Origin of the sequence: Mycobacterium sp. 5-140-3-2 (assembly GCF_035666375.1) — a bacterium.
Classification (GTDB): Bacteria; Actinomycetota; Actinomycetes; order Mycobacteriales; family Mycobacteriaceae; genus Mycobacterium; species Mycobacterium intracellulare.
In genome coordinates this window covers 4568623-4681176 of record NZ_CP142025.1, presented here as the reverse complement: position 1 = coordinate 4681176, position 112554 = coordinate 4568623, and the positions used below count along the sequence as shown (strand labels likewise).

At 69.6% G+C, this 112554-nt stretch carries 114 protein-coding genes and 1 pseudogene (2 of these 115 cut by a window edge); 70 read left to right on the top strand and 45 right to left on the bottom strand.

Going from position 1 to position 112554, the window contains the following annotated elements; all coding sequences use genetic code 11:
* Positions 1–396, bottom strand: partial view of a class I SAM-dependent methyltransferase gene (locus tag P6281_RS21865; RefSeq protein ID WP_014385798.1) — the start only. Its footprint begins 549 nt before the window's first position; 396 of the gene's 945 nt are visible here — the first part of the coding sequence; it begins with the start codon at positions 394–396; its stop codon lies beyond the left edge, outside the window.
* 97 nt (positions 397–493) lie between these two features.
* Between P6281_RS21865 and P6281_RS21860 the strand changes: the two genes are divergently transcribed.
* A complete protein-coding gene (locus P6281_RS21860; RefSeq protein ID WP_014381107.1) occupies positions 494–1258 on the top strand; it encodes an SDR family NAD(P)-dependent oxidoreductase in 765 nt (254 codons plus the stop codon).
* Entirely contained in the window at positions 1255–2487 is a 1233-nt protein-coding gene (locus P6281_RS21855) for a zinc-dependent alcohol dehydrogenase (RefSeq protein WP_014381106.1), read from the top strand. Before P6281_RS21860 ends, P6281_RS21855 begins: the two co-directional genes overlap by 4 nt.
* A gap of 9 nt (positions 2488–2496) precedes the next feature.
* On the opposite strand, the gene P6281_RS21850 is transcribed toward P6281_RS21855, so the two are convergent.
* The 3 genes from P6281_RS21850 to P6281_RS21840 are packed head-to-tail and all read right to left on the bottom strand — an operon-like array spanning position 2497 to position 5044.
* Positions 2497–3414: an MBL fold metallo-hydrolase gene (locus P6281_RS21850; RefSeq protein ID WP_014942882.1), complete on the bottom strand. Its 918-nt coding sequence runs from the start codon at positions 3412–3414 to the stop codon at positions 2497–2499.
* The gene (locus P6281_RS21845) at positions 3414–4067 is read right to left on the bottom strand and encodes an L-fuculose-phosphate aldolase (RefSeq protein WP_014381104.1); all 654 of its coding nucleotides are present in this window, start codon (positions 4065–4067) and stop codon (positions 3414–3416) included. The genes P6281_RS21850 and P6281_RS21845 overlap by 1 nt, the downstream gene beginning before the upstream one ends.
* Complete coding sequence (locus P6281_RS21840; protein ID WP_041785209.1) at positions 4064–5044, bottom strand: NAD(P)-dependent oxidoreductase; 981 nt, start codon at positions 5042–5044, stop codon at positions 4064–4066. The genes P6281_RS21845 and P6281_RS21840 overlap by 4 nt, the downstream gene beginning before the upstream one ends.
* A 30-nt stretch (positions 5045–5074) precedes the next feature.
* Between P6281_RS21840 and P6281_RS21835 the strand changes: the two genes are divergently transcribed.
* Both P6281_RS21835 and P6281_RS21830 read left to right on the top strand, forming a co-directional pair.
* Positions 5075–6436, top strand: coding sequence for a xylulokinase (locus P6281_RS21835; RefSeq protein WP_014381102.1), 1362 nt, complete (start codon positions 5075–5077; stop codon positions 6434–6436).
* Positions 6437–6445: 9 nt separating this feature from the next.
* The gene (locus P6281_RS21830) at positions 6446–7114 is read left to right on the top strand and encodes a GNAT family N-acetyltransferase (protein ID WP_008260545.1); all 669 of its coding nucleotides are present in this window, start codon (positions 6446–6448) and stop codon (positions 7112–7114) included.
* Positions 7115–7122: 8 nt separating this feature from the next.
* Here the strand turns inward: P6281_RS21830 and P6281_RS21825 are convergent, their stop codons facing one another.
* The gene (locus P6281_RS21825) at positions 7123–8046 is read right to left on the bottom strand and encodes a class I SAM-dependent methyltransferase (RefSeq protein ID WP_014385793.1); all 924 of its coding nucleotides are present in this window, start codon (positions 8044–8046) and stop codon (positions 7123–7125) included.
* A 246-nt stretch (positions 8047–8292) separates the two neighbouring features.
* On the opposite strand from P6281_RS21825, the gene secY reads away from it, so the two are divergent.
* From secY to P6281_RS21785, 8 genes are all read left to right on the top strand, one after another.
* Complete coding sequence (secY, locus tag P6281_RS21820) at positions 8293–9618, top strand: preprotein translocase subunit SecY (RefSeq protein ID WP_008260543.1); 1326 nt, start codon at positions 8293–8295, stop codon at positions 9616–9618.
* The gene (locus P6281_RS21815; protein ID WP_009956578.1) at positions 9615–10160 is read left to right on the top strand and encodes an adenylate kinase; all 546 of its coding nucleotides are present in this window, start codon (positions 9615–9617) and stop codon (positions 10158–10160) included. The genes secY and P6281_RS21815 overlap by 4 nt, the downstream gene beginning before the upstream one ends.
* 2 nt (positions 10161–10162) lie before the next feature.
* Positions 10163–10966, top strand: coding sequence for a type I methionyl aminopeptidase (map, locus tag P6281_RS21810; RefSeq protein WP_009956580.1), 804 nt, complete (start codon positions 10163–10165; stop codon positions 10964–10966).
* Between the two features lie 164 nt (positions 10967–11130).
* Positions 11131–11676, top strand: a complete 546-nt coding sequence (locus P6281_RS21805; protein ID WP_026071196.1) for a sigma-70 family RNA polymerase sigma factor — start codon at positions 11131–11133, stop codon at positions 11674–11676.
* Positions 11677–11706: 30 nt separating this feature from the next.
* Entirely contained in the window at positions 11707–12426 is a 720-nt protein-coding gene (locus P6281_RS21800) for an anti-sigma factor family protein (RefSeq protein WP_036429494.1), read from the top strand.
* 14 nt (positions 12427–12440) lie between these two features.
* On the top strand, positions 12441–13649 hold the full coding sequence (locus tag P6281_RS21795) for an FAD-dependent oxidoreductase (RefSeq protein WP_324738521.1): 1209 nt from the start codon (positions 12441–12443) through the stop codon (positions 13647–13649).
* Positions 13650–13672: 23 nt separating this feature from the next.
* Positions 13673–14239: a DUF4389 domain-containing protein gene (locus tag P6281_RS21790; RefSeq protein WP_324738520.1), complete on the top strand. Its 567-nt coding sequence runs from the start codon at positions 13673–13675 to the stop codon at positions 14237–14239.
* Positions 14236–14859, top strand: coding sequence for a class I SAM-dependent methyltransferase (locus P6281_RS21785; protein ID WP_009956585.1), 624 nt, complete (start codon positions 14236–14238; stop codon positions 14857–14859). Before P6281_RS21790 ends, P6281_RS21785 begins: the two co-directional genes overlap by 4 nt.
* Here P6281_RS21785 and P6281_RS21780 read toward each other — a convergent pair.
* Together P6281_RS21780 and P6281_RS21775 are read right to left on the bottom strand one after the other, a co-directional pair.
* Positions 14846–17362 (bottom strand): FtsX-like permease family protein, encoded by a 2517-nt coding sequence (locus tag P6281_RS21780; RefSeq protein ID WP_009956587.1) that lies wholly within the window; start codon positions 17360–17362, stop codon positions 14846–14848. The genes P6281_RS21785 and P6281_RS21780 overlap by 14 nt on opposite strands.
* On the bottom strand, positions 17359–18054 hold the full coding sequence (locus tag P6281_RS21775; RefSeq protein ID WP_009956588.1) for an ABC transporter ATP-binding protein: 696 nt from the start codon (positions 18052–18054) through the stop codon (positions 17359–17361). Before P6281_RS21775 ends, P6281_RS21780 begins: the two co-directional genes overlap by 4 nt.
* A 54-nt stretch (positions 18055–18108) precedes the next feature.
* Here P6281_RS21775 and P6281_RS21770 point away from each other — a divergent pair, with 54 nt between their 5' ends.
* From P6281_RS21770 to P6281_RS21750, 5 genes are read left to right on the top strand one after another with little or no spacing between them, the layout of a single operon-like run.
* Positions 18109–19884: a thiamine pyrophosphate-binding protein gene (locus tag P6281_RS21770; RefSeq protein ID WP_043955847.1), complete on the top strand. Its 1776-nt coding sequence runs from the start codon at positions 18109–18111 to the stop codon at positions 19882–19884.
* On the top strand, positions 19865–20512 hold the full coding sequence (locus tag P6281_RS21765; RefSeq protein WP_008260527.1) for a hypothetical protein: 648 nt from the start codon (positions 19865–19867) through the stop codon (positions 20510–20512). Before P6281_RS21770 ends, P6281_RS21765 begins: the two co-directional genes overlap by 20 nt.
* Positions 20513–20519: 7 nt before the next feature.
* A complete protein-coding gene (locus P6281_RS21760; protein ID WP_009956589.1) occupies positions 20520–21539 on the top strand; it encodes a 3-oxoacyl-ACP synthase III family protein in 1020 nt (339 codons plus the stop codon).
* Positions 21539–22594: a pyridoxal phosphate-dependent aminotransferase gene (locus P6281_RS21755; RefSeq protein WP_009956590.1), complete on the top strand. Its 1056-nt coding sequence runs from the start codon at positions 21539–21541 to the stop codon at positions 22592–22594. The genes P6281_RS21760 and P6281_RS21755 overlap by 1 nt, the downstream gene beginning before the upstream one ends.
* A gap of 8 nt (positions 22595–22602) precedes the next feature.
* Entirely contained in the window at positions 22603–23109 is a 507-nt protein-coding gene (locus P6281_RS21750; protein WP_014385788.1) for a MarR family transcriptional regulator, read from the top strand.
* An 83-nt stretch (positions 23110–23192) separates the two neighbouring features.
* On the opposite strand, the gene mmsB is transcribed toward P6281_RS21750, so the two are convergent.
* From mmsB to P6281_RS21735, 3 genes are read right to left on the bottom strand one after another with little or no spacing between them, the layout of a single operon-like run.
* On the bottom strand, positions 23193–24071 hold the full coding sequence (gene mmsB, locus P6281_RS21745; protein WP_009956591.1) for a 3-hydroxyisobutyrate dehydrogenase: 879 nt from the start codon (positions 24069–24071) through the stop codon (positions 23193–23195).
* Positions 24072–24083: 12 nt separating this feature from the next.
* Positions 24084–25253, bottom strand: coding sequence for an acyl-CoA dehydrogenase family protein (locus tag P6281_RS21740; protein WP_014385787.1), 1170 nt, complete (start codon positions 25251–25253; stop codon positions 24084–24086).
* Positions 25254–25261: 8 nt separating this feature from the next.
* The gene (locus P6281_RS21735) at positions 25262–26782 is read right to left on the bottom strand and encodes a CoA-acylating methylmalonate-semialdehyde dehydrogenase (protein ID WP_014381093.1); all 1521 of its coding nucleotides are present in this window, start codon (positions 26780–26782) and stop codon (positions 25262–25264) included.
* Between the two features lie 103 nt (positions 26783–26885).
* On the opposite strand from P6281_RS21735, the gene P6281_RS21730 reads away from it, so the two are divergent.
* From P6281_RS21730 to P6281_RS21705, 6 genes and pseudogenes are all read left to right on the top strand, one after another.
* Positions 26886–28322, top strand: a complete 1437-nt coding sequence (locus P6281_RS21730; protein WP_014385786.1) for a hypothetical protein — start codon at positions 26886–26888, stop codon at positions 28320–28322.
* Positions 28323–28364: 42 nt separating this feature from the next.
* Positions 28365–28916, top strand: a complete 552-nt coding sequence (locus tag P6281_RS21725) for an RNA polymerase sigma factor (protein ID WP_014385785.1) — start codon at positions 28365–28367, stop codon at positions 28914–28916.
* A complete protein-coding gene (locus tag P6281_RS21720; RefSeq protein WP_014385784.1) occupies positions 28913–29611 on the top strand; it encodes a Rieske (2Fe-2S) protein in 699 nt (232 codons plus the stop codon). The genes P6281_RS21725 and P6281_RS21720 overlap by 4 nt, the downstream gene beginning before the upstream one ends.
* A gap of 30 nt (positions 29612–29641) precedes the next feature.
* The gene (locus P6281_RS21715; protein WP_041785204.1) at positions 29642–30040 is read left to right on the top strand and encodes a cupredoxin domain-containing protein; all 399 of its coding nucleotides are present in this window, start codon (positions 29642–29644) and stop codon (positions 30038–30040) included.
* Entirely contained in the window at positions 30037–30972 is a 936-nt protein-coding gene (locus tag P6281_RS21710; RefSeq protein WP_324738519.1) for a metallophosphoesterase family protein, read from the top strand. The genes P6281_RS21715 and P6281_RS21710 overlap by 4 nt, the downstream gene beginning before the upstream one ends.
* A pseudogene (locus P6281_RS21705) lies at positions 30969–31354 on the top strand (hypothetical protein). Before P6281_RS21710 ends, P6281_RS21705 begins: the two are co-directional and overlap by 4 nt.
* Here the strand turns inward: P6281_RS21705 and P6281_RS21700 are convergent.
* The 9 genes from P6281_RS21700 to P6281_RS21660 form a co-directional block, all read right to left on the bottom strand.
* On the bottom strand, positions 31287–32375 hold the full coding sequence (locus P6281_RS21700) for an acyltransferase family protein (RefSeq protein WP_201358772.1): 1089 nt from the start codon (positions 32373–32375) through the stop codon (positions 31287–31289). The pseudogene P6281_RS21705 and the gene P6281_RS21700 sit on opposite strands and share 68 nt — an antisense overlap.
* A 63-nt stretch (positions 32376–32438) precedes the next feature.
* On the bottom strand, positions 32439–33575 hold the full coding sequence (locus P6281_RS21695) for an acyltransferase family protein (RefSeq protein WP_014385780.1): 1137 nt from the start codon (positions 33573–33575) through the stop codon (positions 32439–32441).
* 129 nt (positions 33576–33704) lie between these two features.
* On the bottom strand, positions 33705–34826 hold the full coding sequence (locus P6281_RS21690; protein ID WP_014385779.1) for an acyltransferase family protein: 1122 nt from the start codon (positions 34824–34826) through the stop codon (positions 33705–33707).
* A 199-nt stretch (positions 34827–35025) separates the two neighbouring features.
* Entirely contained in the window at positions 35026–35643 is a 618-nt protein-coding gene (rfbC, locus tag P6281_RS21685) for a dTDP-4-dehydrorhamnose 3,5-epimerase (RefSeq protein WP_036459800.1), read from the bottom strand.
* Between the two features lies 1 nt (position 35644).
* Positions 35645–36640 carry a dTDP-glucose 4,6-dehydratase gene (gene rfbB, locus P6281_RS21680; RefSeq protein ID WP_014381085.1) on the bottom strand — a complete coding sequence of 332 codons (996 nt, stop codon included), beginning with the start codon at positions 36638–36640 and terminating at the stop codon, positions 35645–35647.
* A 27-nt stretch (positions 36641–36667) separates the two neighbouring features.
* Positions 36668–37534, bottom strand: coding sequence for an LLM class F420-dependent oxidoreductase (locus P6281_RS21675; RefSeq protein ID WP_014942872.1), 867 nt, complete (start codon positions 37532–37534; stop codon positions 36668–36670).
* Between the two features lie 20 nt (positions 37535–37554).
* Positions 37555–38403, bottom strand: coding sequence for an LLM class F420-dependent oxidoreductase (locus tag P6281_RS21670; RefSeq protein WP_014381083.1), 849 nt, complete (start codon positions 38401–38403; stop codon positions 37555–37557).
* A 39-nt stretch (positions 38404–38442) separates the two neighbouring features.
* Positions 38443–39969, bottom strand: coding sequence for an ATP-binding protein (locus P6281_RS21665; RefSeq protein WP_014385777.1), 1527 nt, complete (start codon positions 39967–39969; stop codon positions 38443–38445).
* A complete protein-coding gene (locus P6281_RS21660; protein ID WP_014385776.1) occupies positions 39966–41630 on the bottom strand; it encodes an FAD-dependent oxidoreductase in 1665 nt (554 codons plus the stop codon). Before P6281_RS21660 ends, P6281_RS21665 begins: the two co-directional genes overlap by 4 nt.
* Before the next feature lie 253 nt (positions 41631–41883).
* On the opposite strand from P6281_RS21660, the gene infA reads away from it, so the two are divergent.
* From infA to truA, 8 genes are all read left to right on the top strand, one after another.
* On the top strand, positions 41884–42105 hold the full coding sequence (infA, locus tag P6281_RS21655) for a translation initiation factor IF-1 (RefSeq protein ID WP_003418601.1): 222 nt from the start codon (positions 41884–41886) through the stop codon (positions 42103–42105).
* A gap of 51 nt (positions 42106–42156) precedes the next feature.
* On the top strand, positions 42157–42270 hold the full coding sequence (gene rpmJ / locus P6281_RS21650) for a 50S ribosomal protein L36 (RefSeq protein WP_003879483.1): 114 nt from the start codon (positions 42157–42159) through the stop codon (positions 42268–42270).
* Positions 42271–42428: 158 nt separating this feature from the next.
* On the top strand, positions 42429–42803 hold the full coding sequence (gene rpsM, locus P6281_RS21645; RefSeq protein WP_008260257.1) for a 30S ribosomal protein S13: 375 nt from the start codon (positions 42429–42431) through the stop codon (positions 42801–42803).
* Positions 42804–42809: 6 nt separating this feature from the next.
* Positions 42810–43226 carry a 30S ribosomal protein S11 gene (gene rpsK / locus P6281_RS21640; RefSeq protein ID WP_008260256.1) on the top strand — a complete coding sequence of 139 codons (417 nt, stop codon included), beginning with the start codon at positions 42810–42812 and terminating at the stop codon, positions 43224–43226.
* Positions 43227–43235: 9 nt separating this feature from the next.
* Positions 43236–43841, top strand: coding sequence for a 30S ribosomal protein S4 (rpsD, locus tag P6281_RS21635; protein WP_009952905.1), 606 nt, complete (start codon positions 43236–43238; stop codon positions 43839–43841).
* 76 nt (positions 43842–43917) lie between these two features.
* Entirely contained in the window at positions 43918–44961 is a 1044-nt protein-coding gene (locus P6281_RS21630; protein ID WP_008260253.1) for a DNA-directed RNA polymerase subunit alpha, read from the top strand.
* Between the two features lie 57 nt (positions 44962–45018).
* Positions 45019–45666, top strand: a complete 648-nt coding sequence (rplQ, locus tag P6281_RS21625; protein ID WP_014385775.1) for a 50S ribosomal protein L17 — start codon at positions 45019–45021, stop codon at positions 45664–45666.
* Positions 45653–46504 (top strand): tRNA pseudouridine(38-40) synthase TruA, encoded by an 852-nt coding sequence (truA, locus tag P6281_RS21620; RefSeq protein ID WP_324738984.1) that lies wholly within the window; start codon positions 45653–45655, stop codon positions 46502–46504. The genes rplQ and truA overlap by 14 nt, the downstream gene beginning before the upstream one ends.
* Here the strand turns inward: truA and P6281_RS21615 are convergent.
* Both P6281_RS21615 and P6281_RS21610 read right to left on the bottom strand, forming a co-directional pair.
* Positions 46501–47136: a cutinase family protein gene (locus P6281_RS21615; RefSeq protein ID WP_026071200.1), complete on the bottom strand. Its 636-nt coding sequence runs from the start codon at positions 47134–47136 to the stop codon at positions 46501–46503. The genes truA and P6281_RS21615 overlap by 4 nt on opposite strands.
* A gap of 42 nt (positions 47137–47178) precedes the next feature.
* On the bottom strand, positions 47179–48060 hold the full coding sequence (locus P6281_RS21610) for a cutinase family protein (RefSeq protein ID WP_014385773.1): 882 nt from the start codon (positions 48058–48060) through the stop codon (positions 47179–47181).
* 121 nt (positions 48061–48181) lie between these two features.
* Here P6281_RS21610 and eccB point away from each other — a divergent pair, with 121 nt between their 5' ends.
* Complete coding sequence (gene eccB / locus P6281_RS21605; RefSeq protein ID WP_014385772.1) at positions 48182–49555, top strand: type VII secretion protein EccB; 1374 nt, start codon at positions 48182–48184, stop codon at positions 49553–49555.
* On the opposite strand, the gene mycP is transcribed toward eccB, so the two are convergent.
* Entirely contained in the window at positions 49520–50836 is a 1317-nt protein-coding gene (mycP, locus tag P6281_RS21600) for a type VII secretion-associated serine protease mycosin (RefSeq protein ID WP_407558108.1), read from the bottom strand. The genes eccB and mycP overlap by 36 nt on opposite strands.
* Entirely contained in the window at positions 50833–52242 is a 1410-nt protein-coding gene (gene eccD, locus P6281_RS21595) for a type VII secretion integral membrane protein EccD (protein WP_014385770.1), read from the bottom strand. Before eccD ends, mycP begins: the two co-directional genes overlap by 4 nt.
* A 93-nt stretch (positions 52243–52335) precedes the next feature.
* Here eccD and eccCb point away from each other — a divergent pair, with 93 nt between their 5' ends.
* The 9 genes from eccCb to P6281_RS21550 all read left to right on the top strand — a co-directional run bounded on the left by eccCb (position 52336) and on the right by P6281_RS21550 (position 62413).
* Positions 52336–56025: a type VII secretion protein EccCb gene (gene eccCb, locus P6281_RS21590; RefSeq protein ID WP_014385769.1), complete on the top strand. Its 3690-nt coding sequence runs from the start codon at positions 52336–52338 to the stop codon at positions 56023–56025.
* The gene (locus tag P6281_RS21585; protein WP_014385768.1) at positions 56022–57251 is read left to right on the top strand and encodes a type VII secretion-associated protein; all 1230 of its coding nucleotides are present in this window, start codon (positions 56022–56024) and stop codon (positions 57249–57251) included. Before eccCb ends, P6281_RS21585 begins: the two co-directional genes overlap by 4 nt.
* 43 nt (positions 57252–57294) lie before the next feature.
* Positions 57295–57612 (top strand): WXG100 family type VII secretion target, encoded by a 318-nt coding sequence (locus tag P6281_RS21580; RefSeq protein WP_014383255.1) that lies wholly within the window; start codon positions 57295–57297, stop codon positions 57610–57612.
* A 14-nt stretch (positions 57613–57626) separates the two neighbouring features.
* Positions 57627–57923 (top strand): WXG100 family type VII secretion target, encoded by a 297-nt coding sequence (locus P6281_RS21575; protein WP_008260232.1) that lies wholly within the window; start codon positions 57627–57629, stop codon positions 57921–57923.
* A gap of 262 nt (positions 57924–58185) precedes the next feature.
* Entirely contained in the window at positions 58186–58629 is a 444-nt protein-coding gene (rplM, locus tag P6281_RS21570) for a 50S ribosomal protein L13 (RefSeq protein ID WP_008260230.1), read from the top strand.
* Between the two features lie 80 nt (positions 58630–58709).
* Positions 58710–59165, top strand: a complete 456-nt coding sequence (gene rpsI / locus P6281_RS21565; RefSeq protein WP_026071202.1) for a 30S ribosomal protein S9 — start codon at positions 58710–58712, stop codon at positions 59163–59165.
* A gap of 149 nt (positions 59166–59314) precedes the next feature.
* Positions 59315–60649 carry a phosphoglucosamine mutase gene (gene glmM, locus P6281_RS21560; RefSeq protein ID WP_238963972.1) on the top strand — a complete coding sequence of 445 codons (1335 nt, stop codon included), beginning with the start codon at positions 59315–59317 and terminating at the stop codon, positions 60647–60649.
* 48 nt (positions 60650–60697) lie between these two features.
* Positions 60698–61027 (top strand): hypothetical protein, encoded by a 330-nt coding sequence (locus P6281_RS21555; protein WP_014385766.1) that lies wholly within the window; start codon positions 60698–60700, stop codon positions 61025–61027.
* 3 nt (positions 61028–61030) lie between these two features.
* Positions 61031–62413 carry a hypothetical protein gene (locus P6281_RS21550; RefSeq protein ID WP_324738518.1) on the top strand — a complete coding sequence of 461 codons (1383 nt, stop codon included), beginning with the start codon at positions 61031–61033 and terminating at the stop codon, positions 62411–62413.
* A gap of 4 nt (positions 62414–62417) precedes the next feature.
* On the opposite strand, the gene P6281_RS21545 is transcribed toward P6281_RS21550, so the two are convergent.
* Genes P6281_RS21545 through P6281_RS21530 form a run of 4 tightly spaced genes read right to left on the bottom strand, consistent with a single transcriptional unit; the run spans position 62418 to position 64938 of the window.
* The gene (locus P6281_RS21545; RefSeq protein ID WP_008260216.1) at positions 62418–63458 is read right to left on the bottom strand and encodes an LLM class F420-dependent oxidoreductase; all 1041 of its coding nucleotides are present in this window, start codon (positions 63456–63458) and stop codon (positions 62418–62420) included.
* Positions 63459–63496: 38 nt separating this feature from the next.
* Entirely contained in the window at positions 63497–63847 is a 351-nt protein-coding gene (locus P6281_RS21540; RefSeq protein ID WP_014385763.1) for an ester cyclase, read from the bottom strand.
* A gap of 10 nt (positions 63848–63857) precedes the next feature.
* Complete coding sequence (locus P6281_RS21535) at positions 63858–64697, bottom strand: dienelactone hydrolase family protein (protein WP_008260214.1); 840 nt, start codon at positions 64695–64697, stop codon at positions 63858–63860.
* A gap of 43 nt (positions 64698–64740) precedes the next feature.
* Entirely contained in the window at positions 64741–64938 is a 198-nt protein-coding gene (locus P6281_RS21530) for an Rv1535 family protein (RefSeq protein WP_008260212.1), read from the bottom strand.
* A 443-nt stretch (positions 64939–65381) separates the two neighbouring features.
* Between P6281_RS21530 and glmS the strand changes: the two genes are divergently transcribed.
* The 14 genes from glmS to P6281_RS21460 all read left to right on the top strand — a co-directional run bounded on the left by glmS (position 65382) and on the right by P6281_RS21460 (position 79944).
* Entirely contained in the window at positions 65382–67247 is a 1866-nt protein-coding gene (gene glmS, locus P6281_RS21525; RefSeq protein ID WP_008260209.1) for a glutamine--fructose-6-phosphate transaminase (isomerizing), read from the top strand.
* Positions 67248–67356: 109 nt separating this feature from the next.
* Entirely contained in the window at positions 67357–68250 is an 894-nt protein-coding gene (locus P6281_RS21520; protein ID WP_008260207.1) for a DUF4436 domain-containing protein, read from the top strand.
* Positions 68251–68316: 66 nt separating this feature from the next.
* On the top strand, positions 68317–69027 hold the full coding sequence (locus P6281_RS21515) for a rhomboid-like protein (RefSeq protein ID WP_026071203.1): 711 nt from the start codon (positions 68317–68319) through the stop codon (positions 69025–69027).
* Positions 69028–69093: 66 nt separating this feature from the next.
* Positions 69094–70515 (top strand): NAD(P)H-hydrate dehydratase, encoded by a 1422-nt coding sequence (locus P6281_RS21510; RefSeq protein ID WP_014385760.1) that lies wholly within the window; start codon positions 69094–69096, stop codon positions 70513–70515.
* A gap of 21 nt (positions 70516–70536) precedes the next feature.
* On the top strand, positions 70537–71919 hold the full coding sequence (locus P6281_RS21505; RefSeq protein ID WP_008260200.1) for a glutamate decarboxylase: 1383 nt from the start codon (positions 70537–70539) through the stop codon (positions 71917–71919).
* 111 nt (positions 71920–72030) lie between these two features.
* A complete protein-coding gene (gene alr, locus P6281_RS21500) occupies positions 72031–73206 on the top strand; it encodes an alanine racemase (protein WP_041785794.1) in 1176 nt (391 codons plus the stop codon).
* A 52-nt stretch (positions 73207–73258) separates the two neighbouring features.
* Positions 73259–74308, top strand: a complete 1050-nt coding sequence (locus P6281_RS21495; protein ID WP_179293521.1) for an alpha/beta fold hydrolase — start codon at positions 73259–73261, stop codon at positions 74306–74308.
* Positions 74301–74786 (top strand): tRNA (adenosine(37)-N6)-threonylcarbamoyltransferase complex ATPase subunit type 1 TsaE, encoded by a 486-nt coding sequence (tsaE, locus tag P6281_RS21490; protein WP_014381063.1) that lies wholly within the window; start codon positions 74301–74303, stop codon positions 74784–74786. The genes P6281_RS21495 and tsaE overlap by 8 nt, the downstream gene beginning before the upstream one ends.
* Positions 74783–75406: a tRNA (adenosine(37)-N6)-threonylcarbamoyltransferase complex dimerization subunit type 1 TsaB gene (gene tsaB / locus P6281_RS21485; protein WP_014381062.1), complete on the top strand. Its 624-nt coding sequence runs from the start codon at positions 74783–74785 to the stop codon at positions 75404–75406. The genes tsaE and tsaB overlap by 4 nt, the downstream gene beginning before the upstream one ends.
* On the top strand, positions 75403–75864 hold the full coding sequence (gene rimI / locus P6281_RS21480; RefSeq protein ID WP_014381061.1) for a ribosomal protein S18-alanine N-acetyltransferase: 462 nt from the start codon (positions 75403–75405) through the stop codon (positions 75862–75864). Before tsaB ends, rimI begins: the two co-directional genes overlap by 4 nt.
* On the top strand, positions 75861–76886 hold the full coding sequence (gene tsaD, locus P6281_RS21475; RefSeq protein ID WP_014381060.1) for a tRNA (adenosine(37)-N6)-threonylcarbamoyltransferase complex transferase subunit TsaD: 1026 nt from the start codon (positions 75861–75863) through the stop codon (positions 76884–76886). The genes rimI and tsaD overlap by 4 nt, the downstream gene beginning before the upstream one ends.
* Positions 76887–77126: 240 nt before the next feature.
* The gene (gene groES / locus P6281_RS21470) at positions 77127–77429 is read left to right on the top strand and encodes a co-chaperone GroES (protein ID WP_007167930.1); all 303 of its coding nucleotides are present in this window, start codon (positions 77127–77129) and stop codon (positions 77427–77429) included.
* Between the two features lie 95 nt (positions 77430–77524).
* The gene (gene groL / locus P6281_RS21465) at positions 77525–79147 is read left to right on the top strand and encodes a chaperonin GroEL (RefSeq protein ID WP_008260188.1); all 1623 of its coding nucleotides are present in this window, start codon (positions 77525–77527) and stop codon (positions 79145–79147) included.
* Positions 79148–79281: 134 nt separating this feature from the next.
* The gene (locus P6281_RS21460; protein WP_008260187.1) at positions 79282–79944 is read left to right on the top strand and encodes a hypothetical protein; all 663 of its coding nucleotides are present in this window, start codon (positions 79282–79284) and stop codon (positions 79942–79944) included.
* Between the two features lie 95 nt (positions 79945–80039).
* Here the strand turns inward: P6281_RS21460 and P6281_RS21455 are convergent, their stop codons facing one another.
* Positions 80040–80612: a TetR/AcrR family transcriptional regulator gene (locus tag P6281_RS21455; protein ID WP_014385756.1), complete on the bottom strand. Its 573-nt coding sequence runs from the start codon at positions 80610–80612 to the stop codon at positions 80040–80042.
* A 118-nt stretch (positions 80613–80730) separates the two neighbouring features.
* Here P6281_RS21455 and P6281_RS21450 point away from each other — a divergent pair, with 118 nt between their 5' ends.
* Positions 80731–81675, top strand: a complete 945-nt coding sequence (locus tag P6281_RS21450; protein WP_008260185.1) for an oxygenase MpaB family protein — start codon at positions 80731–80733, stop codon at positions 81673–81675.
* Between the two features lie 49 nt (positions 81676–81724).
* Here the strand turns inward: P6281_RS21450 and P6281_RS21445 are convergent, their stop codons facing one another.
* The 5 genes from P6281_RS21445 to P6281_RS21425 form a co-directional block, all read right to left on the bottom strand.
* Positions 81725–82375 carry a DUF1345 domain-containing protein gene (locus P6281_RS21445; RefSeq protein ID WP_008260184.1) on the bottom strand — a complete coding sequence of 217 codons (651 nt, stop codon included), beginning with the start codon at positions 82373–82375 and terminating at the stop codon, positions 81725–81727.
* Positions 82376–82397: 22 nt separating this feature from the next.
* Positions 82398–82811: a hypothetical protein gene (locus tag P6281_RS21440; protein WP_009957480.1), complete on the bottom strand. Its 414-nt coding sequence runs from the start codon at positions 82809–82811 to the stop codon at positions 82398–82400.
* Between the two features lie 55 nt (positions 82812–82866).
* Complete coding sequence (locus tag P6281_RS21435; protein ID WP_014383246.1) at positions 82867–83601, bottom strand: superoxide dismutase family protein; 735 nt, start codon at positions 83599–83601, stop codon at positions 82867–82869.
* A 70-nt stretch (positions 83602–83671) separates the two neighbouring features.
* A complete protein-coding gene (locus P6281_RS21430) occupies positions 83672–84151 on the bottom strand; it encodes a hemerythrin domain-containing protein (RefSeq protein WP_008260180.1) in 480 nt (159 codons plus the stop codon).
* Positions 84148–85020 carry a Rieske 2Fe-2S domain-containing protein gene (locus tag P6281_RS21425; protein WP_020188454.1) on the bottom strand — a complete coding sequence of 291 codons (873 nt, stop codon included), beginning with the start codon at positions 85018–85020 and terminating at the stop codon, positions 84148–84150. Before P6281_RS21425 ends, P6281_RS21430 begins: the two co-directional genes overlap by 4 nt.
* A gap of 354 nt (positions 85021–85374) precedes the next feature.
* On the opposite strand from P6281_RS21425, the gene P6281_RS21420 reads away from it, so the two are divergent.
* Positions 85375–85872 (top strand): GreA/GreB family elongation factor, encoded by a 498-nt coding sequence (locus P6281_RS21420; RefSeq protein WP_008260175.1) that lies wholly within the window; start codon positions 85375–85377, stop codon positions 85870–85872.
* An 8-nt stretch (positions 85873–85880) separates the two neighbouring features.
* Entirely contained in the window at positions 85881–86027 is a 147-nt protein-coding gene (locus P6281_RS21415) for a hypothetical protein (protein ID WP_014381054.1), read from the top strand.
* Between the two features lie 25 nt (positions 86028–86052).
* Here the strand turns inward: P6281_RS21415 and P6281_RS21410 are convergent, their stop codons facing one another.
* Entirely contained in the window at positions 86053–86355 is a 303-nt protein-coding gene (locus tag P6281_RS21410; protein ID WP_008260171.1) for a WhiB family transcriptional regulator, read from the bottom strand.
* 363 nt (positions 86356–86718) lie between these two features.
* Between P6281_RS21410 and P6281_RS21405 the strand changes: the two genes are divergently transcribed.
* The 3 genes from P6281_RS21405 to P6281_RS21395 all read left to right on the top strand — a co-directional run bounded on the left by P6281_RS21405 (position 86719) and on the right by P6281_RS21395 (position 88819).
* Positions 86719–87549 (top strand): hypothetical protein, encoded by an 831-nt coding sequence (locus P6281_RS21405; protein ID WP_008260168.1) that lies wholly within the window; start codon positions 86719–86721, stop codon positions 87547–87549.
* A gap of 90 nt (positions 87550–87639) precedes the next feature.
* The gene (locus tag P6281_RS21400; protein WP_014381051.1) at positions 87640–88218 is read left to right on the top strand and encodes a sigma-70 family RNA polymerase sigma factor; all 579 of its coding nucleotides are present in this window, start codon (positions 87640–87642) and stop codon (positions 88216–88218) included.
* The gene (locus tag P6281_RS21395; protein WP_232065622.1) at positions 88205–88819 is read left to right on the top strand and encodes an anti-sigma-D factor RsdA; all 615 of its coding nucleotides are present in this window, start codon (positions 88205–88207) and stop codon (positions 88817–88819) included. The genes P6281_RS21400 and P6281_RS21395 overlap by 14 nt, the downstream gene beginning before the upstream one ends.
* On the opposite strand, the gene P6281_RS21390 is transcribed toward P6281_RS21395, so the two are convergent.
* A complete protein-coding gene (locus tag P6281_RS21390) occupies positions 88813–89226 on the bottom strand; it encodes a DUF5319 domain-containing protein (RefSeq protein WP_202349387.1) in 414 nt (137 codons plus the stop codon). The two genes, P6281_RS21395 and P6281_RS21390, sit on opposite strands and share 7 nt — an antisense overlap.
* 221 nt (positions 89227–89447) lie before the next feature.
* Between P6281_RS21390 and guaB the strand changes: the two genes are divergently transcribed.
* The 3 genes from guaB to P6281_RS21375 all read left to right on the top strand — a co-directional run bounded on the left by guaB (position 89448) and on the right by P6281_RS21375 (position 94036).
* Entirely contained in the window at positions 89448–91043 is a 1596-nt protein-coding gene (gene guaB, locus P6281_RS21385; RefSeq protein WP_014942860.1) for an IMP dehydrogenase, read from the top strand.
* 7 nt (positions 91044–91050) lie between these two features.
* Entirely contained in the window at positions 91051–92178 is a 1128-nt protein-coding gene (locus tag P6281_RS21380; protein ID WP_065508308.1) for a GuaB3 family IMP dehydrogenase-related protein, read from the top strand.
* A 121-nt stretch (positions 92179–92299) separates the two neighbouring features.
* Positions 92300–94036: a GMC oxidoreductase gene (locus P6281_RS21375; RefSeq protein WP_009954983.1), complete on the top strand. Its 1737-nt coding sequence runs from the start codon at positions 92300–92302 to the stop codon at positions 94034–94036.
* A gap of 113 nt (positions 94037–94149) precedes the next feature.
* On the opposite strand, the gene P6281_RS21370 is transcribed toward P6281_RS21375, so the two are convergent.
* On the bottom strand, positions 94150–95052 hold the full coding sequence (locus P6281_RS21370) for a TauD/TfdA dioxygenase family protein (RefSeq protein ID WP_038537460.1): 903 nt from the start codon (positions 95050–95052) through the stop codon (positions 94150–94152).
* A gap of 60 nt (positions 95053–95112) precedes the next feature.
* On the opposite strand from P6281_RS21370, the gene P6281_RS21365 reads away from it, so the two are divergent.
* On the top strand, positions 95113–95688 hold the full coding sequence (locus tag P6281_RS21365; protein ID WP_009954986.1) for a TetR/AcrR family transcriptional regulator: 576 nt from the start codon (positions 95113–95115) through the stop codon (positions 95686–95688).
* On the opposite strand, the gene P6281_RS21360 is transcribed toward P6281_RS21365, so the two are convergent.
* The 3 genes from P6281_RS21360 to P6281_RS21350 form a co-directional block, all read right to left on the bottom strand.
* The gene (locus tag P6281_RS21360) at positions 95682–98048 is read right to left on the bottom strand and encodes a glycoside hydrolase family 65 protein (protein WP_324738517.1); all 2367 of its coding nucleotides are present in this window, start codon (positions 98046–98048) and stop codon (positions 95682–95684) included. The genes P6281_RS21365 and P6281_RS21360 overlap by 7 nt on opposite strands.
* Entirely contained in the window at positions 98045–98842 is a 798-nt protein-coding gene (locus P6281_RS21355) for a beta-phosphoglucomutase family hydrolase (protein ID WP_371286284.1), read from the bottom strand. The genes P6281_RS21360 and P6281_RS21355 overlap by 4 nt, the downstream gene beginning before the upstream one ends.
* A gap of 134 nt (positions 98843–98976) precedes the next feature.
* Positions 98977–100569 (bottom strand): PPE family protein, encoded by a 1593-nt coding sequence (locus P6281_RS21350; protein WP_014385747.1) that lies wholly within the window; start codon positions 100567–100569, stop codon positions 98977–98979.
* 250 nt (positions 100570–100819) lie between these two features.
* Here P6281_RS21350 and guaA point away from each other — a divergent pair, with 250 nt between their 5' ends.
* The 4 genes from guaA (at position 100820) to P6281_RS21330 (ending at position 105273) form a co-directional block, all read left to right on the top strand.
* A complete protein-coding gene (gene guaA / locus P6281_RS21345; protein WP_026071205.1) occupies positions 100820–102430 on the top strand; it encodes a glutamine-hydrolyzing GMP synthase in 1611 nt (536 codons plus the stop codon).
* Positions 102421–102573 carry a hypothetical protein gene (locus tag P6281_RS21340; RefSeq protein ID WP_158520012.1) on the top strand — a complete coding sequence of 51 codons (153 nt, stop codon included), beginning with the start codon at positions 102421–102423 and terminating at the stop codon, positions 102571–102573. Before guaA ends, P6281_RS21340 begins: the two co-directional genes overlap by 10 nt.
* A gap of 414 nt (positions 102574–102987) precedes the next feature.
* Entirely contained in the window at positions 102988–103668 is a 681-nt protein-coding gene (locus P6281_RS21335; RefSeq protein ID WP_041785194.1) for a hypothetical protein, read from the top strand.
* 48 nt (positions 103669–103716) lie between these two features.
* Positions 103717–105273, top strand: coding sequence for a DNA polymerase Y family protein (locus P6281_RS21330; protein WP_201407989.1), 1557 nt, complete (start codon positions 103717–103719; stop codon positions 105271–105273).
* Here P6281_RS21330 and P6281_RS21325 read toward each other — a convergent pair.
* The 4 genes from P6281_RS21325 to P6281_RS21310 all read right to left on the bottom strand — a co-directional run bounded on the left by P6281_RS21325 (position 105264) and on the right by P6281_RS21310 (position 109407).
* Complete coding sequence (locus P6281_RS21325; protein ID WP_009957341.1) at positions 105264–106421, bottom strand: alpha-hydroxy-acid oxidizing protein; 1158 nt, start codon at positions 106419–106421, stop codon at positions 105264–105266. The genes P6281_RS21330 and P6281_RS21325 overlap by 10 nt on opposite strands.
* 125 nt (positions 106422–106546) lie before the next feature.
* Positions 106547–107806 carry a 3-oxoacyl-ACP synthase KasB gene (gene kasB, locus P6281_RS21320; protein WP_008260105.1) on the bottom strand — a complete coding sequence of 420 codons (1260 nt, stop codon included), beginning with the start codon at positions 107804–107806 and terminating at the stop codon, positions 106547–106549.
* Positions 107807–107923: 117 nt separating this feature from the next.
* The gene (locus tag P6281_RS21315) at positions 107924–108376 is read right to left on the bottom strand and encodes a hypothetical protein (protein ID WP_202284491.1); all 453 of its coding nucleotides are present in this window, start codon (positions 108374–108376) and stop codon (positions 107924–107926) included.
* Complete coding sequence (locus P6281_RS21310) at positions 108373–109407, bottom strand: nucleoside hydrolase (protein ID WP_014385744.1); 1035 nt, start codon at positions 109405–109407, stop codon at positions 108373–108375. The genes P6281_RS21315 and P6281_RS21310 overlap by 4 nt, the downstream gene beginning before the upstream one ends.
* A 56-nt stretch (positions 109408–109463) precedes the next feature.
* Here P6281_RS21310 and cmaA1 point away from each other — a divergent pair, with 56 nt between their 5' ends.
* The gene (gene cmaA1 / locus P6281_RS21305) at positions 109464–110351 is read left to right on the top strand and encodes a cyclopropane mycolic acid synthase CmaA1 (protein ID WP_014942852.1); all 888 of its coding nucleotides are present in this window, start codon (positions 109464–109466) and stop codon (positions 110349–110351) included.
* Here the strand turns inward: cmaA1 and P6281_RS21300 are convergent, their stop codons facing one another.
* Both P6281_RS21300 and P6281_RS21295 read right to left on the bottom strand, forming a co-directional pair.
* A complete protein-coding gene (locus P6281_RS21300; RefSeq protein ID WP_041798441.1) occupies positions 110352–112358 on the bottom strand; it encodes an SDR family oxidoreductase in 2007 nt (668 codons plus the stop codon).
* A 63-nt stretch (positions 112359–112421) separates the two neighbouring features.
* A protein-coding gene (locus tag P6281_RS21295; protein WP_202284488.1) for a histidine phosphatase family protein crosses the window boundary here: on the bottom strand, positions 112422–112554 show its 3' end. 581 nt of this gene lie beyond the right edge of the window; the window shows 133 of its 714 coding nt (coding positions 582–714); its start codon lies off the right edge, out of view — the gene reads right to left on this strand; its stop codon occupies positions 112422–112424.

Genomic DNA, 112554 nt, shown 5'->3' with positions numbered 1-112554 from the left:
CGTCCCGGCCGGCCACGCCAACCGGTAGGCCCGCGCGTCCAGCCCGGAGGCCAGGATCACCGCCTGCTTGATGCCCGCGTTCGTGGCGTCCATGAAGAATTCGTCGAAGAACTTGGTGCGCACGGCCATGTTGTCGGCCATCCGCGACATTGCCCCGGCGGAGCTGGCGGCGCCGTCGTGGACGTCGTTCAGCTCGGCCGGGTCGAGCTCGCCGCTGGCCAGCCGGGAGAGCAGGTCGACTCCGACCGCCTTGACCAGCGGCTCGGCGAACGGGTCGTTGATCAGCGGGCTCTCGGCGCGGGTGGCCATCGCCCGGGCCGCCGCGACCATGGTGGCGGTCACGCCGACGCTGGAGGCGAGGTCCCAGGTGTCGCCCTCGTACCTGGTGGAAGTCATGGTGGTGCCCCTATCGGAGGTAGTCAATCTAATATTTAGCCGATATAACAAGCTTCCCCCACTGTACGCTTCCCGCGATTCGCGGCAACCTTTACTGATGGCGTACGAGCGGGTGCTGATCACGGGCGCTTCGTCGGGTCTGGGCGCGGCCCTGGCCCGGCGTCTGGCCGGCGGTGGCGCAGTGGTCGGGCTGGTCGCGCGCCGCCGGGATCGGCTGGCCGAGGTCCTGGCCGACTGCCGGCGTACCGCCCCGGGATCGGCGATGTGGGTCGCCGACCTGGCCGACACCTCCGCGCTGCGTGACCTGGCGGCGACCGCCTGGGACACGCTCGGGGGCATCGACGTGCTGATCAACAACGCGGCCGTCCCGAAGCGGCGCCCGGTCACCGCGCTGGATCCCGACGAGGTCGAAGAGGTCATGCGGGTCAACTTCTTCGCCCCGATGCGGCTGACGCTGGCCCTGTTGCCGCGGATGCGCGAGCGGGGATCGGGCATGATCGTCAACGTGTCCAGTGTCGGCGGCCGGCTCGGGATAATCCACGAAAGCGCCTACTGTGCAAGCAAATTCGCGCTGTGTGGCTGGAGCGAGGCGATGGCCGTGGACCTGCACGGCACACCTATCGCGGTGAAGCTGATCGAGCCCGGCCCGGTGGACACGGAGATCTGGGATCACCCGGGCAGCGAGGAACCCCTCTACCGGGGTCCCAAGGTTTCCGCCGACGAGGTGGCCGACGGCATCCTCGCCGCCCTGGGCACCGAGGGCTTCGAGCATTACGTGCCGGACATGAAACCGGTCGTCGACGCCAAGAACGCCGACCTCGACGCGTTCATCGCCGGGGCGGCGGGGCTGGCGGCGCCATGAGGGCGCTGGTCTACGGCGTGCCACCGGAGCCCTTCGAGGTGCCCGAGCGCGCCAACGCGCTCACCCAGAACCTGGCCCGCACCCCGACCGCGCTGCGCGAGGTGCCGGATCCGCAACTGCCGCAGGAGGACTGGGTGCTCACCCGGCCGCGGCTGACCGGCATCTGCGGGTCGGATTCCAAGCAGATCCTGATGGACTTCGGCGAAGGCGACGCCGACAACGCCATGTCCGCGTTCTGTTCGTTCCCGCAAGTCCTGGGCCACGAGGTGGTGGCCGACGTGGTGGCGCTGGGCCCCAGGGCGCGCGGCCTGCAGGTGGGGCAGCGGGTGGTGCTCAACCCGTGGCTGTCCTGCGGGCCGCGGGGCATCGCGCCGCCCTGCCCGGCGTGTCAGGCCGGCGACTACAGCCTGTGCTGGAGCTTCACCGACGGCGCCCTGAGCCCCGGCATCCACACCGGCGTCTCGGCCGACGTGACGGGCGGCTACGCCGAATTGATGCCCGCCCACGACAGCATGCTGTTCGCGGTTCCGGACTCGATCCCCGACGAGGCGGCCGTGTTCGCCGACCCGTTCTCGGTGTCCCTGCACGCGGTCACCCGCCACCCTCCGCCCGATACGGGCCCGGTGCTGGTGTACGGGGCCGGCTCGCTGGGTTTGTGCGCGGTCGCGATCCTGCGGGCGCTGTATCCCGACGTGGCCGTGGCCGTGATAGCCCGTTTCGGTGCCCAGGCCGAGCTGGCCCGCCGGTTCGGCGCCGCGAAAGTCCTTGCCCACGAGCCGCGTTCGGACCTCATCGAGGAGCTCGTGGCGTGGGGCGGTGGCCGGCTGCGCCGGCCGCTGCTGGGCCTGCCGATGGCCCACCCCGGCGCGGTCGACGTCGTCTACGACACGATCGGAAAGCCCGAGACCTTCGAGGTGGGCGTCCGGGTCCTGCGCTCGCGGGGCACCCTGGTGAAGGCCGGCGTGCACGCGCCCGGCCGCTGGGAGGACAGCCCGCTCTACTTCAAAGAGGTTTCCCTGGTGGGCTCCAACGCCTTCGGCGTCGAGGAGGTCGACGGGCAGCGCAAGCACGCCATCGCCCACTACCTCGACCTGGCCGGCGCCGGACGCGTCGACCTGCGTCCCATGCTCACCCATACCTTCGGGTTGGCGCGGTGGCGCGACGCTTTCTGGGCGCTCGCCGATCAGGGCGAGAGCGGCGCGGTCAAGGTGGCGATCGATCAGCGGTGACCTCGCACGTCACAGGGCTGGAATGTCCAGCCACTCACCGACTTCGAATTCGTCGCCGAGCGCGCGGATCGTCGCGCCGCCGCGGCCGGGGTAGTGCGCGGGTATCACCGTCGCTGTCGCCTGCGCGGCCTCGGTGAAGATGCGGCGGCGGGTCACTGCGGCCGCGGCGGCGTCGATGTCGAAGGCGCACGCGTCGCCGGGGCGACGCACCTGCAACGGGCTGTGGGTGAGATCACCGACGAAGACCGCGGGTTGGCCCGCGTCCAGCCAGAGCACCGAGGAGCCCGGCGTGTGCCCGGGGGCGGGCCGCAGCCGCAGCGAATCGCTGACCGCGTAGTCGTCCGACCACCGGATCAGTTGCCCCGCAGCGTCGATGGGTAACACGCTGTCCGCGAACACCAGCTGGTCGCCGCGCTGCTGGGCAGCTTCGGCTTCGGTGCGCGGCGACCGCCGCGCGGCGGGCCCGTCGGGTTCGAAGTGGCGATAGTCGGCGGCGGGCAGCAGGTACCGGGCGTTGGGGAACGTCGGCACCCAGGTGCCGTTGTCCAGCATGGTGTTCCAGCCGACGTGGTCGGAGTGCATGTGGGTGTTGACCACCACGTCGACGGCGTCGCGCTCGACGCCCGCCGAACGCAGCGCGGCCAAGAACGCCGTGTTCAGGTGGTCCAAGGGCGGCATGTGCGGGCGCAGCCGATCGTTGCCGACGCCGGTGTCGACGATGACCGTCAGGCCGTCGACCTGAATGACCCAGCTCTGGATCGCGATGTGCCACTGATCGGTGTCGGGATCGAAGAAGTCGGGCACCAGCAGGTCGGCATTGTCGTGCCACCCCGACGGCGGGATATGGGGAAAAGACTTGGCGCCCAACGAGAATCGCAGTTCGACTACCCGCGCCAGGGTGGCGCGGCCGAGCCGGAACCGCCGCATCAGGCGTTGGCCCGCAGATAACCGTAGACCGCGGCGAAGTTTTTGTTGACGTCCTCGGGGATCGGCACCGGCCCCCCGAGAGCGCGTGCGCCCCAAACGATTTGGGCGGTGCGCTCCACCAGCGCGGTGACATGTAAAACCTTGTCGGGCCGCGGTCCCACCGCCACCAGGCCGTGGTTGGCGATCAGGGCGGCGGCGCGGCCCTCGAGCGCGGCGACCGCGTTGGTACCCACGTCGGCGGTCCCGGACGCGGCGTAATCGGTGCACCGGACGTCCCCGCCGCAATACACCGCGAACTCGTCGATGCACGCCGGGATCGGTTGGTGGGCGATGGCGAACATGGTCGCCCACACCGGATGACTGTGAATGACGCTGCCGATGTCGTCGAACGCGGCAAAGCAGGCCAGGTGCAACTGCATCTCCGAGGACGGCGACCGGCCATCGGCCGCCTGCAGCACCGAGCCGCCCGGATCGACCAGCACGAGGTCGTCGAGCTGCATGTCGCGGTAGTCGACGGAAGACGGGGTGATGACGATGTTGCCGTCGGCGCGGCGCGCCGAGATGTTGCCGGCGGTGCCCTCCACCAGGCCCCGGCGCAGCATGTCCTTGGCCGCGTCCAGCACCGCGGTCTCCGCGTTCTCGACGAATTTCATGGGCCTAGTACCTCCGGGTTGACGAGATGGGCGGGCGCGTCACCCTTCAGCAGCGCCTCGAGGTCGTCGGCCACCATCTGCGCCTGCCGGGCCTCGGTGTTCCAGGTCGCGCCGCCGATGTGCGGGGTCAGCACGACGTTTGCCATCCCCACGAGCGGATGGTCGGCCGGCAGCCATTCGCCGGCGAAGTGATCCAGGCCGGCGGCGGCCACCTTGCCCGCGACCAGGGCGTCGACGAGCGCGTCGGTGTCGTGCAGCTGGGCGCGGGCGGTATTGAGGAAGACCACGCCGTCGCGCATGGCCGCGAACTGCCCGGCGCCGATCATGCCGGCCGTGTCATCGGTGACCGGCGCGTGCAGCGACACGATGTCGGCCTCGGCCAGCAGCTCGTCGAGGCTGTGGCGCGCGTCGGGGTTGTACGGGTCGTGCGCGATGACCCGCAGGCCCAACCCGGACAGCCGCCACTGGGTGGCGCGGCCGACGGCGCCCAGGCCCACCAGCCCGGCGGTGCGCCCCGCGATCTCGCCGCCGCGGAAACGCTGATAGGGGATGCTGCCGTCGCGAAAGATGTTGCCGCTGCGCACATCCGCGTCCGCGGGCAGCACGTGGCGGGTGGCGGCCAGCAGCAGCGCCACCGTCATCTCGGCGACGGCGTCGGCGTTGCGGGCCGGGGTGTTCAGCACCGGGATGCCGGCCGCGGTGGCCCCGGCGATGTCGACGTTGTTGGGGTCGCCGCGGGTGGAGGCGATCGCGCGCAACCCCTGGGCGAACACCGGGCCGCGCACCGAATCGCTTTCCACCACCACGATTTCGGCGCCCTCGCTCGCGATCCGTTCGGCCAGCTGCTCGGCGCTGTAGATGCGCAGCGGGGTCTGCTCGATCCAGGGGTCATAGATCACGTCGGCCAGTTCCCGCAGCTTGGCGAAGCCCGGGCCCCGCATCGGGGCCGTGACCAAGGCGCGCGGTTTGGACGTCACGAATGCCAATGCTGGCGTACGGTGACGCCCGTGTCACGCATAGACGTCACAATCGGCATCGACGTCGGCAGCACCGCGGTCAAGGCGATAGCCGCCGACGCCGACGGCAACGTGGCGGCGCGGGTGCGCATCCCCCACGCGCTGCGGGTCCCGGCGGCCGACCGCCTCGAGCACGACGCCGACGAGGCGTGGCGGCGGGGGCCGTCGGCGGCCCTGGCCGAACTGGCCGACCGGACCGATGTCGCGGCGGTGGCCGTCTCGGCGATGGTGCCGTCGATGACCGCCGTCGACGCGACGGGCACGCCGATCACGCCGGGGCTGCTGTACGGCGACGGCCGGGGCCGCACCCCCGGCGGGGACGCGCAGCCCCTGCCCGCGCTCGGCGAGGCGGCGGAGTTCCTGCGGTGGACGGCCGCGCAGGAGCCCGACGCCGCCGGCTACTGGCCCGCGCCGGCGGTGGCCAACCACGCGCTGGCCGGCGACGCCGTGATCGACATCGCCACCGCCGCCACGGCGTTCCCCCTGTTCGACGGGACCGGCTGGGACCCCGCCGCGTGTGCCGAGCGCGGCGCCCGCATCGAGCAGATGCCGCGGGTGGAAAGCATGGGGGCCGTCGTCGGGGAGGTGCGGGGCAGCGGCGCCGCGCTGGCCACCGGCGCGATCGACGCGCTGTGCGAACAGATCGTGGCCGGCGCCGACCGCGACGGCGACGTGCTGGTGATGTGCGGCACCACGCTGATCGTGTGGACGACCATTTCCGAGCCCCGGCAGATGCCAGGGCTGTGGACCATTCCCCACACCACGCCCGGCAAGAGTCAGATCGGCGGGGCGAGCAACGCCGGCGGGCTGTTCCTCGGCTGGGTGGATCGCGTTGTGGCGCAAGCGGATCCGACGGCCGTCGAACCCGGCCGCGTACCGGTGTGGTCGCCCTACCTGCGCGGCGAGCGCAGCCCGTTCCACGACCCGGACCGCCGCGGCCTGCTCGAGGCGCTGGATCTGACCCACGACGCCGCCGCGCTGCGGCGGGCCGCCTACGAGGCGTCGGGCTTCGTGGTGCGCCAGCTCATCGAACTGTCCGCCGCGCCGGTGTCGCGCATCGTGGCCACCGGCGGCGGCACCCGGGTCGGGCCGTGGCTGCAGGCCATCGCCGACGCCACCGGGCGCCCCGTCGAGGTGTCCGCGGTGGCGGAGGGGGCCGCGCTGGGGGCCGCCTTCCTCGCCCGCATGGCCGCCGGCCTGGAGACGACGATCGCCGACGCCGCCCGGTGGGTGCGCACCGAGCGCGTCGTCGAGCCCGATCCCGTATGGGCGGCGGCGGTCGAGGACCGCTACCACCGCTTCCTACAGATGGCAGAGCGCCGATGTGGCGCGGTGGCACCACCGCCGTTCTAGGCTGGTGCAATGACCGACCACGACCGCAAAGCCACCCGCCGGGAAATCGCCGACGCCCTGTCGAAAGCCGTGGAGCGGCGGCACGAAATCGCCGACGCCATCGTGGAATCAGAGAACAGGGCGGCCGCGGTGGAGGCGATCGTCCGGCTGCTCGACACCTCCCACCTGGCCGCCGAGGCGGTGATGGGCATGTCGTTCGATCAACTCACCATCGACTCGCGCCGCAAGATCCTCGCCGAACTCGAAGACCTCAACAAGCAGCTGAGCTTCACCCTGGGCGAGCGCCCGGCGAGCTCGGGGGAGACCCTGGAGCTGCGGCCCTTCTCCGCCGCCACCGACCGCGACATCTTCGCCGTGCGCACCGAGGAGATCGGCGCGGCCGGCGACGGCTCGGGCGGGCCGGCCGGCAGCCTGGACGACGAGATCAGCGCGGCCCTCGGGCGCGTCGACGACGAGGAGGCCGCGTGGTTCGTGGCCGTCGACTCCGGCCAGAAGGTCGGCATGGTGTTCGGCGAGCTGGTCCGCGGCGAGGTCAACGTGCGGATCTGGATTCACCCCGATTACCGCAAGCGGGGCTACGGCACCGCTGCCCTGCGCAAGTCGCGCTCGGAGATGGCGTGGTGTTTCCCCGCGGTCCCGATGGTCGTGCGCGCACCGGCGGCCAAACCCCCCGGCTGAGCGCGCGGTTATGAGCCCAATGTCGCGGTGACCGCAACGATGTTGGGGTGCTGGGCCGCCTCGTCATCGTCGGGGAATTCCAGGCCGTAGTCGCCGAACAGATCGCGCCGTGGCCGGGTGCTCACCCGCCATCCCCGGCCGGTGAGGTAGTCGACGACGTTGCTGCGCTCGCCGTCGAAGAACAGCCCGGAAAGGTCGATGTCGCAGCCGACTTTCGCCCACCTGTCGTTGAACTCCCGCGCGCGTTGCGACATCGTCGTCCCGTTGTCGGGGTGATATTCGGTGGCCAGCTTGCTGCCGGGCGCGCTGAGCGCGGTGATGTTGTCGAAGAGCCGGTCCTGCGCGTCGGGCGGCAGGTACATCAGCAGGCCCTCGGCACTCCACGCCGTCGGCCGCGTCACGTCAAAGCCGCTGCCGCGCAACGCCGCCGGCCAGTCCTCCCGCAGGTCGATGCCGACGGTCCGCCGGTCCGCGGCCGGGGAGGCGCCCAGGCTGGCCAGGGTGGCGCTCTTGAACTCGACGACCTTGGGCTGGTCGACCTCGTACACCACGCTGCCGGGCGGCCAGCCCAGCCGGTAGGCGCGGGCGTCGAGGCCGGCGGCCAGGATCACCGATTGGCGAATCCCGTCGCGGGCGGCATTGAGGAAGAAGTCGTCGAAGAAGCGGGTGCGCACCGCCATCGAATCGGTCTCCAGCGCCAGCTCCTTCGCGCCGCCTCCGGCCGCCCCGTCGCCCTCGGGCTCGGTGACCTCGCCGTCGACCAGACGGCGGAAGAAATCCAGGCCGACCGCCCGCACCAACGGCGCGGCGAACGGGTCGTTGATGATCGGATTGGCTCCCCCGCTGGCCAGCGCGCGGGCCGCGGCGACCATCGTGGCGGTGGCGCCGACGCTCGAGGCCAAGTCCCAGCTGTCTTGGTCGGTGCGTGTCATACTGCTCCCAAGTTACTTAGCAAATGCAACGAGACAGCCGCACTCTACGCCGCCGGCCTGACGGCTTCCTGTGCTTTTTCCGGGGCCCCGTCCGAGCATTTCCGGTGGCCGCGGGAAAGGCCCTGACCGGACCTGACCGGACCAGCTGTTAGTCTCGTACACGGTTCGACGCGCGACGCCGTACGTCCTGGCCTGCGGGAGTTGGGCGCGTGATGCAGGAAACCCCCGGCTGCGCAGGAGGAAGAGTTGCTTTCCGCTTTCATCTCATCGCTGCGGACAGTCGACCTGAGACGGAAGATCCTCTTCACGCTTGGCATCGTCGTCTTGTACCGGGTCGGCGCCGCGCTGCCGTCCCCGGGCGTCAACTATCCGAACGTCCAGCAGTGCATCAAAGAGGCCAGCGGCGGCGCGGCCGGACAGATCTATTCGCTGATCAACCTGTTCTCCGGCGGGGCGCTGCTCAAACTCACGGTGTTCGCGGTGGGCGTGATGCCCTACATCACCGCCAGCATCATCGTCCAGCTGCTCACGGTGGTCATCCCGCGGTTCGAGGAACTGCGCAAGGAGGGCCAGTCCGGCCAGGCCAAGATGACGCAGTACACCCGTTATCTGGCGATCGCGCTGGCGATCCTGCAGGCCACGAGCATCGTGGCGCTGGCCGCCAACGGGGGGCTGCTGCAGGGCTGCTCGCTGGACATCATCGCCGACCAGAGCATCTTGACGCTGATCGTCATCGTGTTGGTGATGACCGGCGGCGCGGCCCTGGTGATGTGGATGGGTGAGCTGATCACCGAACGCGGCATCGGCAACGGCATGTCGCTGCTGATCTTCGTCGGCATCGCGGCCCGCATCCCCGCCGAGGGCAAGACCATCCTGGACAGCCGAGGCGGCATGATCTTCACCGCCGTGCTCATCGCCGCGCTGATCATCATCGTCGGCGTGGTGTTCGTCGAGCAGGGCCAGCGGCGCATCCCGGTGCAATACGCCAAGCGCATGGTCGGCCGCCGGATGTACGGCGGCACGTCGACGTATCTGCCGCTCAAGGTCAACCAGGCCGGTGTCATCCCGGTGATCTTCGCGTCCTCGCTCATCTATATCCCGCACCTGATCACCCAGCTGATCCGCAGCGGCAGCGGCGGCGTGGGCAACAGCTGGTGGGACAAGTTCGTCGGCAGCTACCTGTCCGACCCCAGCGACCCCGTCTACATCGGCATCTATTTCGGGCTGATCATCTTCTTCACGTACTTCTACGTGTCGATCACCTTCAACCCCGATGAGCGCGCCGACGAGATGAAGAAGTTCGGCGGGTTCATCCCCGGGATCCGGCCGGGCAAGCCGACCGCCGATTACCTGCGGTTCGTGCTGAGCCGGATCACGTTGCCGGGTTCGATCTACCTCGGTGCGATCTCGGTGCTGCCCAACCTGTTCTTGCAGATCGGCAACGGCGGGGCGGTACAGAACCTGCCGTTCGGCGGCACCGCGGTGTTGATCATGATTGGCGTGGGCTTGGATACGGTCAAGCAGATCGAGAGTCAGCTCATGCAGCGCAACTATGAAGGGTTCCTCAAGTGAGAGTCGTTTTGCTGGGTCCGCCGGGGGCGGGCAAGGGGACGCAGGCGCAGAAGCTCTCCGAAAAGCTGGGGATCCCGCAAATCTCCACCGGTGAGCTGTTCCGCAGCAACATCGAGAACGGCACCAAACTGGGCCTGGAGGCCAAGCGCTACCTGGACGCCGGTGACCTGGTGCCCTCGGAGCTGACCAACCAGCTCGTCGACGACCGGTTGAGCGACCCGGACGCGGCCAACGGCTTCATCCTGGACGGGTTCCCGCGGTCGCTGCAGCAGGCCAAGGCGCTGCACGAGATGCTCGAACGCCGCGGCACCGACATCGACGCGGTGCTGGAGTTCCGGGTCTCCCAGGACGAGCTGCTGCAGCGGCTCAAGTCGCGCGGCCGCGCCGACGACACCGACGACGTCATCCTGAACCGGATGAAGGTCTACCGGGACGAGACCGCCCCGCTGCTGGACTACTACCGCGACGAACTCAAGACCGTCGACGCCATCGGCACCTTGGACGAAGTGTTCGCCCGCGCGCTGCAGGCGCTGGGCAAGTAGAAATGACCCCGCTGGCGCGGCTGCGGAGTCGCAAGGTGGTGCCGCAGCGCAGCGCCGGCGAACTCGACGCGATGGCCGCGGCGGGCGCGGTCGTGGCGGCCGCGCTGCAGGCCGTCCGGGCCGCCGCGGTGTCCGGCGTATCGACGCTGAGCCTCGACGAGATCGCCGAATCGGTGATCCGCGACGCCGGGGCGGTGCCGTCGTTCCTGGGCTATCACGGCTACCCGGCATCGATCTGCGCGTCGGTCAACGAGCGGGTGGTCCACGGAATCCCTTCGGCCGCAGAGGTTTTGGGCTCCGGTGACCTGGTATCGATCGACTGCGGCGCCGTGCTGGACGGCTGGCACGGCGACGCCGCGATCACCTTCGGGATCGGGACCCTGGATGCGGCCGACGAAGCGCTGTCCCAGGCCACCAGGGAATCGCTGGAGGCCGGGATCGCCGCGATGGTGCCCGGCAACCGGTTGACCGACGTATCGCACGCCATCGAGATGGGTACGCACGCGGCCGCGGCCCGCCACTCGCGGTCCTTCGGGATCGTCGAGGGATACGGCGGCCACGGCATCGGCCGGCAGATGCACATGGACCCGTTCCTGCCCAACGAGGGCTCGCCCGGGCGCGGGCCGCAGCTGGCCCCCGGGTCGGTGCTGGCCATCGAGCCGATGCTGACGCTGGGAACCGGCAAGACCGTGGTGCTCGACGACCAGTGGACGGTCGTCACCACCGACGGCTCGCGGGCGGCACACTGGGAGCACACCGTCGCGGTCACCGAGTCCGGACCGCGCATCCTGACCCTGGGGGCCTGAACGAGCCGCGATCGCAGGCGCGGCGAAGCCGGGCGCGGCGGATCGGGGCGGGTCGGGGCCGTTGAACGAGCCACGATCGCAAGCGCGGCGAAGCCGGGCGCGGCGGGTCGGGGCCGTTGAACCGGGCGCCTGCTCGGCTCGTTCTCCCGGCAGGAGGTGATCGAGTGGCTCGTGTGGCTGGCACTCGGAACGCGTCAGCGGCTGCCGAAGCCGCTCTGATGAAGGCGCTTTTCGACGAACACGCCGCGGTTCTGTGGCGCTACGCGTTGCGCCTGACGGGGGACACGAGCCAGTCCGAGGATGTGGTCCAGGAAACGCTGCTGCGGGCGTGGCAGCATCCCGAAGTCGTCGGGGACACCGAACGCTCGGCGCGGGCGTGGTTGTTCACCGTCGCCCGCAACATGATCATCGACGATCGGCGCAGCGCGCGATACCGCAACGTCGTCGGTTCGACCGACGTCTCGGGGGCGCCCGAACAGTCCACGCCGGACGAGGTCAACGCGGCCCTGGACCGGTTGCTGATAGCGGACGCGATGGCCCAGCTGTCCGCCGATCACCGAGCGGTGATCGAACGGTCCTACTACCGCGGTTGGACCACCACGCAGATCGCTGCAGACCTCGGCATCGCCGAGGGAACGGTGAAGTCGCGACTACACTATGCCGTACGGGCGTTGCGACTCACTCTGCAGGAACTTGGGGTTACCCGATGAGGGGCTCCGAAGGCTTGAGGGGTGAAGGACATGGATGAAATGAACACGCCGGTGGCCGATATCGGCCCTCCCGAAGACCGCTACGCGATGTGGGATGCCGCATACGTGCTGGGGTCGCTGTCGGCCGCGCAACGCCGCGAATTCGAGACGCACATGGCGCGCTGCCCGGCCTGCCGTGAGGCGGTCGCAGACCTCAGCGGCGTGCCGGCACTGCTTTCGCAACTGGACCGCGACGAGGTGGCCGCGATCGACGAGTCCGGCCCGGCGCCGGAGATGTCCGAGGAGATGCTGCCGTCGTTGCTGGCGGCGGTGCGGTGGCGCCGGCGGCGCACCCGGGTGGTGACCTGGGTGGCCTCCGCCGCGGCGGCCGCGGTGCTGGCGATCGGGGTGTTCGTCGGCCTGCAGGCCTGGTCGTCGACTCCCGCCCAGCAGGTGACCGCGTCGGCCGAGCCGATGGCGCAGGTGGGCACCTCGCTGCTGACCTCCAGCGTCCAGGTCACCGGCCAGCACTGGGGCACATCCATCGCGCTTCGGTGCGTGTGCCTGGCCCCGCTGAACGCGCACCATGACACGCTGGCGATGGTCGTGGTGGGTCGCGACGGCAGCCAAACGCGGCTGGCGACCTGGGTGGCCGTGCCCGGTCACACCGCGACACCCGTGGGCGCGATCTCGACCCCGGTCGACCAGATCGCCGCCGTGCAAGTGGTCGCCGCCGACAGCGGCAAGGTGTTGTTGCAGCGTTCGCTGTAGAGATCGGAGCCAGCGTGTTCGGGCGTCCGCTTCGGGTGCTGGTGGTGGGCGCCGGCGTGGCCGGCATCTCCGTCGCCCGCGGCTTGGTGGGGGACGGACATGACGTCACCGTCTTCGAGCGCCGGCCCGACGTGCAGGCGCCCGGCGGTGCGGTGACGATCTGGTCCAACGGTGAGACGGTGCTGAACCAGCTGGGTGTCGACATGGGCGGCGCCGGCCGCCTGCTGGCCACCGTGCGGGCCGTGACGTCCCACGGCCGGCCGCTGGCCACGCTCGACGTCACCGCGATGGTGCGGCGGCTGGGCGCACCCGTGCGGATGGTTCCGCGCCGAATATTGCTGGAACGCCTTCTCGACGGGTTCGACGCCGAGCGCATCCGGTGCGGCTCCCCGGTGATCGCGGTGAACCGTACGGACGTCGGTGTCTGCGTGGAGTTCGGCGACGGCACCGTGGCTGATGCGGACGTGGTGATCGGTGCCGACGGGTTGCACTCGATGGTGCGCAATTGCGTTGGCGCGCAAGCCGCCAAGCCGACCGGCTGGTGCAGTTGGCAGGGGCTTGCCACTGTCCCGGAGATCGTGGATTCCGATGCCGCGCTGATGATCATCGGTGCGCGCGGAAACCTCGGCCTGTGGCCCGCCGGCGGGTCGGAGGTGCAGTGGTGGTTCGACCTGCCGTGGTCGCATGGCTTCGTCCGACCGCAGCGCCCGATCGAGATGATCCGGTCCCACTTCGCCGGATGGTCCGACTCTGTCGACCGGGTGCTCGCGACGCTGAGCGACGACGACCTGGCCGGCTCGCCATTCCCGCATTTTCGCCATCCGATTCCGGGCCCGGGGCACGGCCCCGTCACGTTGCTCGGCGATGCCGCGCACGCGATGCCGCCCACCCTGGCGCAGGGGACCAACCAGGCGCTGCTCGACACGATGGTTTTGTGCAAGGCGCTGAGGGATTTTCGCGGTGGGACCAACGGCGGCGCCGATGTCTCGGCCGCCCTGCGGTGGTATGAGAGGACCCGTCGACGCAAAGTCATGGCCGTGTCCTGGGTGGCGTCGCTGCCGGTGTCGCACGGTGAGTTCGTGCTGCGACCGGCCGCGCTGATCTCCGACCGGCTGCAGGCCGGCGCGCTGACGACGTTTCTGCGCCTTACGAGTCACCGCCGGATGTCCGCCGAAATCAGCCGAAACTTGGGGGTAGCGGCGACGGTCCCGTCAAGCCCGTGAACAGCCCGGCCGATTCCGTAAGAGTGCGAGGCGATTTCGACTCGCCCTCGCGCTGGCTCTGGCTGGTGAAGTGGTGCGTGCTGGCCGTGCCGCACTACCCGATACTGATACTGCTCTACCTGATCTATCCGTTCTCGACCGTGGCGGCCGGAGTGGCCATCCTGTGCACCGGGCGATATCCGCGGCCGCTGTTCGCATTCAACGTCGGCGTGCTGCGCTGGTCGTGGCGGCTGATGAACTACCGCTTCCCGATGAACAGCACCGACAGGTACCCGCCTTTCACGCTGGCGTCTCGGCCCGACTACCCCGGCGATCTCGCGGTCGACTATCCCGAGCGGCTGAAAAACTGGGCGGTGCTGGTGAAGTGGCTGCTGGCCATCCCCCAGGTTCTGCTGTGCTGGTCGATGGAGGCGCCGCTGCAGGTGCTGTGTGTCATCGCCGCGCTGGCGCTGCTGTTCACCGGGACGATCCCACGGGGCGCGTTCGATCTGCTCATGGGCATGGTCCGCTGGCGATACCGGGTGGCGGTGTACGTGTCGTTGATGCGCGACGAATACCCGCCGTTCCGAATGGATTTGGGCGCACGATGACCCTGCGAAGCCTGGCGTTCCCCTACGTGTACCGATTCGGCCAGCCGCTTTTCGACCGGCTCTTTTACCACCGCTACCGACGGGCGGCGCTGAGTAACGCGAACGGCCGGCTGCTGATGCTCGGGCTGGGGCCGGGAACCGACTTGATGTTTCTGCCCGACACGGTGACGTCGGTCGCCGCCGTGGAGCCCGCGGCGCCGTTCCGGCGGATGGCCGCGAGGCTCGCCCGGCGCCGCGGCATCGCGGTCGACCTCGTCGAGGGAACGGGCGAGTCGATTCCCTTCCCGGACAACTCTTTCGAATCCGTCCACGCCGGGCTGGTGTTGTGCTCGGTCGGCGACGTGGCCGCAACCCTCGGCGAGATCCGGCGGGTGCTGGTGCCCGGCGGCAGGCTCGTGGTCCTCGAGCACGTGCGCGGTGACGGCGCGACCGGCCGGTTCCAGGATCTGATCGCCAAGCCGTGGTCGTGGCTCGCCGGTGGCTGCGAGCCGAACCGGCGCACCCTCGAGGCCATCGCCGCCGCCGGATTCGACACCGCCGCGCTGCGCAGCATCCGAACGCCGGTGCCCTTCCCGTGCAAACCCCATCTGCAGGGATTCGCCACCGTCACTCGACGCTGACCGCCTCGATGATGGACAGGCGCGCCGCGCGCCGTGCCGGTGGCACCGAGCCGAGCAGGCTGATCGCCAGCGCCCCGAGCGTGAAGGCGAGCGCCAGGGGGCTCGGGTGAAAGCCGACTTCGAAATTCATGATGTCGTCGCTGATGCGGCTGAACAACCACTGGTCGGTCAGACCGAGCGCCAGCCCCAAAACGCCGCCGACGACACCGATTCCGGCCGCCTCCGCCAGCACCATCCGCAAGGTGAACCGCCGGCTGGATCCCATGGCGCGCAGCACGCCGATTTCGCGGCGGCGTTCGTTCACCGAGAGCGTCAGCGTGTTCAGCAGTGCGACCGCGGCCACCGCCACGACGATGACCCACACCGCGTTGGCGATGAACATGCTCTGACGCAGCGGGGCCTGCAGCCCCGCCAGCGCGGTGGGGCCGTCGTACACGTGGTTCGGGGCCGGCGCCGCCTCGCGGACGCCGGCCAGCAGCCGCTGCCGATTCACCCCCGGGGCCGCGGCGATTTGCAGTGTCGTCGCCGCCGGGCGATCGAACCAGGCCCGCATCTGGTCGAGGTCGATTCCGACGGTGCCGATCACGGTCGAGAAGAACGGCACCAGGGCCAGCACGGTCACCGACCGCGGGCCGTGCGGCGTTTGGAGCCGCAGTTGGTCGCCGGCCCGGACGTGCAGAGTGGTGCCGAGAATCCGCGTGAGCACCACACCGCGGCCGGCGAGCACCTCGGTGCGCACCCGTTCGTCCAGCGCCCGGAAGAGCGCATCGTTGCTGCCGGCGGAAAACCCGTCGAGCAGGACGCGGGTACCGCCGACCACGGCGAAACCGAACGCTCCCTCGGTCACGCGCGCCACGCCGGGAAGCGCGGCGACCTTCGCGGAAAGCCCCTGTGGCAGAACGTCGGTGGGGTAGCTGTCGGGCGGGTCCGCGCTCACCCACACGTCGGTATCGGTGACCGGTGCGAAGATGTCCCGCGCGGACCGAATCATGTCGGCGTTCGTGCCGGTGATCACGACGGTGGTGAGTACCCCGATGAGCACGGTCATCACGGTCGCCCACACCCGGCGCGGCGCACGCTGGATCGTCGCCGCGGCCAGCGCCCCGAACGACCCGAACGTGCGCGCCATCGCCGCCGTGGCGTGGACGATGGGCGCGGTGAGCGCGAAGCCCAGGGCGATCTCGGCGCCCAGCACCGCGGCCATCGCCACGACGGCGTAGCTGCCGCGCTGGCCGGTGACGACCGGCGTCGACACCGCGAACACCGCCACCGCACCAACCCCGCCGGCGATGCGCAGCCACCGCGGCACCGTGTCGGCCGCCGAGGCCCCGACCGGCGCGAGCGCCTCGATCGGCGAGACCTTGTACACCTGCCGCGCCGCCATCGCCGAGGCCGCCACGCTGGTCAGCGCCGTCGCCGCGAGCGCCAGCGGTATCGCATAACCGGGCAGCCAATACTGCACGCGGGCTTCGAGCCCTTGCGTCATCGCCGGGGGCAAGCGCCCAATCGCGATGTGGCCCGCCACAATTCCCATGCCGGACCCGATTGCCCCGCCGATCAGGCCGAGCACCGCCGCCTCCGCCAGCATGTCGCCGACGATGCTGGCGCGCCGGCCGCCGATAGCCCGCAGCATCGAGATGACCGGCCGGCGCGCGGTGATCGCCATCGTCATCGTGGTGTAGATCAAAAACGCGCCGACCACCAACGCGACCGCGGCGCCCAGCAGGGCCATGTAGTTCATCAGCTTGACGCCGTCGCCGGCGCGGGCCGCCCGAAAGCTCGGGGCCGCGACGATCGCACGGCCGTGCACGGCGGCGGTGACCGCGGCGCGGACGGCGCCGGGGTCGGCGCCCCGCTTCGTGGTGATGAGTATCGAGTCGAGTTGACCGGTGCGGCCGGTGGCGTTCTGCGCCAAGGCAAGTGGCGCAAGCACGTAGTGCCCGCCGTTGAGGTCCTCGTATCGCTTGCCCGCGAGCACATCGGTCACCGTGACCGACGCCGAACCCAGTTGAAACGCCTGGCCTTTCGCATAGCCGACGCGGGGTCCGGCCTGAACGCCGGACGGCGTCGAGGACAGCGCCTGCACCGGCCGGGTCACCACGTCCTTGAGGGCGCCGCCCAGGGCGGCGGTGCTCGCGTCGGCGCCCAGCAGCAGCACCGGCCCCGACGGTGTGGACGCCGACGCCCGGATCATCGGTGCGGCGGTGGCTACGCCGGGAACGCCGGCCACGTCGGCCAGTATCGAGTCGGGGAATCCGCCGTCGGTGATGCCGGACACCTCGAGCGCGGCGACCCCGGCGATCCCGTCGGCCAGCCGGCCCACCGACCCGGTGATCGACCCGAAGATGCCGAAGATCGCCACCAAATACGTTGCCGAGACCGCCATTACGGCGATCGACGCAAACGTGCGGCGTCGATGCACGGCCAGCTCGCGCAGGCTGAACACGCGCAGCCTGCTCGCCGCGGCCGTGAGCTTGAGGCCGCGCCGCGCCCCGGGCCTCACCCCGCGACCGCCATCACGTCCGAACCGACGCGACCGTCCTGCAGCGTGATCACCCGGTCGGTGGCCGCGGCCGCGTCGGCGTTGTGGGTCACCATCACCACCAGCCGACCCCCACCCTCCTCGTGCGCCACCTCCGCCAACAGCGCCAAAATGGACGCGCCCGTCGCGGAGTCCAGGTTTCCGGTCGGCTCGTCGGCGAGGATCAGCGGCGGGTTCATCATCAAGGCACGCGCGACCGCGACCCGCTGCATTTGGCCGCCGGACAGTTCCGCCGGCCGGTGCTGCGCCCGGTTGCCGAGCCCGACCCGGTCCAGCAGGCGGATCGCGTCCGGCTTGGCGCTGCCCAACCGGACTCCGTCGAGCAGCTTGGGAATCGCCACGTTCTCCCAGGCCGACAGCGTCGGCAGCAGGTTGAAGAACTGAAAGATGAAACCCACCCGCCGATGGCGGAACCGCGACTGCTGTTCATCGCTAAGGCGGGCGATTTCCTCGCCATCGAAGGCGATCGACCCGGAATCGGGGGAATCCAAGGCGCCGAGCACGTGCAACAGCGTGCTCTTGCCCGCCCCGGACGGTCCGACGACCGACACGAACTGCTCGTCCGCCAGCCGCAGGCTGACGCCGTCGAGCGCCCGCACCGTTTGACCGCCGACCCGGTATTCGCGCACGACGTTGCAAAGTTCGACGGTCATTCAAACATCACGATGGCCGCCGGTGAACGGTTCATGTACTGGATCTGGACGACGATGAACCGACCGGGCCGCTACCTCGTTTCATCAGGCATGCTTGGCAGGCACCGGGTGGTCGACCATATCGTCGGGCACCTCGCGGCGATCGGAGTCGATCACATCTTCGGTGTGGACGGCGCCAACATCGAGGACGTGTACGACGCCGCGCACTTTTGCCCCGACATCGACGCGGTGCTGGCCAAGCACGAGTTCTCCGCGGCCACCATGGCCGACGGGTACAGCCGAAGCGGGGCCGGGGTGGGCGTGGTGGCCGCGACCTCGGGCGGGGGCGCGCTGAACCTCGTTGCGGGTCTGGGCGAGTCGCTGGCGAGCCGGGTTCCGGTGCTGGCGTTGGTCGGCCAGCCCGCCCGCACGATGGACGGCCGCGGCAGCTTTCAGGACACCAGCGGCGCAAACGGATCGTTGAACGCCGAGGCATTGTTCTCGGCGGTATCGGTGTTCTGCGAGCGGCTGCTGACGCCGGCCGACATCGTCTCGCTGCTGCCCCGGGCCATCGCCGCGGCGCGCATCGGCGGACCGGCGGTGTTGTTGCTGCCCAAGGACATTCAGCAGGCCCATCTTGACGCCGGGCGTGACGACAATGACGCGGATGGCATGCGGGCCGCGATCGGCAACCCGCATCCGATCGTCGCCGAGCTGCGGCGGGTGCAGGGACGGGTCACCATCCTGGCCGGCGAGCAGGTGGCGCGCGATGACGCCCGCGCCGAACTCGAAGAGCTACGCGCGCTGCTGCACGCGCGGGTGGCGACCGTGCCGGACGCGAAGGATGTCGCGGCTGCAGACGGGGGGCCGGCCGCGTTGGGGGTGACCGGCGTCATGGGTCACCGCAACGTGGCCGAGGCGGTGGCCACCAGCGCGGTGTGCCTCATCGTCGGCACCCGGCTGGCGGTCACCGCGCGCGGCGGCCTGGACGAGGCGCTGGCGGCGGTGCGGACGGTCTCGATCGGTTCGGCGCCGCCGTATCTGCCCTGCACCCACGTGCATACCGATGATCTGCGCGGCTCGCTGCGCGCGCTGACCCATGCGGTTCGCCACCGCGGGCGGCCGGCCGGTCCGCGCATCCCCGGCGCGGGCCGGCCCGCCGAAATGACGCCCCCGCCCTTCACCGGGCCGGGCGTGCGGTACCGCGAGGCCATGGCGGTGCTGGACGATGTCGTGCCCGACGGGTCCGACATCGTGGTCGACGCCGGCAACACCGGCGCCGCGGCCATCCACTACCTCCCGGTGCGACGCGGCGGCAGGTTCGCCGTCGCGCTCGGCATGGGCGGCATGGGCTACAGCTTCGGCGCCGGGATCGGAATGACGTTGGGGCGAGCCAACACTGGCCGCCCGGCCGGCCGCACCGTGGTGATCGCCGGTGATGGCGCGTTCTTCATGCACGGCATGGAGGTGCACACGGCCGTGCAGTACCGGCTACCGATGACGTTCGTGTTGTTCAACAACAACGCGCACGCCATGTGCGTGACCCGCGAGCAGCTGTTCTACGACGACCTGTACAGCTACAACCGGTTTCGTCCCAGCCGGCTCGGCGCCGGCCTGGCGGCGATGTTCCCCGGCCTGGCGGCGGTGGACGTCAGCGACGCCGATGGATTCGCCGCGGCCATGGGCGCGGCGCTCGACATCGACGGCCCGGCGGTGGTCAGTGTCGAGTGCGCCGCCGACGAGATCCCGCCGTTCGCACCATTTCTCACCGCCGCGCCCGCTAAAGGCCGCGGGGTGGACCAGATTTCACTTGCTGAGGAGAACTTGACCAATGTCGCTGCCAGCGCTTGAGGATATCCCGGACCTCATCGACGGGGTCACCCGCATCGAAACCAGCCCCAGGGAGAAGGCCACGCCGATCATCATGGACATGATGCGGTCGGTGTACCCGCACGACCAGGTCTTCGGGCAGTACTGCACCGTCAACGACTACGTCGACTGCCCGCCCGACGAGCTCTACGAGTACATGGCCGACACCCGCAGCCTGGAGGAGTGGACGTACAGCCTGCGCGGGTTCACCCCCACCGACGAGCCCGGATTATGGCTGGCGCACGACCGGCTCGGCTCGGAAACCGAGATCTACACGCGCACCGTCGCCAACGCCCAGGCGCGGACCGTGGATTACCACTGCGCCTGGGATCAAGGCAAACATCTGTGGATGATCTACCTGATGCGTGTCGTCGACGCCCAGACCGTCCTCGACAAGCCGGGATCGGTTGTGCTGTGGACGAATTGCCACCACCCCTTCTACGACCACAACCCGTACCCGGAGACCGCTCCGGCGCAGCGGCCCGTGTGGGTCGGCGACTTCTGGGACATGTTCGCCGCCGGCCACCTGCTGGAGTTGCGCAACCTCAAGGCGATCGCCGAGTACCGCCACCGCAACGGCCTGCCCGTGACGCCGGTGTGGATGAGATGAGCAGACCATGGCTAAGCCGACCGTCAGCCTGATCGACGTTTCCACCTATCTGCCGGGGGATCCGATTCCCGCCGGCTACTACGCCCGATTCGCCGAATCCGACGACCTGCGCGACAACGTGATGTTCCGCGCTCCGAAGTTTCGCCATCACGTCGGCGCGGACGAGAGCTCGGTCGACATGATCGAGCGTGCGGCCCGGGGCCTGATCGAACGGCACGGCCACGACGTCGTCGCAGGTGCGGACGTGCTGATCACCCACACCCAGGTACCCGACATGGCGTTCTACGGCCAGGGTGGCGGCATCGCGCATCGGCTGGGCATGCGGCCGTCCTGGGTGCTCGACCTGAACAACGGCGGCTGCGCCGCATTCGTGTTGGCGCTCAACGTGGCCCGCACATTGTTGTCCGCGGGCCAGGGCCGCACCGCGCTCATCGCGATCGCACAGAACGCGGCCGGACAATTCTTCGATCAGCCGACCATCCGCCGCAAGGCGCAGTCGGCGGTGCCCGGTGACGGCGCCGCCGTGGGACTGGTCGCGCTGAGCGAACACTCGCCCATCCTGGATGTCGAGTGCCGCACCTACGGCGAGTATGCGGGCGAAATGACGCTGTCCTACGACCCGCCCCGCAAGTGGTGGCAGGCCGGCCCCGGCGAGGGCAGCATCGGTTTCACGGAGAGCAAGATCACCAAGGTGCTGGCCCGCGGCAACCGGCAGGTTCCGGAAGTGGCGCTGGCGGTCTGCGACCGAATCGGGTTGGCCGCCAAGGACATCGACCTGCTGGTCACCAACCAGCCCAACAGGGCGTTTCTGCGCAATTGGCGTGACGCGCTCGAGTTGCCCCCGCAACGTCATCGGGACACCTTTGACGAGTGCGGCAACCTGTTCGGTGCCGGGATCCCGATCAATCTGGACCGCGCGATCGCCGACGGCCAGCTGGGTGCCGGGGAAGTGGTCATGATGGCGGCCTTCGCGCATGCCGGCGACTTCGCCGGCGCCGCCGCGGTGCGCTGGGGCGGACGAGACTGATGCACGCGGTTCCGGCCCCGGTTGCCGGCCAGATCTGCGATGCGCTGCCCGACGCGGTGGATCCGTTCGCCTTGTCGCTCAACGAGAATCCGTTTCCGCCGCTACCGTCGGTGCGTTCGGCGTTGATTCGGTCCGTTTCCGCGGCGAACCGGTATCCGGAGTTCTTGCCGGAGCGGTTGCGCGGCTTGGTCGCCGGCCACATCGGTGTGCCCACCGAGCGGGTGGTGCTGGGCGCCGGGGCGACGGGCGTCGTGTTGCAGGCGCTGCAGGCGCTGACCGCGCCGGGCGACACGATCGCCATGGCGTCGCCGACGTTCGATGGCTATCCGATCGTCGCGCAACTGGCACGATTGAACTCGTCGTTCGTTCCGCTGGACGCGCACGGCCAGCACGACCTCGACGCGCTGGCCGACGCGGCCGGCGCCGCCCGCGTGGTGGTGGTGTGCCGGCCGCACAATCCGACCGGCACGCTGGAGCCCGCGGCCGCCGTTCTCCGGTTCCTGCGCCGGGTGCCGCGCGACACCGTCGTGCTGCTCGACGAGGCCTATATCGAGTTCACCGCTCCCGAGCACCGTTTCGACGTGGCGGCACTGGTCACCCGTTTTCCCAACGTCGTGGTGGTGCGGACCTTCTCCAAAGCCTACGGCCTGGCCGGGCTGCGAATCGGTTACGCGGTGGCGTCCCACCAGCTGGCGCCGACGCTGTGGACCCAGCAGCTGCCGTTCGGCATCGCGATCACGGGCCTGCTCGCGGTCGCGGCGTCGTATGCCGCGGAAGGTGAACTGCTGCGCCGGATCCGGCTGATCACCGCCGAACGCCGCTATCTCCGGATGCGCCTGAGCGCGCTGGGGATCTACACGACCGACGCGCACGCGAACTTCATGTATCTGCCGTCTCAACAGGGCTTGTCGTGGCGTGAGGCTTTCGGCGACGACGCTCCACGCGTGCGGTATTACGCGGACGGTGCCGCGCGGATCACCGTGGGCGGCCGCGCATCGACGACGGCGGTGCTGTCGGCGTTGGGAAAGGCCACGCTCGGGCTCCAAGTGCGGTAAGAAGGGGCGTGGCCGACTCACGACCGGACAAGCGTGATCCGATTGCCGCGGCGCGGGCCAACTGGGAGCGCGCCGGGTGGGGTGACGTGGCGCCGGGCATGGTCGCGGTGACGTCGGTGATGCGTGCGCACCAGATCCTGCTGGCCCGCGTGGAGACGGCGCTGCGGCCCTACGACCTCAGCTTCTCCCGGTACGAATTGCTGCGGCTGCTGGCGTTCAGCCGCTCCGGCGCGCTACCCATCACCAAGGCCTCCGACCGGCTGCAGGTTCACGTCACCAGCGTCACCCACGCGATCCGCCGGCTGGAGGCCGACAGGCTGGTGCAGCGTGTTCCGCACCCCACCGACGGGCGCACCACGCTGGTCCAGATCACCGACCTGGGCCGCTCCACGGTCGAGGACGCGACGATCACGCTCAACAAGCAGGTGTTCGCCGATCTCGGGATGTCCGACGCCGAATCGCAGGACCTCGCGTCGTCCATCGAGACGTTGCGCCGCAACGCCGGCGACTTCTGAAGCTCTTCGTCCCGCGCGCCCAACGTGGAGTTGTTGCGCCGAATCGGCTTATTTCCCGCCACAAGTCGACGTTCGGCGCGCGGTCAACGCAGCGTCTCGATGATCGCGCTGAAGTCCTTGTCACCGTGATCGGCGGCGAACTCAGCGTAGATCTCGGCGGCGTGGCGGCCCAGCGGGGCGGTCGAACCGCTCGAGGACACCGCATCCATCGCCAGTCCAAGGTCCTTGTTCATCAGCGCGGTCGCAAACCCCGGCTTGAAGTCGTTGTTGGCCGGCGACGTCGGGACCGGGCCCGGCACAGGGCAATTGGTGTGCACGGCCCAGCAGTTTCCGGTCGCCCCGGTGATCACGTCGAACAGCGACTGCGCCGACAGGCCGAGCTTTTCGGCCAGGACGAACGCCTCGCCGATCGCGATCTGCTGCACCGCCAGCACCATGTTGTTGCACACCTTGGCGGCCTGGCCCGCCCCGGCCGCGCCGCAGTGAATGATCTTGCCCGCCATGGGTTCCAGCACCGGCCGCGCGCGTTGCAGGGCGGCGTCGTCGCCACCCACCATGAATGCCAGCGTCCCGGCGACCGCGCCGTTCACCCCGCCCGAGACGGGCGCGTCCAGCTGTGCGATGCCGCGCGATTCCGCCAGCGCATGCACCTCGCGGGCGTCGTCGACCGAGATCGTGGAGCTGTCGATGAACAGAGCACCGGGCCGCGCCGCGGGCAGAATCTCCGCGTAGCAGCGCTTCACCAACTCGCCGTTGGGCAGCATGGTCATGACCACGTCCGCACCGGCCACCGCGTCGACGGCGGTGTCGAAGGCGGCGACGCCGGCCGCCGCGGCCGCGGACAGCGCCGCGGGCACCGGGTCGAATCCGCGCACCGCATGGTTGGCCGCAACGAGGTTCGTCGCCATGGGCCCGCCCATGTGGCCCAACCCCAGGAAAGCCACGGTCACGTGCTCGGTCATCTGAAGACCCTTCTATGCGGTTGCCGGAGAAGCTCTGAACCGTGCGGCTTCTGCCCGACCGATGACCACTCGCATGATTTCGTTGGTGCCTTCCAGGATCCGGTGCACCCGCAGGTCGCGCACGATCTTTTCCAGACCATACTCGCGCAGGTAGCCGTAGCCGCCGTGCAGCTGCAGGGCCTTGTCGGCGACCTCGAAGCAGGTGTCGGTGACGTAACGCTTGGCCATCGCGCACAACTCGACCTTGTCGGGGTCGTCGGTGTCCAACGCATTGGCCGCGCGCCACAACATCATGCGCGACGTCTCGAGGCCGGTCGCCATGTCGGCCAGGGCGAACCGGATGGTCGGTTCGTCGAGCAGGGACTTGCCGAACGCCTGCCGATCGCGAACGTAGGCTCCCGCCTTGTCGGCGGCGGCCTGGGCGCCACCGAGCGAGCACGCGGCGATGTTGAGCCGGCCGCCGTTGAGGCCGTTCATCGCGATGCCGAATCCGGCGCCCTCGCCGTCCGCGCCACCCAGCATCGCGTCGGCCGGCACCCGCACGCCCTCCAGGATCACCTGGGCGGTGGGCTGGGCATGCCAGCCCATCTTCTCCTCCAGCGCGCCGAAACTCAGCCCCTCACTGTCCTTTTCGACGATGAACGCCGAGATGCCGCGCGGGCCCTCGCCGCCGGTCCTGGCCATCACCACGTAGACGTCCGACGCGCCCGCGCCCGAGATGAACTGCTTGACCCCGTCGAGCACATAGTCGCCGCCCTCTTTGACCGCGCGGGTGCTCAACGCGCTGGCGTCGGAGCCGGCGCCCGGCTCGGTGAGGCAGTAGCTGGCGATGACGTCCATCGACGCCAGGCGCGGGACCCAGTCCTTGCGCTGTTCGGCGGTGCCGAACGTGTCGATCATCCACGCGCACATGTTGTGGATCGACAGGAATGCGGCGGTGGTGGGGTCGGCGATCGCCAGCTGCTCGAAGATGCGGACCCCGTCGAGCCGGCGCAGCCCGCTGCCGCCGACGTCCTCGCGGCAGTAGATCGCCGCCATGCCGAGCTCCGCCGACTCACGCAGCACGTCGGTCGGAAAGTGCTTGGCCGCATCCCATTCCAGGGCGTGCGGGGCCAGGCGCTTGGCGGCGAACGCGGCTGCCGTCTCGGTGATCACCCGTTCGTCGTCGTCAAGGGTAAACATTCGCGGCCCTAATCCATTGTGGGAATGACGAATTCGGCGCCGTCCTTGATGCCGGACGGCCACCGCGACGTCACCGTCTTGGTCTTGGTGTAGAAGAGGATTGACGACGGACCGTGCTGGTTGAGGTCGCCGAAGCCGGAGCGCTTCCAGCCGCCGAAGGTGTGGTAGGCCACCGGCACCGGGATCGGCACGTTGACACCGACCATCCCGACCTGCACGCGGGAGACGAAGTCGCGGGCGGCGTCGCCGTCGCGGGTGAAGATGGCCACGCCGTTGCCGTACTCGTGCTCGGACGGCAGACGCAGGGCCTCCTCGTAGTCGTGGGCGCGCACGATGCACAGGACGGGCCCGAAGATCTCGTCGGTGTAGATCGACATGTCCGGGGTGACGTGGTCGAACAGGGTCGGCCCGATGAAGAAGCCGCCTTCGAGGTTGGCGTCACCGAAAGTCAGGTCGTCGCTGGCGCGTTCGCGGCCGTCGATGACCAATTCGGCGCCCGCGTCGACGCCCTGGCCGATGTAGTCGCGCACCCGCGCCACGGCGGCCTCGGTCACCAGCGGACCGTAATCGGCCTTGGGGTCCAGGCTGTGGCCAACGCGCAGGTTGTTGATCCGCTCGATGAGCCGGGCGCGCAGCCGGTCCGCGGTCTGCTCACCGACCGGGACCGCGACGCTGATCGCCATGCAGCGCTCGCCCGCGCTGCCATATCCCGCGCCGATCAGCGCGTCGACGGCCTGGTCCAGGTCGGCATCGGGCATCACGATCATGTGGTTCTTGGCGCCGCCGAAGCACTGCGAACGCTTGCCGGTGGCCGCGGCCCCGGCGTAGATGTACTGGGCGATGTCGGAGCTCCCGACGAACCCGACCGCCTGGATGTCCGGGTGGTTCAGGATGGCGTCGACGGCCTCCTTGTCGCCGTGCACGACCTGGAACACGCCCGGTGGCAGGCCGGCCTCGACGAAGAGTTCGGCGAGGCGCACCGGGACCGACGGGTCGCGCTCGCTGGGCTTGAGCACGAACGCGTTGCCGCAGGCCAGCGCCGGGCCGGCCTTCCACAACGGGATCATCGCCGGGAAGTTGAACGGCGTGATGCCCGCGACCACGCCCAGCGGCTGGCGCAGCGAATAGACGTCGATGCCCGGACCGGCGCCCTCGCTGTATTCGCCCTTGAGCAGGTGCGGGATGCCGATGGCGAACTCGATGACCTCGATGCCGCGCTGGATGTCGCCCTTGGCGTCGGCCAGGGTCTTGCCGTGCTCACGCGACAGCAGCTCGGCCAGCTCGTCGTTGTGTTTGTTGACCAGCTCGATGAAACGCATCATCACCCGCGCGCGGCGTTGCGGATTCGTTGCGGCCCAACCTTTTTGGGCCTCGAGGGCCGACGCCACCGCGGCGTCGATGTCGGCCTGGCCGGCCATCGGCACCTGGGCCTGGACACTCCCGGTGCTGGGGTCGAAGACGTCGGCGGTGCGGCCGGACTGGCCGGCGGTGCGCCGACCGTCGATGAAGTGGGGAATCTGTGTGGTCATGGGGCCCTCGGATGTGGTTGACGCGCTTAAGCGGATACTTGCATATCCTAGTAACCCGGTTCGGGCCTTGGCAAGGTGGGTGGCGGGCTAGCCTGACAGCGGTATGCACACCATCGAGGCCGACTACCTGGTGGTCGGGGCGGGCGCCATGGCCATGGCGTTCATCGACGCGCTGGTCGCCGAAGCCTCAGCGGCGCAGGCCCGCGTCGTGGTGGTGGACCGCAACCACGCGCCCGGTGGGCACTGGACCATGGCCTACCCGTTCGTGCGGCTGCACCAGCCCTCGGCGTTCTACGGCGTCAACTCGCTGCCGCTGGGTGGCGACGCCATCGACCAAGTCGGTTGGAACCGGGGGCTTTACGAACTGGCCACCGCCGGCGAGATCTGCGCCTACTACGACCACATCATGCGCCGGCGGCTGCTGCCGAGCGGGCGGGTCAGCTACTTCCCGATGAGCGAATACCTCGGCGAACACCGTGGTGAAGCCCGGTTCCGCACGCTCGCCGGCGCCGACTACACCGTCCGGGTGGCGCGCCGCGTCGTCGACGCCACCTACATGCGGGTCACGGTCCCCGCGATGCGCCCGCCGCCTTATCGGGTCGCGCCCGGCATCGACTGCGTCCCGCCCGGCGACCTGCCGCGGCGCGGCGCCCACGAGCGCTACGTCATCGTCGGGGCGGGCAAGACCGGCATCGACACCTGCCTGTGGCTACTGGGCCAGGGCGTCGACCCGGATCGGCTCACCTGGATCATGCCGCGCGATTCCTGGCTGCTGGACCGCGAGACCATGCAGCCCGGCGCGTTGTTCGCCGAGAAGATCAAGGCCAGCTTCACCGCGCAACTGCGCGCCATCAACGACGCGGCGTCGGTGCGGGATCTGTTCGACCGCCTCGAAGAGGCCGGCCTGCTGCTGCGGATCGACCCGGCGATCCGTCCCGCCATGTACCGCTGCGCCACCGTCACCCGCCTCGAACTCGAGCAGCTGCGGCGGATTACCGACGTCGTGAGGATGGGGCACCTGCGGGCCATCGAGGCCGACACGATGGTCCTCGACCGGGGCGCCGTGGCGGTCAGCGGCCGCGAGCTCTATCTCGACTGCACCGCCGACGGCGCCGAAAAGCGGCTCGCCACACCGATATTCGATTCCAACCGCATCACCCTGCAGAGCGTGCGCGGCTGCCAACAGATCTTCAGCGCGGCGCTGATCGCCCACGTGGAGGCCGCGTACCGCGACGACTCGCTGAAAAACGAGCTTTGCGTGCCGCTGCCGCATCCGGACACCGACATCGACTGGCTACGGCTGGCGTGGGCCGATTACAGCAACCAGCTGCGCTGGTTCGACGACCCGGACTTGATGTCGTGGTTGTCGACGGCGCGCCTGGACCTGTTCGGTCACCTGATCGGCCACCTGCTGCCGTCCGCGTCGGCGAAGCCCCGGGTCCGCGACCGGATACTGGGCATCGCCAAGTCCGTGTTTTCCGCCACCGCCACCAAGCTCGACGAGCTGATGGCCGCCGAAGCCGCGCTCGCCGCGCGCTGACCCGTGTAACCCGAGCCGATATTGATCGGGTGAAGGAGGCATGTGGCGGCAAGAAGCGATCCCGTCGGGCCGCGACCCCTGCGCGCGGTACCCGGCGCCGGGCATGAGGCCGGCTACCCGGACTGGGAGGCCGTGTACTCCGACAACGTGGGGTGGGTGTACCGCACGCTGTTCGCGCGCGTCGGCAACCGGACCGACGCCGAAGACCTCACCGCCGAGGTGTTCCTCGCCGCGCTGCGGCCGCTGCGCCTGACCGTGAGCGTGGCCGAGGTGCGCGCCTACCTGCGGGCCACGGCCAGGACGGTGCTGGCCGCACACTGGCGCCAGACCCTGGGACGGGAGATCACCTCGATCGAGGACATCGAGCAACCGGCCGACAGCGAGGAGGCGATCAGCACCGCGCCGCAGCGGGTGGCCCGCGTCCTGGACGCCCTGCCGGATCGGTATCGCCTGATCCTGGAATCGCGCTTTCTGCGCGGCAATTCGATCAAGGAGTCGGCCGCGGAACTCGGAATCAGCGTGCCCAATGCCAAAGTGCTCCAGCACCGCGCCCTGCGGCTGGCGGCGCAGGTCAACGATGGGGGCAAGCAATGAATGCGCGGGGCTTGCGACGCTATGTCGACGATCTGTTGCGGGGGCGCCGGCCCAGGCCGTTCGCGCCCGACGACTTCGAGGCGGCGCAGCTGCGCACCGCCATCGAGCTGCGGGCCGCCCGCAGCGGGGATGACACGCCGCGCCCGGAATTCCTCGCCGATCTGCACCGTCGCATCGGCGAGCAGATGTCAGGCACGCCGCCGCGAACCCCGCCCGGGCGCACCGGCACGCGCCGCCAGGTCATCGTCGGCACGTCGGCCGCGGCGACGGCCGCGGTCGCCGCGGTTTCCCTCGATCGCGCAGTGATCTCCGGTCGCCATCGGCGACCGAGTGCCCCGGATAACGCCGCCGGGCGACTCACCCCCAACGAGGGAAGCTGGCAGCGCGTCGCCTCCAGCTCGGACGTGCCCGACGGGGCCATGCGAGCTTTCGATCTGGGTTCGGTGACCGGATTCGTCCGGCGCATCGACGGCAACGTGCACGCGATATCGGGGGTGTGCACCCATCAAGGGTGCAAGCTGTGGTTCGACGCGTCCGAAGACACCTTGCGCTGCCCCTGCCACACCACGTCGTTCTCGCCCAGCGGGCAGGTGCTCACCCACCAGTTGCCGATCGCACCAAAACCGTTGCCCGAATTGATGGTTCGTGAGGTCGACGGTGTCATCGAGGTGTTCGCCCCGGGGCGCCGCACCTGAACGGTGTAACCCGCCGCCCTATCTGTGGGCATGGATATCGCCCTGCGTCGAAGGCTTTTGGCGGCCGTGCTGGCCGCGAGCGTGATCTCATCGCCCGGCTGTGGCCGGCCGCGTCCCGTGGCGACCACCCCCGCGCCCACCACCGGGGTGTCGATCACCGCGCCAACCCCCGCAGCCGGCGCCAACCAGGTCACCATCGACGGCTTCGCTTTCGCGCCGCCGAACCTGACGGTGCCCGCCGGGACCACCGTCACCTGGACCAACCGCGACGAGGAACCCCATACGGTCGCCGCAAGTGACGGCTCATTTCACTCACCCGGCATGGGAACCGGAGCGACCTTCGCCCACACCTTCTCCGCCCCTGGGACTTTCGACTATGTCTGCTCAATTCATCCGATGATGCGCGGCACCGTGGTGGTGACGGGATGACCGGCCGCCCGGGCGACGATGCCATGACCCGGCGCCAGCTCCTCCGGCACACGGCGTGGTTCGGGGCGGCGGTCGGGTTGATCGTGGCCGGGGGCGAGGTCATCTCGCATGTCGCCGGGGAGGCGGCGGCTCAGCGCGCGCACGTCCGGCCCACCCTGCGGTTCGCCCAAATCAGCGACAGCCACCTCGGCTTCAACGGTGCGCCCAACAGGGACGTCGCGGCGACGTTCAGCGACGCGATCGACAAGGTCAACAGCCTCGGCTACACACCGGATTTCGTCATCCACACCGGCGACCTCACTCACCTTTCCAGCACCGAACAGTTCGACCAGGCGAAGCAGATGATGAGCGGTCTGAAGACGCACCACGTGTTCACCGTGCCGGGCGAGCACGACTCCGTCGACGACGCGGGACAGAAGTACCGAAACACCTTCGGCGCGGGCGCGGTTGGCGACGGCTGGTACAGCTTCGACATCGCCGGTGTGCACCTGATCGCGCTCGTCAACACGTTGAACCTGCGCAAGCTGGGCCATCTGGGGGTGGATCAGCTGGAGTTCGTCAAGAAGGACGTCGCCCATCTGCCGAGCGACACCCCGATCATCGTGTTCAGTCACATCCCCTTGTTCGCGATGTACCCCCAATGGGGCAGGGGCACCGACGACGCCGCCCAGGCGCTGAGCTACCTGCGCCGGTTCTCCTCCGTCACGTGCCTCAATGGCCATGTCCACCAGCTGTTTTCCAAAACGGAGGACAATGTGACGTTTCACAGCGGCACCGCCACCGCGTACCCGCTGCCCAGACCCGGTGACGGGCCCGCGCCCAAACCGGTGACGCTGCCGGCCGGCAAGCTGCGCGACGCATTGGGTATCCGCGAGGTCGGCTACACCACGGGAGAGTCCGCGCTGGCGCTGAAAGAGCGGGCGTTGCGGTGATCGGCGTCCTGGTGCGGCTCGGATTCGCCGCGTCGTTGGCCCTCAGCGCCGTCAGCCACGCCTACCTCTATGTCCATGGCTACCAACGCATTCCGGCCATCGGCACGGGATTCCTGGTGCAGGCCAGTGTGTCATTGGCGATCGCTCTGCTGATCGTGGCCGGCGGTCCCGCGTGGCTGCGCTGGGCCGGTGCCGCGATGGCCGCCGGATCTCTGGTCGCTTCGCGCTGTCGCGGACCGTGGGGCTTTTCGGCTTCTCCGAACGGGGCTGGGATCCGTCGCCTTATGCGGCGATCAGCGTGGCCGCCGAAGTGGTCATCCTGCTGCTGTGGTGGCGGGGTGGCCGCCTTCGGCTTTCGTGGCGTCAGACCACTTCCGTTTGAGCCGGCGCTTGAGAGCCATCGAGGGCTTTTCGATGAGGAACCAGCTCGCCGCGGCCACGGGTAGCGTCGCCGCGGCGGCGACGAGAAAGAACGCAACGGGTTGCAGACGCGCAAGCCCGCACACGGCCAAGAGTTGCTGGGTCGGGAACGCGTAGATGTAGACGCCGTAGGACAGATCCGTGCGTAGCCTCAAGCGGCTGCTCTTCAGCAAGGCTCCGGACACGATGATCGCGTAGGCCAACGGAAGGGCGGCGACCGTACGGTAATCGGGCAGCATGCTGGACGCCAGCACGATGACGACGCTCACCCCGACGAGCGGCCACCGCGCGGGGATCACCTCTCTCCATTGATAGAGGACGGCTCCGGCCGCGAACATGATCGCCGAACGCACGGCGATCTGGGGGATGGTCCATACCCCGGGGAACGTCATCGGCGGCATCGCCGTCGCCAGACCCGTAGCCACGACGAGTATTGCCGGAGAGACCCAGCGGTGATGGGCCAGGCCCGCCAAACCGACACCGGCGACGGCGAGATAGCAGATCACTTCCCAGACCAGCGACCACAGCGAACCGTTCCAGAGCCCGGAATGAGGTATCCCGCTTGGTGTTCCGCCGACATCGAGATGGACATAGGCCACCGCGCTGTTTTTCAGGACGTATTCGAGCGGCCCGCCGGAGCACACGAGCTCCCCGACCGAGCCGCCCTGGAGCGCCACGCTGAGCGGGGCGAAGGCGAACGCCGTCACGATGAGGCACGCGTAGTAGCCGGGCAGGATACGAAGGGCGCGGGCGGTCAGGTAGTCACGCACGTGCGGGTCGTCGAGCCAACTCCTGGTGATGAGGAACCCCGAGATCGCGAAGAACCCGTCCACCCCTATCGAGAACAGAAGTTGCAGCGTCGCCGCCGGTGGCATCCGGCCGGTGATGGGCCAGCAGTGCCACAGCATCACCTCGGCAGCCAGCACCAGCCGCCACGCGTTCAGCGCGTTGTTTCCCCCATTGAAAGCTTGTCCGAGGGTCATCGGCCACCGCCCGTCGTGCACCCCCCGCTTCGCGGATATTACCGCCGTTGGAGACGACCCGGCCTAGGCGGTACCCGGGGCCTCCGTAGCCGGCCGGTCGGCCACGGCGTTGGCCGCGCTGACGGGGCCCGCCTCGTCGGAGCTGGACGGGACCGGAGCCGACCACTTGACCCGAAGCCGGCGTTTGAGGGACATCGAGGGTTTCTCGATGACGAACCAGCTGATCGCGGCGAGCGGCAGGGTGGCCGTGACCGAGGCAAGAAAGAACAGCACCGGGTGGAGGCGCGTCGCGAGTCCACAGACGGCCAGCAATTGCTGGGCCGGGAAGGCGTAAATGTAGACGCCATAGGACAAATCGGTGCGCAGCCTCAACCGTTCGCTCTTGAGCAAGGAGCCCGAGACGACGACGGCGTAGGCCAGCGGAAGCGCACCGACCACCCGGTAATCGGGCAGTAACCCGGACGCCGCCACGATCACGAGGCAGACCGCGACCAGCGACCATCGGGCGGGGATGACGTCTCGCCACTGATACATGACGGCTCCGGCCGCGAACATGATGGCCGCGCGCACCGCGAGCTGCGGAATGGTCCACACCCCGGGAAATGTCAGGGGCGGCAAGACCAACGCTCCCAGTGTTGCCACCGCCAAAACCACGGGGGATACCCAGCGACGATTGCCCAGTCCCGCCAGGCCGATAGCGGCAACGAACAAGTAGCACAGCAGTTCCCAGACCAACGACCACATCGAGCCGTTCCAGGTGTTTCCACCCGGTAGATCGTGCAGCGTTCCGTCGATCGTCGGCTGCAGGTAGGCGATCGCACTGTTTTTCAGGACGTACTCGAGCGGCGCGGTGGACCCCAGCAGCTTGGCGGCCGACCCCCCTTGAATCGCCAAGCTGAGCGGGGCGAAAACGAACGCGGTCACGATCAGACAGACGTAGAAACCGGGCAGAATGCGAAGGGCGCGGGCGGTGAGGTAGTCACGCAGGCGCGGGTCGGTGAGCCAACTCCGGGTGATCAGGAAGCCGGAGATCGCGAAAAACCCGTCCACACCCACCGAGAAGAAAAGCTGCAGAGTCGACTTGGGGGGCATGTGTCCGGTGATCGGCCACGAATGGAACAGCATCACCTCGGCCGCCAGCGCCAGCCGGAGCGCGTTGAGCGCGTTTCTTCGCGGATCGAATACCTGTCCGAGCTTCATCTGCCTCCAACCCCCGTCACGCCACGCACCATCGGCGCCATCGTATCGGCCAGAGGCCGGTGGTCGGTGACAACCGGTGAAGCCGGTCGCGCCGTCGCGTGAGTCCTTGGGCTGTGGCCACGACCGCAGCTACGCGGCGCCCGTGACCTCCGGAGGCAGCACCATCGCCGCTTCGCGGGCACCCGCCGCTTTTCGTTTGATGCGCGCCTTCAGGGACCTCGCCGGCTTTTCGACAAGGAACCAGCTCGCCGCGGCCAGCGGCAGTGTCGCCGCCGCCACGGTGAGGCAGAACACGAACGGATTGAGGCTGAGCAAGCCGAGGACCGCCAAAAGCTGCTGCATCGGGTACGCGTAGATGTACATGCCGTAGGACACGTCGGTGCGTAATCTCAAGCGTTTGTTGTGCAGCAGGGAGCCGGAGACGACCACGGCATACGCCAGGGGGACGGCGGCCACCACCCGGTAATCCGGCAGCTGGCCGGCCAGCAACACGATGACCACGCTCACCGCGACCAGCGACCACCGCGCGGGAATGACATCGCGCCATTGGTACAGCAGCGCTCCCGCCGCAAACATGATTGCGGCGCGGCACGCCAGGAAGACGATGACGATGCCCACGTTGCCGGTCGGACGATTGAACACCTCGGGGAAGGTGACCGGTGGCATCATCGAGGCCCCGATCGCCGCGACCACCAAAATGGCCGGGGAAACCCACCGGCGGTTGGCGAGTCCGGCGACGCCGATGATCGCGACGACGAGATAGCACATCACTTCCCAGAACAACGACCACAGCGACGCGTTCCAGATGCCCGCGTTGGGAATGTCGTGCGGGGTGCCGCCGACGTCGGGCTTGAGCCACATCACCGCGATGTTCTTGAGGACATATTCGAACGGGGCGAACGAGAACAGCAGCCTGGCCGCGGAGCCGCCCTGGATCGCCACGCTCAGCGGGGCGAAGACGAACGCCGTCACGATCATGCAGACGTAGAAGCCGGGCAGGATGCGAAGCGCCCGCGCGGCCAGGTACGCGCGCAGCCGCGGGTTGCTGATCCAACTCGCGGTGATGAGAAAGCCCGAGATCGCGAAGAATCCGTCGACGCCGACGCAGAGCAGCAGCTGAAGAACCGCCCGCACCGAAGGCAGATGACCCCGGACCGGGTAGGTGTGCCAGAAGATGACCTCGCCCGCGAGCGCTAACCGCCATGCGTTGAGCGCATTGCTTCGCGGATCGAACACCTGCCCGAGTTTCATCGGCGCAATCCTAGCGCCACCGAATCCTGAATTGGGCCGGTTTACGGTACTGGTCCAATTCGGCGACCGCAATGGGAACGTTAATAGATATGCGTCTAATAGGCAGCTCAGGCGGTGCAAATGATTTTGCGCGCCGCGCGCGTCAACAATGGTGCGGGATAACGCACATCGCCTCAGATGGGCATGCCGATCACCCGCGTCAATTCGTGGGCTTTGCCCGCAAACCCTCGACGAACGCGTTCGTCTCCTCCCACGTGGGGAGTAGGCCGGAGGCGCGTACGTCGTCGAGGCTGGGGGCCGCCGCGTCGCGGTCGGACAGGGTGGGCGGCGCGCCGTCCACCAGCGGCCAATCGATCCCCAGCGCCGGATCGGTTGCGCAAATGGTGTGTTCGCGTTGCGGGTTGTATTCCGCCGAGCACAAGTACATCACCGTCGAATTGTCTTGCAGCGCCAGGAAACCGTGTCCGAGGCCCTCGGAGAGGTAGATCGTCCTGTGCTCGGTGTCGTCGAGCAGCACCGAGTCCCACTGACCGAATGTCGGTGAGCCCACCCGGATGTCGACGACGACGTCGAATACCGCCCCGCGCACGCAGGTCACGTACTTGGCCTGGCTCGGCGGTACCTGGGCGAAGTGCAGGCCGCGCAGCACGCCGGCCGATGACACCGAGCAATTGGCCTGCCGAACATCCAACCGGTGACCGGCGAAGGACCTGAATCCCTTGTCGGTCAGCCATTCGAAGAAATGACCCCGCGAATCGCCATGAACGGCGGGGGTGATCTCCCAGGCGCCGGGAACTTTCAGCTCGCGAACTTCCACGTCACTGCCCACGTTCTTCGTAGCGGGCTTCGGAGGCGTCCTTCAACGGGCGCCACCATGATTCGTTCGCGCGGTACCAGTCGATGGTCTCACGCAGCCCCTCCTCGAAGTCGGTATGCTTTGGCGCCCAACACAATTCGTCGTACAGCGTCGATGGGTCGATCGCGTAGCGCAGGTCGTGGCCGGCGCGATCGGTGACATGGTCGAAGTCGTCGGGTTCGCGGCCCATCATCTGCAGCAGCGTCCGCAACACGGTCAGGTTGTCGCGCTCGCCCTCGGAGCTGATCAAATACGTCCGGCCGATCTCGCCGGATTCCAGGATGCGCCGCACCGCGCTGTTGTGGTCGTCGACGTGGATCCAGTCCCGGACGTTGGCGCCGGCGCCGTAGAGCTTGGGTCGCCGCCCGGTGAGCACGTTGGTGATCTGCCGCGGGATGAACTTCTCGACGTGCTGATACGGCCCGTAGTTGTTGGAGCAGTTCGAGATCGTCGCGCGCACCCCGTATGACCGCACCCAGGCCCGCACCAGCATGTCGGCGGCGGCCTTGGTCGCCGAATAGGGGCTGGACGGGTTGTACGGCGTCGCCTCGGTGAACCGCTGGGGGTCGTCGAGCTCCAGGTCGCCGTAGACCTCGTCGGTCGAGATGTGGTGCAGCCGCACGCCGTAACGCCGCACCGCTTCGAGGATGGTGAAGGTGCCGACCACGTTGGTGTGCAGGAACGGCTCGGGGCCCTCCAGCGCATTGTCGACGTGGCTCTCCGCGGCGAAGTGCACCACGGCGTCGGATTCGGCGACCAGCCGCGACACCAGTTCGGCATCGGTGATGTCGCCGACCACCAGCTCGATGGCGTCCTCGACGCCGGCCAGTGACTCGCGCCGGCCCGCATAGGTCAGGGCGTCGAGCACGGTCACGGAGTCCTCGGGGTGCTCGCGAACGGTGCTGTGCACGAAATTGGCGCCGATGAAACCAGCGCCGCCGGTGACCAGTAACCGCATGCCCCAAACCCTAACCGAGCCGATGGGTCAGTTTGCGGCAGTTAGCCCCAGAGCGCCGGCCAATTCGGTCAGCGCAGGTAGCAGGGTTTCTTCGGAATAGCCGCCCAGCACCTGGATGGCCACGTGGTCGGCTCCGGCGTCCAGGTGCTCGCGCAGCCGGCCCGCGATCGCCTCCGGGGTGCCGTGGGCGACCACCGCGTCGATCAGCCGGTCGCTGCCGGGCGTGCGCACATCGGCTTCGGTGAACCCCAGCCGCAGCCAATTGTTCACGTAGTTGCTCAGGCCCAGATAATGCTCGACGGTCTGGCGGCCGATCTCGCGGGCCTGTTCGGCGTCCGTGCTCAGCACCACCTTGTGCTCGGGCGCCAAATACACTGCCCCGCCGAGCAACTCGCGTGCCTTGGCCGTGTGTTCCGGGGTGGTCAGGTAGGGATGTGCGCCGGCGCTGCGTCGCGCGGCGAGCCGCAGCACCCGCGGCCCGAGCGCGGCGACCACCCGGCGGCTGGTCGGCACCAGCGCCGCGTCGAGTTCGTCGAGGTAGGAGACCAGGGCGTCGTACGGTTTGACGTACTCCTGGGTGTGCTCGGGGTGGCCGACCCCGACGCCGAGCAAAAACCTTCCCGGGTGGTGAGTTTCGATGCGGCGGAACGACTCGGCGACGGCCGCGGCGGGCGCCGACCAGATGTTGACGATTCCGGTGGCCAGCTGCAGCGACGTCGTGCGCGCCAGGGCCGGTTCGACCCAGGACAACTCGGCGTCCGGCGAGCCGCCGATCCAGGCGGCGCCGTAGCCCAGCGATTCGATCTGCGCCGCCAACTCGGGCTCGATGGATCGCGTCGGCAGCCACACGCCGAACTGGCCCAGGTCGGGCTTGAGCGAAACTCCCTCGATCATCCAGCTCCCCCTGCCGGTCGTCAGGACGGATTCAGTCCCAGTGGCCCCGCCAGTTCGGCCAGCGCCGAGACCAGGTTTTCATCCTTGGTCAGGACCTGCACCGGGACGTGGTCGGCGCCGGCCTCGAGGTGCTCGGTGAGCCGCGCCGCGATCTGGTCCACGGTGCCATAGGCCACCACCGCGTCCACCAGCCGGTCGCTGCCCGGCCGGGTGACCTCGTCCTCGCCGAAACCCAGCCGCTTCCAGTTGTTTCGGTAGTTGGCGAGATTGAAATAGACGTCGAGCGCCTTGCGGCCGACCGCCCGCGCCTTCTCGGCGTCGGTGGTCAGGATCGCCTTGTGCTCGGGGGCCAGGAACGCCGACGGGCCGATGATCTCGCGGGCCCGCGCGGTGTGTTCCGGCGTGGTCAGGTACGGGTGTGCCCCGGCGGAGCGCTCCGCGGACAGCTTGAGCACGCGCGGCCCGAGCGCGGCGACGACCCGGCGGTTGGCGGGCACCCCGTAGTCGTCGAGCTGCTTCAGGTAGTCCACCAGGGCGTCGTAGGGCTTGCGGTACTCGGTATGAGCCTCGGGATGGCCGACGCCGATGCCGAGCAGGAAGCGGCCCGGGTACGCCTTGTCGATGCGGTGGAAGGACTCGGCGACCGGCTTGGCGGCCGCGGTCCAGATGTTGACGATGCCGGTGCCCACCTGAAGCGTCGTCGTGGCTTCCAGGAGGGGTTCGACCCAGGACAGCTCGGCGGGAGGCGACCCGCCGACCCAGACGGCCCCGTAGCCCAGCGCCTCGATGTCCTTGGCCTGCTGGGGTGTGACGCCGCGTCCGAACGATCCGAACCGGCCGAGATCGGGCTTGCTTGCTGCATCGGTCATGGTCTTCCCAACCGGGCGCGGTGCGGCCCTATTCCAGTCCTATTCCGGGGTCGTGACGTTTTCTTCCGGGCCGTCGAGGTCGGGGGCGACGTCGGCGGCGGGCGGTTGCAGCGGCAGCAGCACGATGAATCGGGTGTCGCCGGGCGCCGATTCCACCCGCAGGTCCCCGCGATGCTTCTTGACCACGATGTTGAACGCCAGATCCAGGCCCAGGCCGGTACCCTCGCCGAACGGCTTGGTGGTGAAGAACGGCTCGAAGATGTGCTCCCGCACGTCCTCGAGTATGCCCGGGCCGGTGTCGCAGATCTCGACGCGGGCCATGTGCTCGCCTTCCCGGCAGGTGCGGATGGTCAGCGTGCCGCCGGTATCGCGCATCGCGGCGATCGCGTTGTCGATGATGTTGGTCCACACTTGATTGAGATCACCCGGATAGCAAGGGATTTCGGGAAGCGACTGGTCGAAGTCCTTGACCACGGCGATGGCGTGCGAGTTTTTGCCGCCGTCCTTGGTCAGCCGGTCGGCGAACATCACCAGCGTGCTGCGCAGCAGCTCGTGCACGTTGGTCACCTGGAACGGCGCGCGATCCAGCTGCGAATACTGTTTGGCGTCGGCGACCAGGGCCGAAATCCGTTTGCTCGCTTCGAGGATCTGGTTCATCAGCAGTTCGCTCTCGATGGTGTAGTTGATCCACCGGATCGCCTGCTCCGCCGATGTCGACGCGAGCTCCTCGCTGACCGCGGAAATCCGCTCCAGCCAATCGGTGTCGATGCCGCCCTCGACGAACGTCGGCGCGATGTCCCAGCCGCCGTCGATGCCGTGGGCTTCCAGCCAGTCGCCGACGGCGTCCTCGCGGTCGGCGGTCTCCAGCGCACTCAGATGCTGCGAGGCGGACTTGGCGACCTGCTCGGCGACCCTCTCCTGCAGCCGGACCAGGGCGCTGAGCGCCTCGGGGGAGACGGTGCCGTCGGCGAGCATCGCCAGCTTGTGCCGCATGCTGGCCACCCGTTCGCGCAGATCCGACGCGGCCCGCGAGATCGCCGCGGCCGGGTTGTTGAGCTGGTGGGTCAGCCCGGCCGACAGCCGGCCCAGCGCCAGCAGCTTCTCCCGGTTGTCGATGATGCGGCGGGTCCGGTCGGTGCCGACGGCGATGCCGTCGAGCAGGTGGACGGCCATCGGGAACTGGTCGCGCATGAATTGGGCGAACACCGGGGCGTCCATCACGAAGAACCGCGACGGCCGGGTCACGTGCACCGAGGCGTCGTAGCTCTTCTGCTTTCCGCCGGTGAACGCCCGCCAGGCCCCGCAGTACACGCCGCGCTGCGAGGTGCGGTTGGTCTCGATGTCCTGGCCGCCGGAGAGCTTGGACATCATCAGCTCGCCCTCGATCAGCACGTAGAAGCAGGTCGCCGGTTCGCCTTCGACGCAGATCGGGCCCGGTTCGTAGGTTTCGATGTGGCCCGCCGCGCACAGCACCGCAAGCTGCTCGTCGGTGAGCGCCTCGAACAGAAACAGGCTGCGCAGCTCGTCGGGCTCGCAGGGGACCTTGATCGATTCGGCGCCGGTCATGATTCGGCCAGGTAGCGGTGGACCAGCATCACGGCCATCGACCCTTCGCCGACGGCGGCCGCGACCCGCTTGGCCGACGTCGAGCGGACGTCGCCGGTGGCGAAGACCCCCGGCACGCTGGTTTCGAGCTGATGCGGCGGGCGGTCCAGCGTCCAGCCGCACACGTTGCGCAGGTCGGGGCCGGTCAGGATGAAACCGTGGTCGTCTCGGGCCAGCACCCCGTCCAGCCAGTCGGTGCGCGGGGCGGCCCCGATGAAGATGAACATCCGGCCGCAGGTGACGTCCTCGGTCTCGCCGGTCCGGTTGTTGACCAGGCTCAGCTGCTCGAGGTGGCCGTCGCCGGTGGCGCGCTGCACCTCGGTGCAGGTCAGCACGTTGATCTTGGGGTTGGCCTCGATCTGCTGGATCAGGTAGTAGGACATCGACGCCTCCAGGGAGGGGGCGCGCACCACGATGTTGACCGATTTGGCCGTGCGCGACAGGTACATGGCGGCCTGCCCGGCCGAGTTGGCCCCGCCGATCACGTAGACCTCTTCGTCTTCGCACTCCGCGGCGATGGAGACCGCCGCCCCGTAGTAGATGCCGCAGCCGGTCAGCTCGGCGCACCCTTCGGCGTCCAGCTGGCGGTAGGCGACGCCGGTGGCCAGGATGACCGCGTGAGCGTCGATCGAGCCGCCGTCGGCGAAGCGCACGGTGCGCTTGGACCCGTTCACCTCGAGGGCGGTCGCCTTGCGGGCGGTGATCAATTCGGCGCCGAACTTCTCGGCCTGGCGGCGGGCGCGGTCGGCCAGCTGGCCGCCCGAAACCCCGTCCGGGAAGCCCAGGTAGTTCTCGATGCGCGAGCTCTGCCCGGCCTGACCGCCCGTCGCGATGTGTTCGATGAGCACCGTGCGCAGGCCCTCGGAGGCGCCGTACACCGCGGCGGCCAGGCCCGCGGGCCCGCCGCCGACCACGATCAGGTCGTAGAACTCCTGCGACGGCGTGGTGGTCAGGCCCAGGGTCTCGGCCAGCTGCGCGTCCGTGGGTTCGACGAGGGTGTCGCCGCGCTGGGTGACCACCACCGGCAGCCGCAGTCCGTCCTCGCCCGCCGCGTTGAGCAGCCGCTCGCCGGCGGGCTCGTCGGCCATGAACCAGGTGTAGTAGAGGCCGTTGCGGGCCAGGAAGTCGCGCACCTGCCAGGACCGCGCCGACCAGCGGTGGCCGATCACCTTGGTGTGCGGGACGGGGTGCTCGGGGGCGGCCCGCCAGGCGTCCAGCAACCCGTCGATGACGGGGTAGAACTTCTCCTCGGGCGGGTCCCACGGCTTGAGCAGGTAGTGGTCCAGGTCGACGACGTTGATCGCGTCGATGGCGGCGTGCGTGTCGGCGTAGGCGGTCAGCAACACGCGGCGCGCCGCCGGATACAGGTCCATCGCCTGCTCGAGGAACTCGATGCCGCTCATCTGCGGCATCCGGTAGTCGGCGATGAGCAGCGCGACCGTCTCGCCGCGCAGTTTGAGCTCCTTGAGGGTGCCCAGCGCGTCGGGCCCCGACTCCGCGCGCACGATCCGGTGGTCCTCGCCGTAATGACGACGCAGGTCGCGCGCGACCGCCCGCGAAACCGAGGGGTCGTCGTCGACGGTGAGCATGACGGGCTTGCGCTGGCTTGAGGGGTTGGTCATCGGCGTTAAGTATGCGCTCGTCAGCGGGCGTGTGGGAGGTCGAGCGGGCGGCCCGCCTTCCGCCGACAGCGATTTTGGTGGACGCCGATGACCAGGTATCGTGGAACGACGGTGCGGCATCCGCGCCGACTTTCGGTGTGTCCAGTCCTAGGAATTTCCTGTCACCGGCTCACGTTACAAGTCGGTGCGCCATGTCGCGCCGATCTGGGCGCAGACGCGAACGAGACTAAACGATGAGGATTGTTAACTAGTTATGGCCAAGAAAGACGGCGCCATCGAGGTCGAAGGCCGCGTGGTCGAGCCGCTGCCCAATGCGATGTTCCGCATTGAGCTGGAGAACGGTCACAAGGTGCTTGCCCACATCAGTGGCAAGATGCGGCAGCACTACATCCGCATCCTGCCCGAGGACCGGGTGGTGGTGGAGTTGTCTCCCTACGACCTGTCCCGGGGCCGCATCGTGTACCGGTACAAGTAACAAGCCCGATCAGAACAACCTACGAACGACACAGAACAGGATCGAACAGCCGTGAAGGTGAACCCGAGCGTCAAGCCAATCTGTGACAAGTGCAGGGTGATCCGTCGGCACGGGCGGGTCATGGTGATCTGCTCCGATCCGCGCCACAAGCAGCGCCAAGGCTGAGCCAGGCGCCCCGCGGTACCAACACAACTGAATGCAGACCTCCCAGCACCACTGAGCGAATACGTCGCTCATCCACGCCCGGACGGAGGCCGGGCCCCGGATAGATCGGGAACGGGCTGGGATCAGACCTCCGCCGAGAAAAAGAGGAAACGCCACCTATGGCTCGACTAGTAGGCGTCGATCTGCCGCGTGACAAGCGGATGGAGATCGCGCTGACGTACATCTTCGGCGTCGGCCGGACCCGTTCGAACGAGATTCTCGAAGCGACCGGGATCGACAAGAACCTGCGCACCAGGGACCTCACCGACGACCAGCTGACCCACCTGCGCGACTACATCGAAGCCAACCTGAAGGTGGAGGGTGACCTGCGCCGCGAGGTCCAGGCCGACATCCGCCGCAAGATCGAGATCGGCTGCTACCAGGGCCTGCGGCACCGCCGCGGCCTGCCGGTGCGCGGCCAGCGGACCAAGACCAACGCGCGCACCCGCAAGGGCCCCAAGCGCACCATCGCCGGCAAGAAGAAGGCCAGGTAACCCCCCATGCCACCAGCCAAGAAGGCAGCGTCCGCCCCCAAGAAGGGGCAGAAGACCCGTCGCCGGGAAAAGAAGAACGTCCCGCACGGCGCCGCCCACATCAAGAGCACGTTCAACAACACGATCGTGACGATCACCGACCCGCAGGGCAACGTCATCGCCTGGGCGTCGTCGGGTCACGTCGGGTTCAAGGGCTCGCGGAAGTCGACGCCGTTCGCCGCGCAGCTGGCCGCCGAGAACGCGGCCCGCAAGGCGCAGGAGCACGGCGTCAAGAAGGTCGACGTGTTCGTCAAGGGACCGGGCTCGGGCCGGGAGACCGCGATCCGGTCGCTGCAGGCCGCCGGACTGGAGGTCGGCGCGATCTCCGACGTCACCCCCCAGCCGCACAACGGCGTTCGCCCCCCGAAGCGCAGAAGGGTCTAGGAGATACTCATGGCTCGTTACACCGGACCCGTCACCCGCAAGTCGCGCCGGCTGCGCACCGACCTCGTCGGTGGCGACCAGGCGTTCGAGAAGCGCCCCTACCCGCCCGGCCAGCACGGCCGCGCGCGGATCAAGGAAAGCGAATACCTGCTGCAGCTGCAGGAGAAGCAGAAGGCCCGCTTCACCTACGGCGTGATGGAAAAGCAGTTCCGCCGCTACTACGAAGAGGCCGTGCGGCAGCCCGGCAAGACGGGTGAAGAGCTGCTGCGGATCCTGGAAAGCCGGCTCGACAACGTCGTCTACCGCGCCGGACTGGCGCGCACCCGCCGGATGGCACGCCAGCTGGTCAGCCACGGACACTTCAGCGTCAACGGCGTGCACGTCAACGTCCCCAGCTACCGGGTGTCGCAGTATGACATCATCGACGTGCGGGACTCCTCGCTGAACACCGTGCCGTTCCAGATCGCGCGGGAGACGGCGGGCGACCGGCCGATCCCGAGCTGGCTGCAGGTCGTGGGGGAGCGTCAGCGCATCCTCGTCCACCAGCTGCCCGAGCGGGCACAGATCGACGTCCCACTCACCGAGCAGCTCATCGTCGAGTTCTACTCGAAGTAAGTGACTTTCGGGCCGGCCGGCCCGAAAACCCAACGGCATCAAATAGCGGGTGCCGAGAAGGAGAAGAAGAAACACCATGCTGATCTCTCAGCGACCCACACTGTCGGAGGAAGTCCTCACCGACAACCGCTCCCAGTTCGTCATCGAGCCGCTGGAGCCCGGATTCGGTTACACCCTGGGCAATTCGCTGCGCCGGACGCTGCTGTCCTCGATTCCGGGTGCGGCCGTCACCAGCATCCGCATTGACGGCGTGCTGCACGAGTTCACCACCGTGCCCGGCGTCAAGGAAGACGTCACCGCGATCATCCTGAACCTCAAGAGCCTGGTGGTGTCCTCCGAGGAGGACGAGCCCGTCACGATGTACCTGCGCAAGCAGGGTCCGGGCGAGGTCACCGCGGGCGATATCGTGCCCCCCGCCGGTGTCACGGTGCACAACCCCGACCTGCACATCGCGACGCTGAACGACAAGGGCAAGCTCGAGGTCGAGCTGGTCGTCGAGCGGGGCCGTGGCTACGTGCCGGCCGTTCAGAACCGGGCTTCAGGCGCCGAAATCGGCCGCATCCCAGTCGATTCCATCTACTCGCCGGTGCTCAAGGTCACCTACAAGGTGGACGCCACCCGTGTCGAGCAGCGCACCGACTTCGACAAGCTGATCCTCGATGTCGAGACCAAGAGTTCGATCAACCCCCGCGATGCGCTGGCGTCCGCGGGCAAGACCCTGGTCGAATTGTTCGGTCTGGCACGCGAACTCAACGTCGAGGCCGAGGGCATCGAGATCGGGCCGTCGCCGGCGGAGGCCGACCACATCGCGTCGTTCGCGCTGCCGATCGACGACCTGGACCTGACGGTGCGGTCCTACAACTGCCTCAAGCGCGAGGGCGTGCACACCGTCGGCGAGCTGGTGTCGCGCACCGAGTCCGACCTGCTGGACATCCGCAACTTCGGTCAGAAGTCCATCGACGAGGTGAAGGTCAAGCTGCACCAGCTGGGCCTGTCGCTCAAGGACAGCCCGGCGAGCTTCGACCCCTCGCAGGTCGCGGGCTACGACGTCGCCACCGGCACCTGGTCCACCGAGGCCGCCTACGACGACCAGGACTACGCGGAAACCGAACAGCTGTAGCAGTTCCGTCCCGGTCCTACCTGATACGGGGACCGGCCCCAATTAGGAGAAGTCGCAATGCCCAAGCCCACCAAGGGCCCTCGCCTCGGCGGGTCGTCATCGCACCAGAAGGCCCTTCTGGCCAACCTGGCGACGTCGCTGTTCGAGCACGGCCGTATCAAGACGACCGAGCCCAAGGCGCGTGCGCTGCGGCCGTATGCGGAAAAGCTGATCACCCACGCGAAAAAGGGTGCGCTGCACAACCGTCGAGAGGTGCTGAAGAAGATCCGCGACAAGGACGTCGTGCACACCCTGTTCGAGGAGATCGGGCCGTTCTTCGCCGACCGCAACGGCGGCTACACCCGGATCATCAAGGTCGAGCCGCGCAAGGGCGACAACGCGCCCATGGCCGTGATCGAGTTGGTGCGGGAGAAGACGGTCACCTCCGAGGCCGATCGGGCCCGCCGGGTGAAGGCGTCCAAGAAGTCTGACGCTCCTGTCGCGGCAGCGGCGGCGCCTCAGGCCGCCGTCGAGCCTGAGGAAGCCGTCGGGCCGACGGCCGAGGAAGCCACCGCCGAGGCCGGGGAGACCAAGCCCGAGACCGAGGCCTCCGACGAGCCGACCAAGGCCCAGGCCGAAGCCGAAGACAAGGCCGACAAGGCCGTGGCCGCGAGGGCCGAAGCCGAGGCCGCCGAGAAGGCGAACGACGAGGCTGACGAGAGTTAGCGAGGACGTCCGTCTGCGGCTCGATATCGCCTACGACGGAACAGGTTTCGCAGGCTGGGCAACTCAGTCCGGCCAGCGTACCGTGGCCGGGGTTCTCGACGAGGCGCTGACGACCATCTTCCGCACACCCGTGCGGCTGCGGGCGGCGGGACGCACCGATGCCGGAGTCCACGCCACCGGGCAGGTGGCCCATGTCGACGTGCCCGCGGCGGCCCTGCCGAACGCGTACTCGCGTGCACCGCACGTCGGTGAGGCGGAGTTTCTGCCGTTGCTGCGCCGGCTGGGCCGGTTCCTGCCGACCGACGTCCGGGTCGTCGACATCGTCCGCGCCCCTGCGGGTTTCGACGCCCGGTTCTCGGCGCTGCGGCGTCACTACGTGTACCGGCTGTCGACGGCGCCGTGGGGTGTGGATCCGCAGCAGGTCCGCTACGTCACCGCCTGGCCGCGCCCCCTGGACGTCGAGGCCATGGCCACCGCCTCGCCGGACCTGTTGGGATTGCACGACTTCGCCGCGTTCTGCCGTCACCGCGAGAACGCCACCACCATCCGCGACCTGCAGCGGCTGGAGTGGACGCGCGAGGGTGACCTGATCACCGCGCGGGTCAGCGCCGACGCGTTCTGCTGGTCGATGGTGCGCTCCCTGGTCGGGGCGCTGCTGGCCGTCGGCGAACACCGGCGTCCCGTCTCCTGGTGCCGCGAACTGCTCAGCGCCACAGCCCGATCCAGCGACTACGCGACCGCCCCGGCGCACGGGCTGACACTGGTCGGCGTCGACTACCCGCCCGACGACCAGCTGGCCGCGCGCAACCTCATCACCAGGGACGTGCGCTCGCGCTAGACCCTCGCCGCGGCGAAACTCGCGGCTTTGTTGGTCAATCCGGGCACGTAGCTCAAATGCGACGCCCACCGCAGGCCGCCCGAACAGATCGGGTCGCCCGGGTTGCACAGGTCGATGGTCTTGCCCTCGAAATTCGGGCTCAGCGCGCTCATCAGGTTTCCCGCCCGGCCGGACGGATTCCCGAAGAGAGCGACGGCGGCGACGTGATCGGCGGCCGCCGGCGGCAACGGCCTGCGAAACCCGAAGCCGGACACCGGTGCGGCCGTGACGATGTCGATGACGGCGGCCCCCTGCGAGTAGCCACCCAGCACCAGCTTGGTGTTGGGGCAGTTCACCGCCATGCGCTGGATGTGGCTGCTCGCGTCGTTGGCGCCGTCCGCGGCGGCCAGGAAGTCCTTGTCGGCGGGATAGTTCACGCCATATGCGCCAACGCTTTTACGGGTCTGCTCGCGCAACGAGTTGACGAACGCCCCGCCCACCTTCCCGACACCGGGCGCCTCATCCGTTCCCCGGGCAAACACCACTTCAACGCCGGGGCAGGACGCCGATGCACGGGGAACCAATTGCGGGGCAACCAATAACGCTGCCCCCGCGAGCAATCCGACGCCCAGCCCTAAAGGGATAAGCCTCACACAGAGATGTTAAGCGCGCGTTGATAACCCGCCGGTAACGATTTAGACGAGAGGTGCTTGCGGTACGGACGTGACCGGCCCGGGCGCGAGCGGCGCGGGCGCCGGGGCGGTGCCGGTGCCGCCGTGGATCGAGGGGCCCGACCCGGGCGGGGTCTGCCCGTACACCGGCGTCTGCTGGCCGTACCCGGGCTGGCCCGGAACCTGCGGGCCGGCGCCGGGGAACGACGGGCCGTACCCGGGCACCGACTGGCCGGCGCCGACGAGCCGGGACGCGACGAACGCCGCGGCCTGGGTGGTGTAGACGGGGACGTAGCCCTCGGTGTGCCCACTCCACTCGTTGCCGGGGCCCGCGTGGCAGATCGGGTCGTTGGGGTTGCACAGGTCGATGGCCTTGGAGCCCAGCAGCTTGCTCTGGCTGGGCAACGTGCCGCCGGCGCGGTCGGCCACGTCGCCGAAGGTGGCGACGGCCGCGATGTTGTCGGCGTACTGCGGCGGCAGCGAGTTGCCCCAGTTGATTCCGCCGATGGGCACGCCGGCCACGATGTCCATCACCGAGGCGCCCTGCGAGTAGCCGCCCAGCACGATCTTGGTGCTCGGGCACTTCTCCACGCTTTTCTTCACGCGGTCGATGGTGTCGTTGGCGCCGTCACCGCCGTGCAGCTGCAGCTTGCTGGCGGCGTAGTTCACGCCGTAGGGCAGGATGTTCAGCCCGCCCGTCTGCTGACGCAGCGAGTCCACGAAGGCATCGCCAACCCGGCCCAGGCCGGGGGGCTCGTTGGTGCCGCGGGCGAAGATGACCTCGACGTCCGGGCAGTCATCGGCGGAGGCGACCGGCGTCGCAGCCGGTGCGGCGAGGAGGCCGGCGGCGGTCACCAGGGCCGAAGCGCCCAGGCCGACGAGGCGAGCTGCACGGTGAGTTTTCACCGGGCAATTTTACCCAATTTCGGCCGGGGCGAAACTCCTGCGACCTGTGGATAAGCGCTCCGGCGGGGCCGTTCGGCGGCCTACCGTGGGCCCAGACGGATTTCGCAGGGTGGGGGGATCAGTGCCGCGTCAGCCGACCACGTGGCTGCGCGTCAGCGCTCACCGATACCTCGTGCGCCGCACCGAATGCGCGTTGCTGGGCGAGGCGATATACCCGACCGGTCCCCGGGCGCGGATGCCGTCGGCATCGCTGGCAGCCGGCTGTGTGGTCACGGTCCTCGCACTGGCGGGCTGTGCGCTGCTGGGTTTGCTGAGCCCGCACGTCGCGTTGGATCGGGCGCAGATCGTGATGTCCCGGGACTCGGGTGCGCTGTTCGTTCGAGTGGGCGATGTCTGGCATCCGGTGCCGAACCTGGCCTCCGCGCGGCTCATCGCGGGGAGCGCCGCCGATCCGCAGCCGATCCGCGAGGCCGACCTGGAGCGCGCCAAACGCGGCCCGCTGCTGGGCATCCCGGGTGCACCGCAATTCGTCGGCAGGCCCCTGCCCGCGCAGGAACTGGCCTTCTCGATGTGCGACAGCGATGACGCCAGCAGCACGACGGTCGTCGTCGGCCCCGTCGCCGACAACGGGGTCACCCGCATGCCCCCCGGGCAGGCCGTCCTTGCCGCGGTCTCCTCGGGTTCGCCGGCCTATCTGCTCTACGACGGGCACCGGGCCATTGTGGACCTGGAAGATGCGGCCGTCGTGCGGGCGCTCCGACTCGAGGGCCACGCGCCGCGGCTCGTCTCGCAAGCGTTGCTGAACGCCATGCCCGAGGCGCCGCCGATCTCGGCGCCCCGCATCCGCGGCCTCGGGGGCGCCGCGCCCGGGCTGCCGGGGTTTCGCGTCGGCAGTGTGCTTCGCGTCACACGCGCCGACGGTGACGAGTATTACGCGGTGCTGGCCGACGGCGTGCAGCGGATCGGCCAGGTCGCCGCCGACCTGATGCGCTTTGGCAGCTCCCAGGGCACGGTCAGTCCCATCACCGTCGCGCCCGCGGCGATCCGGGCCGCGCCCGTCGTCGCCGAGCTGCCCGTGGCCGGTTTCCCCGACCGGGCGCCGACGCTGCCGGAGGCCGCCGGCACGTTATGCGCCAGCTGGGCGGGCGGGCGAGCGGGGGTGGCTTTGCTGGCGGGGGGCCGGCTGCCCGTGCCGCCCGGTCAGGCGGCGGTGACGCTGGCGCAGGCGGATGGCCGGGGCCCCGCGCTGGATGCCGCGTACGTGCCGACCGGCCGCAGCGCCTACGTGCGGGCGGGCGACAAAGCCGGCACCCGCTACCTGATCGTCGACACCGGGGTGCGATTCGCCATCCCCGACGACGACGCCGCGCACGATCTCGGCCTCTCCGAGCCGACCCCGGCGCCCTGGCCGATCCTCACGCTCTTGCCGGCGGGACCGGAGCTGAGCAGACGCGGCGCGTCAATCGCCCGGGACGCGGTCGCGGGCTCCCCGTAACCGGCTTCTGACCGCTCCGGCGGCGAGCGCGACCGTCAGCGCGACGAGGCAAACCGCGGCGCCGCGCACCGCGGTGTCCCGGGCGCGGGTATCGCGCGATCGGGTCGTCGGCGGCGACACGGCGGCCGGCGCCGCGGCAGGCGGCGGCTTGGGAGTGGTGGCGGGCGGGCCCGTCCCGGTGCTGACCGCGGCGAGCGGATCGATGGTGCCGTTGCCGACGAGCGGATCCCACCCCGCGGGCGGATGATGCGCGGTCGACTCGATGCGCTGCATCACCTGCCGCGCGGTCAGCGCCGGGAAGCGGGCCCGGATGAGAGCGGCCAGACCGCTCACCACCGGGACGGCATAACTCGTGCCCGACACCGGATCCGGCGCGAGGGAGGCCACGGCCTCGCCGGGCGCGGCGACATCGACCCAAGGTCCGGCAAGGCTGAAACCCGAGGGAGCCCCTTCGGCGTTCACCGAACCGACGGTCAGCACGTAGTCGTCGTACCACGCGGGACTGACCGCGACCGTGATGGTCTGCCAGGTGGCGTCCGGTCGCTGCGGCGGGCACTGCGCGGCGCCGCCGGTATTCCCCGCCGCCGCAACCACGACGGCATTCTTGACGTCGACGGCGTAGGCCAGCGCGGCGCCCAGCGCGCGGTCGTCGAGCGCGGCGGCCACCGGAACGCACGCCACCGAGGAAATGTTGATCACCGACGCGCCCAGATCCGCTGCGGTCCGAACGGCTTTCGCCATGGTGTCGACGTCACCCACCCCTGAGCGGGACCGGTCGGTGGCGGGCGCGAACTTCGCGCTGGACTGCCGAATGCTGATCAACGTGGCCTCCGGAGCGATCCCGCTGAAGCCGTCCGACTTGGAATCCGCCGCGGCCGCAATGATTCCCGCGACCAGCGTGCCGTGCGCGTCGCAGTCCTGCGTGCCGTCGCCGGTCGACACGTAGTCACCCCCGGGCACCACGTCGGGCAGCCGGCGGTGCCGCGAGACCCCGGTGTCGATCACCGCGATCCGTTGTCCGGCGCCGCGGGTGAGGCGCCACACCTCCGAGAGATCGAACGCCCCGGGCGGCTGGTTACGGCCCGGCCTCGAGTCGCGCGTCAGCGCCGCGCAGACCTCGCGCTGCACGGTCGGCCGCGTCGGCGCGGGCAAGGCGGGCTGGGGCAGCCACTTGTCGTCGATGCCGGGTGGCGAAACCGCCTGCGCCGGCGGCGTTCCGAACGCGGCGAGCATCGTCAGCGCCGACACCGCGAACACGCGCCCAACGTGCGAGTTCCTCACGTGAGATGCAATCCCCGGACCGCGCCGTAGAGCCCGCTGATCCAGCAGGCCAGCGGGACCAGTGCCGACCACGCCAGCCACTCGAGCACTTCGACACATCGGAGCGCGACGGGCGAGGAGGGTGTCGCGGCAAACCCGAGGTACATCGCGGCGGCGGCCAGCGCCGTCGCCGCCGCGAGGAGCGGTCCGGGCATCTGCATGCGCAGTACCGTGACGCCGAAGGTCGTTGCCGCGATGAGGGTTCCGCCGATGGCAAAGCTCAGCAGCCCGGCGCCTGCGCCGGACCTGCAGCGCAGCAGGAACAGGGCGGCGGTGACGGTCCCGAACGCCATGCAGGACAGCCGCGGTGCGCCGGCGAGCACGGTGAGAGCGGCGCCGACGCCGGCCGACGACGACAGCCCCGCGCGCAGGCTCACCAACCACCGGTCGGCGCGGATCGCTTGCGCGGGCACCCGCGAGTCACTCGGGCCGGGGACAGCGAAGTCCGCCGTCGCAAATCGGGGCGACAACCCCGCCAGCGCAATGGACATGCGCGGCGCCGCCCCGAGCAGACCGAGCGACAGGACCGCGGATGCCGACGCGATGACATGCACAGGCGCGGCGGTGATCGCGCCCACCAGCGCCGCCGCGGCGACGGCCGCCGCGAAGCACGCCGCCGCCGTCAACGCGACGACGCCGCAGCCCGACAGCCGCATCGCCAGCACGGCGGTGACGGCCGCCGCCGCCGCGGCCAGCAACACGTTGGAAACGCTTGGGCCACCGGGCACCATCACAAACCCGGCCACCGCCGCGAAGACGATGGCGATCACGCTCAGCGCCAGCCCGGCGATCGGGTCTCGGTAGGCCCGGTGCGCGACCGCGGCAAGCCCGAGCGCGACGAGGGCGGCCGATCCCAAAGCGGCGCCCGTCATCCCTTCGTCTCGAGGGTGGCTGTCGCTGAAGGTGTTTCGGACCAAAGTCAGCCCGCCAACCGCCGTCAGGACGACGGCCGCAGTCGCTCCGCAGAGCCGGGTGACCCGCCGGGTTGCGGCACCGCCACGCAACCGAGCGGGCCCCTCCAGCGTGGCCGCCACCTCCCGCGCGATGTCGACGTAACGCGGCGCGGGTAACGGCACGGAGGGTGTGCTCAGCACCAAGACCGCGCCGTCGCCGATGCGGTTCTGCGCCAACGTCGTCGACGGGTTCAGCGCGGACGCGCCGGGGATCGACACCTGGTAGCGCACCGCCTCCTGGTCGGCGGGACGGACCCCGAGGGCGTCGATGAGCGACGGAATCAACACCGCGACAGGCACTCCGGCGGGCAGCACCAGATCGGCGACGGCGGTGCCCCAATGAACGCGGACCCGGCACAGCCCGGTATCGGATGCAGCCAACGGCGGTCCCTTCGGTCGGATCCTGGCGAACATAGCCGGGTTTCGACGTCCCGGCATCCGGCTGTCCACAGGTGACTTGTCGCCGTTTTCGGTGCTCCCTACCGTCGTCGAACTGGAGGCGATGCGATGACCGAGATGTTGGTGCCCGAGGCACAACAGGCGCCAATCGTGGTCGAGGCGCCACCGGACCTGCCGCCACCGGCGGGGCCCGGCCTACTGCCCCGCCTGCTGCCGGTGGCGATCTCCGTGGTGAGCATCGGCATCATGGCCGCCGCGTTCGCGTCGGGGACCGCCATGGCCCGCACCCCCGTGTTCCTGGCCTTCCCGCTGATGATGCTGGTCTCGGCCCTGGCGTCCGGGCTGACCGGCCGGGCCCACCGGCGCGGCGATGGCATCGATGCCGACCGCGGACGGTATCTCGACTACCTGAGTCGGCTCAGTCAATCCGTATCCGAGGTCGCTATGGCGCAGCGCGCGTGCGCCATTCGGCGTCATCCCCATCCCGACACACTGTGGACGTTGATCGGCGGCGCTCGGATGTGGCAGCGCGGACCGGGCGACGCGGACTTCTGCGTCGTGCGGCTGGGCACGGGACCTCAGCCGCTCGCCCGTCGTTTGGTGGCGCCGGAGCTCGCCGCCGAGGAGCTTCGCGATCCGGTCACCGACACGGCGTTGCGCCGGTTCCTCCACGCATATTCGACAGTCGTTGCGCCGGTACCGATCGACCTGCGGGACGGATCGCTGGTGACGATCGACGGCGACGCGAGGGCCGCGCGTGGCTTGCTACGCGCGATGATCTGCCAGCTCGCCGTGCAGCATGCGCCCGATCAGGTGCGGATCGCCGCCGCGGTCAGCGAGCCGCATCGCGCCCACTGGGAATGGCTGAAATGGTTGCCGCACAACCAACATCCCGGCGATTCCGACGCGGCCGGTCCGGTGCGGATGGTCTATTCGGATGCCGCGCAGGTGCAGGGCGCGCTCGCGGGCGTTGCGGCGACCCGGGTGGTGGTGGTCGCCGAGCTGGACGAGGGTCCCACCGCGCTCGGCGGCGCCACCACCATCGCGATCGGCGGCGGCAATGACGGTGCGCCGCTGACGATCCGGCGCTCCGGCGAGGCCGCGCCGGTTTCTTGCCCCGACCGGATGGAGCCCGTCGACGCGCTGGTGTGCGCCCTCCGGCTGGCCGGTCATCGGGGGAGAGCGGGGGGCGGTGATCCCGGTTGGCCCGGATTGGTCGGTCTGCGCGACGTGCATCGTTTCGACCCGGCGACGCTATGGCGCGGCCAGGCGCGCCGCGACCGCCTGCGCGTCCCCATCGGCACCACCATGCAGGGCGCACCGCTCGAGCTGGACATCAAAGAGCCGGCCGAGGGCGGGATGGGCCCGCATGGGCTCTGCATCGGTGCAACCGGGTCGGGAAAATCGGAGCTGTTGCGGACCATCGCGCTGGGCATGATGGTCCGTAACTCCCCGCTGACGCTCAACCTGTTGCTCATCGACTTCAAGGGCGGGGCAACCTTTCTCGACTATGCGCGAGCGCCACACGTGGCCGCCGTGATCACCAACCTGGCCGACGACGCGCCGCTGGTGAGCCGCATGCGCGACGCGCTGGCCGGCGAGATGAATCGTCGCCAGCAGCTGCTGCGCACGGCGGGCTGCGTCAGCGTCGAGGCCTACGAAGGCGCGCGCCGCAGCGGCGACCCGCCTGAGCCGCTGCCGGCCCTGCCGACGCTGTTCATAATCGTCGACGAGTTCTCCGAATTGCTCAGCCAGCAACCAGATTTCGCCGACACCTTCGTGGCGATCGGTCGTCTCGGCCGATCCCTGGGCATGCACCTGCTGCTGGCCAGCCAGCGCCTCGACGAGGGACGGCTACGCGGGCTCGAGGCCCACCTGTCGTACCGCCTGTGCCTGAAGACCCTGTCCGCCGCCGAATCCCGCACGGTGCTGGGCAATCTCGATGCGTACGAGCTGCCCGCCGCGCCCGGCGCCGGCTTCCTGCGGATCGGCGGCGGCGAACCGATTCGCTTCCAGGCCGCCTCGGTTTCGGGACCGCTGCGGACGGACGCTTCCCCGGATAAGGCCCCCGCCGCGGCGCGCTCGACCCAGGCGTTCACGACCCGCGTCACCGGCGCGGTCCGTCGCACCCACCGGGCGAACATGACTTCCCCGCCGGCCATCTACCATGCGGTCCTGGACCGGCTGCGCGGCCAGGGGCCGCCCGCGCACCGGGTTTGGCTGCCCCCGCTGGGGCCGGCGCCGCAGCTGCACACCCTGCTGCACAGCGCGGAGCCCACGCCGGCCGGCCTGACCGCCGTCCCCATCGGCCTTGTCGACCGCCCCTTCGAACAGCGCCGAACGCCACTGATGATCGACCTGTCCGGGGCCGCCGGCAACGCGGCGATCGTCGGGGGGCCCCAATCCGGCAAGTCGACGGCGCTGCGCACACTCATCACCGCCCTGGCGGCCACGCACGACGCGAGCCAGGTGCAGTTCTACTGCTTGGATTTCGGTGGCGGGACGCTGTCGTCGGTGCGGTCGTTGCCGCACGTCGGTGCGGTCCCCGGCAGGGCCGAGTCCCGACTCGTCGGGCGGATCGTCGCCGAATGCGAGTCGGTCGTGCGGCGGCGTGAAGCCATATTCGGTGAGCACGCGATCGGCTCGATCGCCGACTATCGCCGGCGGGCCGCAGCCGGCGTCGCCAACGATGATCCGTTCGGCGACGTCTTCCTCGTCATCGACGGCTGGGCAACCGTGCGCCAGGAATTCGAGGCGCTGGAGGCCTCGATCACCGCCCTTGCGACCCATGGGCTTTCGTTCGGTGTGCACGTGGTGTTGTCGGCGTCGCGCTGGGCCGACGTCAGGCCGTCGCTGCGGGATCAGCTCGGCACCCGCGTCGAGTTGCGGCTCGGCGATCCCGCCGACTCCGAACTGGACCGCAAGGCCGCCGCGCACGTCCCGCACGACAGCCCGGGACGGGGGCTGTCCCGGGACGGCCTGCACATGGTGGTCGCAAGGCCCGTAGCCGAGGTGCTCGCCGGTCACTCGGTTGCGCCGCCGATACCGCTCTTGCCCGATCACGTGGACCGCGAGACCTTGGTGCGCGGGTCGGGAGCCGAGCTTCGCGCCCAAGTGCTGCTCGGCCTGCGAGAGCGCGAACTGCGCCCGGCGGCAATAGATTTCGACGGTCAGCCGCATCTGGTGATCCTCGGCGACAGCGCGTGCGGGAAGACGGCGACGCTGCGTACCTTGTGCCGTGAGCTGGTCCGGACGAAGACCGCCGCGCAAGCACAGCTGTTGATCGTCGACTTCCGGCGCACGCTGCTCGGCGTTGTCGAGTCGGAGCATCTCCGCGGGTATGCGATGTCGCCGGCCGCGTTGGCCGCGCTGCTGCCCGACGTGCTCGCCCTGCTGAGCGCACGAATGCCGCCGCCCGACGCGAGCCAGGCCGAGTTGCGCAGCCGCTCGTGGTGGTCCGGGCCGCAGATCTACGTCGTGGTCGACGACTACGACCTGGTCGCCACGCCGACGGAAAATCCGCTGGGACCGATCGCCGAATTCCTGCCCTACGCACAAGATTTGGGATTGCACCTCGTCGTCGCCCGGCGCGGCGCCGGGGCGGAGCGCGCGATGTTCGAGCCGGTGCTCGCGGGTCTGCGTGACCTCGGTTGCATGTCGCTGATGATGAGCGGATCTCCCAGCGAGGGCGCGCCGTTCGGCCGCGCTCGGCCGGCGCAATTGCCGCCGGGCCGCGGCTTGCTGACCAACCGTACCGGCGACGAAGACCTCGTCCAGGTGGCTTGGAGCCCGCCGTGAGCGAACACCGTCCGATCATCGAGGCCGGGCCGGGCACTATCCGCCGGTTATGTTGTGGCACAGGACCGATCGACGAGGGCGAGACGGCCGACGTCATCCGGTCCGCCCTGGACGCGATAGACGACCGCGTCGCGCTGGTGGGGGAGCGGCCGGTAACCGTCGACGCGTTGTGGGAGGCCGCGCTGCGGGCGGCAACCTGCGGAACCGCCGACGGCATGGTCGTCGTGCACCCGTCCTGGTGGTCCTCCTCGCGCGTGGGCGTGGTGACCGCGGCCGCCGCGAGGGTGGCCGGCGCGGTGCGGACGCGCCCGCGATCATGGCTGCTGACGCGGGCGTCTCGCGCGGAACCGACGGTGGCGGTGGAAATCGCCGAGCGGCTGGTGGCGGTCACCGCGAGCGAGATCACCGCCGTACCGCGCAACGCCGATCCGCAATCCGTCGCCGAAGCCGTCGCGGATGTCATCGCCGGCGCGGCCCCCGCGGCGGTGGTGATCGACACGCCGAGCACGGTCGCCGGGGCGTCGCCGCTGGCGGCGTCGATCATCCACGGGCTACGCGGGAGCGGGCCGTCGGCACCAAGTGTGCTGGAAATCAACCATATTCGCTTCACCCGGCTTGCGCGGGCGTCCTTCCCGGTGCGCCCGCTGCCGTCGGGGGCGCGTCCCACCGCCCGCCCGTCGCGGGTGCGGGCCCTGGGCACACTGGGGGCCGCCGCCATCGTCGTCGCCGCGGCGGCGCCGGCTGCGATGGCGCCGGACCGGCGTGGCGTAGTGCCCCCGACGCGAGTAGAGGCCACGCCCACGACGTTTTTGGTGGAAGGCCGGGTGGCGCTGTCGGTCCCGGCGACATGGCCGGCGCGACGGGTGGTCACCGGGCCGGGCTCGGCGCGGGTCCAGGTCACGTCTCCGGCCGATCCCGAGGTCGCGCTGCACATCACCCAGTCGCCGGTGGCCGGCGAGACGCTCAGCGGCACCGCCGAACGGTTGAAACGCGCGATCGACGTCGAGCCCGCCGGGCTGTTCGTCGACTTCAACCCGTCCGGTACCAGCGCGGGCCGGTCGGCGGTGACCTACCGCGAGGTGCGCCCGGGTCATGAGGTGCGCTGGACGGTGCTGCTCGACGGCCCCCTGCGGATCAGCGTCGGATGCCAGAGCAGACCCGGCGACGAGGGCGGGGTCCGCGATGCGTGCGAGCAGGCGGTCAGATCCGCCCACGCGATCGGATGACAATTCGTGGAACCGAACGACCCCCGTCACGGTCGTAATAGGTATGGCTGCACCAAACCCACTGAGCGCCGACGTCGACCTGATGCGGTCGGTGGCGGGCACCACCGACGCGCGCAACGAGGAAATCAGGGCAATGTTGCAGGCGTTCATCGGCCGGATGAGCGGCGTGCCGCCGTCGGCGTGGGGCGGGCCGGCGGCCACGCGCTTCAAAGACGTGATCGATCGCTGGAACGCCGAGTCGGTGCGGCTCTACCACGCCCTACACACCATCGCCGACACCATTCGGCAGAACGCGGCCACCCTGCAGGAGGCCGGCCAAAGCCACGCCGACCGCATCGCCGCCGCCGGCGGAAACCTGTGAGGAGGAAAGATCCCGTGGATTCGGTGTTGTCCTACAACTTCGGTGAAATCGAATACTCGGTGCGCCAGGAAATTCACTCGACATCGGCCCGCTTCAATGCCGCGCTCGACGAGCTGAGAGCACACATCGCGCCCTTGCAGCAGCTCTGGACCAGCGAAGCGGCCGCCGCCTACCAGGCCGAGCAGCTGAAATGGCACCAGTCGGCGACCGCGCTCAACGAGATGCTGGCCGCGCTCGGAAACGCGGTCCGCGACGGCGCGGACGAGGTGGCCAACGCCGACCGCCGCGCCGCCGGGGTGTGGGCGCGGTAGCGGCCGACGAGACACCGCGCGGTCTGGCCGCGCGTGAGACTGTGTGGTCCTGACGGGGGAGAGCCGTCGGGGCCACACAGTCATTTTGACCTGCGGGGATGGCGGTCGGTAAGCTGCTCCGTTGGCGTGCGGTACGCCAGGGCCTCGGGTCAACGTCGGTCGCCGAGACCAAGCCCTTACCGCGGACGCCTGACCGGCACCCGGTCACACCGGGATCCACAGCCTCGGAACAGAGGCTCGCAGAGAAAGAGTGGTAAGCGCTGTGCCTACGTACACGCCAAAGGCGGGTGACACCACGAGGTCGTGGCACGTCATCGACGCCACGGACGTGGTGCTTGGCCGCCTTGCCGTCGCGGCAGCCAACCTGCTGCGCGGCAAGCACAAGCCGACGTTCACCCCCAACGTCGACGGCGGTGACTTCGTCATCGTCATCAACGCCGACAAGGTCGCCTTCAGCGGCCAGAAGCTGGACAAGAAGCTGGCGTACCGCCACTCGGGGTACCCCGGCGGTCTGAGCAGCCGCACCATCCGCGAGCTGATGGCCAAGCACCCCGACCGCGTCGTGGAGGACGCGATCGTCGGCATGCTGCCCAAGAACAAGCTCGCCCGGCAGATCGCGCGCAAGCTGCACGTCTACGCCGGCCCGACGCACCCCCACGTCGCACAGCAGCCCGTTCCGTACGAGATCAAGCAGGTGGCCCAGTGACCGAAACGACCGAGGGCCTGGAGAACCCAGAGAACCCGGACAACCCAGAGACCGCAGAGGAAACAGTGGCCGCCGCCGAGGTGACCGAAGCCCCGGTCGAGGCCTCGGAGCCCGCCGACGTCGCCGCGCCCGCCGAGCCCTACGTGTTCGAACGGCCCATCCAGACCGTCGGCCGCCGCAAGGAGGCCGTGGTGCGGGTGCGCCTGGTGCCCGGCACCGGCCAATTCAACCTGAACGGCCGCACCCTGGAGGGCTACTTCCCCAACAAGGTGCACCAGCAGCTCATCAAGGCCCCGCTCGTCACCGTGGACCGGGTGGAGAGCTTCGACGTCTACGCCCACCTGCACGGCGGCGGCCCCTCGGGGCAGGCCGGCGCGCTGCGCCTGGGCATCGCGCGGGCGCTCATCGTGGCCTCGCCGGACGACCGTCCCGCGCTGAAGAAGGCCGGGTTCCTCACCCGTGACCCGCGCGCCACCGAGCGCAAGAAGTACGGCCTGAAGAAGGCCCGCAAGGCGCCTCAGTACAGCAAGCGCTGATCAGCCGTCGCTTTCCGGCCACAACTTGGCATCGCGGTGCACAAGTTGTGGCCGGTTGCGGCGTGTCTGCGCCCACCCGCGCCTGGTTTCGGCCACAAAGGAACGGGCACGTTAGGTGCTAGCCCGACAACTGTGAGAGGTTTGTTCGCATGGGTCGACTATTCGGCACCGACGGTGTCCGTGGGGTCGCCAACCGCGAGTTGACCGCCGAGCTGGCGCTGGCGCTGGGTTCCGCGGCGGCGCGGCGTCTGGCGAGCGCGTCGGCGCCGGGCCGCCGCGTCGCGGTGATCGGCCGCGATCCGCGGGCCAGCGGCGAGATGCTGGAGGCCGCGGTGATCGCCGGGCTGACCAGCCAGGGCGTCGACGCGCTGCGGGTGGGGGTGCTGCCCACCCCCGCGGTGGCCTACCTGACCGGCGCCTACGACGCCGATTTCGGGGTGATGATCTCCGCCTCCCACAACCCGATGCCCGACAACGGCATCAAGATCTTCGGGCCCGGCGGCCGCAAGCTCGACGACGGCACCGAGGACCAGATCGAAGCCCTCGTCGGGGATCCGGGGCCGCGCCCGGTCGGAACCGGCATCGGGCGGGTCGTCGACGCCGAGGACGCGGCCGACCGCTACCTGCGTCACCTGAGCAAGGCCAGCACGCTGCGCCTCGACGGGTTGACCGTGGTGGTGGACTGCGCCCACGGCGCGGCCTCGGCGGTGGGCCCGCGCGCGTACCGCGCGGCCGGCGCGAGGGTGATCGCGATCAACGCCGAGCCCAACGGGCTCAACATCAACGACAACTGCGGCTCCACGCACCTGGATTCGCTGCGCGCGGCGGTCGTCGTGCACCGCGCCGACCTGGGCCTGGCGCACGACGGGGACGCCGACCGGTGCCTGGCCATCGACGCCGACGGCAACCTCGTCGACGGCGACCACATCATGGTGGTGCTCGCGCTGGCCATGCACGAGGCCGGCGAACTGTCCTCGCGGACGCTGGTGACCACCGTGATGAGCAACCTGGGGTTGCATCTGGCCATGCGTTCGGCCGGAATCACGGTGCGCACCACCGGCGTCGGCGATCGCTACGTCGTGGAGGAACTGCGGGCCGGCGACTACAGCCTGGGCGGCGAGCAGTCCGGGCACATCGTGATGCCCGCGCTGGGCTCGACCGGCGACGGCATCGTCACCGGGCTGCGGCTGATGAACCGGATGGCGCAGACCGGCTCGTCGCTGGCGCATTTGGCCTCGGCCATGCAGACGCTGCCGCAGGTGTTGATCAACGTCACGGTGGCCGACAAGGCCACGGCCGCCGCCGCGCCGTCGGTGCAGTCCGCGGTCGGGCAGGCCGAGGCCGAGCTGGGCGACACCGGTCGAATCCTGTTGCGCCCGTCGGGAACTGAGCCCATGATCCGCGTGATGGTGGAGGCCCCCGAAAAGGAGATCGCTGCGCGGATCGCCACCCGGGTCGCCGAAGCGGTCAGCGCCGCGCACTGATCCCGCAGCGCCGGGAACCCCGACCCGCCTACCGGCGTCGGATTAGGCATGAAATTCGTTGGGGGAACACGGCCTGTCGCCGCCGCCCGCGCCCAGATCGACGCGTCGGCCACGCACCGGGTCGCTAACCAATTCGCCATGGCCGCGGAATTTCTCGACCGCGCGGTCAGCGATCACCTGGCCAGGCTGGCCTTCGGCGGGGCCTGCGCCGGGCGGGCGCACGCCGCGCGCGGCGACGCGCTTCGCGTCGAGTTGGGGCGCCTGACGCAGCAGGTGACGCAGTGGTCGCGCGCGTCCAGCGAGATCGCCGCCGCCCTGCGGTCCAGCGCGCAGCGCTACGCCGACGCCGAACTGTATGCCGCGGCGCGGATCGCGTAGCTCGTGGCCGACCGGTTGGACGTGGACGCGCGCCTCGCCGAGGGCCGGGTTGCCGTCGAGCACACCCAGACCTACGTGCAGGCGTCCCACGCGCTCGGCTACCAACATCTTGACCTGACAGCGCATCCCGCGCAGATCCGGGAATGGTATGCGAGCGAGGACGGTCTCGACCTGCGCGCGCTCGACCGTGACTGCGCGGAGCTGCGGGCCGCCGGCGTGGTGGCCGCCGAGGCGCTGCGCATGCAGCGCGCCCAGGTGGCCGAGCTGGCCGTCGCGTGGCAGGGCGCGGGCGGCGACGCCGCGGTGCAGCTGTTGCAACGGCATTGCGACAGCGCGGACGCGGTCGTCGGCGAACTGCGCGCGGCGGCCCAGCGATGCGAGTCGCTGCGCGACAACCTGTGGCACCTGGTCGATTCGAAAGTCGCGACGGCCATCGCCGTCGACGACCGCGCGCAGGCGCAGCGGCCGGCGTGGTTGGCCGCCGCCGCCGCGGTCACGGCCGGGGACCGGCGGGGCGCCGAGGATGTGGTGCGGCATCAGGTGATTCCCTACGTGGACAACGACATTCGTAACGACTGGCTGGCCGCGATGCGGTCCGCGTCGGACGGGGTCCAGACGTCCTACGCGATGGTGATCGACAGGGCCGCCGCCGCCCCGGCGGCGCGGTTCGAGTTTCCCGGTGATCTCGGGGCGGGGGCCGTTCCGGTGCAGCTCGCCCCGCCGGTGGCCGCCGCGTCCGCACCGCGGGTGGACGACCCCGCGGCGACGGTGGCGGCCGCGGCGCCGGCGCCGGTCGCCCCCCTGCCGGCTCCGCCGGCGCCGGTCGCGGGCTGGGATAGCGGCCTCGGTGACGCGTCGGGGTGGCCCGCCGAAAGCTTGGGCGATCTGGGCGGGCTCGGCGGCGGTGGGCTCGGCGACGGCCTCGGCAGTGGTGGGCTCGGTGGGGGTGGCGGCGGTCTTCTTGGGCTCGCCGCCAGGATCGTCGACGCGATGGGCGATCTGCTCGGGTCGGCGGGCGACGGGTCGGATGGCGCGGCCGCGCTCGGCGATTCGGCGGACGGAAACGCGTTCGACGAGAACCCTTTTCACGCCGAGGATCCGACTGACGCGAAGGGCGCAGAGGACGCCGGCGACGCCGAGGACGCCGGCGACACCGCCGAGGGGAGCGGTCCAGCCGAACCTGTCGACGGGGAGGCGGGTCAGCCCGATCCCACGGAGCCCGAACAGCAAGCCCAACCGGTCGAGACCCCGCCGCCGGCGGATCCGGCGCCGGCCGAGCCGCCGGCTCCCGCGGCAGCGCCGGCCGCCGAACCCGCACCCGCCGCGGGGGAGGGGTCGACGCCGTGCGAGATTGCCGCGGACCAGCTTCCGCAGGCGGGGCAGTGACCGCTCAGGGCTGCAGTTGCAGGGCTTCCTCGACGAAACGCATGGACTCGTCGCGGTCGGTGGCCTGCGGGCTCAACAACAGCGTGGTCACGCCGGCCTCGGCGAAGGCGGCCATCCGTTCGGCCACATACCCGCGCGGCCCGATCAGCGACATGCCCCGCACCAGCTCGTCGGGCACGGCGTCGATGGCCTCCTGCTTGCGGCCGGACAGATACAGCTCCTGGATCCGGTCGGCGACCTCGCCGTACCCGTAACGCGTCGCCAGATTGTGGTAGAAATTGCGGCCTTTGGCGCCCATCCCGCCGATGTAGAGCCCGAGCTGCGGCTTGACCCAGGCCAGCCGCTCGTCGACGTTGTCCCCGATGGCCAGCGACGCGTGCACCATGACGTCGAGCGGACCCAGCGCGGGATCGCGTTTGGCGGCGCCGGCGGCCAGCGGCTCACCCCAGATCGACGCGGCCTTGTCCGGAAGATAGAAGACCGGCTGCCAGCCCTCGGCGATCTCGGCGGTGAGCTCGACATTCTTGGGACCCAGCGCGGCGATGCTGATCGGAATGCGTTCGCGCACAGGGTGATTGATGAGCTGCAGCGGCTTGCCCAGACCCGTTCCGCGGTCGGCGGGCAGCGGTAGCTGGTAGTGCTTGCCGGCGTATTGCACGCGCTCGCGGCGCCACACCTTGCGGCAGATCTCCACGATCTCGCGGGTGCGCCCGAGCGGGGCGTCGAACGGGACCCCGTGAAAGCCCTCGATCACTTGCGGTCCGGAGGTGCCGATGCCGAGGCGGAATCGCCCGTCGGACACGAAATCCAGGCCCGCGGCCGTCATCGCCAGCAGCGACGGCGTGCGGATGTAGAGGGGAAGCACCCCGGACGCCAGTTCGACCGTGTTGGTTTTGGCGGCCAGGTATCCCAGCTGGCTGATGGCGTCGAACGAATACGCCTCGGCCACCACCGCGACCTCGATGCCGGACTTTTCGAGTTCGACGACGCGGTCCACGGCTTCGTGAAAGCCGCCCGAATAGTTGAGAGCGATCCCGATTCGCATCCATGACACTTACCACGCGCCCGTGCGGGACGGGGCGCTCAGCCCGCGGAAGTGCCCGTCCAGTACTCGGCGAAGCGCCGGCCGTCGGCGGCCAGGCGCAGGATGTCGTTACCGGTGAACGAGACCGGGCCGTCCGGGCCGTGGCCGGTGCCCACCCAGCGCCCGGCCACCAGATCACCCTCGGTCAGCGGGCCGACCTCGATGCCGAAGCTCAAGTCCGAGAACATGTTTCGTGTCTGCTCGATGATCTGCGCGAGAGCGTCCGGTCCCTGTACCTCCCGGCCGGGCCAGTGACCGACGAAGTCGTCGGTGACCAGCTCGGCCGCGACCGGCCGTCCGTTCCAGAGTTCGGTGATCCAGCGGGCGTACAGCGCGTGCGCGCTCGACATCAACTCCCCCTCACTTCAGCAGGGCGACGATCTTTTCTTCCAGGGGAATCGCCTCGGCCTCGGGATCGATGGCGTCCGTCCCGGGCAGGTGCACGTCCGGGTCGGCGAAATCGCGATACTTCTTGTCGCCGCCGAGCGTGTAGAGCAGGTAACCGGTCAGCAGCGCCCGAACCGACCGCTGGGTACGCCGGTGCGGGCCGGGCAGGCCGAGCACCGTGGCCAGCCGCCGACCCTCCACCAGCCCGCCGGGCTCGGCCTTGCTGACGATGCGCAGCGTCGCCGGCTTCCACGCCTCGGCAAGCGCCAGCGCGTTGGAGTTCAACGTCGTCCGGTCGCCCGGCGCGGTGAAGATCACTCCCGGCACCTTGAGCGTCGCGGCGGGCTGCTGGGCCGGCGGGCTGGTGACGCTGGGGAAAATCGCCGCCACCGCCGCGAGCTTGGCGGGCATTCCCGCGGCGGCGAATACCGCGGCCGAGCCGCCGAAACCATGACCGACCACGCCCAGCTTGGCGGGATGCACGCTGATCTTGCCCGGCCCGAGGCGCACACCCGACACGATGTCCAGGGCGGTGCCCAGATCGAAGGCGAAGTTCAGCACCGAGGGGGCCACACCCCGCTGGGTGTCGGGAGCGCCGGCCACGATCCCCCACGACGCCAGATGCTCGAGCAGATTCGAGTACCGGGCGGCGCCGGCCAGCCACTCGTGGCCGAACGCCACGCCGGGCAGATTCAGGCCCTCCTCCGGGGTGTACACCACACCCGGCAGACCGGCAAAGGCCAGGTCACCCCGCAAAACCCGGTGCGGACCACGGCGGTGCAGAGCGGCGACGAGCTTGCGGATGCGGGCCACGCGTCGACGTTAGCGCATCGCAATCGCGCGCCGGCGCAGATGACTAGGCCGTGACCTCGATGACCCCCGCCCGCCACAGCGCCGCGTAGAGCTGGTGCAGCGTGGCGGTGAGCACGTGGGTGGTCAAGTCCATCAAGGCGTTTCCGGAGCCCGCGGACGGGTGCCGGCGTGGCCGGGCGGCGTGCCCGGGGGCCGGCGCCGAGGGGGCGGGCACCACTTCGTCGTACCGAACTGCGGTCATGATTGCCTCCTCATGGCGCACGGTTGTCGGTCGGAGCAAGTTACGCATTTCAATGCGACCCGCTGCACAATTCCCGGTGAACAACCATCGACGGCTGAATTCATGTGTCGGCGAAAACGGGAATCGAGGTAGCCAGAAACTCTGGGCAGCCTCACGCAGCTAGTCCTTTGGTCGGTGACGATCTTTGCTGACAATTTGGAATGCTAGAGGCGTTAAGCGCGGCCGCGATGACGTGAACGAAAACGTCGCGCGCACATCAGATGAAAGAACTCCCGCCGGTTATGACGGTGACATGAATGGCTGGGGACTGGGCCGATTGGTCCAGGACGTCCACCTGAGGCCGTCCCAGTCGCGGTGCCCGGGCACGCCTTCCTGCAGGTGGGCGGCCTAACCATAGCGCCGGATTGCGGGCCCGGTGTGCCGCCTGCACTACCCTGGTCAGAATGTGCGGAATTGTCGGCTATGTCGGGCAGCAGCCCGCCTGTGACGTCGTCATGGCCGCGCTGCGGCGGATGGAGTACCGCGGGTACGACTCGTCGGGCATCGCGCTGGCGAACGGCGACGGCACCCTGACGGTGAGCCGCCGCGCCGGCCGGCTGGCCAACCTGGAAGAGGCGGTCGCCCAGATGCCGCGGCACTCGCTGACCGGCACCACCGGCCTGGGCCACACCCGGTGGGCCACCCACGGGCGCCCCACCGACCGCAACGCCCACCCGCACCGCGACGCCGCCGGCAAGATCGCGGTGGTCCACAACGGCATCATCGAGAACTACGCGAACCTGCGCCACGAGCTCGAGGCCCAGGGCGTGGAGTTCGCCAGCGACACCGACACCGAGGTCGCGGTGCACCTGGTGGCGCAGGCCTACCGCCACGGCGAGACCGCCGGCGATTTCCCCGCGTCGGTCCTCGCGGTGCTGCGCCGCCTCGACGGCCACTTCACGCTGGTGTTCGCCAACGCCGACGACCCCGGCACCATCGTCGCCGCCCGCCGCTCCACCCCGCTGGTGCTCGGCATCGGCGACGGCGAGATGTTCGTCGGCTCCGACGTCGCGGCCTTCATCCCGCACACCCGCAACGCCGTCGAACTCGGCCAGGACCAGGCCGTGGTGATCACCGCGGACGGCTACCGGATCACCGACTTCGACGGCAACGACGATGTCGAATACCGCGAGTTCCATATCGATTGGGATCTGGCCGCCGCCGAAAAAGGTGGCTACGAGTACTTCATGCTCAAGGAGATCGCCGAGCAACCCGCCGCCGTCGCCGACACCCTGCTGGGCCATTTCGTCGACGGCCGGATCGTGCTCGACGAGCAGCGGCTCTCCGATCAGGAACTGCGCGAGATCGACAAGGTGTTCGTAGTGGCCTGCGGCACCGCGTACCACTCCGGGCTGCTGGCGAAGTACGCGATCGAGCACTGGACGCGGCTGCCGGTCGAGGTGGAGCTGTCCAGCGAATTCCGTTACCGGGACCCGGTTTTGGACCGCAGCACCCTGGTGGTCGCCATCTCGCAGTCCGGCGAGACCGCCGACACGCTCGAGGCCGTCCGGCACGCCAAGGAGCAGAAGGCCAAGGTGCTGGCGATCTGCAACACCAACGGCTCGCAGATCCCGCGCGAGTGCGACGCGGTGCTCTACACCCGCGCCGGCCCGGAGATCGGGGTGGCGTCGACGAAGACGTTCCTGGCGCAGATCACCGCCAACTATCTGGTCGGCCTGGCGCTGGCGCAGGCCCGGGGCACCAAGTACCCCGACGAGGTCGCGCGCGAGTACCACGAGCTGGAAGCCATGCCGGACGTCGTCGCGCGGGTCCTCGCGACGATCAAGCCGGTGGCCGCGCTGGCCTACCAATTCGCCCAGTCGCCGACGGTGCTGTTCCTGGGCCGCCACGTCGGCTACCCGGTGGCGCTGGAAGGTGCGCTCAAACTCAAGGAACTGGCCTACATGCACGCCGAGGGGTTCGCCGCCGGCGAGCTCAAGCACGGCCCCATCGCGCTGATCGAGGACGATCTGCCCGTCATCGTCGTCATGCCGTCCCCCAAGGGGTCCGCGGTGCTGCACGCCAAGCTGCTGTCCAACATCCGCGAAATCCAGGCCCGCGGGGCGATCACCATCGTGATCGCCGAGGAAGGCGACGACACCGTGCGCCCCTACGCCGACCACTTGATCGAAATCCCTTCCGTGTCAACGCTTTTGCAGCCCCTGCTGTCGACGATCCCGCTTCAGGTGTTCGCCGCGTCCGTGGCCCAGGCGCGCGGCTACGACGTGGACAAGCCGCGCAACCTGGCCAAGTCCGTCACCGTCGAGTAGGCAGCGCGCACCGCTTCGCGCGTATCGGCGACGGACCCGCGGCCGATCCATTACATTGCCCTGGGAAGCATTTCGGCCAGCTGGTCACGGCGTCCGTGCGGGAGGAAGTATGCGATCGGGCGGCATCAGATACGTCGTCGTGGGCCTCGTCGTGCTCATCGTCGCGGCATACATCGTGTCGATCATGATGTACGCCCAAGGCGATGCCGTCCGGCGTCTGGACGGTATAACCCCGGTCGTGAGCGCCGACGAGCCCTCGGCGACGATCAACGTCGAAGAGATCCAGTCGAACTACAGCGTGCTCGCCGTCAACCTCGCCTTCAATCCGGGATCGGCGTTGCTGGATCCGAAAACCCACCATCTCAAGGAGGATCTCAGCCTCCGCGTCCGATCCTCGGCGATGCCGTCGCGGCACACCTGGACCAAGGGCATGCTCCCCGGCCTGATGTCGGTCCCGCTGACCATCGCCGGGCAGATCGAACGCTGGCCGTTCGACCAATACCGCTCGGGGCTGATCGAAGTCGAGATCTTCTACGGCCCCGACACCGACCGCGCGCCCGCACACGTGCCCGTCACGTTCGTCGACCACCTCTCGGGGTGGCAGCTCACCGCGACCAGGCCCCAGGCGGACGGCCCCTACCGGCTGCAACTGCGGCGGTCGCTGAGCACCGCGGCGTTCGCCATCGTCATCCTCGGCGTGCTCATCACGATCGCCAGTCTGGCTGTGTTCGTGGCGGTTCAGACCGCGCGGGACCGGCGGCCGTTCCAGCCACCGATGACGACCTGGTACGCGGCGATGCTGTTCGCGGTGGTGCCGTTGCGAAACGCCCTGCCCGGTTCACCACCCTTCGGCAGCTGGGTCGACATCACCGTCGTGATCTGGGTCCTGGTCGCGCTGGTGGCCTCGATGGTGCTCTACATCGGCTGCTGGTGGCGACATTTGACACCGCCGGCGCCCGCCGCCGCGCCGCCGGCCGAGGTCCCCGCGCCATCGGGTAGCTGAGGGGTGGCGGCGTGTTAGCCGCCGAAGTCGTAGGGGCGCGGCGCCCCGCGTGCGAAGGTTGATGTCGTGGCGCCTGCATCGGTTCGAGCACGAGTGCGCAGCATGACGCTGGCGGTGTGGCATTTCGTCAGCACCGCGCCGCTGACCTACGGCTGGCTGTTGGTGCTGATGGTCACGACGATCATCCAGAACCATCTCACCGGCCGGCAGTTGCACTCGGTGTTGTTGCACCGCTCCACCAACATTCACGAGTTGGGCAAGGATCCACTCCACGTACTGTTTTCCAGTCTGCTGTGGATCGACGGCAAAAGCTTCGAGCCCTACCTGCTGCTGTTCACCCTGTTTCTCGCGCCGGCCGAGCATTGGCTCGGTCAGCTGCGCTGGCTCAGTGTGGGATTGAGCTCTCACATCCTGGCCACCTACATCAGCGAGGGCATCCTCTACTTCGCGATCGAGGAACGCGATGCGTCGCAACGCCTCGTGCACGCCCGCGACATCGGGGTCAGCTATTTCCTCGTCGGCGTGATGGCCGTGCTGACCTACCACATCGCCCGGCCCTGGCGCTGGGGCTATCTGGGGGTGCTGTTCGTCATCTTCGGCTTCCCGCTGATCACGATGGACCGCGTCGACCTCGACTTCACCGCGATCGGGCATTTCGCCTCGATCCTCATCGGACTGTGCTTCTACCCGATGACCCGCACCCGGTCCCGGCGCAGCCGGCAATTGAGTCCCGCGCGACTCAAGGCCATGGCGCGCCGCAGCGTGCCCCCGAGCTGATGGCGGTCCGCGGCGAAAGATGGTGGGCGCCAAGCCCCCGCGACGGCGACACGTAATCTGGCTCTGATGCGGCATTACTACTCCGTAGACGCGATCCGCCAGGCCGAGGCGCCGCTGCTGGCCAGCCTGCCTGACGGCGCCCTGATGCGGCGCGCGGCCTACGGGCTGGCCGCCGAGATCATCGGCGAGTTGGCGGCCCGCACCGGCGGGGTGAGCGGGCGACGCGTGTGCGCCGTCGTCGGCTCCGGAGACAACGGCGGTGACGCGCTGTGGGCGGCCACCTTCGTGCGCCGTCGCGGGGCGGCCGCCGACGCGATCCTGCTCAACCCCGAGCGCACCCACCGCAAGGGGCTGGCGGCGTTCCGCAGGGCCGGCGGCAGGATCGTCGAAAGCGTCTCGCCCGCAACCGATCTCGTCATCGACGGTGTCGTGGGCATCTCCGGCTCGGGATCGTTGCGGCCCGCCGCGGCCGAGGTGTTCGCCGCGGTCGATGACGCGGGGATCCCGGTGGTTGCCGTCGACATCCCCAGTGGCATCGACGCGGCCACCGGGGCCACCAGCGGCCCCGCCGTGCGCGCCGTCCTGACCGTCACCTTCGGCGGGCTCAAACCCGTGCACGCGCTCGGCGAGTGCGGGCGGGTGCGGCTGATCGACATCGGCCTGGACCTGCCCGACACGGACGTGCTGGGCTTCGAGGCCACCGACGTGGCGGCACGCTGGCCGGTGCCGGGACCCCACGACGACAAGTACACCCAGGGTGTCACCGGCGTGATGGCCGGCTCGTCGACGTACCCGGGTGCGGCCGTGCTGTGCACCGGCGCCGCGGTCGCGGCGACGTCCGGGATGGTGCGCTACGCCGGCAGCGCGCACCGCGAGGTGCTCGCCCATTGGCCCGAGGTGATCGCCTCTCCCACCCCCGCGTCGGCCGGGCGGGTGCAGTCCTGGGTCGTCGGGCCGGGATTGGGCACCGACGACGCCGGGGCCGCGGCGCTGTGGTTCGCGCTCGACACCGAGCTGCCGGTGATCGTGGACGCCGACGGGCTGACCATCCTGGCGGCCCATCCCGAGCTGGTGGCCAAACGCGGCGCGCCGACGGTGCTGACCCCGCACGCGGGTGAATTCGCCCGCCTGGCGGGTAACCCCCCCGGTGATGACCGGGTGGGCGCGTGCCGCAAGCTGGCCGACGCGTTCGGCGCCACGGTGTTGCTCAAGGGGAACGTCACGGTCGTCGCCGATCCGGGCGGTCCGGTCTACCTCAGCCCGGCCGGGCAGTCGTGGGCGGCCACCGCGGGTTCCGGCGACGTGCTGTCCGGCATGATCGGCGCGCTGCTGGCGGCGGGCCTGCCGCCGGGGGAGGCGGCCGCGGCCGCGGCCTTCGTCCACGCGCGCGCGGCGGCGAGCTCGGCCGCCGACCCGGGCCCCGGCGACGCGCCCACCTCGGCCTCGCGCATGGTGCCACACATCCGAGCCGCCCTGGCCGCCCTGTAGACCTATCGAGAGGATTCCCCAGTGCCACAACACCCTTCGCTGCCCGCGCACTCCATCGCCCCCGCCTACACGGGCCGGCTGTTCACCGCACCGGTCCCCGCACTGCGGATGCCCGACGAATCGATGGATCCCGACGCCGCCTACCGCTTCATCCACGACGAGCTGATGCTCGACGGGAGTTCGCGGCTGAACCTGGCCACCTTCGTCACCACCTGGATGGACCCCGAGGCCGGCAAGCTGATGGCCGAGACGTTCGACAAGAACATGATCGACAAGGACGAGTACCCGGCGACCGCGGCCATCGAGCAGCGCTGCGTGTGCATGGTGGCCGACCTGTTCCACGCCGACGGCCTGAACGACGCCGACCCCTACAGCGCGTGCGGGGTGTCCACGATCGGCTCCAGCGAGGCGGTGATGCTCGGCGGGCTGGCGATGAAGTGGCGGTGGCGCGCGAAAATCGGCAAGGACTGGAAGGGCCGCACCCCGAACCTGGTGATGGGGTCCAACGTCCAGGTGGTCTGGGAGAAGTTCTGCCGCTACTTCGACGTCGAGCCCCGCTACCTGCCGATGGAGGAGGGCCGCTACGTCATCACCCCCGAACAGGTCGTCGACGCCGTCGACGAGAACACCATCGGCGTGGTGGCGATCCTGGGCACCACCTACACCGGCGAGCTGGAGCCGGTCGCCGACATCTGCGGCGCGCTGGACAAGCTGGCCGCCGGCGGCGGTGTGGACGTCCCGGTGCACGTCGACGCCGCCAGCGGCGGGTTCGTGGTGCCCTTCCTGCACCCCGAGCTCAAGTGGGATTTCCGGCTGCCCCGGGTGGTGTCGATCAACGTCAGCGGCCACAAGTACGGGCTGACCTATCCCGGCGTCGGGTTCGTGGTGTGGCGCAGCAAGGAGTACCTGCCCGACGACCTGGTGTTCCGGGTCAACTACCTCGGCGGCGACATGCCGACCTTCACGCTGAACTTCTCCCGCCCCGGTAACCAGGTGGTCGGCCAGTACTACAACTTCCTGCGGCTCGGCCGGGAGGGCTACACCAAGGTCATGCAGGCGCTGTCCGGGACGGCGCGCTGGCTCGGTGAGCAGCTGCGGGTCAGCGAGCACTGCGAGCTGGTCTCCGACGGCTCGGCGATCCCCGTGGTCGCGTTCCGGCTGTCCAAGGACCGCGGCTACACCGAGTTCGACGTCTCCCACGAGCTTCGGACCTACGGCTGGCAGGTGCCCGCCTACACCATGCCGGACAACGCCACCAACGTCTCCGTGCTGCGCATCGTGGTGCGCGAGGGCCTGTCCGCCGACCTGGCCCGGGCCCTGCACGATGACGCCGTCTCGGCGCTCAGTTCGCTGGACAAGCTCCGGCCCGGCGGCCACTACGCGGATCAGCACTTCGCGCACTGAGGTGGTGGCGCCGCGCCGTCGAGCGTGGAGTTGTTGCGCCGATCACGCCGAAATCTCGCCAACAAGTCCACGCTCGGCGGCGGGTGGCGCGGTTCTGGGACAATGGCGCCCATGACCGGGCGGGCCGCTACGCCGATATCCCTGACACCGGGCCTCCTCGCCGAGGCCCTGGTGGACCTCGGCGCCATCGCGCACAACGTGCGGCTGCTGTGCGAGCAGGCCGGCGGCGCGCAGGTGATGGCCGTCGTCAAGGCCGACGGGTACGGCCACGGAGCCGCCCAGACGGCGCGCGCCGCGCTGGCCGCGGGGGCCGCCGAGCTGGGGGTGGCCACCGTCGACGAGGCGCTGGCGCTGCGCGCCGACGGCGTCCGCGCGCCGGTGCTGGCCTGGCTGCACCCGCCCGGCTTCGACTTCGCGCCCGCGCTGCTGGCCGACGTCCAGATCGCCGTGTCGTCGGAGCGCCAGCTCGACGAGCTGCTCGACGCCGTGCGCCGCACCGGCCGGACCGCGACGGTCACCGTCAAGGTCGACACCGGGCTGAACCGCAACGGCGTGCCGCCGGAGCACTACCCGTCGATGCTTACCGCGCTGCGCCGCGCCGTCGCCGAGAACGCCATCGTGCTGCGCGGCCTGATGTCCCACATGGTGTACGCAGACCAACCCGCCAACCCGGTCAACGACCTTCAGGCCCAACGGTTTACCGAGATGCTCGCCCAGGCGCGCGATCAGGGGGTGCGGTACGAGGCCGCGCACCTGTCGAACTCGTCGGCCACGATGTCGCGGCCCGACCTCGCCTTCGACATGGTGCGCCCCGGCATCGCGGTGTACGGACTGAGCCCGGTTCCCGAGCGCGGCGACATGGGACTGATTCCGGCGATGACAGTGAAATGCCCGGTGGCACTGGTGAAGTCGATTCGTGCGGGCGAGAGCGTGTCCTACGGGCACACCTGGACCGCGCGGCGAGACACCACCCTCGCGCTGCTGCCGGTGGGCTATGCCGACGGCGTCTTCCGGTCCCTGGGCAACCGCCTGGAGGTGTTGATCAACGGCCGGCGCCGACCGGGGGTCGGGCGGATCTGCATGGACCAGTTCGTCGTCGACCTGGGACCCGGCCCCACCGATGTCGCCGAGGGCGACGAGGCGATCCTGTTCGGTCCCGGCGCGAGCGGCGAACCCACCGCGCAGGATTGGGCGGATCTGCTCGGCACCATCCACTACGAAGTGGTGACCAGCCCCCGCGGGCGGATCACCAGGACCTACCGCGAGGCGCGAACCATTGAGCCCTGACGGAACCCGCAGGCGCTATAGGGGCAGGGCATGGCTTGCGGGTGGTGCGGGGCTGACGGCCATCGCCACGATCATCGGAGCCTCGGCCCGCCGCTCGATCACCCAACGCGCCACGGTCGAAGACCCTTACGCCCACGAGGATTTCAACCGGCTCGAGGACGACCGCAGCCTGGTGGTGACCACGCCCGACGGGGTGCCGCTCGCGGTCCGCGACGCGGGCCCCGCCGACGCGCCGCTGACGCTGGTGTTCGTGCACGGATTCTGCCTGCAGATGGGGGCCTTCCACTTTCAGCGGACCCGGCTGCCCGACCAGTTGGGCCCCGACGTGCGCATGGTCTTCTACGACCAGCGTGGCCACGGCCGATCCGGCGAGGCCGAGCCCGAGACCTACACGCTGACCCAGCTCGGCAGGGACCTGCAGACCGTGCTGAACGCGGTGGTGCCGCGCGGAATGATCGTGCTGGTGGGCCACTCGATGGGCGGCATGACGGTGTTGTCGCACGCCCGCCAGTTCCCCGAACAGTACGGGCGCCGAATCGTGGGCGCCGCGCTGATTTCCTCGGCGGCCGAAGGTGTGGCGAGATCACCACTGGGCGAGATCCTGAAAAACCCTGCGCTGGAAGCGGTCCGGGTCGCCGCGCGGTCCGCGCCGAACCTGATGCACCGCGGGCGCAACGTATCCCGCTCGCTGATCGGCCCGGTGCTGCGCGCCGCGTCCTACAGCGATCTGCAGGTCAGCCGGAGCCTGGACGCGTTCTCGCAGCGGATGATGAACAGCACGCCGATACCCACCATGGTGGGGTTTCTGGACGCGTTGGAAAAGCACGACGAAACCGCCGGGCTGTGGACCCTGCTGCGGGTCCCGACCCTGATCGCCTGCGGGGACCACGACCTGCTCACCCCGGACGAGTATTCGCGAAAGATGGCCGCCAGCCTGCCGCGGTCCGAGTTGGTCATCGTCGTCGGCGCGAGTCACCTGGCGCTGCTGGACAAGCCGGAGGCGATCAACGGTGGCCTGGTGCGGCTGGTCAGGCGTGCCACCCCGACCAAGGCGGCGCTGCGGCTGCGGCGGATACGGGAAAGGCTGTGGCGTCGTGGGTAAGGGTGAGGGCACCGCGACCTGCGAGCGCGTCGAGGACACGATCGCGTTGGGGACCCGGCTCGGTGAGCAGCTGCGGGCGGGCGACGTGGTGGTGCTCTCCGGTCCGCTCGGTGCGGGAAAGACCGTGCTGGCCAAGGGGATTGCCGCGGCCATGGACGTCGACGGCCCGGTCACCTCGCCGTCCTACGTGTTGGCGCGGGTGCATCCGCCGCGACGGGAGGGCGCCCCGACGATGATTCACGTCGACATGTACCGGTTGCTCGACCACACCGACAACCAGGGCGCAGACCTGCTCGGTGAGCTCGATTCGCTGGACTTGGACAGCGATCTCGACGACGCTGTCGTCGTGGTGGAATGGGGTGAAGGTCTGGTCGAGCGCCTCGCGGAACGCCACCTCGACATCAGGCTGGAACGCCTCAGCGGGTCCGACGTGCGGATCGCGACCTGGCAGTGGGCCGGCGGTGAGGCGCACCCATGAGCATCGTCCTTGCCCTCGACACCTCCACCCCCGCGGTGACGGCCGGCATCGTGCGGCGCGAGGACCTGTGCGCGCTGGCGCAGCGGGTCACCGTCGACGCCCGCGCCCACGCCGAACGCCTGACCCCGAATGTGCTTGCCGCCCTTGCCGATGCGGGGCTGACAATGGTCGACCTCGACGCCGTCGTGGTGGGCTGCGGCCCGGGTCCGTTCACCGGCCTGCGGGCCGGGATGGCCACCGCCGCCGCCTACGGGCATGCGCTCGGCATCCCGGTGCACGGCGTGTGCAGCCTGGACGCCATCGGCGTGCACACCACCGGGGACGCGCTCGTGGTGACCGACGCCCGACGGCGCGAGGTCTACTGGGCCCGCTACCGCGACGGCGTCCGGACCGGCGGACCGGGCGTTGATGCCCCCGCCGACGTCGACCACGGCGGAGCGCAGGCTGTGGCCGGCTCACCCGACCACGCGGCGATGTTCGGCCTGCCGGTGTGCGGTCCCATCCACCCGACACCGGCCGGACTCGTTGCCGCGGTGGGGGATTGGCGCGATGACCCGGCTCCGCTGGTGGCCCTGTACCTGCGTCGGCCCGACGCCAAACCCCTGGCGGCGCGGCAATGATCGCCGAGCCGGTGACCGTCGGCGCGTTGACGCGGGCCGACGCGCAGCGCTGCGCCGAGCTGGAGGCGCAGCTCTTCGACGGCGACGATCCATGGCCGGCGGCGGCGTTCAACCGCGAATTGGCCAGTGCCCACAACCATTACGTGGGCGCGCGCGTCGGCGGAACGCTCGTCGGCTACGCCGGCATCTCGCGATTGGGCCGCACACCGCCCTACGAGCACGAGGTCCACACCATCGGCGTGGACCCCGCCTACCAGGGGCAGGGCATCGGCCGCCGGTTGCTCGACGAGCTGCTGACGTTCGCCGACGGCGGCGTCGTCTACCTGGAGGTGCGCACCGACAACGAGGCGGCCATCGCGCTGTACCGCAGTGTCGGGTTCGAGCAGATCGGCGTGCGCCGGAGCTACTACCGGGTCAGCGGCGCCGACGCCTACACCATGCGGCGGGAGGCGCTGTGACGACGATCTTGGCCATCGAAACGTCGTGCGACGAAACGGGAGTCGGCATCGCGCGGCTGGACACCGACGGCACCGTCACCCTGCTGGCCGACGAGGTGGCCTCCAGCGTCGACGAACACGTGCGGTTCGGCGGCGTGGTCCCCGAGATCGCCTCGCGCGCGCACCTGGAGGCGTTGGGGCCCGCCATGCGCCGCGCGCTGGCGGCCGCGGGCCTGGACAGGCCGGACATCGTCGCCGCCACGATCGGGCCCGGGCTGGCCGGCGCCCTGTTGGTGGGAGTTGCTGCGGCCAAAGCCTATTCGGCCGCCTGGGGGGTTCCGTTCTATGCGGTGAACCATCTGGGCGGGCACCTGGCCGCCGACGTCTACGAGCACGGGTCGCTACCCGAGTGCGTGGCGCTGCTGGTCTCGGGCGGCCACACCCACTTGCTGCATGTGCGCTCGCTCGGCGAGCCGATCGTCGAGCTGGGCAGCACCGTCGACGACGCGGCCGGCGAGGCCTACGACAAGGTGGCGCGGCTGCTGGGGCTGGGCTACCCGGGCGGCAGGGTGCTCGACGAGCTGGCCCGCACCGGCGACCGCGACGCGATCGCCTTCCCGCGCGGCATGACGGGGCCGCGCGACGACCCCTATGCGTTCAGCTTCTCCGGCCTCAAGACGGCCGTGGCCCGGCACCTGGAAAGCCACCCGGACGCGGTGAACGCCGACGTCGCGGCCGGGTTCCAGGAGGCGGTGGCCGACGTGCTGACCCGCAAGGCCGTGCGCGCCGCGACGGACCTCGGCGTCTCGACACTGCTGATCGCCGGGGGAGTGGCCGCGAATTCGCGGTTGCGGGAGCTGGCCGAGCAGCGCTGCGCGGCGGGCGGCCTGACGTTGCGCATCCCCAGGCCCCGGCTGTGCACCGACAACGGAGCGATGATCGCGTCGTTCGCCGCGCATCTGGTGGCCGCCGGGGCGCCGCCATCCCCGCTGGACGTGCCCAGCGACCCGGGCCTGCCGGTGGTGAAGGCGCAGGTCGGCTGATCGCTGAGGGCGAACGCGCGGGGAGCAGCGGGGCCCCCTTGAGTGCTAGCACTCCCGTGTATAGAGTGCTAGGTGGCAATCGGCCACGCCCTGTGTCGGCACCCGCGACGACGGCGCTCGGGCATGGACGAATGCCGAACACCTGATAATTCGGCAGGTTCCGGGCCCGCCCCGGACCGGCCACCAACTCCCGGTCCGGGCTCGTCCCGGACCCGACCCAAACACTGGAGGGCTCCAATCGTGGCGAAGGTGAACATCAAGCCACTCGAGGACAAGATTCTCGTGCAGGCCAACGAGGCCGAGACCACGACCGCGTCCGGTCTGGTCATTCCCGACACCGCCAAGGAGAAGCCGCAGGAAGGCACCGTCGTCGCAGTCGGCCCCGGCCGGTGGGACGAAGACGGCGAGAAGCGCATCCCGCTGGACGTCTCGGAAGGCGACACCGTCATCTACAGCAAGTACGGCGGCACCGAGATCAAGTACAACGGCGAGGAGTACCTGATCCTGTCGGCGCGCGACGTGCTGGCTGTCGTCTCCAAGTAAGAACCGTGTCCCGCCCCGGCGATCCCCGCGTCCGCGCGGGTGATTTCCGGGGCGGCATGCGTTAGAGCCTCAGAGCTGGGGCGTGAAGGAGCCTGATGAGCAAGATTATTGAGTACGACGAAACGGCGCGCCGCGCCATCGAGGCGGGCGTGAACACGCTCGCCGACGCGGTACGCGTGACGTTGGGCCCGCGCGGCCGGCATGTGGTGCTGGCCAAGGCATTCGGCGGGCCCGCGGTCACCAACGACGGTGTCACCGTCGCGCGGGAGATCGACCTGGAAGACCCGTTCGAGAACCTGGGCGCCCAGCTGGTGAAGTCGGTGGCGACCAAGACCAACGACGTCGCCGGCGACGGGACCACCACGGCGACTGTGCTGGCCCAGGCGCTGGTCAAGGGCGGCCTGCGCCTGGTTGCGGCCGGCGCCAACCCCATCGAACTCGGTGCGGGAATCTCCAAGGCCGCCGACGCGGTGTCCGAGGCCCTGCTGGCGTCGGCCACCCCGGTCTCCGGGAAGGAAGCGATCGCCCAGGTGGCGACCGTGTCGTCGCGCGACCAGCTCCTCGGCGAGCTCGTCGGCGAGGCGATGACCAAGGTCGGCACCGACGGCGTAGTCAGCGTCGAGGAATCCTCCACGCTGAGCACCGAGCTCGAGTTCACCGAGGGCGTCGGCTTCGACAAGGGCTTCCTGTCGGCGTATTTCGTGACCGACTTCGATGCCCAGCAGGCCGTGCTGGACGACCCCGTGATCCTGTTGCACCAGGAGAAGATCAGCTCGCTGCCCGACCTGCTGCCCATGCTGGAAAAGGTCGCCGAATCCGGCAAGCCGCTGCTGATCATCGCCGAGGACATCGAGGGCGAGCCGCTGGCGACCCTCGTGGTCAACTCGATTCGCAAGACGCTCAAGGCCGTCGCGGTCAAGGCGCCGTTCTTCGGCGACCGCCGCAAGGCGTTCCTCGAGGATCTGGCGATCGTGACGGGCGGCCAGGTGATCAACCCCGACGCCGGCCTGCTGCTGCGCGAGGTCGGCACGGACGTGCTGGGCTCGGCCCGCCGCGTGGTGGTCAGCAAGGACGACACCGTCATCGTCGACGGCGGCGGCGCCAAGGACGCGGTGGCCAACCGCATCAAGCAGCTGCGCGCCGAGATCGAGTCCACCGACTCCGACTGGGACCGCGAGAAGCTGCAGGAGCGGCTGGCCAAGCTGGCCGGCGGTGTCGCCGTGATCCAGGTGGGTGCCGCCACCGAGACCGCGCTCAAGGAACGCAAGGAGAGCGTCGAGGATGCCGTCGCGGCCGCCAAGGCCGCCGTCGAGGAGGGCATCGTCGCGGGCGGCGGCTCGGCGTTGCTGCAGACCCGCAAGGCGCTTCAACAGCTGCGCGGCTCGCTGACCGGTGATCAAGCGCTCGGCGTCGACGTCTTCTCCGAGGCGCTGGCGGCCCCGCTGTACTGGATCGCCACCAACGCCGGGCTCGACGGTGCGGTGGCGGTGCACAAGGTGACCGAGCTGCCCAACGGCCACGGGCTGAACGCGGACAAGCTCACCTACGGTGACTTGATCGCCGACGGTGTCATCGACCCGGTCAAGGTCACCCGCTCGGCGGTGCTCAACGCGGCGTCGGTGGCGCGGATGGTGCTGACCACCGAGACGGCGGTCGTCGACAAGCCGGCCGAGGAAGCCGATGACCACGGCCACGGCCACGGTCATCACCACCACTAGGCGACTAGACACGGAACACCCCCGGCGAAACCGGGGGTGCTTCGTTTTTGGAGGCAATTTCTGGCGTCGCACCTAACCGCCCAAAAGGCTGCATCGACATCGAATGTAATTCTGGTTCAGGTAAGTTGCGGCAAGTGAACTCGCAGGGGCGATTGGTGCCGCGGATCCTGCTGACTCTCGTGCTGACCTTGTCGGCCGCGGGTTGCGGCAGTGGCACATCGGATTCAAGTAAGACCACGACTGCTACGACGGCCTCGACCGCATCCGGCGCCCCCACCCAACGCATCCTTTCCGAGAAGGCGCTCACCGAGGCGCTACTTGGCGTGCAGGACCTTCCTGCCGGGTACAGCCAAGACCCTCCCTCGGACAGGTCGGTCGACAAGACATTCTGCGACTACAAGCCGGCCTTCCAAGAGAAAAGCTATGTGAAGCGGGACTTCACCAAGGGAGGTGGCCTGTCCGCTGAATTTCTCAAAGTCGGGTTGCGCCAGTACGCCGACGCCGATCAAGCTAGAGCGTCGTTCAAGTCCTTAACCGATGCCCTCGCAACCTGCACGGGCGAAACCTACAACGGTTCCAATCTCACTTACGCGCCGATGTCCGCGCCAAAGGTCGCCGCTGGCTCAGTCGGAGTCAAGATCACTGCCGATGGCGCCAGCCTGCTTTCGTTCTTCGCGGTCGATGGGCCTGTCCTCATCAATACTGGCGGTGGCGGATTAGTGAATGCCAACGCCGACGAGGTCATAAAAACCCTGGAATCCCAAGTTAAGAAGTACGAAGCATTGGCGAAGTCATAGCCAGCTTATGCTTCCGAAGCTCGATGTGCGGACCGCCGCATGACCCGGGGTAAGTCTCTCGATTCTTCCGCCTCGGCGCCCCGGGGTGTTTTCCTTCAGGGCTCGGTGCGGCCCGCGGCCAGCAAGCCGGCGGACGCGAACTTCAGGCCGGCCCGCAATTCGTCGAGCCGGATGGGATCGTCCGACTCGATGTAGCGCATGGTCGTCGCCACGGCCATGTTGAAGAACAACCACGCCAACGCGCTGGGGCTGAGCTCGTCGCGGTATTGGCTGCGGTAGTGATTCATGTGCAGCGTGGTCATCGCCAGCAGCGTGGCGTTGAGTCCCGAGACCTTGTCGAACGTGCGGACGTGGTCGGGCCGTTCGGCGAGGTAGCGGATCAGCCGACGGTTGGCGATGGTGTAGTCGATCAGGATGTCGATCGATGACTCCATCGCCGACTCCGGCCGGTCGAGGGTGATCCCCCTGAGCATGTCCTCGATTGCGGGAGCCTGCTCGGCGGCGAGCCGTTCGATCGCCGCGTTGATGATTTGTTCCTTGTCGGCGAAGTACTGATAGATCGAGCCCTTGCTGACGCCGGCCTTCTCGGCGATCAGGTTGGTGGTGATCTGCTCGGGCGCGTGCTGGCGCAGCAGCAATGTTGTCGACGACACGATTTTCGCGACCATCTCGCGAGAGCGTGCTTGCTGCGGCGCTTTTCGGCGCCTTGAGCTGGACTTTGCGGTGCCCACATGAACTCCTAACGCGACTTGAACGCGACCTTACGGTCACATTAGCGTCGGCGCCATGACCGCAAGTCCCGAAGTCGATGTCCGCCGGCACTCCGAGGACCAACAGGACGCAGAAGAGATCGAACTCGTTCCGCCGGAATCGCTGACCGCCGAGCACACCGGGCGCTGGACATTCCTCATCCTCGAGGGCGCGGCGTTCATGATGCAGGCCATGCACCCGGTCATCGCCGAAATCACCGGCCGCTACTCCGCTGCCTTCCACGGGGACCCCGGCGGCCGCGCGATCCGTTCCGTCGACTCGGTCCTGCGCTGGACCTATGGCGGCACCGAGGCCAGGGCGGAAGGTGACCGCGTCCGTGCGATGCACCAGCCGATCACCATGAAAAGCGCCGAGACCGGTAGGCAGATCAGCGCTTTGAATCCCGAGGCCTATCAGTGGGTGATCGCCACCGGCTACATCGTCAACGCACAGGCCGGGCGGTTGTTGATCGGGCGCGAGTTCACCGAGGCCGAGAAAGAGGAGCTGCTGCGCGACAACCGCCGGCTGGCCCGGCTGCTCCACGTGCCCATGCGCGGCTATCCCGAGTCGCAGCAAGAGATGGCCGACTATTTCGAAGCGATGATCGACACGCTGCGGGGCACGCCCCAGGCGCTGCAGCTGATGGAGGACATGAAAACCGGCAGGGTCGACGTGCCGCCGTCGTTGCCGAAAGCGCTGGCGCCGTTGGTGCGGGCCGCGGTGCTGCCCGCGCTCCGGCTCAACTACCTGTCCGTCGTGGGGTTGCTCGACCCGCGTCTTCGCGAAAAGCTCGGCGTCACTTGGAGTCCCAAGGAGGAACGTCAACTCATCCGCGTGTACACCGCGATCCGCACCGCCTACCGCGTGCTGCCCGACCGGCTCACCTACTTCCCGCTGGCGTATCACGCCCGCAAGCACCACCAGTGCCTGGAGAAGATGAAGCAGCGTCAAGAGAAGTCGTTCGCCTATCACCTTCGGTGACGTTTCCGGATAGGTCTGTGGCGCAACGCGTTCCACTCGACCGCACGCGTCAGAACTTGGCGCCCAATCCCGCGATCAGGTTGATGGTGACCGCCAGGACGACCGCGCCGAGCAGGTAGGACAGCAGCGCCTGGCGCAGCACCGTGGCCCTGATGGAGGTCAATCCGATCTCGGTATCTGACACCTGATAGGTCATGCCGACCGTGAAGGCGACATACGCAAAGTCGCGAAAGCGCGGCGGCTCCGGGTCGTGGAAGTTGATTCCGCCCGGTTCGTCCGAGTAATACAGCCGCGCGTAGTGCACGGTGAACAGCGTGTGCACGGCGAACCAGGACGCCGCGACGGTCAGGATGCCGACGACGGCGGCTTCCACGGCGCCGGGACCCGAACGCGACGCCGCGGCGACCACGTAACCGACCCCGCCCAGGCTCGCGACGCTCGCCGACACGATGACCGCGTCGGATGCCCACCGGGTGGGATCCTCCCGGGTCGCATATTCGCGGGTTTGATCGGCATCCATTCCGCCCAGGATGAGCCGCGTCCACACCACGTAGACACCGGCGGTGACGATCCAGCCGGCCAGCGCGAACCGCCAGCCGACCGTGTTGCCCACCCCAAGGGCGACGGCGACTCCGAGCACGGCGGCCACCGCTATCCGCGCCCCGACCGTGTCGCGAAAGAAGTCGGCGAGGGGTTTCACAATCCCGACCTAAGCACGATCCTCAGCGCCCGACGAGGACCCCGACGATGACGATGCCTACGCCCACCAAGATCGCCAGCGAGAGCGACACCAACCCGAAGCTGACAAAGCTCTCCTTCGCCGTCGAGGCCTCAAAGTCGCCCGCCGCGATGGGCGCGAATCTGCGACCGGCGCCCCACGCCGCCGCGAGCAGCGTCGTCAACCAGTTCGCGTAGGCCGCGTACACGATGAGCGCGACCGCGGCGATTCCCCACGCGTGGGGCAGGTGAATGTGCGGCCACAGCAGACCGAGCAACACGAGGAACATGCCGTTGAGCAACGCCTCCAGGTGGCTCGACAACCCCATGCGCCCGTTCTTCAGGGCGGGGACGGCCAGCCCGGTGAGCAGGCCGAGCAGAAACAGGACCAGACCCAGGGTGAACAGCGCGGTCTGCATCTCAGCACAGTAATTCGCCGTCGCGGGGCCGGCGCCGTTTTCGGGGCCTCAAGCGTCAGCGGGTGCCCGGCGGCAGGCTGGGCGGGGTCGTCACGGTCGTGGTCGGCGCGGACGTCGTGGTCGGGGTGCTGGTGACCGTGACGGTGCTCGTGCTCGTGCTCGTCGACGGCGGTGGCACGACGACTGTGCTGGTGCTGGTGCTGGTTGTGACGCTGGTGGTCGACGAGGTCGTCGTCGCCGACGCCGCCGCGATCACACCGCAGGCGATTCGTTTGTTCGACTCGGCGGTGGGGCCGCCGCCCAAGTTGTCGACGCTCTGGTGCAGGATCAGGGCGCTGCCCGAGCTGCTTCTCAGGTCCGCGGCGGTAAACGAGTTGCTGGTGGTGACCAGCTTCGCCGAGCCGTCGGAGCGCACCTGCAGCGCGGTCAGGTCTCCGCTGGCGGGGTAGCCCGTGTGATCGGCCGCCTGGTAGACGCTTCCCGCGGAGTCGAAGTCGCCCTCGCATTTGCCGACCGAATGGATTTGCAGCCCATGGAAACCGGGGCTCAGCACCTGGTTGGGGCCGGCCTCCACGGTCACCGTGGCGTAGCCGTTCGCGAATTCGAAGGTGGCGTTGGCGACCGGGATCCCGTCGGCGGTCTTGAGCTGGGTGGTCAGCCGCTCCGCGCCCGGGGCGGGGCTGGTCAGCGGCGACGTATTGGGTTGGCTGCCCTGCTGGTTCGCGCAGGCGGCCAGCGGTGCGAGGGTCGCGGTGAGGGCCGCGACCGCAAAGGATGCGCCCTTGTTCATGGGCGGTGCCTACCCAATTCGCCGATTTCAAAAACGGGCACGACTCGCCGCAGCGCCAGATCCCCGCCCGTCACAGCGAACTGAGCAGGGCCGCGCGGCCGCGGACGCGGAGCCGGTTGAGCGTCGACCCACGCAGCCGGGCGATGCGCTCGATCATTCGGTTGCCGAGGCGCTCGAGCATGTCCTCGCTCAAATCTATTGGGGCCGGGCATAAGTCGCGTTCCTCCTCGCTGGCATGGGCATCGAGGACGGTGACGAATGAGCGCCATTCGTCTTCGTAGTCCGGCGCGGTCGGCGACGTCCGAAGGAGCACCGCCAACTGATCCCAGACCTGGCGATGCTCCGCATGGGCGATCGCGACGAGTGTGCTCGCCGCCGACACGGCGGGGTAGAACAGGTCGTCCTCGATCCGCATGTGGACGTCCAGCTCAATCAACAGCTCGTCGAGGGCGACTTGGCGCTCGTCGGCCTCGGGCGGTATCGCTGTGATCCTCTCGCAGAGTCCGCGTAAAACTCTGTGGTGCTCGAACAGCACGTCGTAGGCGTTCACTGCGCGACTCCGCGCACCTCGATCAGCCCGTCGCGGATCCGCACCGGATAACTCGGCAGCGCCGCTGTTGCCGGTCCGCGCAACACTTCTCCCGATTCGCACGCGAACCTGGAACCGTGCCAGGGGCAAACGATTCGATCGCGGTCGATCCAGCCGTCGTTCATCGGCGCGCCCAGGTGGGGGCAGTGCTCGCCGACGGCCAACACCCGGCCTTCGTTGCGATAGAGCACCACGCCGACGCCGGCCACCTCCACACGCCGCGGCTGGCCATCCAAGGACGCGACCGCCAGCACCGGTGTCCACCGGTCTCCGCTCAGCCGGGCGCCGGAGCGGTCAACCCCGGTGCCCGATGCGAACACCAACGTGCCGCCGAGGTAGCCGGCGCCGAGGGTGAGGCCGTAGCCCAGCGCGCTCGCCGCCATCCCGCGCCGGTGCCGCCCGCCCCGGCGGTCCCACCATGACGCCGCGTACAGGCCCGTCGCTATGGCGTTGAGGGCGCCGTGGACGAGACCGATTCGACGCGATTGTTCGTGGGTGTGCTGCCAATCCGTCAGTCCGGTGGCGGCCGCGCCGACGCTGCCGGCGAGCCCGACGCCCAGCGCAAACCTCGACGCGTCGTGCAGCGGCGCGGCGCGGCGCGGCAACACGCTGACCGCATCCATTGCGACCGTCGTCGTCAGCGCTCCCATCGGAATCGACGTCAGAGCCGGATGCAGCGGATGACCGAGCCAGGTGCCGTGCAAGAAATTGCTGATCCGATCCCGGTGCCGACCCGCCGCGGCGAACACGAAGGTCAGAGCGTGCTCGAGTCGGTAGCTCGGCCGATCCAGCCACGCTTGTCGTCCCAGTGTGGTGCGCCCATGTGCCACAGTGCATCCCCTTCGGGTGCGAGGACCGGCGCGGCGCAACGCGTCTCGACGCCGCGTCGGCTATAGACCGCGGCTGGCCCGCCGCGTCCATGTCTGGTTCACGGACTGCGGATGCGAATCGTTCATTCGACGGCCGGCCGGGCCGTGCGGCGGCGATGACATTGTCGGGGCTCGACAACGAGCCCCCTCCCCGTTGTCCGGTGGGGGCAAGCGCCGGCGCGACGGGTCACGCGACCATGGAATCAGCGACGGACGAAGACTTCGCCCCCCGGGCGACCCGAGTCGTCAGGGGCGGTGCACCGGCCCGCCCGCCCCTGGCGGCAACCCCTCCGACACGAAAGGACGCCACGCGCCATGACCACCATCCAGCGCATCCGGATGACGCCTCAGGACTACACCCGATTGCACGACGAACTGGCCGGGCTGCGTTCGCGCCGCGGGGCCGAGGTTCCCGACGACCTCATGGACTACAACCCGAATCGCCGTGCGCGCCAGTCCGTGTGGCGCGCGCGCATCTGCGAGATCGAGGGCCTGCTGTCCCACGCGGTCGTCGTCGGCGAAGGGGCGGCCTTTGACCCCGTCGCCGAAGCGGGCATGGTGTTGACCATCCGCTACGACGACACCGGCGAGACGGAGACGCTTCTGCTCGGCCGGCCGTGCCCCGAGGCCGCCGGCATCAAGGCCTATTCGATGGCGTCCCCGCTGGGTCGCGCGATTGCCGGCGCCCGCCCCGGCGACCAGCGTTTCTACGCCATCCCGGGTGGGACGGGGCGGTCCGTGACGGTGCTGAGGGCCCTGCCGTACGAAATGCATGCGGCGAAAAGCCTTGGGCCACAGGTGGTCTTGCGATGATGCAGACGATGGAAGCAACCATGCCCGCGGAGAAGGCGAAATCGCTGTTCACCCAGCGTGATTCGGCGCACGTTCCGGACAAGCAGATCCACCGCTGGGAAGGCGAGGGCGGCGCGGAGTACCTGCCCAGGTCGCGTCGACGGCCGGAATACTAGGCCGCCGCCCGCGAAGGACGATCGGTCAGGCGCTGCGGCGGATGCCGCGGCCGAGGTCACCCTTGAGCAGGAGGTCGCGCTCGGATTCCGACAGGCCGCCCCACACCCCATAGGGCTCGCCGACTTCGAGGGCGTGCGAACGGCATTCCTGGATCACCGGGCATTGCCGGCACATTTCCTTGGCGCGTTGCTCGCGTTGCATGCGGGCGCGGCCGCGCTCGCCGTCGGGGTGGAAGAACATTGCTGAGTCAACGCCGCGGCACAAGCCCTGCAGTTGCCAATTCCAGATGTCGGCGTTGGGTCCAGGTAGCTGCTCCGGCTGTGGCATTGGTTCGTTCCCTCTCTGCACGGCCCGCCCACGTGCGGTCGGGTTCGCGAAAGCGATTGTGTGCAACTTAAATTAAGTGGAGTGGAGTCCCCGATGACTACCCGTCATGTGTAGACGTTAGGGGCGACGGTGAATTTCCGTCAATAGCCACTTAGCCCGGCAAAGTATGTGTCCCTTGGTGCAAAATTAACGTTGCGTTCATCTCGAATGAAATGGCGCCTCCGACGGGGTGCTACCAGGCGGTTGTCCGAAACGTGATTTCCCAGCTCAGCGCCGACCGCGCCCGCGGGCCGAATTTATCCATGGGCTATAGTGATTAACTGTTCGGTAACAGGAAGACCACAAACTGTTTACTACATCATTGTGATTGAAACTCGTCACACTTCCTTGATTGGGCGGCGGTTGGCCGACGCCGCGTTCGGAGACGGGCCCGGCGACTGGCCGCTGCCGTCGGCGACGACGCCGGCGCAACTGTGGCTGCGCGCCGTCGCGGCCGGGGGACAGGGGCGCTACGGCGCCGCGCAGCGCGACCTCGCGGCGCTGCGGCGCGCCGCGCCGGCCGGCCGGCTGGCCTCGCTGGGCATGAGCACGCAGGGATCGTTCCTGCGCCAGCTCGGTTGGCACACCGTCGCGCGACGCTGGGACGGGCGCGCCCTGGCGCTGGCCGGCGCCGATCCCGAGGCGGGCGCCGACGCCCTGATCGGGCTGGCGGCCGACGCGCTGGGCGTGGGGCGTTTCGCGGCCGCGGCGGCGCTGCTGGCGCGCGCCGACCCGCTACTGGCAGCCACGGACCCCAAAACGCCCGTGCCCGACCGGATTCCGGTGCGCCGGCGGTGGGTGGCCGCCGAACTCGCGATGGCCCGCGGCGAGGGTGACGTCGCCGTCCGCCATGCCGGCGAGGCGGCGGAGCTGGCGGCGGCCATGAGCGTCCCGTCGGCCCGGCACCGAGTCAAGAGCGAGGTGGTGCTGGCCGCCGCGCTGTGCAGTGCGGGAAACATCGAGCGCGCCCGCGCGGTCGCGGACGCCGCGCTGCAGACCACCGGCCGGTTAGGTCTGCTCCCGTTGCGTTGGGCGTTGGCGTGCTTGCTGATCGATATCGAAAGCGTCACGTTTTCGGCACAGCAACTGCACGAAATCCGGGATGTCTGCGCAGGCCAGGTGCGGCACGCCGGTGGAACGTGGCGTTCCGCTTGAATCGGGCCCTTGCCCGTTATTGTCATTTCGTTAGTTAGCCCAGTTGGCCCGCGATGTGTCCGGTTCGTAACGTTAGGGATATCACCGTCGATGACAATTCCAGCAGGGGAACGTCTCGATGCCGTGGTCGCCAAGGCCGTCACCGGAGACCACGGCGCGCTGAGGGAGGTGCTGGAGACCATCCGTCCGATCGTCGTGCGATATTGCCGGGCCCGCGTCGGCACGGTCGATCGGGGTGGCCTGTCAGCGGATGACGTGGCGCAGGAGGTGTGCTTGGCGACCATCACGGCGCTGCCCCGCTATCGCGATCGCGGACGCCCCTTCCTGGCCTTCCTCTATGGCATCGCGGCCCACAAGGTCGCCGACGCCCATCGGGCCGCCGGTCGTGACCTGGCCTATCCCACCGAATCGATTCCCGAACGGTGGTCGCCCGACGCGGGGCCCGAACAGCTTGCCATCGAAGCCGATTCGGTGAGCCGGATGAGCGAACTGCTCGAAATCCTGCCCGCCAAGCAGCGCGAGATCTTGATCCTGCGCGTCGTCGTCGGCCTGTCCGCCGAGGAGACCGCGGCCGCGGTCGGCAGCACCACGGGGGCGGTCCGAGTTGCCCAGCACCGCGCGTTGTCGCGGTTGAAGTCCGAGATGATTGCGGCAGGTGACTGTGCCTGAATCCCTGGATGAATTCGCCCGCACCGACCTGCTCCTCGATGCGCTGGCCCAGCGCCGGCCGGTGAGCGTCGAGGACCCCGACGTCGACGTGCTGACCACGATGCTCGAGGACTGGCGCGACAACCTGCGATGGCCGCCGGCCAGCGCGCTGGTGACGCCCGAGGAGGCCGTCAACGCGCTGCGGAAAGGACTGGTCGAGCGCCGGCGGGGCCGTCGCGGCCTGACCGCCATCGCCTCGGTCGCCGCCGCGCTGATCGCGCTCAGCGGTTTCGGCGCCATGGTGGTCGAGGCCCGTCCCGGCACCCCCCTGCACGGGTTGCACGCGATGTTCTTCGACCAACCGCGGGTCCACGAAAAGCAGGAAATGCTGGCCGCCAAGGCCGACCTGGCCAAGGTGCAGGAATCGATCGACCGCGGCGAGTGGGAGCAGGCCAAGAATCAGCTGACCGACGTGAGCAGTTTGGTGCAGTCGATCGACGACCCCGTCGCCAAGCGGGAGCTGATGAATCAGCTGAAGCTGTTGAACGCCAAGGTCGAATCGCGCAACCCGAACGCGACGCTGCCCTCGTCGGCGGCTACGCCGGGTGCGCCCAATCAGTGACGGCGGTGGAAGCCGTCGGCGTCTGACGTCGCCTCGTTGAGCGAGGCGTCGGCGTAGCCCCGGCAGTAATCCCACGTGACGTAGGCGTCCGGCTCGGGGTCATAGGCGGGCTCGTGCGGGCGCACGGTGCCGTCGATCAACAGCTGCAGCAGGTTGGCCCGCAGCATGTCCCAGTCGTGGTAGTGATCCTGCTGACACTCGTCGCAGCAGACGACGAGCCCGCGAATGCCTTTGTGCCCCAGCAACGCTTCGTACACCGCCAGATCAGCGAGGTCGGCCTCGACGGCCATCCGCTCCTGCTGGTCCAGGGGCTGGCCCGGCTCGACGGCTTCCAGTGCCGCCGACGGATCACAGGGGTCGTCGGCGAAAGGGTCGGGCGGCAAACCCGGTGGGAGGTGGTCGCGCACGCCCCTAGCCTACGCAGCCCGGTCGGGATAACGCCAGCAGGGAGCCACCCGCCGTTCCCGTTCCGTTCGGGGTGCGCGGCGCGCCCCGAGCAAGCGAACTCTCACGCTGTGCCCGATTGGCCGGCTTCCTCCTCGCGCCGTCCCGGCGCGCATCGTCACCCGGCGAAGGGGAGCCGATAGGATGGGTTTTCTCACGCCGCATCGTATGGAGGGCCCCACTGATGACCCGTGGCACGTCCCACCTGGAAGCCAGCTCTGACCTCGTCGGCAGTCCGTATGTGCGGGTCGGCGGCCTGGTCGACGACCCGGTGCCCACGGGGGGCGACAACCCGCACAAGATCGCGATGCTGGGGCTGACCTTCGACGACGTCCTGTTGCTGCCCGCCGCCTCCGACGTGGTCCCCGCCACCGCCGACACGTCCAGCCAGCTCACCAAGAAGATCAGGCTCAAGGTGCCGCTGGTGAGCTCGGCGATGGACACCGTCACCGAGTCGCGCATGGCGATCGCGATGGCGCGCGCCGGCGGCATGGGTGTGCTGCACCGCAACCTGCCGGTCGCCGAACAGGCCGGCCAGGTCGAGATGGTGAAGCGCTCCGAGGCGGGCATGGTCACCGATCCGGTCACCTGCCGCCCGGACAACACGCTGGCCCAGGTCGACGCGCTGTGCGCCCGGTTCCGCATCTCCGGCCTGCCGGTGGTCGACGAGTCGGGCGCGCTCGTCGGCATCATCACCAACCGCGACATGCGGTTCGAGGTCGACCAGACCAAGAAGGTCGCCGAGGTGATGACCAAGGCCCCGCTGATCACCGCGCAGGAGGGGGTGTCCGCCGACGCGGCGCTGGGCCTGTTGCGGCGCCACAAGATCGAGAAGCTGCCGATCGTCGACGGCCACGGCCGGCTGACCGGGCTGATCACCGTCAAAGATTTCGTCAAGACCGAGCAGCACCCGCTGGCCACCAAGGACAGCGACGGCAGGCTGCTGGTCGGCGCCGCCGTCGGCGTCGGCGGCGACGCCTGGGTGCGGGCGATGATGCTGGTCGACGCCGGGGTGGACGTGCTGATCGTGGACACCGCGCACGCGCACAACCGGCTGGTGCTCGACATGGTCGGCAAACTCAAGGCCGAGGCCGGCGACCGCGTCGAGGTGATCGGCGGCAACGTCGCCACCCGGTCGGCGGCCGCCGCGCTGGTCGCCGCTGGCGCCGACGCCGTGAAGGTGGGCGTGGGGCCGGGGTCGATCTGCACCACGCGGGTGGTCGCGGGCGTGGGCGCGCCGCAGATCACCGCGATCCTGGAGGCCGTCGCCGCCTGCGGGCCGGCCGGGGTGCCGGTGATCGCCGACGGCGGGTTGCAGTACTCCGGCGACATCGCCAAGGCGCTGGCCGCCGGGGCGTCGACGGCCATGCTGGGCTCGCTGCTGGCGGGCACCGCCGAGGCGCCCGGCGAGCTGATCTTCGTCAACGGCAAGCAGTTCAAGAGTTACCGCGGCATGGGGTCGCTGGGGGCCATGGCGGGCCGGGGCTCCGGGACCGGAAAGTCGTACTCCAAGGACCGCTACTTCGCTGACGACGCGCTCTCCGAGGACAAGCTGGTGCCCGAGGGGATCGAGGGCCGGGTGCCGTTCCGCGGCCCGCTGTCCTCGGTGATCCACCAGCTGACCGGCGGTCTGCGCGCGGCGATGGGGTACACCGGCTCGTCGACCATCGAGGAACTGCAGCAGGCCCAGTTCGTCCGGATCACGGCGGCCGGGCTGCGGGAAAGCCACCCGCACGACGTCGCCATGACGGTCGAAGCCCCCAACTACTACGCGCGCTGAGGCCCAGATGGTCGAGATCGGGATGGGCCGCACCGCCCGTCGCAGCTATGAACTGAGCGAAGTCAGCATCGTGGCGTCCCGGCGCACCCGGTCGTCGCAGGACGTGTCGACCGCCTGGCAGCTCGACGCCTACCGGTTCGAGATCCCGGTGCTGGCGCATCCGACCGATGCGCTCGTGTCGCCGGAGTTCGCGATCGAGCTGGGCCGCCTCGGCGGGCTGGGCGTGCTCAACGGCGAGGGGCTGATCGGCCGGCACGCCGATGTCGAGGCCAAGATCGCCCAGCTGGTCGAGGCCGCCAGCAAGGAGCCCGAACCCTCGGCGGCGATCCGGCTGCTGCAGGAATTCCATGCCGCCCCGCTGAACCCGGACCTGCTGGGCTCGGCCGTCGCCCGCATCCGGGAGGCCGGCGTCACCACCGCGGTGCGGGTCAGCCCGCAAAACGCCCAGGCGCTCACCCCGGTGTTGCTGCAGGCCGGCATCGACCTGCTGGTCATCCAGGGCACCATCGTCTCGGCCGAAAGGGTGGCCAGCGACGGCGAGCCGCTGAACCTCAAGACCTTCATCTCCGAGCTCGACGTGCCGGTGGTCGCCGGCGGCGTGCAGGACCACCGCACCGCGCTGCACCTGATGCGCACCGGCGCCGCCGGCGTCATCGTCGGCTACGGCGCCACCCGCGGCGTGACCACCAGCGACGAGGTGCTGGGCATCAGCGTGCCGATGGCCACCGCGATCGCCGACGCCGCCGCCGCGCGTCGCGAATACCTCGACGAGACCGGCGGCCGGTACGTGCACGTGCTGGCCGACGGCGACATCCACACCTCGGGCGAGCTGGCGAAGGCCATCGCCTGCGGGGCCGACGCGGTGGTGCTGGGCACCCCGCTCGCCGAGTCCGCCGAGGCGCTCGGCGAGGGATGGTTCTGGCCGGCCGCGGCCGCGCACCCGTCGTTGCCGCGCGGGGCGCTGCTGCAGATCGCCGTCGGTGAACGGCCGCCGCTGCGGCAGGTGCTGAGCGGGCCGTCCGACGACCCGTTCGGCAGCCTCAACCTGGTCGGCGGGCTGCGCCGGTCGATGGCCAAGGCCGGCTACTGCGACCTCAAGGAATTCCAGAAGGTCGGGCTGACCGTCGGTAGCTGACTCGTCATCGGCGAGTGCCCGGCCAGGCGGGCGCGGGACGCCGACCGCCCGGGCAGCCGGGCGCCCGCGCATCGGCGGAGGCCGCTGGTTTGTTACCCGCGAGTAAGGCCATACTGGTGCGATGAAGCCGGATTACGACGTACTGATCATCGGTTCGGGTTTTGGGGGCAGCGTCAGCGCATTGCGGCTGACGGAAAAGGGCTACCGCGTCGGCGTCCTCGAGGCCGGACGCCGGTTCGCCGACGAGGATTTCGCCGAGACGTCCTGGGATCTGCGCAAGTTCCTGTGGGCGCCGAAGCTGGGTTGCTACGGCATCCAGCGCATCCACCCGCTGCGCAACGTGCTGATCCTGGCCGGCGCCGGCGTGGGCGGCGGCTCGCTGAACTACGCCAACACGCTGTATGTGCCGCCGGAGCCGTTCTTCAAAGACCAGCAGTGGTCGCACATCACCGACTGGCGCGACGAGCTGATGCCGCACTACGACCAGGCGCGACGCATGCTGGGCGTGGTGGAAAACCCGACCTTCACCGACGCCGATCGCGTCGTCAAAGAGGTCGCCGACGACATGGGCTGCGGCGACACGTTCGTGCCGACGCCGGTCGGGGTGTTCTTCGGCCCCGACGGCACCAAGGCGCCGGGCAAGACCGTGCCGGACCCCTACTTCGGCGGCGCCGGACCCGAGCGCACCGGCTGCCTGGAGTGCGGCTGCTGCATGACCGGGTGCCGTTACGGCGCCAAGAACACCCTGCTGAAGAACTACCTCTATCTCGCGGAATCGGGTGGGGCGCAAGTCATTCCGATGACGACGGTGAAGCGGTTCGAGCAGCGCCCCGACGGGCTGTGGGAGGTCCGCACGGTGCGCACCGGCAGTTGGCTGCGCCGCGACCGGCGCACCTACACCGCCAAGCACCTGATCCTGGCCGCCGGGACGTGGGGCACCCAGCACCTGCTGTTCAAGATGCGCGACGAGGGCCGGCTGCCCCGGCTCTCCAACCGCCTCGGCGTGCTGACCCGCACCAACTCCGAGTCCATCGTCGGGGCCGGGCGCCTGGAGGTCTCTCCGGATCTGGACCTCACCCACGGGGTGGCGATCACGTCGTCGATCCACCCGACGCCCGACACCCACATCGAGCCGGTCCGCTACGGCAAGGGCTCCAACGCGATGGGGCTGCTGCAGACGTTGATGACCGACGGGCCGGGCCCCGAAGGCACCGACGTGCCGCGCTGGAAGCAGTTGCTGGACACCGCCCGTGAAGATCCGCGCGGAATGCTGCGGCTGCTCAACCCGCGCCAGTGGAGTGAGCGCACCATGATCGCGCTGGTGATGCAGCACCTGGACAACTCGATCACCACGTTCACCAAACGCGGCAAGCTCGGCATCCGCTGGTACACCAGCAAGCAGGGCCACGGCGAGCCGAACCCGACGTGGATCCCGGTGGGCAACGAGGTCACCCGCCGCATCGCCGCCAAGATCGACGGCGTGGCCGGCGGCACCTGGGGCGAGCTGCTCAACATCCCGCTGACCGCGCACTTCCTCGGCGGCGCGGTGATCGGAGACAACGCCGACCACGGGGTCATCGACCCCTATCACCGGGTCTACGGCTACCCGACGCTGTATGTGGTGGACGGCGCGGCGATCTCGGCGAACCTCGGCGTGAATCCGTCGCTGTCCATCACCGCCCAGGCCGAGCGGGCCGCGTCGCTGTGGCCGAACAACGGCGAAAACGACCGGCGCCCGGCGCAGGGCGAACCGTACCGCCGGCTGGATCCGATAGCGCCGGCGCACCCGCGGGTGCCCCTCTCCGCCCCGGGCGCGCTGCGCTGGTCACCGGTCGATCCGGTCAGCTCGGTGGGCTAGCTAACTCGCCGTGACGATCGCGAGCGCGGCGTAGCCGGGCGCTGCGGGTCGTCACCATCAGCTCCCGTGACGATCGCGAGCGCGGCGTAGCCGGGCGCTGCGGGTCGTCACCATCAGCTCGCCAGCACCTCGAGCGGTGTGCCGCTGACCACCCGGCTGCGCTCGCCGCGCACGTTGACCGGCACATCGCCCATCAAGGTGATGCGGTGCATGAGCCGGGGCTGGTCGTCGTAGTCGTCGATGGCCCGGTGCTGGGTCGCGCGGTTGTCCCACATGGCGACGTCGCCCGGCGCCCAGGCCCAGCGAATGGTGTTCTCCGGCATGGTGATTCGTCGCTGGAGTAGCTCGAGCAGCACGCTCGACTCGTGGTTGTCCAGGCCCACGAAGCCGCGCACGAAATCGCCGGCCAGCAGCGCGCGTTCACCGGTCTCCGGGTGCACCCGCACCACGGGATGCTCGGTGCGGAAGTCGGGCTTCTCGAAGGCTTGCCGAAACGCCCGCTGCGCGTCGCTCATCGACATGACCGCCTCGGTGGACACGTAGTCGTAGCGGTTGGTGTGCAGCGCCCAGAGGTTTTCCACCAGGTGCTTCAGCGGCTCCGGCAGATGCTGGTAGGCCGCCACGGTGGAGGCCCACAGCGTCGAGCCGCCATAGGAGGGCAGGGTGACCGCCCGCAGGATCGAGGCCGCCGGGTAGTTGGCGGCGAACGTCACGTCGGTGTGCCAGCGGGTCGCCTTGCCGTACTCGGAGTCGATCGGCGTGATCACCGGCATGTGCTTGGCGGCCAGGGCGGACGCGGCCGGGTGGCCGATGGGGGTGCCCAGCAGGCGCGCGAAATCGAGCTGCTGCTCGTCGTCAAGGTGGTGCTGGTGGCGAAAGAAGACGACCTTGTGCGTCAACAGCGCCCGGCGGATCGTCTCGACCGCGGCGTCGTCGAGGTGGCCGCCGAGGCTGACGCCGTCGATTCGGGCCCCGATGCGACTTCCCAGCTTGGTGACGGTGATTTGAGCAGTCATGTCGTGTTCCTCGAGTCAAAACGGGTGTAGTCAAGTGACTACGTTTGGTAGTGTAGTCAGATGACTACAACGTCCGCAAGAGGCCGCGGGAAACCCCCGACCGGGCGGGCGGAAGTGGCCGCGGCGATCCTGGAGGCCGCCACCGAGCTGTTCGCCGAGCGCGGCCCGGCGGCGACCTCCATCCGCGACATCGCCGCGCGGGCAGGCGTCAACCACGGGCTGGTGTTCCGGCACTTCGGCACCAAGGAACAACTCGTCGGCGCCGTGCTCGACCACCTGGGGGACGACCTGAGCGCCCAGCTGGAGACCGACACCCCCGCCGAGGTGGTGCAGCGCTCCCTGGACCGCCAGATGCGGGTGATGGCCCGCACCGTGCTCGACGGCTATCCGGCGGGCCAGCTGCAGAAGCGCTTCCCCAACATCGCCACCCTGCTCGACGGGGTGCGGCCGCTCTACGACGACGAGGTCAAGGCGAGGCTCGCCGTCGCCAATGCCCTTGCCCTGCAATTTGGTTGGCGGTTGTTCGCGCCGGTCCTGCGCTCGGCGACCGGGATCGAAGAGCTGACCGACGCCGAATTGCGCGCCGCGGTGGGCGCCGAAGTGGAGCGGATGCTCGGGCCCGCCGACACTCAGTGAGGCCGCGACAGCACCCGCCGGTGCATGGGCGCGCGCCCCAGCGGCTGGTGCGGCGGCGGCAGGAGCGGCTTGCGGGGACGCACGGCGACCGTCGTCGGGGATTCGGTGCTCAGCTCGAGGTCCTCGCCGGCGTGCCGGATGGTCAGCTCGCCGCCGGGCCCGTCGCGCAGCGTGTACGTGACATCGACGTGGTTGACGTCGATGGTGACCCGGAAGTCGCGCCACCGCAGCCGGAATCGCAACCGCGAAATCCCGTCCGGCAGAGCGGGATCCAATGACAGCATGCCCTCGTCGTCGCGCAGGCCGCCGAACCCGGCCACCAGCGCGGTCCAGGCGCCGGCGAGCGAGGCCATGTGCAGGCCGTCGCGGGTGTTGTGGTGCAGATCGCGCAGGTCGATCAGGGCGGCCTCGTAGGCATAGTCGTGGGCCAGCTCCAGATGCCCGACCTCGGCGCACATCACCGCCTGGGTGCAGGCCGACAGCGACGAGTCGCGCACCATGCGCGGCTCGTAGTAGTCGACGTTGCGGGCCTTCTGTTCGGGGGTGAACGCGTGGCTCTGCCAGTGCATCGCCAGCACCAGGTCGGCCTGCTTGATCACCTGCGCGGGATAGAGCCGGACGTAGGCCTCGTGCAGCAGCAGCGGGTAGGTGGTGTTCTTCTCGAAGTCCCATTCGGCGTAGGTGGTGAACCCCTCGCACTGCTGATGGACCCCGAGCCCGTCGTCGTAGGGAAGGTGGGCGGCGTCGGCGGCATCGCGCCACGCGGCCGCCTCCTCGGTGGTGACCCCCAGCGCCTTGGCCGCGTCGGGATGGCGGTTGCACGCGTCGGCGGCGGTGTGCAGGTTGTGCGCGGCCATCAGGTTGGTGAAGGCGTTGTCGCGGACGACCGCGGTGTACTCGTCGGGGCCGGTGACACCGTCCAGGTGCCAGACGCCGTGCCGGTCGTGATGGCCGAGCGAGAGCCACAGCCGGGCGGTCTCGACCAGCACCTTCAGGCCGCAATCGGCTTCCAGCTCGTCGTCGCCGGTGACGATGCGGTAGCGCTCGAAGGCCATCGCGATGTCGGCGTTGATGTGCCAGGCCGCCGTGCCGGCCGGCCAGTACGCCGAGCACTCCTGCCCGCGGATGGTCCGCCACGGGAAGGCGGCGCCCTCCAGGCCCAGTTCGGCCGCCCGCTCCTTGGCCAGATCCAGGGTGGAGGCCCGCCACTTCAGCGCGTCGGCCACGGTGTGCGGCGCGGTGTAGGTCAGCACCGGCAGCACGTAACCCTCGGTGTCCCAGAAGGCGTGCCCGTCGTAGCCGGTTCCGGTGAGTCCCTTGGCCGCGATGGCGCGGCGTTCGGCGCGGGCGCTGGCCTGCAGCAGGTGGAAGAGCCCGAAGCGCACCGCCTGCTGGGATTCGGGGTCGCCCTCGACCTCGACGTCCGCGCAGTCCCAGAAGTTGTCCAGGTACTTCCGTTGCGAATCCAGCAGCCCCTGCCATCCGCTGTAGCGGCCGCCGTGCAGCGCGGCCGCGACCTGGTCGCGCAGCGCCGGACGCGAGCGCATGCTCGACCAGCCGTAGGCCAGGTATTTGACGATGCGCAACTTCTGTCCCTCGCGCAGCCCGCAGATCACGGTGGTTCGCGCCAGATCGGCCCACGCATCGGTGCTGACCTCGACGCGGCCGGGAACCTCGACCTCGTGATCCATTCCGGCGGCCATCATCAGCGCGCTGCTACGGGTGCGGTGCATGAGGACCGCGCCCGTATCGGTGTTTTCGTGGGCGACCTCTTCGAGCGGGTTCTCCAGGATGGCCGACACGCGCGGGTCGCCGGAGGTCTGCGGCTGGTCCTCGTTGGTGACCAGTTCGGACTGCACCGTGACCCGCACGAATTCGCCGACCGCTTCCACGACATACTCGATGGCGGCCAGGCCGCGGTGCGGCAGCGAGACCAGCCGGGTGGTGACCACCTTGACCTCTTTGCCCGCGGGCGAGCGCCAGTGCGCGGTTCTCGTCAGCGTCCCGGCGCGCAGGTCGAGATCGCGCTCGTGAGAGATCAGTTCGCCGTAGCGCACGTCGAAGGGCTCGTCTTCGACCAGCAACCGGATGATCTTGCCGTTGGTGACGTCGACCAGCGTCTGGCCGGCTTCCGGGTAGCCGTAGCCGGCTTCGGCGTAGGGCAGCGGCCGGATCTCGTAGAAGGAGTTCAGGTAGGTGCCCGGCAGGCCGTAGGGCTCGCCCTCGTCGAGGTTGCCGCGCAGCCCGATGTGCCCGTTGGACAGGGTGAACAGGGATTCCGACTGGGCCAGCAGGTTGAGGTCGAGCTGGGTTTCGCGAACGTGCCACGGGTCAACGGGAAACGCTTCGTCGGTGATCATGACTGCAGCAACTCGGCGAGGTCGCTGACCACCACGTCCGCGCCGTTGCGGCGTAAGTCCTCGGCTTGGCCCACCCTGTCGACACCTATCACGAAACCGAAGTTACCGGCCCGGCCGGCGGCCACCCCCGACAAGGCGTCTTCGAACACGGCCGCCGCCTCGGCGGGGACGTCGAGCAGTTGCGCCCCGCGCAGGTAGGAGTCGGGCGCCGGCTTGCCGGCGATGTGTTCCTGGCGCAGGGTGATGCCGTCCACCCGCTTTTGCACGAACCGGTCCAGCCCGGTGACCTCGAGGACGTCGCGGGTGTTGGCGCTCGAGGACACCACCGCGATGCCCAGGCCCGCGGCCGACGCCGCCTCGAGGTAGCGCCGCGAACCGTCGAAGACCTTGACGCCGTCCTGCTTGAGGACCTTCTGGAACATGTCGTTCTTGCGGTTGCCCAGGCCGTAGACGGTCTCGGCGTCATCGGGGTCATCGGGGCTGCCGTCGGGCAGTTCGATGCCGCGGCTTTCCAGAAACGACCGGACCCCGTCCTCGCGTTTCTTGCCGTCCACGTATTTGCGGTAGTCCGCGGCCGCGTCGAAGGGGACGAATTCGTCGCCGGTGCGCTGGGCCCGGTCGGACAGGTAGGCGTCGAACATCGCCTTCCACGCCTTGGTGTGCACACTGGCGGTGTCGGTGAGCACGCCGTCGAGGTCGAACAGGCAGGCGCGCACCTTTTCTGGCAGACCCAGCTCTGAGCTCACCGGCGGTCCTCGCTTTCTGGTCTCGGGGGCTGGTTGACCGATACCCACTCCACCATGTCCGCCATGCGTGCCGCCAGCGTTTCGGTGCCCGCGCCGCGGCGGGGCGGATGCCTGCGGGGACGGCCGGTCGCCGGTCAACGCGTTAACGCGCTGTGCCGCAGGTGATTTCGTCGACGACGGAGTCAGCCCCCGCTGCCGGGCGCCCCCTTGCCGTCGCCCGGGGGCCAGGTGCCCGGCACCATCGGCATGCGGGGTGCGTCGCCGAATTCGTCGGCCGCCAGGGTGGTCAGGCCCGCCGCGGCGACGGGTTCCTTGCGCGCCGTGCCGGCGAAGCCCAGGTTTGCGGCGCCGCCGTGCGACGCCGTCGTCTCCGGCTCGTTCCAGTCCGGATCGACGTCGACGTTCATGTCCATGAACTCGTCGCCATGGGCGCGCTGCCGCGCCCGCCGGCGCCGGCGGGTGCGCGCCGCCTCCCGCGCGGCCGCGGCCGCGACGGCCGCGGCCGAATCGGGTTCGGGCGCCTTCTTTTTCGCGCCGGCGGCGGCGCCCGCGCTCATCCCCGAACCGAAACCGATGCCGGGAGGCGCGAGGGCGTACGGGGGCACGAACGGGACGGTGCCGGCGGCCGGCGGCGCGGGCGGCGCCGGGCTGGCCACCGTGGCGGCCGAGGGCGCGGGCGCGGGCGCGGGTGCCGGCGCGGCGGCCGCGGCTGGCGCGGTGACGGGGCTCATGGCGGGCGCCGCCGGCAGGCTCGGAGGTGCGGCTGGGGCCGGGGCGGCCGGCACCGCGGCGGGCGCGGCCGGGGGGGCCGGGGCGGCCAGGCCGGCAAAGCCGGCCAGCGCCCCGAAGGGGGCCGCGGCGACGAGCATCGGCAGCAACAGCAACTGGGGCTGCGTCGGGAGCCAACTGGCGAGCTGGGCCAGGTGTGTCGGCCAGTCGAGCAGCACGAGTTGCGTGATGAACTCGAAGGCCGCCGCCGGGTTTTCCTGCAACAGGGCCCCGAACTGCTGGAAATCGGAAAACAGCTCGAGGGCCCGGACCACCCACCACATCAGGTCCCCGGGGTTGGTGTAGGCCTCGTAGGGCAGGCCGTTGAGGGTCCCCTCGACCGGATCCCAGTCGAGGCCGAACAGCCGCAGGATCTGGGCGACGAACTGGTTGAGCGGGCTGTCGAACCCGTGCTCGTGGTCGTGGTGGTCGTCGTCCTCCTCGTGGTCGTGTTGCGCGGTGGCCTCGGACTTCAGGATCGGCGGCGCCGGGTCGGTCGGCGGTACGGCCGCCACCGTCGCCGTGGAGACGGCTTCATAGGTCGCCATCGTGCCGGCGGCCTGGACCCACATCCGCGCATAGTCGGCCTCGTTGACCGCGATCGGAATGGTGTTGATCCCAAAGAAATTCGTCGCCACCAGGGCACCGTGGACGACGTGGTTGGTGGTCAGCTCCGGCAGGGTCGGCATCGCCGCCAGCGCGGCGGTGTAGGCGGTGCCCGCCGCCTCGTGCTGGGCGGCCGCCGCGGCGCTGTGCGCGCTGGCCTGTGTCAACCACGCCAGGTACGGGGCGTGCGCGGCGACGTAGGATTCGGCGCTGGGCCCCTGCCACGCCCCGGCCTGCGTCGACGTCAACAGCGCGCCGAGTTCTTCTGCGGCCGAGGCGTATTCGGCGCTCATTGAGCTCCACGCCGCCGCCGCGGCGAACAGCGACGCCGGCCCCGGTCCGCTGCTGAGCAACGCCGAGTGCACCTCGGGCGGGGACGCCATCCACACCGGCGCGGTCATCGCCGGACGCCTCGTCGGCGGTCGGCCATCGGCGGCGCGCTTGCGGCGGGCAACGTCATCACGGCAACTCCTGGGCTGGGCAGTGTGCAGATCCTCGACCAGTCAATTGAAAATGATTGTCGTTATCAATACTCGACCGCCGACCTCATGCCAAAGGCATAGAATTCGCCGCGGCGGCGCGTTACGCACCGCGTTTTCGCCGTGGGCCTCTCGGGCGGCGGCGGCGCAGGCGGCCACTAGACTCGCCTGCGTGGCCGAATCCAGGGAAACTGAGGCAACCGAGCCGGCGGGCGCGTCCGGACCGCCCGCTCGACCGGTGCTCGTCGTGGACTTCGGGGCGCAGTACGCGCAGCTGATCGCCCGCCGGGTCCGCGAGGCGCGGGTTTTCTCGGAGGTCATCCCGCACACCGCCACGGCCGAGGACATCAAGGCCAGGGACCCGCTGGCGCTGGTCCTTTCCGGCGGGCCGTCCAGTGTCTACGCCGACGGCGCCCCGCAGCTGGACCCGGCGCTGTTCGACCTCGGGGTGCCGGTGTTCGGCATCTGTTACGGGTTCCAGGCCATGGCCCAGGCGCTGGGCGGGACCGTCGCCCACACCGGCACCAGCGAATACGGCCGCACCGAACTGAAAGTCCTTGGCGGCGAACTGCATTCGGGCTTACCGAGCGTCCAGCCGGTGTGGATGAGCCACGGCGACGCGGTCACGGCCGCGCCGGACGGGTTCGAGGTGGTGGCCAGCAGCGCGGGCGCGGCGGTCGCCGGGTTCGAGAACCGGGCCCGTCGGCTGGCCGGCGTGCAGTACCACCCGGAGGTGATGCACAGCCCGCACGGGCAGCAGGTGCTCAGCCGCTTCCTGCACGACTTCGCCGGGCTCGGCGCGGACTGGACGGCCGCCAACATCGCCGAGGCGCTGGTCGAGCAGGTGCGCGCCCAGATCGGCGACGGCCATGCGATTTGCGGGCTGTCCGGCGGCGTGGATTCCGCGGTGGCCGCCGCGCTGGTACAGCGTGCCATCGGTGACCGCCTGACCTGTGTCTTCGTCGACCACGGGCTGCTGCGCGAGGGCGAGCGCGCGCAGGTGCAACGCGATTTCGTGGCCGCCACCGGCGCCAATCTGGTGACCGTCGACGCGGCCGACACCTTCCTCGACGCGCTCGCCGGCGTGACCAATCCCGAAGGCAAGCGCAAGATCATCGGCCGCCATTTCATCCGGGCGTTCGAGGGCGCGGTGCGAGACATCGTGGGGGACAACGCTTCCGACGGCTCCGGCGTCGAGTTCCTGGTCCAGGGCACGCTGTATCCCGACGTGGTGGAGTCCGGCGGCGGCAGCGGCACCGCGAACATCAAGAGCCACCACAACGTCGGCGGCCTGCCCGGCGACCTGACGTTCAAACTCGTCGAGCCGCTGCGGCTGCTGTTCAAGGACGAGGTGCGCGCGGTCGGGCGCGAGCTGGGCCTGCCGGAGGAAATCGTTGCGCGCCAACCGTTCCCGGGTCCCGGCCTGGGCATCCGGATCGTCGGCGAGGTCACCGCGGAGCGGCTGGACACGCTGCGGCGGGCGGACTCGATCGCGCGCGAGGAGCTGACGGCCGCCGGCCTGGACACCCTGATCTGGCAGTGCCCCGTGGTGCTGCTGGGCGACGTGCGTTCGGTCGGCGTGCAGGGCGACAACCGCACCTACGGGCACCCGATCGTGTTGCGGCCGGTGACCAGTGAGGACGCCATGACCGCCGACTGGACCCGGGTCCCCTACGAGGTGCTCGAACGCATCTCGACCCGCATCACCAACGAGGTCGCCGAGGTCAACCGCGTGGTGCTGGACATCACCAGCAAGCCGCCGGGCACCATCGAATGGGAGTAGTCGCCCTCGCGTGGGTGCAGGACTTTTCGGCGTTGTTTCCGGTGGAAGTGATCACCCGGCTGCTCGGCGTGCCCGCTGAGCTTCCGCCGGAAGGTCCGCCTCCTGGACAAGACGCGCGAGCGGGAGATGCGGCCGCCGAGTGATGCCGCACAACATGGGTAACAGGCGCCACAGGAGTCGCTGCGCGGGTGGACAGGCGTTGTGCCCACCTCCGAGCGACAATCTCGGGCGGGCCCGTGACCAGCGAAAACGTGTTGTCGCTCGGAGGTGGGCACACGCACTGCGCCCTCCGCCAGGGTCTGGTGTGGCCGATGGGACTTGTGAGGCGCGACGTGCGGCGACGCCGGCCCCGTGCCCGGGGCCGCGGCGGCCGGCCGGCTGGCATGGTTCAGCGTCGACGGAGTGGGCGTTGCCGCCGAAAAAATCACGCCCGAAAACACCATCAGCCACACCGGCACCGAGCGCATAAAGCAGCCCCTCACGTTGCTTGACGGTTGTCAGAGGGCCGGTGTTTACTTCGAACATACTTTCGAACGCCCGGTGAAGGAGGCTAGGTCATGACCGCGGCTTTTGCCTCCAGTCACCGCGAAGAAACCCGCGCTGAGCAGCTCGAATCGCTTCGACGGCGGATGGCGAGCATCTCCTCGAAAAAGGCCGGGCCGACCGTCCCCGACGACCTGCTGGACTCGGAGTCCCAGCTGGCGCTGCCGCAGTGGCTGGCGGACCTGCTGCCGGCGCCGCTGCCGCGGGGAACGGTGGCGGTGCTCTCGGGTGCCCGGTCGCTGTTGTTGAGCATGGTCGCCGCGGTCACGGCGGCCGGTGGCAACGCCGCGATCGTCGGCCAGCCGGACATCGGGCTGCTGGCCGCCGCGGAGATGGGGGCGGATCTGAGCCGGCTCGCGGTGATACCGGATCCCGGAACCGATCCGGTCGAGGTGGCCGCGGTGCTCGTCGACGGCATGGATCTGGTGGTCCTCGGGCTGGGCGGGCGCCGGGTGCCGCCGACGCGGGCGCGGGCGGTGGTGGCGCGGGCCCGCAGCAAGGGGTGCACTCTGCTGGTCACCGGCGGCGATTGGCAGGGCGCGCCGACGCGGCTGGCGGCCCGGGTCTGTGGCTACGAGATCACCCCGCACTGGGGAATGCCCGCCCCCGGATTCGGGCGGATCAGCGGGGTGCGGCTGCAGGTCAGCGGGATGTGTGCGGGACGACGGGTGATGGCCCAAGCGCGAGCGGGGTGAACTCCGGTGGTAACCCCTTCTGGTTCAAGGGTTTTGGCGATCTGGTGCATGGATTGGCCCGCGGTCGCGGCGGCGGCGGCCGCGGATCTGCCCGCGTCCGTGCCGGTCGCGGTCACGCTGGCCAACCGGGTGGTCGCCTGTTCGTCGGCCGCCCGCGCGGTGGGGGTGCGCCGGGGCCTGCGACGCCGGGAGGCGGCGGCCCGGTGCCCGCAGCTGCACGTCACCACCGCCGACGCGGACCGCGACGCCCGCTTCTTTGAAGCGGTGATCGCGGCGGTGGACGACCTGGTGCCCCGCGCCGAGGTGCTGCGGCCCGGGCTCCTGGTGTTGCCGGTGCGCGGGGCGGCCCGCTATTTCGGGTCCGAGGCCGTCGCCGCCGAACGGCTGATCGATGCCGTGGCCGCCGCCGGCGCCGAGTGTCAGGTCGGGATCGCCGACCAGTTGTCCACCGCGGTCTTCGCGGCGCGGGCGGGCCGCGTCGTCGAGCCGGGAGGCGACGCGAGGTTTTTGTCGGTCCTGTCCATCCGCCAACTCGCCACCGAGCCGAGCCTGTCCGGTCCGGGCCGGGAAGAGCTGACGGACCTGTTGTGGCGGATGGGGATTCGCACCATCGGGCAGTTCGCCGCGCTGTCGCGCAGCGATGTGGCCTCCCGGTTCGGCGCCGACGGGGTGACTGCGCACCGGTTGGCCCGCGGCGAGCCCGAACGGCCGCCCTCCGGGCGGGAGCCGCCGGCCGAGCTCGAGGCCGTGCTGGACTGCGATCCGCCGATCGACCGGGTCGATGCCGCGGCGTTCGCCGGGCGCTCGCTGGCCGGAACGCTGCATCAGGCGCTGATGGCCGCCGGCGTGGGATGCACCCGGCTGGCCATCCACGCCGTCACCGCCAACGGCGAAGAACGCCATCGGGTGTGGCGGTGCGCCGAGCCGTTGACCGAGGACGCCACCGCCGACCGGGTGCGCTGGCAGCTCGACGGCTGGCTGAGCAATCGCACCGCGCGCGATCCCCGGCCCACCGCCGCGGTGACGCTGTTGCGGCTGCAGGCGGTGGAGGTGGTATCCGCCGAGGCGCTGCAGTTGCCGCTCTGGGGTGGGCTGGGGGAGGAGGACAGGCTGCGGGCCCGCCGGGCGCTGGTGCGGGTGCAGGGGTTGCTCGGTCCGGAGGCGGTGCGAGTGCCGGTGCTGTCTGGGGGTCGCGGGCCGGCCGAGCGCATCACGCTGATCCCGCTGGGCGACGAGCCGGTGCCGCGGGCCGATCCCGATCTGCCGTGGCCCGGCCGGCTGCCCGCGCCGTCACCGGCGGTGTTGCTGGACGATCCGGTGGAATTGCTTGACACCCAAGGGAACCCGATACGGGTGACCAACCGCGGGCTGTTCTCCGCCGACCCCGCCCGCATGATCAGCCAGGGCCGAGACGAGCGGCTGTGCTGGTGGGCCGGCCCCTGGCCGGTCGACGAGCGGTGGTGGGACGACCGGCCCGGGGGCGGTCAGGGGGCCGGTCAAGGGTCCGGCCGCACCGCCCGCGCCCAGATCCTGCTGGAAAGCGAGCGTGCGTTGCTGTTGTGCTATCGCCAGCGGCGCTGGTACCTCGAGGGCAGCTACGAGTAGATGGGCCGCAGCGCCTCCGGCGTCAGGTCCTTGAGCGAGGGATATCCGTCGACGGCCATGATCAGGTCCGCTTCGGCCAGCAGCGAGCGCAGCACGTGCACGACGCCCTCGACGCCCCCGAGGGCCAGCCCGTAGGCGTAGGGGCGGCCGATCCCGACGGCGGTCGCCCCCAGCGCGAGGGCCTTGATGATGTCGGCCCCGCTGCGCACGCCCGAGTCGAACAGCACGGGCAGCCCGTCGGCCGCCTCGAGCACGTCGGGCAGGCAATCCAGGCAGGGCAACCCGCCGTTGGCCTGCCGGCCGCCGTGGTTGGAGCAGTAAATGCCGTCCACGCCAATGTCTTTGGCGCGGCGGACGTCGTCGGGGTGGCAGACGCCCTTGACCATCAGCGGCAGGTCGGTCTCCGCCCGCAGCCACTCCAGGTCGTCCCACCGGAACGGGCCGCCGAAAATGGGCAGCTTGCGCACCGCCGCCTCGGTGGCGTCTTCGCCCCGGCTCAAGCGGGAGCGAAAAACGGGATCGCTGGTGTAGTTGGCCAGGCACCCGCTGGGCACCTGGGGGTAGTTCCCCCCGCTGAGGTCGCGGGGCCGCCAGCCGGTGACCCAGGTGTCCAGGGTGACCGCGATGGCCTTGAAGCCGGCCGCCTCGGCGCGGTGCACCAGGCTGGCGGCCATCTTGCGGTCCGGCGGCGTGTACAGCTGGAAGAACGCCGGGCTATCGCCCAGTTCGGCGGCGATATCCTCCATCGGGTCGGAGGTGAGCGTGCCCACGAAGAACGGGACGCCGGTGCGGACGGAGGCCCGGGCGCAGAGCATGTCCCCGTGGCCCTCCGGGTCGCACACCCCGATGACGCCGATGGGCGCCATGAAGATCGGCGACGGAAACCTCATGCCGAACAGCTCGACGGACATGTCGCGCTCCTCGGGGGCGATCCCCATCCGCGGGTACAGCCCCCACCGTTTGAAGGCCGCGCAGTTGGCGCGCTGGGTGTGCTCGTCACCGGCGCCGCCCGCGACGTACTGCAGCACCTTCGGTGCCATCGCCGCCGCCGCCTTTTCCTCCAGGTCCTCGAACCTGATCGGGTACTGCGGCTGATTACCGTGCAGCGACTGGTCGTACAGCTCTTTTTGATAGTCGGCGAAGGCCATAGTCGGTCCAGTACCCCGCACCCCGTGCACCAAACCGTGTTCGAGGATGCGGCCCGACGCATCGGCCGGTGTGGCCAAAACGCGTTCGGCACTAAGCGGTTTCGATGCGCTTCGCTATGCGCGCGTCAGTAGCGTCCGAAGACGGTCGCCACGTTGTGTCCGCCGAAGCCGAACGAGTTGTTGATCGCGTACTCGTAGTTGCCGGGGCGGGGTTTGCCGGCCACCACGTCCAGGTCGATCTCGGGGTCGAGGTTTTCCAGGTTCAGCGTGGGCGGCACGACCTGGTCGCGCAGCGCGAGCACGGTCAGGATCGATTCGACGGCGCCCACGGCGCCCACGGAGTGGCCCAGGGCGGCCTTGGGTGCGTAGACGGCGGCGTTGCCGCCGTGGGGGCCCAGGGCGTTGTTGATGGCCCTGCCCTCGGCGACGTCGCCGACCGAGGTGCCGGTGGCGTGGGCGTTGACGTGGTGGATGTCGCTGGGGGAGAGCCCGGCGAGCTGGATGGCGCGGGTCATGGCGTGCCCGGCGCGTTCGCCGTTGGGGTCGGGGGCCACCATGTGGTAGCCGTCGGAGGTGATGCTCGCCCCCATGATGCGGGCCAAGATGTTGGCCCCGCGGGCCTTGGCGTGCTCCTCGGTCTCGATCACCATCAGGGCGCCGGCCTCGCCGAACACGAAGCCGGTCCGGTCGCGGTCGAACGGGCGGCACGCGCCGACGGGGTCGTCGTTCTTGGTCGACATCACGATCCGCATCTGCGCGAACGCCGCGATCGCGACCGCCTCGATCCTGACCTCCACGCCACCGCAGATCGCGATGTCGGCCTCCCCGAAGACGATGTTGCGCCACGCCTGGGCGACGCCCTCCGAACCCGACGCGCACGCCGACACCGGGGTGATGACCCCGGCCTTGGCGTGCCGCTCCAGGCCCACCGCAGCGGCGGCCCCGTTGGGCATGTACTTGGACACCGCCAGCGGGGAGACACCCTTCATCCCGCGGGCGCGCAGGTCGTCGTAGCTGAACACGATTTGCTCCGCCGAGCCCAGGCCCGTGCCGACGGACACCATCAGCCGGTTGCTGTCGACCTCGGGCGAGCCGGCGTTCTCCCAGACCCGCCGGCCCAGGACGGTCGACATCATCTGCAGGTAGCCCATCCGGTGGCGTTCGGCGCGGGTGAGTCCGCCGTCGAAATCCTCGAGCAGATGACCGCCGATGCGCACCGGCAGGTCAAACTCCTCGACGAACGAGTCCTCGAGTTTGCGGATGCCACTTTGCCTGTCCAGCAACAGCTTCCACGTGGCCTCGGCGTCAGTCGCCAGTGCGGTCGTCATGGCAATGCCCGTGACGACCACGTTCGGCAGCGTTTTCCCCGTAACCAGCTCCGCCATGACTTCCGAAACCTTTCATTTGATGAGAGCTGCTAACGAATTGACGCCGAGCCCCACACATCCCACCAAATCATGCCAACACAAACCCCCATTGTCCCTGACGTCAAGGGCGTGGCGTTAATCGGCGCGTACCGCCTGCGCCTGCGCCACCAGGGCGCGGCCGCCGGGCAACGCCCGCAGAACGGCGCGGGCCAGCCGGTCGCGGCCGCGGAGAGCGCCGGTCCTGGCCTGACCGGTGCGCAAATGGCGCCACCCCAGGCCCGCCCACGACGCCGCGACCACGGCGTCGGTCACCCCGCCGCGGGCCCGGCGCCGGTCGACGAGGGCCAGGCCGAGCGTGGTCGCCGAGTGCACCGTGTCGACCCAGACCCCGGCCGCCAGTTCCTCCGGGCCGGGGTCGACCCCCGACAACGCCGCCTGGACCAGATGGCGAGCGCCCAGGATCCGGGTGACGACGATCGCCTTGCGATCGACCCGTACCCCGTGGATGTGGCTCAGCACCTCGGTGGGGGCGGCCAGCAGCACGCCGCCCCACCCCGCCCGGATCAGCTCGATGGCACGAAACTTCATGGGGTATCGGCTAACCGGCGCGCGAAGGGGCCCACCCGCTCGATGAACCGATCGAAGAACCCCGCTGCGTCCACGTCAATCCCGATGAGCGCGTTGGGTTCTCGGCGACCCGACCAGTCGGTCACCGTCATGGCGCGGGTCAGGGTCCCGGTCAGCTCGATGTCCACCGTCGCCGGCCGGGTGTTGACGAGCCCCGGATCCAGCGCGACGGCGGCGGCCAACGGATCGTGCATGTGTGCTTGATACCCGTGGCCGAGGTCGTGGTAGGCCTCCAGGTAGAACCGGGTCGCGTCCTCGATCACCCTGATCAGGGGGTTGGACGCCGTGGACCGGGTTGCGCGTTCGTCGTGTTCGCTCAGCGGCGTGGTCGTCGACCCGGCGGCGGCCGCCAGCCGGGCCAGGTGCTCCGGTGTCATGGCGACCTTACGGGTCAAGTCCAGCCCGCACAGGATCGGAAGCCGTTGGTGGCCAACGGTTTCCTGGCCCCAGGCCGCCAGCACCTCGGCCGCGGCCTCCGGGTCCACGCTGATGTTCCATTCCGCGACCGTGGTGGTGTTGCCCCGGTGGTCGTAGGAACCCCCCATGATCACCAGCCGGCGCAGCAGCGACGGCAGGGTGGGTTCGGCGCGCAGCGCCAGCGCCAGATTGGTCAACGGGCCGGTCGCCACGCCGATGAGCTCCCCGGGGTGGGCCTTCGCCGCCCGCACCCACGCGTCCGCGGAGTCGTAGTCGGTGAGCCCGTCCCCACCCGGTGGCAGCTCGGCGTAGCCTAATCCCCTGGGGCCGTGGACTTTTGACGGCAAACACATCGGTCCGGTCAGGGTTTGATCGGAGCCTCTCGAAACCGGTATGCCGGTGACCTCGCACAGCCGCAGCAGGCCGAGATTGTTTTCGCAGACCTGCTCCACCCCGACGTTTCCACCGGTCGAGGCGATGCCGACCACCTCGGCGTCCGGGCTGGCGAACAGGTAGATCAGCGCCAGCGCGTCATCCACGCCGGTGTCGACGTCGACGAAAACGGGAGCGTTCATTGTCTACAACCGTTCATTGTCTACAACATAGCCATCTCGGCTATTAGGCTGAGCTGATGCCCACAACGTCGGAGCCCCCGGAGGGCACTGAATTAACGCCGCACTTCGACGACGTGCAGGCCCACTACGACTTGTCGGACGACTTCTTCCGGCTATTCCTCGACCCGACCCAGACGTACAGCTGCGCCTACTTCGAGCGCGAGGACATGACGCTGGAGGAAGCGCAGATCGCCAAGATCGACCTCGCCCTGGGCAAACTCGGGCTGCAACCGGGCATGACGTTGCTCGACGTCGGCTGCGGCTGGGGCGCCACCATGATGCGCGCCGTGGAGAAATACGACGTCAACGTTGTCGGCCTCACCCTGAGCCGCAACCAAGCCGAGCACGTCGAGCGGCTGATCGCGCAGTCGAAGAGCCCCCGTTCCGCGCGGATCCTGCTGCAGGGCTGGGAGGAGTTCGACGAGCCGGTCGACCGGATCGTCAGCATCGGCGCCTTCGAGCACTTCGGGCACGAGCGCTACGACGCGTTCTTCACCATGGCGCATGACCTGCTGCCCGACGACGGGGTCATGCTGCTGCACACCATCACCGGTCTGCACCCGACCGAGATGGTGGAGCGCGGCATGCCCATCTCGTTCACGTTCGCCCGATTCATCAAATTCATTGTCACCGAGATCTTTCCGGGTGGGCGGTTACCGTCGATACCGATGGTGCAGGAGCGCGCCACCGCGAACGGCTTCACCGTGAGCCGCATCCAGTCGCTGCAGCCGCACTACGCGAAGACCCTCGACATCTGGGCCGCCGCGCTGCAAGCCCACAAGGAGGAAGCCATCGCGGTGCAGTCCGAGGAAGTCTACGAGCGGTACATGAAATATCTGACCGGCTGCGCCGACGCCTTTCGGGTGGGCTATGTCGACGTCAACCAGTTCACGTTGGAGAAATGATCACCAGTGCACGCCGGGCACCCGGCGCACCAGCCGCTTGACGCCCCGCGGCGTGCGCAGGCCGCCGGTGACGGCGCGGACGGGCCGGTTGGGCTTGCGGCGCACGGCCGGCGGCGGCGCTTGGGCGGCGGGTGCCAGCCCGCGCGCCGCGGCCGAGTCGGGATAGCCGAGATAGAGCTGGTGCAGGATTCGCCGAGAAGTCCTGGGGACGAAGTAATTTCCGGCCTCGGCAAGCGTGCCCAGCGGGGTGTCGATGCGCGCGGGCTTGTCGACCAGCCCGCGCACCACCATCGCGGCCGCGCGTTCGGGGCTGATCGCCCGGACCGGGTTGAGCCGGTGCGACGGCACGATCATGGGGGTGCGCACCAGCGGCATGTGGATGTTGGTGAAGGTGATGTGGTCGGACAGCACCTCGGATCCGACCACGTCGGAGAACGCGTCCAGCGCGGCCTTGGTCGGCAGGTAGGAGCTGTATTTGGGGTTGCGTGCCTGCACGCCGGCGCTCGACACGTTGACGACGTGGCCGAATCGCCGCTCGCGCCAATGCGGCAGCAGCGCCAGCACCATTCGCACCGCGCCGAAGTAGTTGACCGCCATCACCCGTTCGTAGTCGTGTAGCCGGTCGGTGGAGTTGACCACCGAGCGGCGGATCGAGCGGCCGGCGTTGTTCACCAGGTAATCGACGTGGTCGAAGCGCCCCAGGATGTCTTTGACGGTGTGCTCCACCGACGCGGAATCGGTGACGTCACAGGTAAAGGCATGGGCGGCACCGCCATTGGCGCGGATCTCGGCGACCAGCTCATCCAGCGCGGCGCCGTTGCGGGCCAGCGCGAACACCGTGGCGCCGCGCTCGGCGATCGCGATCGCCGACGCCCGGCCGATGCCGCTGGACGCGCCGGTGATGATGACGTGCCGGCCGTGCAACGGTCCTCGCGGATCGTCGCGGCGCGCGCGGTCCGGATCGAGGTGTTCCGCCCAGTACCGCCACAGCTTCGGTGCGTAGGAGGAGAACTCGGGAACCCGTATCCCGTAGTCCCGCAAGGCGTTTCGGGTCTTCTCGCTGACGAAGGTGGGCGGCAGGTCGACGAGGTCGAACACCTCGGCGGGGATGCCCAGCTGGGTGGCCGCCATATTGCGCAGCACCCTGGCGCGGCCGCGCACGTTGAGGACGGGGGCGGCCACCGAGCGGGGCAGCGACCCGCGCAGCGGCGGCAGCCCGGCCGCCTTGGCCACGCCGCGGTAGATGCCGCGCAGGCCGATCGTCTTCTCGGCGGTGAGGTGGAACGTCTGCCCGTCACGACCGTCGGCGTGCAGGAGCGCGACCAGCGCGTCGACGACGTAGTCGACAGGGACGATGTTGGTGCGGCCGGTGTCGGGCAGCAGGATGGGCGTCAGCGACGGCAGGACGGCCAACTTGGCCAGCACGCCGAAGAAGTAGTACGGCCCGTCCACCTTGTCCATCTCGCCGGTGCGCGAATCGCCCACGACGACCGCCGGGCGGTAGATGCGATGGCGCAGGCCGGGCGTCGAGCGCACCAGCAGTTCGGCTTCGAACTTGGTCTGGTGATAGGGCGTCGGCAGTTGCTGGCCGACGTCGAAGTCGTCCTCGGTGTATTCGCCGCGGAAGTCGCCCGCCACGGCGATCGACGAGACGTGGTGCATCGTCGCGCCCAGGCGCCGCGCCAGCTCGATCACCGCGCGGGTGCCCTCGACGTTCGCGGCGCGCTGCTCGGGCTCGCCGGCGGTGATGTCGTAGATCGCCGCGCAGTGCACCACGTGGTCGATCTCGCCCAGCTCGGCGAGGACCTCGTCGCTCAGGTCCAGCTCCGGCAGCTCGGCGACCAGCGGTTTGACCCGATCGCCCCACTGCGCCGCGAGGCGTTCGAAGCGGCCCAGCGACCGCCGTCGCACCAGCACCCACACCTGTGCGTCGGGCCGGGATTCCAGAAGACGAGACACGACGCGGCGACCAATAAACCCGGTACCGCCGGTAACGACATACCGCATGAAGACATGGTGGCGTCGGCAGCCGCCCACGTCAACTGCCGATCCGCGAGGGCTGGCCGCGGCCTAGCTGTGGAAGTCGCGGATCCCGTCCCAGTCGACCAGCGTCCAGCCGGTCATCGGGTTGCCGGTGATCACCACGCGGCCGGTGTTGGGCAACGGGTGGGTGTTCATCAGGCTTTCCTTGCCGTTGCGGGTG

Excerpts from the sequence above, each read along its gene's own strand:
- guaB (WP_014942860.1), top strand. The coding sequence starts at position 89,448 with ATGACCCGTGGCACGTCCCACCTGGAAGCCAGCTCTGACCTCGTCGGC.
- P6281_RS21310 (WP_014385744.1), bottom strand. The coding sequence starts at position 109,407 with ATGAACGCTCCCGTTTTCGTCGACGTCGACACCGGCGTGGATGACGCG.
- P6281_RS21440 (WP_009957480.1), bottom strand. The coding sequence starts at position 82,811 with ATGCAGACCGCGCTGTTCACCCTGGGTCTGGTCCTGTTTCTGCTCGGC.
- P6281_RS21365 (WP_009954986.1), top strand. The coding sequence starts at position 95,113 with ATGACTACAACGTCCGCAAGAGGCCGCGGGAAACCCCCGACCGGGCGG.
- cmaA1 (WP_014942852.1), top strand. The coding sequence starts at position 109,464 with ATGCCCACAACGTCGGAGCCCCCGGAGGGCACTGAATTAACGCCGCAC.
- P6281_RS21630 (WP_008260253.1), top strand. The coding sequence starts at position 43,918 with ATGCTGATCTCTCAGCGACCCACACTGTCGGAGGAAGTCCTCACCGAC.
- P6281_RS21730 (WP_014385786.1), top strand. The coding sequence starts at position 26,886 with ATGCACACCATCGAGGCCGACTACCTGGTGGTCGGGGCGGGCGCCATG.
- map (WP_009956580.1), top strand. The coding sequence starts at position 10,163 with ATGACCCCGCTGGCGCGGCTGCGGAGTCGCAAGGTGGTGCCGCAGCGC.
- groL (WP_008260188.1), top strand. The coding sequence starts at position 77,525 with ATGAGCAAGATTATTGAGTACGACGAAACGGCGCGCCGCGCCATCGAG.
- P6281_RS21420 (WP_008260175.1), top strand. The coding sequence starts at position 85,375 with ATGACCACCATCCAGCGCATCCGGATGACGCCTCAGGACTACACCCGA.
- P6281_RS21760 (WP_009956589.1), top strand. The coding sequence starts at position 20,520 with ATGGCTAAGCCGACCGTCAGCCTGATCGACGTTTCCACCTATCTGCCG.
- alr (WP_041785794.1), top strand. The coding sequence starts at position 72,031 with ATGACCGGGCGGGCCGCTACGCCGATATCCCTGACACCGGGCCTCCTC.
- P6281_RS21845 (WP_014381104.1), bottom strand. The coding sequence starts at position 4,067 with ATGAAATTCGTCGAGAACGCGGAGACCGCGGTGCTGGACGCGGCCAAG.
- P6281_RS21455 (WP_014385756.1), bottom strand. The coding sequence starts at position 80,612 with ATGGTCGCGAAAATCGTGTCGTCGACAACATTGCTGCTGCGCCAGCAC.
- P6281_RS21580 (WP_014383255.1), top strand. The coding sequence starts at position 57,295 with ATGGCTGCACCAAACCCACTGAGCGCCGACGTCGACCTGATGCGGTCG.
- P6281_RS21350 (WP_014385747.1), bottom strand. The coding sequence starts at position 100,569 with ATGACCGCGCCGGTGTGGATGGCGTCCCCGCCCGAGGTGCACTCGGCG.
- P6281_RS21660 (WP_014385776.1), bottom strand. The coding sequence starts at position 41,630 with ATGACCAACCCCTCAAGCCAGCGCAAGCCCGTCATGCTCACCGTCGAC.
- P6281_RS21785 (WP_009956585.1), top strand. The coding sequence starts at position 14,236 with ATGACCCTGCGAAGCCTGGCGTTCCCCTACGTGTACCGATTCGGCCAG.
- tsaB (WP_014381062.1), top strand. The coding sequence starts at position 74,783 with ATGAGCATCGTCCTTGCCCTCGACACCTCCACCCCCGCGGTGACGGCC.
- P6281_RS21335 (WP_041785194.1), top strand. The coding sequence starts at position 102,988 with ATGACCGCGGCTTTTGCCTCCAGTCACCGCGAAGAAACCCGCGCTGAG.
- glmM (WP_238963972.1), top strand. The coding sequence starts at position 59,315 with ATGGGTCGACTATTCGGCACCGACGGTGTCCGTGGGGTCGCCAACCGC.
- P6281_RS21675 (WP_014942872.1), bottom strand. The coding sequence starts at position 37,534 with ATGATCGAGGGAGTTTCGCTCAAGCCCGACCTGGGCCAGTTCGGCGTG.
- P6281_RS21800 (WP_036429494.1), top strand. The coding sequence starts at position 11,707 with ATGGATGAAATGAACACGCCGGTGGCCGATATCGGCCCTCCCGAAGAC.
- P6281_RS21770 (WP_043955847.1), top strand. The coding sequence starts at position 18,109 with ATGAACCGACCGGGCCGCTACCTCGTTTCATCAGGCATGCTTGGCAGG.
- rimI (WP_014381061.1), top strand. The coding sequence starts at position 75,403 with ATGATCGCCGAGCCGGTGACCGTCGGCGCGTTGACGCGGGCCGACGCG.
- P6281_RS21325 (WP_009957341.1), bottom strand. The coding sequence starts at position 106,421 with ATGGCCTTCGCCGACTATCAAAAAGAGCTGTACGACCAGTCGCTGCAC.
- P6281_RS21340 (WP_158520012.1), top strand. The coding sequence starts at position 102,421 with ATGGGAGTAGTCGCCCTCGCGTGGGTGCAGGACTTTTCGGCGTTGTTT.
- kasB (WP_008260105.1), bottom strand. The coding sequence starts at position 107,806 with ATGGCGGAGCTGGTTACGGGGAAAACGCTGCCGAACGTGGTCGTCACG.
- P6281_RS21830 (WP_008260545.1), top strand. The coding sequence starts at position 6,446 with ATGACCGACCACGACCGCAAAGCCACCCGCCGGGAAATCGCCGACGCC.
- P6281_RS21665 (WP_014385777.1), bottom strand. The coding sequence starts at position 39,969 with ATGACCGGCGCCGAATCGATCAAGGTCCCCTGCGAGCCCGACGAGCTG.
- P6281_RS21300 (WP_041798441.1), bottom strand. The coding sequence starts at position 112,358 with ATGCGGTATGTCGTTACCGGCGGTACCGGGTTTATTGGTCGCCGCGTC.
- P6281_RS21415 (WP_014381054.1), top strand. The coding sequence starts at position 85,881 with ATGGAAGCAACCATGCCCGCGGAGAAGGCGAAATCGCTGTTCACCCAG.
- P6281_RS21375 (WP_009954983.1), top strand. The coding sequence starts at position 92,300 with ATGAAGCCGGATTACGACGTACTGATCATCGGTTCGGGTTTTGGGGGC.
- glmS (WP_008260209.1), top strand. The coding sequence starts at position 65,382 with ATGTGCGGAATTGTCGGCTATGTCGGGCAGCAGCCCGCCTGTGACGTC.
- P6281_RS21775 (WP_009956588.1), bottom strand. The coding sequence starts at position 18,054 with ATGACCGTCGAACTTTGCAACGTCGTGCGCGAATACCGGGTCGGCGGT.
- P6281_RS21450 (WP_008260185.1), top strand. The coding sequence starts at position 80,731 with ATGACCGCAAGTCCCGAAGTCGATGTCCGCCGGCACTCCGAGGACCAA.
- P6281_RS21540 (WP_014385763.1), bottom strand. The coding sequence starts at position 63,847 with ATGTCGAGCGCGCACGCGCTGTACGCCCGCTGGATCACCGAACTCTGG.
- eccD (WP_014385770.1), bottom strand. The coding sequence starts at position 52,242 with ATGTTCGCCAGGATCCGACCGAAGGGACCGCCGTTGGCTGCATCCGAT.
- P6281_RS21370 (WP_038537460.1), bottom strand. The coding sequence starts at position 95,052 with ATGACTGCTCAAATCACCGTCACCAAGCTGGGAAGTCGCATCGGGGCC.
- rpsD (WP_009952905.1), top strand. The coding sequence starts at position 43,236 with ATGGCTCGTTACACCGGACCCGTCACCCGCAAGTCGCGCCGGCTGCGC.
- P6281_RS21555 (WP_014385766.1), top strand. The coding sequence starts at position 60,698 with ATGAAATTCGTTGGGGGAACACGGCCTGTCGCCGCCGCCCGCGCCCAG.
- P6281_RS21850 (WP_014942882.1), bottom strand. The coding sequence starts at position 3,414 with ATGCGGCGGTTCCGGCTCGGCCGCGCCACCCTGGCGCGGGTAGTCGAA.
- P6281_RS21330 (WP_201407989.1), top strand. The coding sequence starts at position 103,717 with ATGGATTGGCCCGCGGTCGCGGCGGCGGCGGCCGCGGATCTGCCCGCG.
- mmsB (WP_009956591.1), bottom strand. The coding sequence starts at position 24,071 with ATGACCGAGCACGTGACCGTGGCTTTCCTGGGGTTGGGCCACATGGGC.
- P6281_RS21755 (WP_009956590.1), top strand. The coding sequence starts at position 21,539 with ATGCACGCGGTTCCGGCCCCGGTTGCCGGCCAGATCTGCGATGCGCTG.
- P6281_RS21710 (WP_324738519.1), top strand. The coding sequence starts at position 30,037 with ATGACCGGCCGCCCGGGCGACGATGCCATGACCCGGCGCCAGCTCCTC.
- P6281_RS21740 (WP_014385787.1), bottom strand. The coding sequence starts at position 25,253 with ATGTTTACCCTTGACGACGACGAACGGGTGATCACCGAGACGGCAGCC.
- rpsK (WP_008260256.1), top strand. The coding sequence starts at position 42,810 with ATGCCACCAGCCAAGAAGGCAGCGTCCGCCCCCAAGAAGGGGCAGAAG.
- P6281_RS21520 (WP_008260207.1), top strand. The coding sequence starts at position 67,357 with ATGCGATCGGGCGGCATCAGATACGTCGTCGTGGGCCTCGTCGTGCTC.
- P6281_RS21360 (WP_324738517.1), bottom strand. The coding sequence starts at position 98,048 with ATGATCACCGACGAAGCGTTTCCCGTTGACCCGTGGCACGTTCGCGAA.
- P6281_RS21715 (WP_041785204.1), top strand. The coding sequence starts at position 29,642 with ATGGATATCGCCCTGCGTCGAAGGCTTTTGGCGGCCGTGCTGGCCGCG.
- P6281_RS21435 (WP_014383246.1), bottom strand. The coding sequence starts at position 83,601 with ATGAACAAGGGCGCATCCTTTGCGGTCGCGGCCCTCACCGCGACCCTC.
- P6281_RS21670 (WP_014381083.1), bottom strand. The coding sequence starts at position 38,403 with ATGACCGATGCAGCAAGCAAGCCCGATCTCGGCCGGTTCGGATCGTTC.
- P6281_RS21720 (WP_014385784.1), top strand. The coding sequence starts at position 28,913 with ATGAATGCGCGGGGCTTGCGACGCTATGTCGACGATCTGTTGCGGGGG.
- P6281_RS21410 (WP_008260171.1), bottom strand. The coding sequence starts at position 86,355 with ATGCCACAGCCGGAGCAGCTACCTGGACCCAACGCCGACATCTGGAAT.
- eccCb (WP_014385769.1), top strand. The coding sequence starts at position 52,336 with ATGACCGAGATGTTGGTGCCCGAGGCACAACAGGCGCCAATCGTGGTC.
- P6281_RS21855 (WP_014381106.1), top strand. The coding sequence starts at position 1,255 with ATGAGGGCGCTGGTCTACGGCGTGCCACCGGAGCCCTTCGAGGTGCCC.
- rpsM (WP_008260257.1), top strand. The coding sequence starts at position 42,429 with ATGGCTCGACTAGTAGGCGTCGATCTGCCGCGTGACAAGCGGATGGAG.
- P6281_RS21700 (WP_201358772.1), bottom strand. The coding sequence starts at position 32,375 with ATGACCCTCGGACAAGCTTTCAATGGGGGAAACAACGCGCTGAACGCG.
- rfbB (WP_014381085.1), bottom strand. The coding sequence starts at position 36,640 with ATGCGGTTACTGGTCACCGGCGGCGCTGGTTTCATCGGCGCCAATTTC.
- P6281_RS21380 (WP_065508308.1), top strand. The coding sequence starts at position 91,051 with ATGGTCGAGATCGGGATGGGCCGCACCGCCCGTCGCAGCTATGAACTG.
- P6281_RS21315 (WP_202284491.1), bottom strand. The coding sequence starts at position 108,376 with ATGAAGTTTCGTGCCATCGAGCTGATCCGGGCGGGGTGGGGCGGCGTG.
- P6281_RS21735 (WP_014381093.1), bottom strand. The coding sequence starts at position 26,782 with ATGACCACACAGATTCCCCACTTCATCGACGGTCGGCGCACCGCCGGC.
- P6281_RS21510 (WP_014385760.1), top strand. The coding sequence starts at position 69,094 with ATGCGGCATTACTACTCCGTAGACGCGATCCGCCAGGCCGAGGCGCCG.
- P6281_RS21825 (WP_014385793.1), bottom strand. The coding sequence starts at position 8,046 with ATGACACGCACCGACCAAGACAGCTGGGACTTGGCCTCGAGCGTCGGC.
- infA (WP_003418601.1), top strand. The coding sequence starts at position 41,884 with ATGGCCAAGAAAGACGGCGCCATCGAGGTCGAAGGCCGCGTGGTCGAG.
- rplQ (WP_014385775.1), top strand. The coding sequence starts at position 45,019 with ATGCCCAAGCCCACCAAGGGCCCTCGCCTCGGCGGGTCGTCATCGCAC.
- P6281_RS21400 (WP_014381051.1), top strand. The coding sequence starts at position 87,640 with ATGACAATTCCAGCAGGGGAACGTCTCGATGCCGTGGTCGCCAAGGCC.
- P6281_RS21765 (WP_008260527.1), top strand. The coding sequence starts at position 19,865 with ATGTCGCTGCCAGCGCTTGAGGATATCCCGGACCTCATCGACGGGGTC.
- P6281_RS21860 (WP_014381107.1), top strand. The coding sequence starts at position 494 with ATGGCGTACGAGCGGGTGCTGATCACGGGCGCTTCGTCGGGTCTGGGC.
- P6281_RS21530 (WP_008260212.1), bottom strand. The coding sequence starts at position 64,938 with ATGACCGCAGTTCGGTACGACGAAGTGGTGCCCGCCCCCTCGGCGCCG.
- P6281_RS21545 (WP_008260216.1), bottom strand. The coding sequence starts at position 63,458 with ATGCGAATCGGGATCGCTCTCAACTATTCGGGCGGCTTTCACGAAGCC.
- P6281_RS21690 (WP_014385779.1), bottom strand. The coding sequence starts at position 34,826 with ATGAAACTCGGGCAGGTGTTCGATCCGCGAAGCAATGCGCTCAACGCA.
- P6281_RS21695 (WP_014385780.1), bottom strand. The coding sequence starts at position 33,575 with ATGAAGCTCGGACAGGTATTCGATCCGCGAAGAAACGCGCTCAACGCG.